The sequence below is a fragment of the Streptomyces sp. NPDC090798 genome, from assembly GCF_044768965.1.
GTDB lineage: Bacteria > Actinomycetota > Actinomycetes > Streptomycetales > Streptomycetaceae > Streptomyces.
In genome coordinates, this window is the sequence record NZ_JBIVXA010000012.1 from 1 (window position 1) to 110,618 (window position 110,618).

Sequence of the window (110,618 nt, forward strand, 5' to 3'; positions counted from 1 at the left end):
CGAGGCTCGGGGTCGGGTGGTCGTGGGGGTGTGTTGCTGTCTCTTGCGTGGGCCTCGGGCGAGGCTATAGTGAAACCGTCCGAGCGGTTTTGTTTTGCGAGTGCTTCTCTGGCGGATGTCGGTGCTGCCGGGGGACGGCTTCCGGGATGCACATGGCTCGGGACCGGCACCCGGATACCGCCTTGCCTGTGACTGCCACCCAGGGCGCATGCCCGGGGCCGTCTTTGGGGTGCGCCTGCTCGGGTGTGCCGGGTGTGGGTCTGGGCGGTTGCCGACGTTGAGGTCCAGGTGTGTATCCGGGGCCGGGTTCCGCGTGTGCTCGGGCCGCTTCCCGGCGATGCATGCCCGGGGTTGTCTCCTGGCTGTGCGTCTGAGGACTCGGCCCGGGCGTGTGTCCGGAGGTTGGGTTCCGATGTGCCGCGGAGGACCGGGTGTCAGGGGTCCGTGGCTGGTGGCGGTTTTCCGGGGTGGTTTTCCGGGCGGGGCCTGGCGTGTGTGGGGTTGTGTTCCTGGTGGGTGTCCGGGTGGTCGTGCGGGCGCGGTGCCGGGGTGTGTTTGTGGTGCTTGTCGGGAAGTTTTCGCGGTCTGTGTCGTGGAGGTGTCCGGTGGCGCGTCAGCAGGAGCAGCAGGAGCAGCAGGGTCGGCGGGATGAGCGGGACCGGCAGGAGCAGCGGGAGTTGCGGGGAGGCGGGGGCGCGGTGGACCTGCGCGCCGTGCCCGACGGGCTGGACCTGCAGGGTGTGCCGGATCTGCGTACTGAGGGGTGCCCCTATGTGATGGATGGGTTGGGGCGGGATGTACAGGGGGAGGGGGCGTTGTTGCGAGGTCGGGGTGGGGTGGTGCGGGTGGTGTTGCCGGGTGGGGTGGGGGCTTGGGCGGTGACGGATCCGCAGGTGATTCGTGGGTTGTTGACAGATGGGCGGGTGTCGAAGGATGCGTATCGGCATTGGCCGGCGTGGCAGCGGGGTGAGGTGGCGGCGGAGTGGCCGTTGGCGGTGTGGGTGTCGGTGCAGAATCTGGTGACGTCGTACGGGGCGGAGCACCGTCGGCTCCGAGGTTTGATGGGGTCGGCTTTCACGGCGCGACGGGTGGGGCTGCTGGGACCGCGGGTGGGGGAGATCGCGGCGGAGCTGCTGGAAGGGATGGAGGCGGCGGCGCGGGAGGCTCGGGGCGGGGTGGTGGATGTGCGGGGGTTGTATGCGCAGCCTTTGCCGAGCCGGGTGATGCTGGAGTTGTTCGGGATTCCGGAGGAGTTCCGGGGGGCGTTGCGGGAGATCATCGAGGGGTTTTTCGCTACGGGGGTGTCGTTGGAGGAGGCGCGGCGTAACTACGCGGCGCTGTACCGGACGATGGGGGAGTTGGTGGCGTTCAAGCGGCGTTGTCCGGCTGAGGACCTGACGAGTGCGCTGATCGCTGCGGGGAGCGGGGCGGATCCCGCGGACCCGGATGCCCTTTCGGACCTCACACATCTCACAGACGCCGCGGACGGTGCGGGCGCGGGTGCCCCGGGGGCGGGGGCCGCAGGAGCCGGGGGCGCGTCGGACGGCGTGGGTGCCCAGGAGGCTGCGGGGGGTGGGGGGTTGAGTGAGAAGGAGTTGGTGGACAACTTGATCATGTTGTTGAGCGCGGGGTGCGAGCCGACGGTGAATCTGCTGGCGAATGCGGTGGTGTTGTTGCTGCGGGAGCCGGGGCAGTTGGAGTTGGTGCGGTCCGGGCGGGCAACGTGGGGGGACGTGGTGGAGGAGGCGTTGCGGGTGGAGGCGCCGGGGGCGAATGCGATTTTGCGGTATGCGGTGGAGGATGTGCGGGTGGGGGAGACGGTGATCCCGCGGGGGGATGCGCTGGTGATCGGGTTCGCGGCGGCGGGGCGGGATCCGGGGGTGCACGGAGAGGATGCGGAGCGGTTCGATGTGATGCGGGCGACGAGGCGGGAGCATCTGTCGTTCGGTCATGGGGTGCATTACTGCCTGGGGGCGCCGTTGGCGCGGCTGGAGGCGGAGATCGCTCTTCAGGCGTTGTTCGCCCGTTTTCCCGAGATGCGGTTGGCGGTGGAGCCGGGTGCGCTGCGTCCGACGGAGTCATTCATTTCGAACGGGCCGCGGGACGTGCCGGTGCTGCTGGGGCCGCCGGCCGGTGAGGTGAGGTGACGTGCCCCCGGCTCCGGCGCCGCTGTCGGAGCCGGGGCCGGGAGATCGCTTGAGGTGTCCGGTGCATGCCTGTTGAGGTCGTGCCCGGACTGCGGTGTTCCGTACCGCCGGGCGCACAGCCGCTACAGCCGTCAGCTGGACGACCGACCCATAGCAGGCTGCACCGTGTTGCTCCAGCTGATCGCGCGCCGGTTCTCCTGCGACAGTCCAACCTCTGCCTGCGGCGTACGTTCGTTGAACGTATCGATGGGGTGCCCGAGCCCTACCAGCGGGCCGTGCTCAGGCCTGCGCGGCTGGCTGCGTGACATCGCTGCCGAACCAGCGTGGTTGGCAGGAGATCCAAAGCGGGCTGCAGGTGCTGGGCGCGTTGCTGGTGTTCGGGGCGTTCGCGCAGGCAGGCCCGGTGCTGTTGACAGATCTCTTCGACAGCGACGGAGACATTGCGCAGCAGGTGCCAGCAGTCAGCCACCTTGATGGCGTTGAGTATGGTCCGGCAGCACATCAACGAGCTGGTAGGTCTAGACGTCGACGACGACAGCCCCGTATCGGCGGTCCCGCGGAAGGCGAACTCGTCGACGCCCAGCACCCGCGGACCCGGTCCGGAGCCTGCGGGGGATGCAGAGGCCGTAACAGTCGCATGCGCCCTGCGGGAGAGAGCCAATTGCATGGACGCGCTCCGGGCCGCCCGCCCAGGGGTTGAGGCCGAAGGAGCAAGTCGGCACGATCCGCCGCTCCATCATCTGGCGAAACCGCCACGCTGACGACCAGCGCCTACGAGCCGTGGTCGCCAACGACGGCTGCCAGGTCCGCGCCTGCTCGGAGCAGCGCCACGGTCCGTGTGGCGATCTGGTCGAGACGTTGTTGCAGGATGCGTTGGGTCTCTCCCAGGCCGTCGAGTTGGTGCAGGGAGTCCATGATCTCGCGCACTGCGGGAATGCTGTAGCCGGTGCCGCGGAGGGCCGCGACGATTCGGGCTGCTCTGATGGCTGAAGGACCGTAGCGGCGTGCTTGCAGTGACGTCACTCGCTCGGGGGTGACAAGCCCTTCCTGCTCCCAGAACCGCAGGGTGGAGGGACGTACATTGAGCGCTCCGGCGAGCTCCGTGATCGTCATCGCGTCACTGTCTTGCTCGGCCTCGGGTGTGTTCGCTTCGGCCTGGATCACACGCAAAGCTCGTTGAGCGTGCAGGACCTCCTCTCGTTCCCGCGCGAGCCGAACATGGACCGCGTTGATCGCCGAGGCTGCCTCCGCGACCGTCTCTGTTCGCAGTTCCGCGAGCAACTGCCGGGCGGTGACAGGCCCAACAGCACCTGCGAGTCCTCGATAGGCGCGAAGAGCCTGCACGTGCAGCGGTGTGTAGGAACGGTAGCCGTTGCTCGACCGAGCGGCTGGGGGAATGACTCCCAGCCGCTCCAGGTCGCGAACCTGTTGTACCGAGTACCCCGACTCACCCGCGACATCGGCGGTTCGGAGCGGTACCCGTTGCGGACTGCTCACCGGCTCGCCCATCTGCCAACCCCACATAAGCACTTGAAGGTGATGCTTGAACCATGAGTATGGAACAGATCATCGCGGCCGTGCGAGGCTTCGTCGGCGCGCTCGTGGTTATCCCGGAGCCGGGCGGCGACTTCCCCGAGCTCGCGTGGGGGGATGCGTTCTTCTACTACGCCCCCGACGGCCAGATGCCTCAGAACGTCCAGCCCTACGGGACCATCGTCACCAAGAACTACCCTGACGACGCCGTTTCCGACCTTGACCCTCCAGGCCGCTGGCGCGTGAACATCCACGTCGACCGTGCGACGTTTCGGGAGCTCACGGGGGAGGAGCCGCGCAGCCTCACCCGACCTCGCGACTACGCAGCCGCCGACAGCGTGATGCCACACCCGGTATACGGGGCACTCGGCTGGATCTCTGTCGTCAATCCTGGTGAGAGGAGAACGGACACGGTCGTGCAGCTTCTGCGCACCGCCCACGACGCCGCTCGTACCCGGTGCGCGCGGCGACACGAACCGCGAAGGTCGCAGGAGAACGACTGACACGGTTCCAGATCAAGCGGTCTTGAGGGCAATATGCGGGGCAGTACATCGTCCCGCGCTGGGGCCTGTCCGGCGGATCTTGCCGGACAGGCCTCTGGTCCCGAGGAGGGCTCAGCGCTTGAGCGTGAAGGTGAAGTCGCCCGAGAGCTTGCCGCTCAGCCGGACTGCCGAAACGAGCTTCCCCTCCGTGATCAGTCTCTCGACCTCGGCCCGCGAAAGACCGCAGCCTTCAGCGATCAGTCGCACCGGCCGGACAGGGATCCGCGCCGCAAAGCGGACCGAGACGTCGATGACCTCGCGGTCCAGGTGATCCGATCCGCCGGTGTCGAGGCGCCAGGCGTTGTCCCAGTCGAGGGCGATGCGATTACGGCGCCGTACGACCGGATCCTGGAGCAGCTCAGCTGTCAGGCCAGGGTCGTTGTCATGTAGCCGGTCCAGCAGCTCAGGTCGTACGGAGCGCACATTCATCCGCTCCAGGACCGTGAGCTTTGCAGTTTCCCCGCAAGCGGTACAGAGCGCGAGGAGCCAGGCGTCGATGAGCTTGTGGTTTGCGTTGACGCGGAATTTGCCGCTTGCCCGGAAGCGCTCGGACGCGCACGCGTGGCAACGGCGGAGAACGAACGGTAGGCAGGTGGGCACGACCACCCAGTTTTCGAGCACAGAAGTACACCGGTTTCAGTGAGAAGTCCGCAGCAAAAAGGAGCGCGGCGCACATGCGCGACGCGCGACGATTCAGCGCTCGGGAGGTCTCACACGGTGTACAACGGCACGTCCTTGACTAGACGACTTGGCCCGGCAGCACGGTAGTGGCGGGCAGCGGCGCCGCTCCACTGGTTTTCGAGCGCCTCACCGCCAGATTCTGTCCGGCGGATCACCGCCAAGGTTCTGTCCGGCGGATCATGGACGAAGCCAGAGCCAGATCGCGGCGACGGTGACGGTGCCGTGGAAGACGTAGGCCCGCTTGTCGAATCTCGTGGCCACGGCCCGGAAGTTCTTGAGCCTGTTGATCGTCCGCTCGACCTCGCTCCCACGCTCGTAGATCGTCTTGTCGAAGGGCGGCGGGCCGACCGCCTTTGCTGCCCCGGCGCTTGCGGTCGGCCCGCTGGTGCCTCGGCTCGGGGATGGTGTGCTTGATGTGGCGCCTGCGCAGGTAGCGGCGGTAGCTGTACACCTTGTCGCCGCCGAGGTGATCGGGGCGGGCGACGCGGATGCCTTCCACGACTGGAATGAGCTGCGGTGCATCGCCCCACTGCCCTGGTGCGATCACGAATGACAGCGGGCGGAGCCCACCTTCACCGGCCAGATGGGTCTTGCAGGTAAATCCGCCCCGGGAGTGTCCGAGTCGCTCGTCGGGGCGTTGCTGTCGGCGCCTGTGACCTTTCCCGGCGCTCGCGGCGGCTTCTCGCGCGCTCCGGCGGCGTGTTGGTGGGTGTGAGCAGGATTTCGGCCGTGACGCGGCAAGGCCTCCGGTATTCGTGTCAGCGGCCAAGCAGACATGTGAATAACGGAGGACTTTGTGCCTACCCCACCTGCGTCCGGGCGCCATGACCTGGGCAATCGGGAGTGGAACGTCATCGAGTCCGTGATTCCGGCGGGGAAGAAGCCCGGCCGGCCGCGCAAGCACCCGCTGCGGCAGCTTGTCGACGGGATGCGGTGGCACACCTGGACCGGGACCCGTGGCGGGACGTCCCTGACCAGTACGACCCCTGGGAGTCCGTGTATGAGCTGTTCCGCCGCTGGCAGCTCGCCGGGACCTGGGCCCTGATCGTGGCCGCGCTGCAGGCCCTGGCCGACGAGGCCGGGCACGTGGCCTGGGACGTCTCCGTCGACTCCGGCACCGCGCGGGCGCACCAGCACGCCGCCAGGGCACGCAAGGACCCCGGCGGGCAGAAGGAGCCGCCCGGCCCCGAGTCGGCGGACCACGGCCTGGGCCGCTCTCGCGGCGGGCTGACCAGCAGGTGTCACCTGGCCGTCGACCAGGGCCAGAAGCCCCTGGCGGTCATGGTCACCGCGGGCCAGTGGAGCGACAGCCCGCAGTTCAGCCCCGTGCTGGGCAGGATCCGCGTCGCCAGGCTGCACGGCGACTGGCCCCGTACCCGGCCGGACCGGGTCCTGGGCGATAAGGCGTGCGGGTCGAGGGCCAACCGCCGGTACCTCTGGCTGCACGGGATCCGGTGCACCATCCCGGAGAAGACGGACCAGATCGCGAACGGAAGAGCAAAGGCAGGTCAGGAGGCCGCCCTTGCGCGTTCGACGAGGAGAAGTGCAAGCAGCGGCACGCCGTGGAATGCGGGATCAATCGCCTCAAGCGCAACTGGGGCGTCGCCACCCGCTATGACTGTGAGGATGGTGGAGCCGTCTCGGCGGTGGTCTGACTCGCGCTACGACTGACTGTTGTGTCCTGCGTCTTGATCTGTCGACGGCCGTCCGGGGCGGCACTCGCCGTCGCCAGGTCGGCGGGTGTGTCCCGATAGGGGCCTTCGCGACAGGCACCGTCACAGTCCAGACCACCCTGCCGGCCAAGGCCGCACGCACCCACGGCATCATCGAAGCTCTCACCCAAGCCGGCATCCGGACGTGGGCCGACAAGGGATATCAGGGAGCTCAGGGGACGATCCGGGTGCCTTACCGGGGCCGCTGGAGCACGCTCCCAGCCGGGAAGCGGGCGGTGAACTCCTCCCACGCCAAGATCCGAGCCGTCGGAGAGCAGGCCAACGCCACCCTGAAGAGTTGGCGGCTCCTGCGCAAACTCCGTTGCAGCACCACCCGCATGACCGACATCGTCAAGGCCGTCCTGGCCTTGCACCTCGCCACGGCAGCCTGAGATCGCTGCGGCCGGAGGCATGGACAAGGACAGCGCCACCATCCATGACAGCAAGGGAGACCGCTCACCGTGACAGACGTCAGAGTCACCTACGACAAGACCGTCAACGCAGCGTACGTATACCTCACAGAACCGCAGGTCCGCGTGAAGTCCGCGCGCATGTATCCCTGCGATCCGGTGGACGTCGACGGCATGATCAATCTCGACTTCGACGAGCAGGGCCCGCCTCATCGGCATCGAGGTGTTGGCGGCCAGTTCAAAACTGCCCGAGTACCTGCTCCAGTCCGCGGAGCGACTTGACACCGAAGGTGCATGACCAGCCGTGCACCACGCTCGCGGCGAACAGGTTGGAAAAGGCTCTGTAAGACAATCAGAAGGCGGGATCGCAGCTCGGCGGGTTCGGCCAGGAACCACCGCTCGTCGAAGGCGTCACTGGAGTACGACTTGTTTCATGCTCATGCCAGAGTTCAGCGAATCGCGGACGTCTGACCGACAACGATTCCCCAACGTCCACACCATCGAGCGATGACAAGCCGGACGGAAGATCACGTACTGCGCTCTGGAGTCAGCAGCCCCCGAACCGGTCCTTCAGGAGGTTCCGCTGCGCGCATCGACGCCGGCCACGTCAGGTTCTGTGCGCCGTCTGCAACCGGGCGAAGGGCTATTGCAGCTCACCCTTCGCCCGTCGGGCAGAACCCTGACCTCGTCCCTCAAGGACGTCGGCCGCTCACACACCGACGACACCGCCGGGACAAGATCAGTCAGATCTCACGGCACACCGAGTGGATCACGGGCGGCCTGTCAGCAACTACTGGGATCCGGCGCGCCGTTGCCTCCGGTGGCGTAGTCGTGAACCGATCCACCAGTCGCGTACCGGCAGCTATTGCCGTGCTCGTCTGTCACGTTGGCGTAGGCGAACCACTTGTCCGGGTTGGCCGCGTGAATGTCGATCCCGTAGGAGAAGACGTCCTGCGCGACGTTCGCGTTCTGGACCTTGTCCCGGTCCATGACGGCTGGGTAGTTCTCCCACGACATAGCCATGACGTCGACGTGGGCATACGGGTGCGCGTTGCGATACGGGGTGGACCACTGCCAGTGAGCCATCACCTGACCACTGCAGGTGTTGTACTCCTGCTCCACCTGGCCCGCGTACGAACCCAGCAGGGTGTAGTTGCCCGGGGACCCGATGTTGATCCAGCCGGTGCACGAAGCTGATTCGGAAGAAGCCTGAGCGGTGCCGGCCACTAGGGTCCCGGCAGAGAGCGCGAGTGTGGCGGCAGTGACAGCAACCGGTTTGAGCGCACGGCGAAGTACAGACATGTTTCCCCCTGTTGTGGTCGTGGAGCGAGTCGACGATCAGCCACGGAGCCTAGGCGTGTGCGCGCTCGCCGTACAGATACTGGAGCGGTCCAGTACGTTGTCCAACGCTCGCTGCACAACAGCTTGTTGAGCGTAAAGTCCATCGTGCCAGACTGTCGCGCTCGTCACCTCGGCTGCTTGACGAAGTCGTGGGGAACAAATAGGCATGAGCGCCCACGCTCATGCGACGTGCGACTGGGCGCGTTCCACAGAGTGTCCGCGTTCGAAACGGCCTCCGCGCGGACGAGAGCCAGGAGGCGGGGCGCACTCACGGCCCGCCATCGCTCCTGGGCGGACTCGACGAGTTTGAAGACCATGGCCAGGGCGTCGGCTGGACTGCCGGCGCCCCAGGTGACCTTGGTCCGGACGCCATCGTGCCCGCGTGCTTCGGATCCGTCGGAATCGTCAACATCACGGTCGTCAGAGTGCAGTACGTGATCTTCCGTCTGGCTTGTCATCGCTCGATGGTGTGGACGTTGGGGAATCGTTGTCGGTCAGACGTCCGCGATTCGCTGAACTCTGGCATGAGCATGCGCACGCCGTACTCCAGAAACGCCTTCGACGAGCGGTGGCTCCTGGCCGAACCCGTGATCACAGCGTGGAAGGTCGCGCATCCGTCGGTCAGCGGCCACCAGCGCAGATACGCGATGCCGGAGATCGTGAACGCGATCTTGTATCAGAACCGCAGCGGCTGCCAGTGGGACCTGCTGCCCCACGATCTGCCGCCCGCCGGGGCGGTGAAGTACTACTTCTACAAGTGGCGCGACGACGGCACCGACCAGACCGTCCACGACCTGCTGCGGTGGCAACTGCGGGAGAGGAACTGGCGATTAGCCGACCCGAGCCTTCGCCGACGCGGGCCGCCCGTTGCGGGCCCGCGACCTCTGCGAGGCACTCGACCTGCCGATCCTCCCGAAGCGCACCGAAGACATCCGGTCCAAGCTGAAGCGCTGGTCGTCCGGGGCGTCCTCGCCGAACCCGAAACCCGGCCCGTTCACTCAGCCTCACACCTGATCTTCGGTCCACCCCGCTGACCAGCGACCTTCACCCAACTCCAAGCCCGAAACGGACATCACCTCACGTACTGCACTCTGAGTGGGCATTTAGGGATGGTATCTGTCTGTAAGTAACTTGCATGACCGTCGAGCTTGAGTTGTTTGCCCCATACGCGCACCGTCGCGTCCATCGAGCTGCGAACTCGGCCGCCCGTTTACTTCGGTTCTCGTGCACGAAGTCCGTCTGGTTTGAAGATCAGGCAGAAACGCCCAGTAGTAGCGGAACGGCGCCGTCCGCCGTATCCATGATCACGCTACGGGGTGAGCCAGCGGAAGCCGTATCCCAGCGACCTGTCCGACGCCTGATGGGCCTTAATCGAGCCGATGTTGACGGCCTGGAGAAAGGACCGGCTCGACCGTAGGCTCACCGGGCAGCCGGCCAAGGTCGACCTGCGCGATGTATTCAACGCACTCCTCTGCATCAACCGCACCGGAATCCCCTGGAACCGACGCCGCCAAGAAGGTCGTCGGCAGGAGACGGGGCATCCTCACCGACACGATCGGACTCATCCTCGCCGTGACCGTCACCGCCGCGAGCCTGTCCCGGAACGCCGTCGGAATCCAGCTCCTCGAGCAGGCCAAGAAGACCTACCCGACCATCTTCAAGAGCTGGGTCGACACCGGCTTCAAGAACGCCGTGATCGAGCCCGGCGCCAGCTTCGGAATCGGCGTCGAAGTCGTCAACAGAAACCCCGGAGTTCGCGGCTTCCACGTTGTAAAAAAGGCGCTGGGTTGTCGAACGAAGTATTGGTTGGATCATGCTGCACCGGCGCCTCGCCCGAGACTACGAGACCCTGCCCGCCAGCTCCGAGGTCATGATCCACGTCGCCTCGATCGACAACCTCACCAAGCGCATAACGGACGAGACGGCACCCACCTGGCGAGGAACTTACTAGAATATAAAGGGCAATCCACCTAGATTAAACGCCCTCTGAGAGATGGGGAGCCCCAGTCGGGTGGGTGCTCAAGGACGGCCGGATGCCGGTGGCCGTGGCCCTGCAACAGCGTGGAGCGTCGGGCGAGCGGGTCAACTGGCCGGTCGCGGTCAGCGCGCATGTGGCCGGGGGCGGCTGCCCGGCAGTCGGGGAGGGCGGGATGTGCGTCATCGGTGCGGTTGCGTCGTGGTGCGCGTGAACGGCGAGCGCCGCGACCGGTGAGATGACGGAGCCGAGCGTGCAGCGGAGACGAGGCGTGAGCAGGCGCTGCGCTGGGTCTCTGCGGTCGTCACGACTTCCCTCCACGTTTTCGGTGACCTTGGGAGTCCGCCGATATGCCCGTACAGGGTACGGCTGTGGCGGGCCTGTCCACGAGGTTCTGTCGGCGCTCCGTCCCGGGACAGGAGCCGGTGGTCAGGCGGCGAAGGTGCGGCGGTATCTCGACGGGCTGGTCCTGGTCATCGCGGTGAAGTGGATGCGCAGTGACTCGGCGGAGCCGAAGCCGCATTGGTGGGCGATGTCGTCGATGCCGAGGCGGGTGGTCTCGAGGAGTTCGCGGGCGCGGGCTACGCGTTGCATGGCCACCCAGTTCATGACGCTCGTTCCGGTCACGGACCGGAATCTGCGGCGCAGGGTTCGTGTGCTCATGTGGCTGTGCCGGCTGACCGACTCCAGGGAGAGCGGCTCGTCGAGGTGTTCCAGGATCCAGGTGATCACGTCGGTGATCTCGGAGTCGCCGCCGGGCGGGATGGGCTCGATGAACTGGGCCTGTCCTCCTTCCCGGTGGGGTGGACTGACCAGGAAGCGAGCCATCGTGTTCGCGGCGGCCTGACCATGGTCGAGCCGCAGGAGATGCAGGCACAGGTCGGTTCCGGCGAGGACACCCGCGGAGGTGAAGACGCCGCTGTCCTCGACGTAGAGCTCCGCTTCGCGGACCTCGACCGACGGGTGGCGGTCTCGCAGCAGGCCGGCCCAGCGCCAGTGGGTGGTGGCGCTGCGGCCGTCCAGAATCCCGGCCGCCGCCAGGGCGAAGGCGCCCGTACAGATCGACACCATCCGGCTGCCCCGGCTGTATGCGTCACGCAGCCGTTCGACCAACTCGGCATCCGGAGACTCGGTGGGGTCCTGCACCCCGGCGACGATCACGGTGTCCGCCGTGTCCAGCCGGTCGAGCGACTCGACCTCGCGGGGCACCAGCGAGTTTTCCGCGGGAACCGCACTCACCAAGGTCAGCTCGTAGGGGGCGCCGCCGGGCCAGCAGGCGGTCACCCAGTCCGGCCAGCGGCCGAACACCTGCTGAGGAACGGCTACGTCCAACAGCACGTAGCCCGGCTGCACCACCACAGCGACCTTGGCCGGATCTTTGGGATTATTGTCCATTTGGCCATCGTATAGCGGCCTCAGTCTTCCTAGGCTGAGCTGGTCACGCTGAATCGTGATTAGTGAGGAGATGCACCATATGTACGTTGTGGTCGAGACCTGGACCCCGAAGCCCGCGTTCTTCGCCGCCGACGAGAAGGCGCGGAACGACCTGTTCACAGGCATTCAGGAAGCCATGAAGCAGCTCGCGGACATCGGATTCGTGACGCTCGGCTGGGGCAGGGTGGAACCGGCCGCGCATTCCGCGTCCTATGAGTGGTTCGCGGTCTGGCAGGCCCCTTCGAAGGAAGTGGCCGACGTGTTCCTGGCCGGTGTCGAGAGCTCCGGCTGGTACACCTACTTCGATCAGACCAACGTCGTGGGTGAGCTCCGGCCGGCCGAGGCCGTCATCGCCGACCACCTGGCACTGGAGGGTGAGGCCAAGTGAACTCGCTCAAGCCGCTCGACAATCTGCCGGACGCCATCGGAGGGTGGCCGCGTACGGCGGCCACGGAGGCCGCCGTCGCCCTCGCCGCCGAGCACTCCCCGCAGTGGCTGTTCAACCACGTGGTCCGCAGCTACTTCTACGCTCGCAGTATCGCCGCCACCAAGAACCTCGTCGCCGGGACGGACTACGACGACGAGACACTCTTCATCGGCACGGTGCTGCACGACATAGGCCTGACCGATGAGGGGCAGGGTCCCAACCGGTTCGAGGTGGACGGTGCGTTCCGGGCCGCTCGATTCGCGCGCGAGCACGGGCTGTCCGATGTCGCCGTCGACCAGATCTGGGATGCGGTGGCGCTGCACACGTCCGCGGGGATCGCGGCCCACAAGCATCTGAACGTCGCCCTCGCGCATTTCGGCATCGGCGCCGACATGTTCGCCTTCGGTGTCGAGGAAGTGGACCGGGCGGTACTCGACGCGGCGCACGAGGCGTTTCCCTATCTGGATCTGCGGAACAACATCCACGAGCAACTGGTCCACCAGATCGACGAACAGCCGTCGAAGTGGGCACCCGTGTCGTTCGTCGACAGCGTGTATCGCAAGCACCGGCCGGACAACCCGTTCCCTGGACTGGACGACCTGATCGCCGCTCCGGTACGCCCGGAGTAACGACGTCTCGCGGTGGCTGCGGTCGCGGATACCGTGGCCGTTTGCCGGCGGGCAGCTGTGCCGAAGCAGACGCGGAGCCGGGCACCCCGTGTGCCTGGCTCCGCGCCTGTGTGCACCCGGCATCACGTCCCGGGCCTTTGAGAGTTGGCATCCCGCTTCAAGGAGAGCCAGGGCGGTCGCAATGCGGGACCGATGTCGTCGGAAGCGGCGCCGAGTTCTTCGGCGAAGGCTTTCACGGCTGCATCGGGGGTGGCGGTCATGCGGCAGGCGCGCGGTTCGCGGTTGGCCGCGAACACGCGGTGTTCGAACCTGTCTTGTTTGGAGTGGAAGTACAGGGGACCGCGCGGGGTGCGGCTTCGGCCGTTGCCTGGAGGCGTGGCGGCCGCGTTCGCTTCGCCCGCCGCCCACACCGAGGCCAACTTCCTCAAGGTGCGCTGTCTGGGCCTCGATGCCTACCCGAGACTGCTGCTGCACACCGCCCACAGCGCCGACCGCCTGGGCGGCCCAGCCGCCTCGGCCGACGCGCTCACCCACGCCCTGGACCAGCACCTGGCCACCACCGACGCCTGAAGCCCCCGCACTCTGCGAACGAAAGCGCCCTCATGTCCGCCCTGACCCAGAACGTCCACGCCGCCGGTGACACCGGTCTGAACAAGTCGTCCGTCCTGATCGCGGGCGAGCGCGAAGCACTTCTGGTCGACGACCAGTTCACGCTCGCCGAGCAGCACCGGGCCCTGGGGGACATCATCGACAGCGGCAAGGAGCTGACCACCGTCGTGGTCACCACCGCCGACTCGGATTACTGTCCGAAAGAAGCGATGCTCGAGCGGTGTCCCGATCTGGGCCTGCTGGTGTTTCTGGACCTGGGCACCAGGGTCGCCATCGGCGTGATGGCCCGGGGTTGACCGTGTCCACGATTGCTCGTGTACCTGCGTGGCGGACTACTGGTACCACCGACCCGGTGGCGATGGCCGGGGAGTTCGCCCTTACTGGCGGTGTCCTGTTCGTCGTGGTGACCACTGTCCGCTGGGTGACGGCATCACCACTCAGCCGGGCCCTGCCAAAACCGCATCTTCAGCTTGCGGTCGTGGCGGTGATCGTCGGCGTGGCGCTCGCGGGGGCCCTGTCCTCTCCATGGGGCCGTTATTCCGGCGGACATCTCAACCCGGCGGTGACCTTCGGCCTGTGGCTGACCGGTGCCTTCCCCGGCCGCCGTGTTCCGGGATACTTCGCTGCCCAGCTCACCGGTTCCGTGGCGGGAACCGGCCTGGCCCGCCTCGTGTGGGGCCCGGTCCTCGGGGACCGGATGGCCTACGCCGCGGTTGAACCCGCTCCTTCCTGCTCGCCGACCTTGCTGTTCACCGTCGAAGCCGTGTCTACCGGCGCCGTCCTCACCGTCACCCTGCTGCTGATGTCCCGTCGCGCGTGGACACGCTGGATCCCGCTGGCCCGCCCCGCCGCCACCACTGTGGTCATGATTGCCCTCGGCACCCTCACTGGCGGATCCGCCAACCCCGCCCGCCAGTTCGGCCCCGCTCTGTGGGCCCACCGGCCGGGTGACTGGTCACATCTGTGGCTCTATCTGCTGGCACCCCTTGCAGGCGCGGCCCTCACCGGCGGGGTCGCCCGGTACCAGGCATATCGCCTGTCCCTCCCCCGAAGAGCGACGGCGGACCATCGCGCGCGAGACGATCGGAGACTGGCCGATGCGCTGATGGAAGAACTTGCTGAAGTTGGTCGCGCTGGTGAAGCCGAACTGCGCCGCGATACGGGAGGCCGGCGGGTCGCCGTGTGCCAGGAGGGTCTGGCTTCCAGGACGACCCGCCGGTCGATGATTTTTCCGCCCCGGCCCCGGCTCCGGTCAGCGCGGCCCTCGAGAGGGCGTGGGGTGAGCAGCCCATGGCCGGGGCGTCGTCCTCCAGGCAGCGGGTGCGGGTGAAGTCATTGCTGACGCTCTCTGAAAAGGGGTCTCATCACCACCGGGTCGAGCAGCCACCGACCGGTCTTCGAAGTGTCGAAGGGGATCAGCACGATGACCGAACCCGGCAGTCTGCCCCTGCCCGCCTTCGAGGAAGACAACCTCGCCGCGGCGAGGCTAGGGCATCACCTGGTCGATCTCGATGCCGCTGATTACGTATGCGTCGCACACCCCACTACGCACACGAACCTCGACGGGGGCTTCGTCTAAGGAGACCCTGTCGACTCGCATTGTCGGCGGCCCGGGCATGGATCTGCCGCGCGCCCCGGCGCCGTACGGAAACCCGGCAGCCGGGGGGCGAAGAGTCCGCGATCAGGCGGCGCGTGCGGTGCGGCCGGCCACCCATGTGGCGGCGGCATCCGCGACGCGGCGACCGAGCGCCTCGGCGGTGGCGATGTCGCTGGCCGTCACTGCCTCGGGCCCCTGATCCGCGTTGGACTGAGCGGCGGCACCCAGGAAGAAGCCCAGCCTGTTGAGATCGTTCTCGCTCCCCTTGGACGAGTTCCAGCCACCCGGCAGGCCGAGCGCGATCCAGTGCATACCGTGCTGCGACGCCAGCGTCGCGAAGTACTGGAGAGTCGACTGCTTGTCGCCCGCCTTGGAAGCCGAGTTGGTGAATCCGGCCGCCAGCTTGTCCTTCCAAGCCTGCCCGAACCAACGCTCGGAGCTGGCCTCCGCGAAGCCGTGGAAAGCGGTGGCAGCGGTTCCCATGTAGGTGGGGGAACCGAAGATGATCGCATCCGAGGCGTCCAGCTGGCCCCACTGGGCGTCGGTGATCTCACCGACGGCGATCAGGTTCACGACGGCGCCGGCCTCCTTGGCGCCACGCTGGACAGCCTCGGCAATGACGGCGGTGTGGCCGTAGCCGGAGTGATAGGCGATGGACACGATGGGCGAAGTCACGAGTACCTCCTACGCTTGAAAACGAAAGCTTCGAGATTCAACTTATTGACGCCCTCGCAGGTGAACCAGGTAGGAGGCTGACAGGTCATGGTTAAAATCCGACACTTGGGTGTGGTGACTACTGCGGTTAGGCTGGCATCGACCGAGTTCCCCGCGTGATGGTGGCTACTGGTGACGGTGAGAAAACGACAGGGCACATCGCGCGAGATCGCGGACGTCGGCTTCGCTCCCGCCGTCGGCACACCTGCCGGCATCGAAATCATCTCTCTGGCCGACCTGCGGGAGCGGTCCGCCGTCCACATGGGTGAAGGACGGCTGCAGGCGCCGCAGCGGCCCACGTTCCACCACCTGATCACCCTTTCCAGCGGCTCGTTGTGGCACACGGTGGACTTCACCGGCTACGCCCTCGAGCCGGGCTCCTGGCTCTGGACCCGGCCTGGTCAGGTGCAGCAGTGGGGTAATCTGGACGACGCCGAGGGCACCCTGGTCCTCTTCGAGGGCGACTTCCTGGATCCGGCCACTGTGGCCGCAGCGCGGATGGGCGATCTCTACGCCCCCACGCTCCAGGTTCCCGGGCCCGAGGACCGTCACGCGCTCGAGATGGCCGTGGACCATCTAGCGCTGGAGTTCCGGGCGTTGCGTGGCATCTCCCTGGAAGCGCACGTGGCGGTGTTGCGCCATCTGCTGGCAGTCCTCGTGCTGCGCCTTTCGCAGCGCACCGCGCCCGTCGGCAGCCCGGCACCGGCCCCAGGGGAGACATTCCTCCACTTCCGTGACGCGGTCGAACGCGACTTCACCCGCACCCGCCGCCTGGAGGACTACGCCCGGGCCCTGGGTTACTCACCCCGCACTCTCTCCAGGGCCGCGCTGACCGGAGCCGGGGTGGGGGCGAAGGAGTTCATCGACCAGCGGGTCGTCCTGGAAGCCAAGCGCCTCCTGGCGCACGGCAATCAACCAGCCGCCCGTGTCGCGGCGCAACTGGGCTTCTCCAGCGCCACCAATTTCAGCAAGTTCTTCCACCAGCGCACCGGCCAGTCTCCGATCGCCTTCCGCGCGACCGTTCGCGGCCGCTCCTCGGAGGATGGCGGGAGTGAAGCGCCCGACGCCAGGCGACCTGGGCGGTGAGCGCCGCTCCCGGGAGCGGGACCAAGAGACAAAGGCCCGCAGAGGCCGCCCACCGACAGGCCGGTGCGCTTCGGCAGCAGGGTGACGTCGAGGATCGCCGCTCAGGACACGGCTCCAGCAATGAACAACGCAGCGTCCGGCCAGGCGGGGGCGGACTCAACCGCAGGCGTGGTCGATCGGCCGCCGGTCCCCGCACGAGGCGGGCCAGGCGGCCGTTGCCGACTACGAAACCAGCGAGCAGGGGCGATGCACACCGTCGGCGGCCGGGAAGACGCCGGTCGACCACAGGCCGGGGGTGGCAGCCGGATTGAGATGTCCGCCGGAGTGACGACCCCATGAAGACGGCGGCGTCCACGCGAGCACCGCACCGACGATCACCGCCACGGCCGCGAGCCGAAGATGCGGCTCCGGCAGGTCCCGGCCGAGTGGGGAGACCACCATCAGGCAGCGGACGGTGATGGCCGCGGCGAAGAACACACCGCCGGTCAGGGCTCCGCGGCGGTCACGCCCCGGGTCGTGGTCGCGGTGGCCCACCACCCGGCGCGCGGGCCCGTCGTGAGTATGGGTCAGCCCCAGTTCATCTCGCCGGTGGCGACCTTGGCGCCCAGATCCAGAGCCACCGTCAGGCCCAGGTCCGGGTAACGCTGGAGCATCGCGGACTTCAGAGCCTCAGCGTCGTTGCCGTGCTTGGCCAGCTCCTCCTCGAACTCGGCGAGGTAGGAGCGAGTGAAGCCGATCGCCGAAGCGTCGGTGGCGGAGTCGGCGGAACGGTGGCCGGCGACCACGAACCGCGGGGCGAGCCGCTCCATCTCGGCGAGCGTCTCGTCCCAGGCGTGCCGTTCACGCGGCGCGGCGGTGTCGGCGGTCCACACATGCAGACCGGCGAAGAGCAGGACCCCGCCCACCACCGCGCGGTCCTCGGGCTGCCACAGGTATTCGGTTCGCCAGACCAGGTCGGGGTGGCCGCCGCGCAGCTCGAAGTCGTGGCCCTCGATACTGAGGCGGTCTCCTTCCAGCACCTCCGGGACGATCACCTCGGTGGTCAGGTTCTTGCCCAGGTGTGCCCAGGTCTTGAGCTTGCCCTGCCAACTGCTCTTGAGCCGTTCCACGGTGGTGGCGGTGGCGACGATCCTGACGTCGGGGAACGCCTGCCGGATCACTTCCAGGCCGAAGTAGTAGTCAGGGTCGGCGGTGGTGACCACGACGGTGGTCAGCTCCTTGCCGCTGTCGATGATGTCCCCCAGTACCCGGTGCTGCTCGGCGAGCGTGAACTGGCCGTCGACCAGGAGTGCTTCGCGCTCGCCCGTGACGAGGACGGACGACTTGTTCAGGCCGGTGTCGCCGGCCGTGTGAACGGAATACGTCAGGCTGGACATGGGTGCACTGCCCTTCGAGGAGTTGCATGAGGGTGGCTTCAGGCAACCGTGGTGGTGGCCATGTGCTGGTCCAACGCATGGGTGAGCGCGTCGGCCGAGGCGACCGGGCCGCCCAGGCGGTCGGCGCCGTGGGCCGTGTGCAGCAGCAGCGTCGGGTAGGCATCGACGCCCAGACGGCGCACCTCGAGGAAGTCGGCCTCCGCCTCGGCACGGGCGGCGGGCGAAGCGAACGCAGCCGCCACCGCCTCGGCATCCAGACTCAGCTCGGCCGCGAGGTCCCGGTACACTCCGGCAGCGGACAGGCTGCGGCCGTCGCGGTACCAGGCACGCTGCATCGCGGCCGCCGCGTCCAGGGCGTTCACGCCTGGCTGGCTGCGCAGCGCGACCAGGCCGGCGGCGGCATCGGCGGAGTCCATCACCACTTTTCCGCCCGCCAGCACGGCCCGGTAGCCGTCGCCGAAAGTGACGCCGGTGAGTTGGGTGATGCGCTCGTTGGCGCCGGGGATGTGCGGGTAGGCCGACACCGGGAGTGCGCGCGAGCCGGTGAACAGACCGCCGGACAACACTCGCAGCTCGATCCGGTCCGCGTTGGCGGTGGCGAACTCGTGCAAGACGGGTCCGAAGCCGTAGCACCATCCGCAGTAGGCGTCGAAGGCATAGGTCAGCCGAATGCGCTCCACAGAACTCATCGCGCTTCGTCCTTTCCGAAATCCGTCACCCGGCTCTCTGTATCAGTCGGGCCGACACCGTCAAAACTATGTTCAGAAGCTTGTCGTCACCGGATGCGCAGACGACTCCCCATGGTCAAAATCCGACTGCCGGGCGATCCCCTCAGGGGAGAAGAGCAAGATTTCGCGCGAACACCTGCATGTCATGCAGATGCCATGCAAAACGCCCGGCCGAACTTCTCAGGCCGGGCGTTCCGCGGTGACGACTCGGCAGCCCCACGCCTGCCGTGTCACCGTGCGGCTAGCGCAGCGTGGTGTTGCCTTCGCCGCCGACGACGACGGGGGCGCCCTTCACCGGCGTGGCCTCGTCGAGAAGCCAGCCATCCGGCTTCGCGCCGGGCACCTCGCCGACGGACGGCTCCTCGCCCGTGACGGGGCCGCCCTCGACGACCGGGAGGTCTCGCAGCTTCTTGGCGGTGCCCGGCTTGATGTGGTGCGGGTGCGGGTTGCCGGGCGCCTCGGAGACCGTGCTGCCGTCGTGCTTGGTGGTGCTGCCGCCGGTCGAGGCCGCAGCGGCAACCCCACCCGAGGCGAGCAGTGCGGCCAGTACGCCGGCCATCACGGCACCCTGACGACGCGAGATGCCGTTCCTACGCACCTTCATGTGATCAACTCCTTCGCAGGTGGAGGGAGACAGGGGTACCGGCACACGTCCGGCCCCGGTTCCCTCGGGATCGAGAACGAGGCAACTCTCGCCCGGGCCCACTGAAGATCCACTGAACGTTCTGAAGATCTCCTTCAGCACCTGATGCGAACACCACCTCGCGGACAACGCGGTCGACCTCGCGAGCGCCCTGCTCGCGCAGCACGGCAGCTCTTCCGCTCACCAGGAAGACGGGCCGGAGGCACTCAGGCAGCGCATCCTCGTCTACACGGAGCAGCGGCTCGCCGATCCCGAGCTGAGCCCGAACCGGATCGCCGCAGCCCACCACATCTCACGCCGCTACCTCTACAAGCTCCTGGCCGAACAGGGCGACACGGTCTCCGGCTGGATCCGCACACAGGAGCTCAGAATGAGCCAGAGCCTCTTCATCGGCGGCGCCTGGCAGTCGGCGGCGTCCGGCGCCGAGTTCGACACCGTCGACCCGGCGACCGGTGCGCCGCACGCACGTTGCGCCGACGCCGACCGACCGGACGTGGACGAGGCGGTCGCGGCAGCCCGGGCGGCTCGACTGCCCCGCCTGGGCGGGCCTCGCGCCGGCCGAACGGGCTCGCATCCTGTGGCGCGTGGGTGACCTGATCGACGAACACGCCGAGGAGCCAGCCCAGTTGGAGACCCTCCATCAGGGCCGGCCGATCGGTGTCTCGCGGATGGTGAGCGTCAAGGGCGCAGCCGAGCACTTCCGCTACTACGCGGGCTGGGTCACCAAGCTCTACGGCGAGACGGCTCCGACGTCATTTCCCAACGTGCTGCAGTACACCAAGCGGGAGCCGGTCGGGGTGTGCGCGCTCATCACCCCGTGGAACTTCCCCCTGATGATCGCGAGTTGGAAGATCGCGCCCGCGCTTGCATGCGGCAACCCTGTGATCGTCAAGCCCGCGGAGCAGACGCCCATGACCACGGTGCGGCTCGTCCGGCTGTGCCAGGAGGCCGGCATCTTGGACGGTGTGGTGAACCTGCTCACCGGCGGCCCGAAAGCCGGTAGCGCGCTGGTCGAGCACCCGGGTGTCGACAAGGTCTCCTTTACTGGCTCGACCGAGACCGGCCGCGCGATCGTGCACGCGTCGACGGGCAATCTGAAGCGGGTCTCGCTGGAGCTCGGCGGCAAGGCGCCCAGCATCGTGCTGCCCGACGCCGACCTCGGCGCGGCCGTCGCCGGGTGTCTGCAGGGCGCGCTGCTCAACAACGGGCAGGTGCGCGCCACGTACACGCGCTTCCTGGTCCACCGCTCGCTGGCTGACGAATTCGCCGAACGCTGCGCCACGGCGGCCGGTCAGATGCGCCTCGGGCCGGGCAACGCCGAAGCCACCGACCTGGGCCAGCTGGTCACCGCCGAGCACCGCGCGCACGTCGACGCGCTCGTCCGTAGCGGCGTGGACGAGGGTGCGGCCCTGGTCACCGGTGGCTCTTCCGCCGATCTGCCCGGCTACTTCTACCGGCCCACCGTCTTCACCGGCGTCCGCGACGACATGCGCATCGCTCGCGAGGAGTTCTTCGGCCCCGTGCTCGCGGTCCTCCCCTTCGACGAGGAGGACGAGGCCGTCACCCGCGCCAACGACACCGAGTACGGGCTCGCCGCCGTTTGGACCTGGGACGTGTCAGCCGCCCACCGCGTCGCCGGCCGCGTCCGCGCCGGAACCGTCTACATCAACATGCCCAACCCGGTGGACGCCGCGGCACCCTGGGGCGGCTACGGGTCCAGTGGGTGGGGCCGTGAGATGGGCAGCGGCGCCATAGACCTGTACACCGAGGTGAAGAGCGTCTGGACGTCGCTGACGTAAGCGGGCTGCCGGTCCACACCTGGCCACGTCAATCTGCTCGCCGGCGGATGGCTCAGGCCACCGTATCGATCCGGGGCGGAGCCGTCCCGAGTACCCCGTTCTGACCGGGGCTCCGGAGAACGTCTCGTGCACCAGCCCGGTGATCTGCGCGGGCCACCGGCAACGCTGCGGTTCCGCTGTCACCGTTTACCGCCGCGGTGTGGGGGCGATGCCTACGGTCGCGTCACCGTATGGCTCTATCCGCCCACCACAACGGGGGCGTCCGACAGCAGCGTGGCCTGCCCAGGCCTCACATCGCGCGGCGTTGCGCCGGGCACCTCCTCCTGGTGCTGCGGATCCGGTGTTATCAGATGTGATGGCGACCCGGACTCCTTCGTGAGTGTGGTGCCTGTCTCCGGCGCCGCACCACGGTCGCCGGAGGCCACTGCGGCGACAGCCCCGCCGCAGACGAGGAATGCGACTACGACGCTCGCCGTCACCATTCTTCGTCGGCGCGACATGGTGCCCCATGGCGTCTTCATCGGATCAGCTCCTTCGTGAGTGGAGGGACACGGGGATACCGACCCTCATCCGCCCCGGTCCGACCGGGATCGAGTACAGGGCAACCCTCGCTCCCGGCCAACGAGAAACGTCGGACGCCCGGCGCCACCGAGTGGGCAGGACCCTGACCTGCGTGTGAGAATTGGGTACTGGATCACAGTTCGGTGTCCGAGGCCCGCACGTCGCTGCATGGGGGAGCGGGCGCATCACCTGACGTCTCCTCCCGCTGATCCCATCGACACGCTGGGAGGCTCTCTGTGAGCGAACGTCTCAATGCGTGGCCGACGCTGGTCTATGAGGACCTGGCGCCCATGGTGGACTACGTGAACCGGGTGGTACAGGTCGCAGGCAAGTACACCCTCGACGAGCCCTTCGAAGTCGGCTGGGGAAACACCGTCCTCGATGTCACCCCCCGGGGGCTCAGAACGCCAACCCTTCGGCAGCGAGGCGTGACCTTCACAGTGCACTACAGCTTGCTCGACGGTGGTGTGGTCATCGAGGCCGACAACGGCTCGCGGACGGTGCCGTTGTCCAAGGGATCAGTCGCCATGTTCTATGCGTCCTTCTGCGATGCGGCAGACGAGCTCGGCATACACCGACCGCGCAGCTCGTTGATCTGCGAGATTCCGGATGCCCCGCCGCGCTTCGAGGACGATCACGTCGAACGCACCTGGGATGGCCGCGCGGCCCGGCTGATCTGGACAGCGTTGAACCTCGCCGCTGACGGGCTCGAGGCGTGGCAGGCCCCCTTCCTGGGACACCGTCCCCGGGTCGGTGTGATGTGGGGCGGCTTCGACCTGTCCGCCACGCGTTACCGGGCGCAGCCCACCGTGCCGACGCCCCACCAGCCGCCGTTCATGCAGAACGCCCAGCTCGACGCGTACGTGTCGGTGGGATTCTCCTTCGGGGATGCCAAGGCGCCGAACGCCGGCATGTACGCGTACATCTGGCCCCAGCCGGACGGTCTCGGGGGCCGGTCCTGGGGTGTTGAGGGCGCCGCCTGGCATCCCGATGCCGGTCTGGTTCGTCTGCCGTGGGCCAAGCTCAGGGAGACAGCGGACCCGCACCAGGCCATTGTGGCGTTCGGTGACGCCGTCTACGATGCCGCCGTTGAGACGGCCGGCTGGCCGTCCAACCTCGTCGGACCCCGCGTCGAGGGTTGGTACATGAGCAGGACACCGCCCGCGCTCGTCCAGCACCAGCACGGCTGACTCAGAGAGCCCGGCGGTAGGTGTGGCGAATGGCCGTGTGACGACCCGGAGGCAAGACAGGCACGAGCCTGGGTGATCATGGAGTTCTTGACGCTCAGTGATCACCGGAGGGCTCGTGCCTGTCCTGCCATCATGCCTGCTCGAACCCCTGTGGGACCAGTTCGCAGCGCTGCTGCCCGAGCATGTCGATACCCATCCGCTCGGCTGCCACAACCCGCGCATCCCGGACCGGATTGTCTTCGAGCGCGTCATCGCCGCCCTGGTGCACGGCTCCGGATACGAGCGGATCGCCAACCGCCAGTGCTCCGACCGCACCATCCGACGCCCCGTCAAGTACTGGTCACAGCTGGGCATGGCCGAGCAGGTCCACGGGCTGGCCGTGCAGGCGTACGACCGCATGATCGGCCACCAACTCCGTGAGCTGTCCGTCGACGGGTGCATCACCAAGGCTCCCTGCGGCGGCGAGAGAGCCGGACGCTCCCCGGTCGACCGGGGCAAGCAGGGCCTGAAGCGCTCAGTGGCTACCGAAGCCCGCGGCGTCCCGATCGGTCTCGTCTCGGCCGGGGCCAACCGTCATGACTCCCCGCTGCTCGTGCCGACCCTGGAGGCCGCGAAGAAGCAGATCGGTGTGTTTCCCGAGCAGGTCAACGTCAACTTGGACCGGGGCTATGACAGTGACAAGACCCGAGCCGCGCTCGAGGAACTGGGCTTCACCGGCGAGATCGCCCGCAAGGGCGTGCCCGCACCGATCCAGGCCGGCAAGAGGTGGGTCGTGGAGCGGAGCCACGCATGGATGAACGGCTTCGGCAAGCTCCGCCGCTGCACCGAGAAGCGCCAGTGCGCTGTGGACTTCTACCTCTACCTGTCCGCCGCAATCGTCACGCTCCGCATGCTCATCCGCCGCGCGACCCCGCTCTACCGCTGGGACGGACGGCCCACCACCAAGAGGCTCAAGTGACGCCTGCTGACGGGCGTCCGTCTGCGTCGGGCGGACAAGCACTGCCGCACGCCTGGGGAAGGCGCGCTGCTCAACGAGGGCAGGGCCGGCCCGCGCTCCTGGCTGTGGAGGCTGTGGTGATGATGGCGTCGAGCCGGTCCCGGGTTTTCACCAGGGTGCTGACCTGCGTATCGATGCGGTCCCGCTCGGCCGACAGCCGGTCGAGCAGCGCGGGGGTCACGTCACCGGTCTCGACGCACGGCAGCAGTTCCAGGATCGCCCTGCTCGGCAGCCCTGCGGAGTACAGCTGCTGAATCAGCTGGACGCGGTCGACCGCGCTGTCCGGGTACTGCCGCTGGCCGCTGGGGCTGCGCGCCGAGGCCAGCAAGTCCTGCTCTTCGTAGTAGCGCAGTGCCCGCACGCTCACGCCCACCCTTGAGGCCAGCTCACCGATGCGCATCAACGCCCCCTTTGTGACCTGGATCATATTCCTTGCCTCTGACGTCAACGTCAGGTTCTAGCGTAGCCCGTGAACAGCCCGGACAGGAATCACCTCACCACTGCCAGGAGACTCCCCATGAAGATCACCGGTTCCGTCGCCCTCGTCACCGGCGCCAACCGCGGCATCGGCAGGCACTTCGCCCAACAGCTCCTGCACCGGGGCGCCACCAAGGTCTACGCGACCGCGCGCACCCCCCACCTCGTCGACCTCCCCGGTGTGGAGGTACTGCGGCTCGACATCACCGATCCGGCTTCGGTCGCCGCCGCGGCGGGCGCGGCCTCGGACGTCACCCTCTTGATCAACAATGCCGGCGTCTTCACCCAGCAGAACCTCGTCACCGGGGACCCCGAGAAGATCCGGCTGGAGATGGACACCAACTATTTCGGCACCCTCAACGTGGTCCGGGCGTTCACTCCCGTCCTGGCCGCCAACGGCGGTGGGGCCATCGTCAACGTCCTGTCGGCGATGTCCTGGCTCGCCTACGACGGGGCCAACGCGTACAGCGCGTCGAAGGCGGCGGCGTGGAGCCTCACCAACGGCATACGCCTCGAACTCGCGGGCCAGGGAACCGCGGTGACGGGCCTGCACCTGGCCAGCACCGACACCGACATGATGGCCGGGTGGGACGTGGAGAAGAACGACCCCGCCGATGTCGTGCGCGCCGCCCTCGACGGTATCGAGGCCGGGAAGATGGAGATCCTCGCCGACAACAACTGCGTCCAGCTCAAGGCTGCCCTGTCCGCCGACCCGAGCGTGCTCTATCCGCAGACGGTTCCCGCCGCCTAACCCTTCGGCAGCCGCCCGCCCGGCCAGGCTTCAGCCGACGTTCGAGGATCTAGGGATCAGCCGGGCGCGGCCATGCGTACTCGTCACGCTTCGCACGCGCGTCCGCCGCGCTACCGCTGGGACACCTACCCACCACCAGAAGACTCTAGTGACGCCTACCGCCGGGCTCTCGCAGGTCAAGATTCCTGACTCGGAAGACTGGGAGCCTGTTTCAGCAACGGGCAACCCGCCCGCGTCTCGTGATCTTTCGTACGGGATGATCTCGGTATGTGTGGTGAGGATGGGCTGTTCGTGGTCGAGCCGGTCGAGGCGAAACGGCGGCAGGACCGTCCGGCGGCGGTGGACAAGACCTTCCGGGCGTTCGACCCGCATCAGGTACTGCTGCTGCCACCATCGCTGGACGACTGGCTGCCCGAGGACCACCTCGCCCGGTTCGTCACGGACCTGGTCGACGAGGTTCTCCTCCGCGTACGGACCCGGCGATGCTCCGCGTTGTCGGCTTCCTGGCCGGCCAGGAGGGCCCGGCCGGGTCGTTTGCGGTGCGGGACGACGAGGCCGGTGTTGATGTAGGCGCCGTCGCCGAGCACGGTGACGCCCTGGCACTGCTGCGGCAGGCCGGAGTCGCGCCATACGTGGGCGTCGGCCCTGTTGCCCGGGGCCGGGCGAGCGGTGGCTACGACCAGGCGGGTGTCGGCGTCGATGATGACCTGCACGTTCGCGGGGAACCGGTAGTTGCGGCTCGCGGCGCTGACCTTGCGGTCGCGGACTGGGACCAGCGTGCCGTCCACGATCCGCACGTCGGTCCGCGGCATCGACGGGCCGTGCGGCGGGCTCGAGTGCCAGGAGGGGCCGCAGCCGCTGGATGACCCTGCACACCGTGGCAGGCGAGACCCCGAAGAGCGGCGCGAGCTGCCGCATGGTGAGGTTCGTGCGGTAGTGGACAGCCACCAGCAGCACCCGGTCGGCAAGCGGCAGACACCACGGCCTCCCGATACGCGGCCCGCCGCCACCCCTCTCCCGCACCACCTTCAACAACCGCTCGAACTGCTTCATCGGCAGCCCCGTGAACGTCTCCACCCACAACGGATCAGCCGTCAACACCCCACGCATGAAAGGGAAATGTCCTGATCACGGCCTTCTGCAACATGCTTTAGACGAGTGGCCGCCTTGGTGGAGTCGAACGTGAGTCTTACTCCAGTTCCTCCGCCAACAGGTCCATCAGCAGCCCGTCGTGCCAGCTGCCGTCCGGGCCGCGCTCGTACTGCCGCATGATGCCCACCGGGCGGAAGCCGACCTTGCGGTAGCACCGGATGGCAGCGGCATTGTCTGCGGCCGGGTCGATCACCAGTCGGCGGTATCCGTGATCATCGATCAGATGGCGTGCCAGGGCGCGGACGGCGTCAGTGCCAAGGCCGCGCCCGTGCACCGCCGGGTCGAGATAGATGTCGATGTTGGCATGCCGGTAGTCCGGCTCGTCCTCGGCTCCCCACTGGATAGCGCCGACCACCCTGCCGCCGTGCTCGACCGCGAAGGTCCGGGCCCCGGGATCTTCGAGGTCCTCGGTCACGGCGGCCGTCAGGTCGTCGCCGCCCCGCCAGCGCGTGTACACCTCAGGCGTGGTCCGGATCGCGGCCAGAGCCGGGATATCGCCCACCGTCGACGGCCGAAGCGTCACCAGGACTCCGCGCAGGACCGTCCGCATACCACTGATCATCCCCGACTTCGGATCCACTCGTCTAGGCCGAAGTCCATGCGGCGTCGACCCGGGACCTGGCCCGACCGAAAAATCGGCGGCAACCTTTTCGCCATCTGTGGCCACTGAGCAGTGCAAGCGACTCGCTCTTCGAACGGATGGACATGCAAGAAACACGCCAGGCCGCGCGGCACCGCAGGCGCAGACGCCGGCTGATGGTGGGAACTGCCACGGGGCTGGTCGTCACAGGTCTCCTCGTCTGCCTGGCCATGGCGATGCAGCCGGACCGCAAGGAAGATGCCGGGCGGGCTCCAGCCACGACCGTCGCCAACCTCCAGGAGACTGACCCACCGGCATTGCCCGAGAAGAAGAAGTCCCCCACACCTTCCCCGTCCAAAGTCTCCGCGTCCCCGTCGGCCGGGGCCAAGAAACCGAAGGCCTCCGCGTCCCCGTCGGGGACGCCGTCATCGACGTCACCGGGGAAGACGTTCACCACGTCCTCCTTGGCCGGACGGATCCGAGGCAAAGTCACCTACCCGGGAGTCGCCACCGTCTACAAGGCCGGGGTCGGGGACGGCGCCTGCTCGTATGGCCCGAGCGGCGACATGATGATCGCGGCGATGAACACCACCGACTACGAGACGTCCAAGGCCTGCGGGGCGTACATACTCGTTCGCGCGGCGGACGGTGCCTCCGTCACCGTCCGGATCACCAACGAATGCCCTCTGCCCTGTGCGCCGGGCCAACTCGACCTCAGCGAACAGGCCTTCGCCAAACTGGCCCCTGTCTCGACCGGCCGGATCGCCATCACCTGGAGCCTGGTGAGCCCCAGCTCGTCGGGCACGATCTCTATCCGCTACAAGAACGGATCCAGCCCCTACTGGTGCGGCGTCCAGGCCATCGGGCACCGCAACCCGCTCGCCCGGCTGGAGGTCAGCACCGGCGGCGGCTGGCGCCAACTGACCCGCACCGACTACAACTACTTCCTCTCTCCCGACGGCAGCGGATGCGGCAAGGCGATCAGGCTCACCGACATCTACGGAGAACAACTCACCATCAACGGCATCGCCTTGCGGCCGGACGTCGTGCAGTCGACGGGAGTCCAGTTCGCCCGGCACTGACTCCGCCGCCGACACCGGGCCTCTCCGAACGCAACGCTCGGAGGGACCCGGTGTCGGTGTGTCAGGCCGGTTGCCCGAACTGGATACCGCGACCGTTGGTGGCCAGGCACACGTGGCCGAGGCCCGGGGTCCCCGGTGATGGCCTCACCGATCCAACCCCACTGGTGCTGGTCGTCGTCGATGCGCAGCCAGGCCCGCTGTGCTTGGCGCTGGGCCACAGGGTCCCCGGAGCGTCCCGGTGCCGCGACCAGCTTGTACGCGGCGTCAGCCGGAGAAGGAGTCCGGTGGCCCGGGCCGCGACGCTCCGCGACTACGGCGTGCACTGCGTCGGCCTGACGTTCCTGGACACCCACGTCCCCGAGGAGCGGAAGTATGCACCCGGGCGCCATCAGGCGCGCTGCATGGTCGAGCGCGACGGCCGACGCTGCACACACGGCAAGTACTGCCGGGGGCTTTGCCTCACCCACTACCGTGCCTGGCGCACCAGCGGTAGCCCGGAGGTCGAGGTCTGGGCCCGCACCGGGCCAGTGCCGCTCACCGACACCCTGCCGGCGTGTGCGATCGCCCGATGCGAGCAAGAGCGGTCGGGACTGAAGACGCTTTGTTCGTACCACGTCGCCAAGCACCGGCGGGACGCACCGAACGAGCCCGTCGAGGAGTGGGCTCCGCGGCAGACACCATTCCTGCGCGCTCACCAGTTCTCGCTGATCCCGTTCCAGCCGGTGATGCGCTGGGAGATGCTCTACGCCCTCCAGCAGCGCGATGCACGCGGCGGAAAGATCGACCCGACTTTGGTCCGGATGCTCGCCGGCCTGCTGGGCAACCGGCCGCATCTGCTGGACGCTGATCGCAGCGAGCTTATGGCACTCGCGCACACGAAGACCTGCACCGGCGCGTCGGCACACATCAACGAGATCTACCGCGCGGTGCACGTCGGCCACGAAGAGATGTGCGGCATCAAGCCCACCGACAAGCTCGTCTGGCACCTGCCCTCCATCAAGGCACCGTCCCGGAAGTCCAAGACCGGACGGGCCCGGTCCACGCACGGCGAGCTGGACTTCACCGCCATCACCCAACCATGGCTTCGGGGTCTGACGCTGGAATGGGCCCGCAACATCGACCCCTCGCTGGAGGTCCTGCGCGACACCTTCAGGGTCGCCGTGCTCGTCTCCGGCGCCTTGAACCAGCGGCCTGGCGGCTCCATGGACCCGGCCCGGCTCACAGCCGCCGACATGGATGCCGCGGTGGACGCCATCCGCAGTGCCCGGCGCAAGGACGGCGAACTCTTCACGCGCAACAGTGCCCGCAGCATGGCGCACAAGTTGTTCGCCCTGCTCGACTTGGGCCGCCGGACGGGCCTGATGGCCGATGTTCCCACCGCCTTCCCCCGCCACCACCGGCGGCACAGCATTGGACACGACGACGAGGACGAGAACGGCAAGGCCATCCCGGAGCCGGTCATCGCCCAGCTCGACGCCCACCTGGAGACGCTCGGCGCAGGCATCCCCTACGGGCACCTCACCGAGGATGAAGTCCGGCACATGCTCCGCACCGCCTATGTGCTGCTTCGCGACACTGGTCGGCGCCCGCGCGAGATTTGCAGCCTGCGTTCCAAATGCCTGGAGCACTCCAGTGATGACTACGAGCTGATCTGGGACAACTACAAGAGCAAGCGTCACAGGCGCCGCCTGCCGATCACCAGGGAGACTGCCCAAGCAGTGCATGAGTGGCTGCCGGTTCGCAGCCGGCTGCGAACGCCGTCGGTCAGCGAGGGCTATCTCTTCCCGACGATCACCGGGGATCACATCGATCCCTACCTCAACCCCAGTTACCTCGCGGTATCTGCGGCGCTGGGTGGGCGCCATCCCGAAGCTCGACTCCAACACCACCGGCCCGGGTGGCAGTCCGCTGCCCTTCGACCGGACGCTCATCTACCCCTACGCGTTCCGGCACTCCTACGCCCAACGTCACGCCGACGCCGGCGTCCCGATCGACGTGCTCAGAGAGCTTATGGACCACCGGCAAATCAGCACGACCATGGGCTACTACAAGGTCTCGCTGAAGCGGAAACGCGCCGCAGTCTCCACGATGCGCCTGCACGTCATCGACCGCGCAGGCAACCCCGCCCCGATGAACTCCAACACCGGATACGAGGCCCGCTCCGTCGCGGTCCCGTTCGGCAACTCCATTGAGCCGTCGAACGTCAAGGCCGGGGGAACCGCCTGCCCGATCCGCTTCCAGTGTTCCGGCTGCGGCTTCTATGGCCCGGACCCGTCCTACCTCCCCACGATCGAGGAACACATCAACTCCCTTCGCGCCGACCGTGAGACCGCCCAGGCGATGGATGTCGACGGCTTCGTCATCCGCAACCTCACCGAGCAGATCGCCGCGTTCCAGCAGGTCATCGCCACCATGCAGAACGAGCTGGCCAGCCTGCCCGACGACGAACGGTCCGAGATCGAGGAAGCCAGCGCGGTCCTGCGGAAAGCCCGTGCAACCCACGGCCGCACGACGTTGCCGCTGACCGTCGTCAACTGGAGGCCGTCGTGAACCCTCACCCCGCGGCTTCGTCCGCCGGCGGTTCGGCCAGCCGAACACCGGCCCAGGTCCTGCGCGAGGCCCGCCGTCGCGACAGCCGCACGAAGCGCGCTCGCGTCCTGGATGCTGTCCAAGAGATGGCGCGCAACGGCGACCGCATTACCTTCGCCGGCGTCGCTCGCGCCGCCAACGTCTCAACGTGGCTCACCTACGCCGACGGAGTGCGCGAACACATCGAGTCCGCCATCCAACAGCAGCAGTCCAGGCGACCGCAGTCGGCCACGACGGCTCAGACCAGCCCCGCGGGCCTTCGCACCGACCTTGCACTCGCTCGCGAGGAGATCCGCCGGCTCCGCGCCGACCGCGACCAGCTGCAGCGAACCGTCCGCCGCCACCTAGGCCATCAACTCGACCAACTCGCGCCCGGGACCTTGCTACCCGCGTCCAGGAGCTCACCGAGGCCAACACTCGCCTCGAAGCGAACCTGCACGAAGTGACTGTCGCGAAGTCCCGCCTCGAGAGCCACATCACCGATCTGGAGGACGAGCTCGGCGCGGCACGGACCAGCCTCCGCCGAATGATCAAAAACCAGAGCAAAGGGGAAGCGTCCCGAACGTGACTCACATGCCTGGCAGCACTGACCTGCCGTTCCGGTCAGTCGGTGGTGAGCTGCTTCGGAACGCGGCCGGAGGCGCGCAGTTCCTACAGGTCAGGGACGCGGATGTCGACTTCGGCCCGCCGGTTTCTCAGGACCTGACCTTGGAGTGCACGCGGGTTTCTTGCCAGAACTAGTTTGTAATGCAAAGCTGATGGCATGACAGACGCATCAGTGCCCTCGCCGGGCACTCCCCGCGAAGTCCTCGCTGGCCTTGATGACTTGACCCGTCGGGTTCGCTCCGCGCAGCGTGGCGCGTGGTTTCCTCTTCTGCTGCTGGGTGTGCTCACGCTGGGCGGGATCCCGGTCGGCCGCTTCACCTTCAGAGTTGAGACCGTGCCCTGCCCGGCGACCGACCCTGCGGCAGGCAGCGGCTGCACCCTGGTCACGCAGGGCTCGCCGGTCTACTGGCCCATCGGACTCGCCCTCGCCTACGCCGCGACGGCGTTCTTCTACATTCGCCGCTCCCACAACCGCGGAGTCGGCACCCCGGTCCGGCCGTACATCCTCACCGGGATCGCGCTGGTCGCTCTGGTGACCGCCACCGAGCTCTGGAGCGTCCGCCACGTGATGCCACAGCCCGGCGAACAGCTCGACTTCTGGGGACTGCACCTCGACCCCACCTCCGGGGTGACGAGGTTCCTAGAGCGACTCACCGGGAACGCCACAGCCGTCGGGCTGCCGCTGATGGTGCTGTCCTGGGTGGAACGCAGCCGCATCCTGCTGCTGCTCACCGCGGTGTATCTGGCAATCGAGCTGGTGCCGCTCACCCCCGGCTGGGCGGGTATCCCTTTCACCTCGCCCTGGTCCGCCGTGCCCCGCTACGGCGTACCCGGCGTGCTGCTCCTACTCGGCGCGCTCGGTTTCGCTCTGGCCGAGCTGTCCCGTCAGCGCGACGCCTCATGACCGATCAGCCCGAGCAACACCCCGTCACCGGCCTGGACGACATCGTCCACCAGCGCGTCCGCCTCGGCATCCTCACCGTGGCCCACCAAGCGCGCCGAGTCGAGTTCGGCTTCCTGCGCACAGCCCTCGGCCTGACCGCCGGAAATCTCAGCCAGCACCTGGCCGTCCTGGAGAAGGCCGGACTGGTCGACATCGAAAAGGGCTATGAAGGCAAACGCGCCCGTACCTGGCTGTCCCTCACTCCGGCCGGCGACCGCGCCCTGCAGGACGAGGTCACCCAGCTCAAGCGACTCATCCACCAGATCGAGCAAGGCAGCTCAGCCCAGGAGTCCTGACCTGGACTCCTGTAAACCATGGGAGCCGTGAGCGACTCCCGCCGACGTCCAGCGAACCGAACACCATCCAACAAACCTGGGGAGGACACGTGACCAACACACCGGTCATCAAGACGGACCTGACGCGCCGCCGCATGCTCGCAACCGCACTGGCCGCGGGGGTCGGGGCCGCCGTGCCGATCAGCACAGCGCGCCAGGCGTGGGCGGCTCCCACCGCCCCCGCTCCAGTGCAACTCACGCTGCCCAGGCCCACCGGGCCGCACCCGGTGGGCACGGTGACGCTCCACCTCGTCGACACCTCACGTCCGGATCCTGTGACAGGCCCCGGGCATCACCGCGAGTTGATGGCCAGCGTCTGGTACCCCGCTTGCAAGACGAAGGACCTGCCGCGTGCTCCCTGGATGACCCAGGGTGCGCTGCGGGCGTTTCTGGCGGACGTCGGCTTCCCCCTCGATCCCGCCCTCGGCCCACTCACCGCCGCACACGTGGGCGCACCCGTGCACCAAGCGGGCCACCGTCTGCCCGTCCTCGTGTACTCACATGGCTCGGGCAGCCATCGCGGCGACCACACCATCATGGTCCAGGAACTCGCCAGCCACGGCTACGCCGTGGTCACCGTCGACCACACGTACGACGCGTACAGCGAGTTCCCCGACGGCCGACTCACCGTTCCGGCAGAGGTTCCGCCGTTCCTGGGGCCCCGGGACTTCGCCACGGACATCCGGTTCGTGCTCGACGTCGTCGAGGGCCTTGCCGAAGGGCACAACCCCGACGTCGACGACAGGCCACTGCCCCAGGGACTGCTCGGCGCCCTCGACCCGAGGTGCATCGGCGCGTTCGGCTGGTCGAAGGGTGGCACCGCCACCGCACTCACCATGCTCGCCGACCAGCGCGTTGGCGCTGGGCTCAGCGTCGACGGTCCGATGCAGCCGACCATCACCACCGACCTGGACCGGCCGTTCATGATGATGACCGCTTCGTTTACCCGGGCCGCCATGCCGGACGTCGCCGAGTTCTGGACACACCTTCGCGGTTGGCGGCTGAACATCCAGGCCGACGGGGCCATCCACAAGACGTACGGCGACGACGCGACACTGATCCCGCAAGCGGGCAAGATCCTCGGTATGACCACGCAGCAGATCCAGGACATGATCGGCACTCTCGACCCGGCCCAGGCGGTACGGATCCAACAGGCATACCCGCTCGCGTTCTTCGATCTGCACCTGCGGCACCGCCGGACGCATGAGCTCGACGGCCCGAGCATGGCCTTCCCAGAGGTGAAGTTCGTGCCGTGAAGCGTCGAACCGGGCGCTGCGCGCTCCGACCAGGACCGCCAGGAATGCGCACATCCCTGCTCAGCCTCGCCGAACTCGCGGCATCCGAAGGAGTCTCGGACCTTCCAGGCGTGCTCGGGTTCTGCTTTCGCATCTCGTACCCGGACCACTCGGCCAAGTCGATGCCCAACTGATCGGCCGCGAACCGCACCACCACACTCGACGCCACCGTCGCCGGTCCGATGTCCCTGTCCCAGATCGCCGACCCCACCCAGGGCAGTATGGTCGGCGACTACCTCTCCACGTCCGTCATCGCCGGTAAGGCCGTCTCCGTCTTCGCCGTCGGCAAGGCCCCCACCAACGGCCAAGCCTTCGACGAAGTCCTCTACACGGCGGGCCCCCTCACCGTCACCGGTGGCAGCCTCGCCGCCACCACCCACGGCGCCGCCACCGTGTCCGCACCTCGCGGGTCGGTACGGTCCGGGCCGCTGCCGACCCGCCGCTGACCTCGGCGGACGCAGCCCCCTAAGGTGCGCCTCGGCATACGCCGGGGCGCACCGGTTCGTCCACGAAGCCCTGCGGGCGATCCGATCGGCGCCGACGGGGCATGCTGGTATCAGTACGAGAGGGCCGGGAGGTTCTGGCATGCGATGGTGGGCCACAGCGTGGATGGTCGCCGGGGTGTTCGTCCTGGCGGCCTGCAGCTCTTCGGCGGCCGGCCGATCTGCGGGAGCGCCGTCCGGGAGCCGTCCGGCGGGGCCGTCGGCCAGTACGCCGACGCCCCCCTCGGCGCCCGCTTCCACGGTGCCCTCCTCGATCAGACCCGCCAGCCCGGGCGGACCGAGCCCGTCAGCGTCGGCCACCACGCCCTCCCCTTCGGCGGCCGGCTGTGCCGCCGGGCGCACGTCGGTCACCGTCAGCCCCGGTGACGCGGTCACACGGCGGTTGTGCGTGCGGCCCGGGACGGTGGTGTCCCTCGTCCTGCCGCCTCGCACCGACGACAAGCGGTGGACGGCCGTACAGAGTTCCGCGCCCGTCTTCGTCCTCGCATCCGGATGGCAGCTGGACACGGGCGGCACCGCCCACGCCTCGTTGCGGTGCGCAGGCACCCGGGGCGGTACGTCCGACGTCACCGCGCTGGCGAAGGCACCGGACGTGGCGGGCGCGCCACGCGTCGCCTTCACGCTCCACGTGACTGTGGTGCCGTACACGACGCAGGGGTGACCCCGAAAGCCGGGATCACCCCTCCACATCACTGTCGGCCACGCATACGCGTCAGCCGCAGTCGCGCACCTTGATGCTGTAGATGCCGCGGCCATGGGTGGCCGCGTACAGCGTCTTGCCGTCGGGGCTCAGCTTCAGCTGGAGCACGGCGACAGCCGGGAGCTTGCCGACGCGCTGCCACGTCGTACGGCCCGGCGCGCGGTAGACGACGCCGAGGTCGGTGCCGACGGCGAGGCCGCCGTTCGCCGTGACGATCGCTGAGTTGGTCGGCACGTCGGGGAGGTTCTTCGAAATGTCCTTCCAGGTGGTGCCGCCGTCGGTGGACTCGAAGACGTGGCCGACGCCGGCCCCGGGGCCTTCGGTCCAGTGCCGGGAGAAGCCGTTCACCGCGAGGTAGACGTGGTCGGCGTTCTTGGGGTCGATGGCGAAGCCGCTGAGGTAGCGGTTGGGCACGATGCCGTCCGCGCCGGTGGCCGGGAGAGTGATGTCGTGCCAGCCGGTGCCGTTCGCGTTGCCGACGGAGATGCCACGGGCGAAGCCCTGGTTGTTGCAGGGGCCGCACCAGGCCGCATACACCTTGCCGCCCGAGGCCGCCACGGCGGTCGCGGTGCGGCCGGCGCCGAGGTCGTACACGCTGGTCCACTCCGAACCACTGCGGATGGCGTAGCCGTGGGTCTGCACCCAGATATGGCGGCCACCCGCGATCCAGGTCGAGCTGTCCTTCGCGTCGGCCGTGATCGGGGCGATGAAGCGGGCCTCACTGGTTGCGTTGTCGGCCGGGGCGACGTTATACGACGTGACCTTGCTGGAGTCGGTGACCCAACTACCGTCGTTTACGGCGCAGTTCTGGGTCACCTGGATGGCTAGGTAGACGTACTCCTCGGCGATGTTGCAGCCGTTGGCCGGGTCGGTGAGCGTGTCGCCGCCGTCGCCGCCGAAGTTGGAGCCCATAACCGTGTCATTGCTGCGCAGGACGGACTGGCCGTTGTCCTGGAGACCGCCGGTGACGGAGACCCCGCCGTAGGTCAGGTCCTTGCCGACGCCCACCGAGTAGTACTGAAGGGTGTCGATGGTGCCGTCGTTGAGCGAGGTCCAGTCGGTGGCGTGGCCGGAGGCGTCCTGGGAGCCGCCCACCGGACGCTTGTAGGCGCCGCCGTCGTTGCCGACGTACACGAAGCTCTTGCCGTGGTAGCTGCCGATCGCGACGCCGTGCTGGTCGGAGTGGGTGGTCTGGTTGCAGTCGCCCGTCTGCTTGGTCGGGTCGATGCTCCAGCAGGAGAAGCCGAAGTTCCAGTACGGACCGACGGTCGACCAGGTGCTGCCGCCGTCCTTGGACTCGTAGACCTCCTCAAGGCCCGCGTACACATGCTGCGGGTCGGCTGGGTCGACGGTCAGGAACTGGTTGTACCAGGACTGGACGCCCGGCATGTAACCACTGGAGGTCAGCGCCGATCCGTCGGCGGCCAACTGCTTGTAGTCGGCGACCTTCGTCCAGGGCCCAAACGGCGAACCGGCACTGTAGATGCCCTCCAGGCCGCTGTCGGGGTTGGCGGCCATCTGCGCGGGCGACTCGTCGATGGCGTAGTAGCGCGAGCCGTCGGCCGAGCGGGCGAAGGTGACCGTGCCGACGTTGGCCGCGTCGGTCGGCAGGGCGCCGAAGCCGCTGGTGATCCGCGTCCAGGTGCCGTTCACCTTGGTGTAGAAGCCGTTGTAGTCGTCACCGCTGCGCCAGCCGACCGCCAGGACCACCTTGGACGGGTCCTTGGGGTCAATGGCGATGTCGTTGGTGATGTTCTTGTACGCGGCGCTGTCGTCGGTCGCCTTGGAACCGCCGGGCAGGTAGTCGGGGTTGGGCGCGAACTCCAGCTTCCAGGCGCCGCCGAGTGTCTTGGTGGAGTGGCTCCACACGCCCTCGCTCGTCGCCGCCCACACCTTGCCGCCGCCGAAGCGCAGCTGGTGGATGGTGGTGCTCTCCAGTTCGTCGCCGCCGACCCGGCTGCGCGCGGAGAACGTGCCGTGGTGCGGGTCGGACAGGACGTAGACGCCGCTGCCGAGGTAGGCGTCGGCGTTGGTGTTCGCCTCGCCTGTGCCCAGCCACAGCCGCCCGGCCCCGTCCAGCGCGAGCGCACCGGTGGACTGCGAGGACAGCCGGTCGCTGATGGGCTGCCAGTGGCCCCCGCCGGTGCGCGAGCGCCACACCCCGCCGCCGGCACTGCCCGCGTACACGTACCCGTCGTCACCGGCGGCCATCGCCGCCATACGGCCGGTGACGTTGCCCGAGCCGCCGCTGGAGTTGGAGTCGTAGTCGCGGTAGCGCGCATCGTCGGAGTTGTAGGGCAGGTCGGTGACGTTCCGCCAACTTCCGCCGCTGCTGGGCAGGTTGGTCAGGCTACTCCAGGCGGCGCCGTACGCGCCCGGCGCGACGACGCCCGGTGAGGTGCGGGCCTCGGCGTACTGGTCCGCGCCCTCGGCGATCTCGTCCGCCTCGTTGCCGCCGCCGTCGTCTGCCTTCACCTTGGGGGTGATGGCGCCCACTGACTGCTCGCGTTCGGCGGCGAGTTGGGCGAGCGTACGGGCCCCGAAGGGGCTGCCGGCCCCGCCGGACGCGGCGCCTGCGGGTATCGCGACGAGCGCGGCGGATGCGGTGATGGCCCAGATTGTGAGCCATCGTCTCTTACGGGTTGATGCTGACACCGTGTCCTCCGAAGAACGGGTGATCATACAGCCGTCGCAGAGAACCCGACCACCGGCGGCAGGAGCCGTCCGGCACTTGGACAAGTCTTTGACCAGAACCTGTCACTGTCGGGCGGTGTGAGGTCGCCGACGAGGAGTTCGTCAGGGATTCCGGGGTCAGAGGGCCTCGGTCTGCGACCGGGTGACGGCCGGCAATGCGCCGGCGAGGGCGAGCGCGATGCTGCCGGAGAGCAGCAGTGGGAGCTGGCCGTCGGCGCCCCAGGCGAGTCCGGCCCACAGGCCCGCGACGAGGACGGCGGCGCCGGTGGCGCCCTGGTAGAGGCCCTGCGCGGTGCCCTGCTGGTGGTCGGGGACGAGCGTGGAGATCCATGCCTTGCCCACACCGTCGGTGCAGGCGGCGAAACCGCCGTAGAGCGGCAGCACCACGAACACCGCCCATGGAGCGTGGATGAGGCCGAGGCCGAGGTAGCCGATCGCGAAGAAGACCAGTCCGGCGGCGAAGACCAGCGGGCGGGGCAACCGGTCGGACAGCGCCCCGGCGGGGTAGGAGAGGGCGGCGTAGGCGAGGTTGTAGACCGCGTACGCGCCCACCACCCCAGCCGTGGACAGGCCCAGGTCGTGAGCGTGCAACAGCAGCAGCGCGTCAGGGAAGTTGACCAGGTTGAAGGCGAGCAGCACCCCTAGGACGCGCCAGTACGGGCGGGGCAGGGACCGCCACGGTGTCCGGACGGCCTTCGTCGGTGTGCCGTCGGCCGTCCTGCGGGGGCGAGGGTCGCGGACGGCGGCGACCAGGGCGACCGACGCGACGGCGGGGATCACGGCGATCCAGAAAAGTGGGCGCAGCCGGTGGTCGAGCGCCTCGTAAAGGATCAGCCCCACGAGCGGGCCGACGACCGCGCCGGCAGTGTCGGCGGCCCGGTGCAGCCCGAACACCCTGCCGCGCTGCCCGTTCGGGACGCCCTCGACAAGCAGGGCGTCGCGGGGTGCGCCGCGCAGACCCTTGCCGAGCCGGTCGGTGACCCGGGCGATGAGGACCAGCGGCCAAGCGGTCGCGAGCGCGATGAGCAGCTTGCCGACCGCGGCCAGGCCGTATCCGGCACCGATCAGCGGACGACGGGCGAACCGGTCGGCCAGGCGTCCAGAAGCCACCTTGGTGATCGACGCGGCGCCCTCGGCCAGTCCCTCGATCGCGCCGACAGCGGCGGGCGGGGCGCCGAGCACCACGGTCAGGAAGATCGGCAGGATCGGGTAGAGCAGTTCACTGGCCGCGTCCTGGAGGAAGGACACCCCGCACAGCACCTTGACGTTGCGGGTGAGCCACGCGGGGCGCCGTGCTGCCGGTGGCGGTGAGGCGGGGGCGGGTTCGGTCATGGGTGCAGGATCTCCAGAAAACGGCCGATTGCCGAGGTGGCATCGGCCAGGGCGAGGGTCGTCACTGCGACCAGGGTCACCTTGGCCTACCTGCGCCACAAGGTGCATCGTGATCGCCACGAACTGAGCGCCCATGCAACCGCCCGCTCCCCGGCCAGCCACAGGCGGGTTACGGTGCGGTCCGCGGTCAGTGATGTGGAGGTGCGGTGGCTGCTGGTGTCGGTCTCGACGGCAGGGGCGGCGCCGTCGTTGCGGATGCAGGTGTGGCGCAAGCTGAAGGGGCTGGGCGCGCTGTATCTGCAGCAGTCGGCGAGCCTACTGCCCGACCGGTCCGAGGTGGCGCGGGTCCTGGCCGAAGTGAGCGAGCGGGTGCACGCCGACGGCGGACGCATGCGCGTCGTGCATGCGGAGCTCACCGACGAGGCCGAGCGGACCGCGTTCGCCGACGAGATGAGCACCGAGATCGACGCGGAGTACGCGGAGGTGCTGGAGCGACTGCCGTCGTTCTTCGCAGAGCTGGAGATGGAGACGTCGAGCGGGCGGGCGATCTTCGCGGAGGTGGAGGAGTCGGAGACGGACCTGGAACGGTTCCGGTCGTGGGTGGCGAAGATCGAGGCACGGGACTACTTCGGCGCCCCGCAGGGTGAGCGGGTGCGCGCCGAGCTGGCGCGGGCCGGTGAGGCGCTGGCCGCGTTCGAGGCCGCGGCCCTGGCCGGTGAAGATACCCACGGCACGAGGGCGTCCTCGTAAAGCCGTATCGAAAGCGCCGTTCAAAGCCCGGCCAGGAACAGCAGGCCGGAGACGACCAGTCCGGCCTCGATCAGTCGGACGAATACCTGGTCGCTGATCCGTCTCACGATGCGCCTGCCGGCCCAGGCACCGACCAGGGTGGCGGGCGTTCGGGCCACGCCGAGGAGCAGGACCCGGCGGGAGAGCGGGTCGCCGACGCCGTAGGCGGTGGTCTTGGTCAGGTGCAGGGTCAGGGCACTGGCGGCCTCGGTGCCGATGTAGGCGCCGTGGGTCAGCCCCTTGGCGAGGAAGAACGGTGCCGTCATCGGGCCGGCCGAACAGCAAGGCGGAGCCCAGGCCGGAGGCAGCTCCGACCGCGGCGGACCGCCGCCTGGGCGGGCTGGGCGAAGATCGTGCGAATGGTCGCCGCGACCATTTCGGCCGCGTCCTTGGGGATCACCGCGAAGACGTTCCGCAGGAAATGGACACGACAGCGTTGGTAGGCAGCGCCGAGCATGACCTTGCGGATCGCCTTGACCAGGCCGCTGTGGTGGTCGGCGATGACCAGGCGGACCCCGGACAGGCCGCGCTCACGCAGGGAGCGCAGGAACTCGGACCAGAACGCCTCGGTCTCGCTGTCGCCCATGAGCCCCAGGACCTCGCGGCCGCCGTCCTCGGTGATGCCGGTGGCGATGACCACGGCCTGGGAGACGATCTGGTGGTTCACCCGCGCCTTGCAGTAGGTCGCGTCCAGGTAGACGTAGGGGAAGCGGACATGGTCCAGCGGCCGGGTCCGGAAGGCGCACAGGGGCTCGTCGAGTTCGCCGCAGATCCGGGAGACCTCGCTCTCGGAGATCCCGGTGTCCGCGCCGAGGGCCTTGACCAGGTCGTCGCCGGCGCGGGTGGATACGCCGTGCACGTAGGCGTCACCCTGCGCGCAGAGAAGGATGCCGAACCCGAACCCGTCCGGCGTTCTTTGCCTTCCCGCATGTGGCAGTAGTTCGCCAGGACCCTGACTCGCAGCAGGGATGGTCTATGCCTGGCGAGCGGCGCCGCCGCTCGGTAGGCGGCTGGCGGTGAACTCCTGGCCGGCCGCAGCGCGCTGCTGGAATGTCATCGCGGTCTTCCTGAGATTCTTTCGGCCCTTGGTCGGTTGCTGGCTGTGTTGGGGCTGCGCAGCGGAGCGATTTTTTGAAGGGCGGCTGCGTTGCTGCGGACGCGTGCGGCCTGCGCGGGGCGGAGCTGGACGACTGCGTCGAGGCCGCCGTGGGGTGCGGCGTTCAGGGTGACTTCACCGCCACTGGCGCGGGTGAGCCGTTGGACCATGGACAGTCCTAGGCCGGTGCCGTCGTGGTGGGCGTCAGCGGCACGCCAGAACCGGTCGAAGGCGCGTTGCCGGTCGGTTTCAGTCATGCCGGGGCCCTCGTCTGTCACGTGCAGCTCGGCCATGGGCGGCGTACGGCCGTTGTCGGCCGGTGGGATGGCGGTCGCCAGGGTGATGGTGGTGCCGGGAGGGGACGCACGCAGGGCGTTGGAGAGCAGGTTGTCGATGATCTGTTCGAGTGCGCCCGGGACCGCCCACACTTGGCCGGCCTTTGTTCCGGCCACGGTGATGTCGACGCGCTGCTCGCCGGCGAACGCCGTCCAGATGGCCGCGCGGTCGGCAACAACGGTGTCGAGGTCGATGACTTCCGGTGTGATCGCCGAGTTCTCCAGCCGGGCGAGGGCGAGGAGTCCTTGGACCATGCGGCTGAGCCGCCCTACTTCGCCGATCGCTTCGTTGAGGCTGTGCTGTGCGCAGGGAGTGAGGTGGGGTTCGAAGTTCTCCAGGCGCAGGCGCAGTGCGGTCAGCGGGGTCTTCAGCTGGTGCGACGCTTCGGAGGCGAAGGCCCGCTGGGAGTGGAGCAGGTGCTGGAGCCGGGTTGCTGTGCGGGTGAAGGAGGCAGCCAGTCGGCGTAGTTCCGGCGGCCCGCGATCGGTGGCGGGAGGGTTGGTGAGGCGGCCGTCGGCGAGTTGGGCGGTGGCGCGTTCCAGGGCTCGGAGGGGGCGGGTGATGGAGCGGGCGAGCACGAAGCCGATCAGGGCGACCGCGGCCAGTACGCCCAGGCCGGTGACGGCGAGTGCCACCCAGGTGGCGTGCACCTTCTGGGTGAGTGGGGCAAGGGAGGAGAGCGTCCGCACGACGCAGGAAACAGTGTTGTCAGAGGTGCCGGGCACGGTGGCGAACAGGATGTCGCTGTCCGAGACCGGGTCGTCGCGGGTTCCGGTGGCGGTTCGGTTGTGCAGTGCGGTGGCGATGTCCGGCTCGGAGGAGATGTTCCGGCCGACAGTGTCGGTGTCGGTGTCGGTGAGGACCGTGCCGTTGTGGTCGGTGACGACCACGCTGCTACCGGTGCGCTGAGCGTAGTTGCGGGCAATCTCGGGCAGGTCCGATGCCCGTCCGTGCTCGAGTTTGTCCTCACACACCACGGCAAGGGTCACCGCACCCAGTTCCGCGGTGTTGGAAAAGCGGGTCAGCTCGCTGCGGGCGTAGATGAAGCCGAACGGCACTTCGAGGGCGAGCAGGACGAGCAGCATGAGGCTGAGGTGGCTGAGCAGGATCCGGCGGGTCATCGGACGCCTCCGCGGGTCCGGGGCGGCAGGGGGGAGGCAGCAATGGGGTTTGCGGGCGATACCAGGCGGAATCCGATGCCGCGGATGTTCTCGATCCAGGAGGGGTCGCCAAGTTTGCGGCGCAGGGCGGCAATGTGGACGTCCAGGGTCTTGGTGGGGCCGAAGTAGTTCGGTTCCCAGGCCGTGTCGAGGATCTGCTGGCGGGAGTAGACGGCTCCGGGATCCTCGGCAAGGCAGACGAGCAGATCGAACTCCTTGGGGGCCAGGGCAACCGGTGATTGGTGCAGATGGACCTGACGGGTGCGGCGGTCGACTGTCAGGGGGCCGATCCGCTGGGCGCCGGATGTACCGATCCGGTCCCGGATGCCGGAGGCTTCCGACGCCGCACCGTCCGCGTCGAGGGACGCGGCCTGGGTTCGACGGGTGACGGCGCGGATCCGTGCCACCAGTTCCCGGACCCCGAACGGCTTGGACAGGTAGTCGTCCGCGCCCAGTTCCAGGCCGAGCACCCGGTCGACCTCCGCGTCCCGGGCGGTGATCATGATGATGGGGACCGAGGAACGGGCGCGCAGTGCCCGGCAGACGTCGATGCCGTCCATGTCGGGCAGTCCCAGGTCCAGCAACACCATCCCCGGCTCCGGGGCGGACAGGCCCCCGGCACCGGTCCGCGCGTGTTCCACGGTGAACCCGAAGCGGTGCAGACCTTCCATCAACGGTTCGGCCACCCGGTCGTCGTCCTCGATCAGCAAGACATGCATGCTGTCAGGCTCGCAAGCGGCAGACGAATCGTGCGGCTCTGGCCGGAGCCTTCCTCCGAATCAGTGATCCTTTTCAGTCTCGTGGTGTGATGTTGACGCGGGCGAGAGCCGTCAACGCGCAACGTGAAATCAGCCGGTTGGCGCAGCCGTAGGCCCAGGATGTGCGGGGACATCCAGGGCGTTGCCAGCGCCTGGTGAGGAAATGGTTAAGAAATAGGATGTCGGGTGTGCTGGATCGTATGCGGATCCTGGGGCGGCAGGCTTAATGCTGTTGGATTAGTACGCCTTGACCGAGGGGCGCGCAGGGCTGCCTCGGGACAGGTCCACCCGCTCCATGGGATTTGAGGTTTCTGCAGGCGGGAGTGTGTTGACCGAGGGGTGGCCGCGACCGGGCAATGGCCTCGACGTCTCATCTCCTCTGCGCTACCCCCTGTATTTGCGCTGGAAATCCCTTTACACGCCGTCCCGTAGTGTCCGATGTGCGGCCTGAGCTACAGGTGTGCCGCGCGAAGGAAATTCCTCACGACACCCGGGAATGCGCCATGCCTAGGAGAATCCCCGACACATCCGTTAGTCCGGCATTCCTTTCCAGGCCGGGATGGTGAGGATGTTTCAGACGACGATCGACGAACTGCGCCGGGTGCGCCCGGATCTGGTGGAGCCGTTCACGGCCGCTCTGCCCCGAGCGCAGGCCACCGTGCTTGGCCGGCTGTGGGGTGCCTTCTCACGAGAGCCGCTCCCTGGCGTGACCGGCCGGCAGAGGGAAGGGGACACACTGGTGGTCTCTCTGCGGCAGGGTGACCGGCTCGTGGCGGCGGACGCGTGTGCCCAGCGGTTCGCCCAGGTGCCCGAGGACTTCACCGTGGTCGGACCCGACGGGCCGGTACACGGGCCCGCGGAACTCCTCGCGGAACTGCGGTTGCCCACCTCAGCCGCAAGCCGACTGGCGGCCGAGCTCGACAACAGCGTGGTCAACCTCGCCCTGGCCCGCGCCTCGAACGCCCAAGGCCCCGGTCAGCTGAGCGATTCGGCCGATGCGGAGCAGGCGGTGGTCGACGGCCATCCGCAGCACCCGTGCTGCCGTACCCGTACCGGCATGTCCGTCGCCGATGTGCTCGCCTACGCGCCCGAACACCACCCGGTGATCCAGCTGGCCCTGCTCGCCGTCCCGGCCGAACGCTGGCAGGGCGCCGGCACATGGCCGGAGGAGCTGCGTGACGGCGACACGATCCTCGTGCCGGTTCATCCCTGGCAGCGGGACCACGTCCTGGTGCACCACCCCGACCTCGCCGTGGCACAGCGGACGATCCCGGCCAGGCCGCTGCTGTCGCTACGCACCCTCGCGCCTGTGGCTGACTTGGCGGGCTGTCACATCAAGACCGCGCTCGACGTACAGGTCACCAACTACCTGCGCACCATCTCACCGGTTGAGGTCGCCGACGGCCCACTCCTGTCGGACCTGGTCTCGGCGGTTGTCGACAAGGCTGGGTTCGGTGAGAGCCTGCAAATCCTGCGCGAGCTGGGCGGCGGCGCCGTGCGGGTGGGCGGACAGGCATCCGCGAGCCTGGCTGCGATGCTCAGGGAATCCACGGAGTCCCACCTCGACACCGGAGAGATCGCTGTCCCGCTGACAGCGGTGCACGCAACCGACGCCACCATGGTGGCAGGTGATCCGATGCACTGGCTCGCGGACTTCGCCGGGCTCGTGCTGCCGCCCGCGCTGACACTGCTGTCCATGGGAGTGGCGCTGGAGGCCCACGGCCAGAACACTCTGGTCGTATTGCGGGACGGGCGGCCGGTGCGGGTGCTGTACCGGGACCTGGACGGGGTGCGGGTCAGTCCCCGCAGGCTGGCTGCGTGGGGATTCACCCTCCCGCCGCTGGCCGGCTCCCGTGCCGGTGACGATCTGGACGCGCTGCGCGCCAAGCTGTTCGGAGGACTGCTCAGCGGGGTGTTCAGCGAACTCGTCGACGTCCTCTCCCGCACCCGCGCCGTCGATCCCTGGGCGTTGTGGGAGACGGTGGCCGAGGTCGGCCGCCGCGTGTACGCCGATCTACCGGACGACGGGGACGCGGCCGCCTTCTTCGGCGCCACGCTGCCGCTGAAGGCGACCATCGCGATGCGTCTGGCCGACGACCCCGGCAAGGCGCGGTGGACTGCTGTTGCCAATCCCCTCGCGCGGTGCCGCTGAACTCCACCGGGGCCGGACACGGCCACGCCCGGCGGTCGCCATGACCGCCCGACGGCCGGCCCGACTGACGACTGCTGCACGACTTCTGACGCACTGGAGCCACCGCATGACCACCTCTGCCACTGTCACATCCACGTTCACGACCATCGCCGCATCGACCGGTCAGCCTGCGCAGTCCGCCGACGCCGTCACTGCCCACACACTGCTCAACTGCCTGATCCGAGAGGTGTCCGCCCCCGAACACCAAGTAACCGTGGACGACGACCACCTCCTGCTGCGCTTGCCCCGCTGTGACCTCCTGTTGCGCGTCCGGCTGCGCCGGGCCTCGGTCATCGGTGCACACCGCTTCCAAGGCCCGGTCCAACGGCTCGACGACGCCACCTGGGTCACAATTGGCTGGCGGGAACTGGCCGGCTACGTCCAGGACGAACTGGAGCTGCGTACCGGCAAGGCCAACGACGAATTCCTGGACCAGGTCGCCGACAGCCGTGAGACCATCCGCACCGCTCTGGAACACCGGGCCCACGCGGAGCCGGAGACGGACCTCTACCTGGCTTCGGAACAGGCACTGGTGTTCGGCCATCGCTTCCACCCCACGCCCAAGGCCCGCACCGGGGAGCCGGCGGACTGGCTGGCGTACGGGCCGGAAACGGGAGCCCGCTTCCGCCTGCGTTATCTGGCGGTACGCCGCCATCTGGTGCGGGAGGAGGGGGACCTGCGCGAGCTCGACGCGCTGTGTCCGCCGGCCGACCCGGGATTCGTGACGCTGCCCGTGCACCCCTGGCAGTTCCGTCTCCTGCGCGACAACCACCGCCTGCGTGCGGCGATGGTCGCAGGCGAGATCGGGGACATCGGCGTGAGCGGGCCTGAGCTGGTACCGACAGCATCGGTACGCACCCTCTACCAGCCGGACGCCGACACCTTCCTGAAGTTCAGCCTGAACGTCCGCCTCACCAACTGCGTCCGCAAGCACGCCAGTTACGAGCTGACCGGTGCCGTCGCCCTGAACCGGCTGGTCCAGCCCATCATGGCCACTCTCGCCGAACGCTTCCCCGGATGCGCTCTGCTTGCCGAACCCGGCTACCGCACCCTCGACGCCGACGACACCGCCCTGCTCGAGGGCCTCGGCGTCATCGTCCGCTCCGGCCTGGGCCCCCACCTGCGTCCCGGGGTGACACCCTTGCTCGCCGCCGCGATCGCCGACGAGTACCCCACCAGCAGAGCTCACGTCTCCCATCTGCTCGCCCGCGGCGACGGGGACGTCCTGGCCTGGTGGGACGCGTACGTGCGGCTGCTGCTGCCGCCAGTGCTGGCCGCCTACTTCGAACACGGCGTCGTCCTGGAACCCCATCTGCAGAACGTCGTCGTCGGTGTCAACGCCGACGGCATGCCCGTGCAGATACTCTTCCGCGACCTGGAAGGCACCAAGCTCCTGCCCCGCCACCACCAGCACATCCTCGACGGTCTGCCCGAGGACGTCCGCGGGCCTCTCACCTACGACGCCGAACGCGGCTGGAACCGGGTCGCGTACTGCCTGCTGGTCAACCATGTCGCCGAGCTGCTCGGCACCCTCGCCGACCTCGAGCCGGCCCTGGAGCCGGCCCTGTGGGGTCTGGTCCGCGACTGCCTCGACGCCTACGCCCGCTTCGCTGCCCAACCGCCACGCCTGCGTGCCCTGCTCTCCGGCGTCCCCCTGCCCGCCAAGGCCAACCTCCTCCTGCGCTGGGCCCGTCAGGCCGACCGGCACGCCACCTACGTCGCCCTGCCCAGCCCGCTCGGTACGCACTTCCCCCGCGAGGTGACCTTGTGAGACCCGCGCTGCTCCACCACATCCACCAGGTGGCCGACGACGACCTGCCCGCCTACGTCTACGATCTGCCCGGCCTGCGCGAGCACGCACGCGCGGTCCGGGCCGCGCTGCCGGACCGCGTCGAGCTGCTGTACGCGGCGAAGGCCAACTCCGACCCACGGTTGCTACAGGCCCTGGCCGGACACGTCGACGGGTTCGAGGTCGCCTCCGGCGGCGAACTCGGCCACGTCCGCGGCCTCTTCCCCGATGCGCCGATCGCCTTCGGCGGCCCCGGCAAGACCCCGGCCGAGCTGGACCAGGCCCTGGACGCGGGCGTACATCGCCTGCACATCGAAAGCGAACACGAGCTGCGCGTCCTTTCGGCCGTGCTGGGCGACCGCACCGCCGACGTCCTGCTGCGCGTCAACGTACCCGTCGTCCTGCACTCGGTCGCACTTGCCATGGGCGGCAAACCCAGCCCCTTCGGCCTGGATCCCGCACAGCTGGACACGTGCCTGGACATCGTCGCCTCCGACCAGCGCATCCGGCTGCGCGGCCTCCACGTCCACCTGGCCAGCGGACTCAAGGCCGCCGCCCAACTCGCCCTGGCCGACGAGGTCCTGGCCTGGGCAGGCCACTGGGCTCACCAAAGAGGGATCGACCTGGCCGAGGTCAACATCGGCGGCGGGATGGGCGTCGACTACGCCCGCCCACACATGGTGTTCGACTGGCCCGCCTTCGGCGCCGGGCTGCGCCGGATTCTGGCCCGCCACCCGCACCTCACCCTGCGGATCGAACCCGGTCGTTCGGTCACCGCCTACTGCGGCTGGTACGTCACCCAGGTCCTGGACGTCAAGTTCAGTCGCGGCCAGGCGTTCGCCATCCTGCGCGGAGGCACCCACCATCTGCGCACACCCGCGGCGAAACAGCACGACCAGCCCTTCGAAGTCATCCCTGACGACTCCTGGCACCGGCCCTGGAACCGCCCCGAGGTGCGTGACGAGCCGGTGACGCTGGTGGGGCAACTCTGCACACCGAAAGACATCCTGGCCCGCCGGGTCATGGTCGACCGGTTGCGTGTCGGCGACCGGGTCGCGTTCGCCATGGCCGGCGCCTACGCGTGGAACATCTCCCACCACGAGTTCCTCATGCACCCCCACCCGACCTTCCACCACGTCGACGATGTGGAGGTGCCCGTCCCGGACACGTACGCCTGCCGGACGTCTTGAGCATGTACCGCCGTGTGCGCGCGCCCCGCAGAGGGAGGGCCTCGAGCGTGGTGCTCGCCACGCTCACCGTCCGGGCCTTCCGCCGCTACCTGCTCGGCCAACTGACCTCCAACATCGGCACCTGGATGCAGCGTGCCGCCCAGGATCTGCTGGTACTGCATCTCACCGGAAACAGCGGGAGCGCGGTCGGCATCGTGACCGCACTGCAGTTCCTGCCCCAGACCCTGTTCGGCCTGACAGGGGGAGTCCTCGCCGACCGCTTCCCCAAACGCCGGCTGCTGCTGATCACGCAGACCGCCATGGCAGTGCAGTCCCTGCTGCTCGGATACCTGACCATCACCGGCGCGGTGAACCTGTCGTCCCTCTACACCCTGGCCTTCGCCCTCGGCACCGCCACCGCCGTGGACACTCCCGCCCGCAACGCCTACATCTCCGAACTGGTCACCCGCGAGCGAGTGGCGGCCGCGGTCGGCCTGAACTCCGCCCAGTTCAACGTCGCCCGCATCCTCGGCCCCGCCATCGCGGGCCTGACCGTCGCCGCCGTCGGCACCGGCCCCGTGTTCCTCATCAACACCGCCTCATACCTGGCTGTCCTGTACGGGCTGATCACCATCCCCCCCGACGAACCCCGCAAACCCAGTCGGCCCCAGCACGGCGGTACGCGACTGACCGACGCCTTCCGCCACATCACCGCCACCCCGGAACTGCTCCTGCCCATCACGGTCATCGGCTTCGTCGGCACCTTCGGACTCAACTTCCAGGTCACCATCTCCCTCGTGGCGATCACGGTCTTCCACTCCGGCGCAGCCGCCTTCGGCTACCTCTCAGCCGCCTACGCCGCGGGCAGCCTCATCGGCGCGATTCTCGGGGCCCATTGCGGGCAGCCCCCCACCGCACGACGTCTCGTCACCGCAACGGTCGTCTTCGGGGTTCTGGAAGCCGCGCTGGGCCTGATGCCCGGCTACGGCACGTTCATGGCCTTGCTGATCCCGACCGGCTTCGCCTCGGTGACCGTCACCACGACCGCCAACGCACTGACCCAGCTTCATGCCGACCCGCGCCTGCGCGGCCGCGTCCTGTCCGCCTACTTCCTTGTCCTCCTCGGCGGGACACCCCTCGGCGCCCCCCTGGTCGGCCTCGCCTCGGACACTCTCGGCGCCCGTTCCAGCCTGATCCTCGGCGGCATGATCTCGGCATTCTCGGCGCTTGCTCTCTCAGCGTTGGTCACCAGGCATCGGCTGCCGCACCGGCCAAAGAACACGACTGCCCTGGCCGGTTCACCACTCACCGACACATCTGCCCCTCTGGCCGCCACCTCCAGCAAGACGCCGACCAGACGGTCCACGCCCTGAGCACGCCACAGCCAGCAGTACGGGCTGGTGACACGTCCTCGGCCCGGCCACCATGCGAGTGGTGGCCGAGCCGAAGCATTTGTTCGGGCCCGTCGCGGGTCACGAGGGGGGACATCCTCCTCGACGGGAAACCCGCTCCCTCGTGCACCGCGAGGACTCGTCGGCCAACCGGCGTTGTCGCGAAGGCGTTTGACAAACCACCACGAATTGCCGGGCTAGCGCCAGTTGGCAAGGGGGGCACCGTGTCGGCAGAGGCGGAGGCACACGGGACGGGCCCTCCACCTTGATCGTGGACACCTCGACACTGGATCTTGAGTCCAGGGAGAGGAGTACCAGGTGGGGACCCACAAGTACTCGACGGAGTTCCGGGCCGACGCGGTGGCGTTGGCCCGTTCGTCGGGCCGGCCCGTCTCGCGTATCGCCGCCGAGCTGGGTGTGAACCACGAGACACCGCGGCAGTGGATCAAGACGGCGGAGAAGGCCGAGCGGCCCGAGGCAGTTGCGGCGTCGGCGAAGCACGCGGAGATCGAAGCCTTGCGCGAGCAGGCGCGCGAGCTGGAGATGGAACGTGACATTCCGCGCCGGGCGGCCAAGTATTTTGCGGGCGAGACGAACTGGTGAGCCGCTTCGAGTTCGTTGCCGGCCACCGCGGCGCCTTCGGCGTGAAGCGGCTGTGCACCGTGTTGAATTTGTCGAGGTCCGGGTTCTACGGGTGGCTGAAGACCGCCCCGGCCCGCGCCGCGAAGCAGGACGCGGACGCTGCACTCACCCGGCGCATACGCAAGGTCCACGCGGAGTCCGGAGAGACGTACGGGGCCAAGCGGATCACCGCCGAGCCTCGCGCGGGCGGTGTGGTCGTCAACCGCAAACGCGTCGAACGGCTCATGCGCCAACACGCTATCCAGGGGCGGAGGCTGAAGCGTCGACACCGAACCACCATTCCGGACCCCGCCGCCCAGACGGTGCCCGATCTGCCGCGGCGCAACTTCACCGCATCCGCCCCCAACCGGGCCTGGGTCGGCGACATCACCTATCTGCCCATCGCCGGCGGGAAGTTCCTGTATCTGGCCACCGTCAGCGACGTGTACTCCCGTCGCCTACTGGGCTGGTCGATGGCTGATCACATGCGGGCCGAACTCGTCACCGACGCGCTCAAGACGGCCGTCCGCACTCGCGGCGGCCGGGTGGACGACGTCATCTTCCACAGCGATCACGGGGCTCAATACGGGTCGAAGGCGTTCGCCGACGCCTGCCACCGGGCCGGGATCCGCCGGTCCATGGGAGCGGTCGGCACCTCGGCGGACAACGCCGCCGCGGAGTCGTTCTTCGCCTCGCTCAAGCGGGAGATCCTGCCCGACCAGCGCAGCTGGCCGACCGAACCAGCCGCCCGGCTCGCAGTCTTCCGCTGGCTCGGCTTCTACAACCACCGGCGCAAGCACTCCACGATCGGCTACCTCGCGCCGGTCGTCTTCGAGCAGAGATCAACTACGCTGGCCATCGCTGCATGACAACCGGTGTCCACGACCAAGGTGGAAGCCCCGCGCCGCTGACTGACTCCCAGTGGGCACGGATCGCGCCCGTATCACCCGGCCGGGCGCCAGGGCGGGGTGCGGGCAGTAGCGGGGTCAACGTGATCACGTTCAAGTACCGACCCGGCCTGCTCTGCCGACCCAGACTGACACCGACCCAGACTGACACCGAAGGCGACCTCGGCTGGGTCGTCGCGGTGGGTTCCGCTGTCGCCTGCGCTCACGAGCACACCGCCGGGCCCGTCAAAAGCAGCGCCGACCCTGCAGCCCACCGCGCGTTCACCAGCGCCGGGTCGAGTTGTCGAGGTTGCCCCTGAAGTGCACCAACAGAACCAGGGGCACTCCGCCCTCGCCGACCTCACCGTGTGCGTACTCGATTCTGTTGGCGGCGGTCACTCTTCTGGTCGGCGCCTGGGCGTAGTTCAGCACCATCGGAGCTGTCGCTTCCATTGGATCCACCTCTCGCAGCGCTCACCACAGCGACCGTTCAGCTGTCCGGCTTGTCGCGGGCACCAGTTCTGAGATCAGCGTCGATGATCAATCAGCCGCTTGTCTCTCCCATGAATGAGTGATGGAGGGTTCTCCGGACCGCGTGCTCGTGAGAACCGCGAATCCTCTTCCGACGCCACGAGAGCCTTGCGCTCGGGGCACCCTCACACGCTGTCATGCGCGTCCGATCTTCGGTAGCGCGGCCGCGACGTGCCATCCGGCTCGTATCCCCTGGGAAGGATCAGGACCATGCGGGCACCACGATTCCCGGTCCGAGGTGATTCAGCGGTGAGCCTTCCCCCGTGGGCGGTCGCGATGTCGCGGGCGATGGCGAGGCCAAGACCTGTGCCGCCTTCGCTTCGGGTACGGGCGTTGTCCAGACGCGTGAAGCGGTCGAAGACCCGCTCACGGTCGGGTTCGGGGATGCCCGGACCGTCGTCGCCGACCTCGACGACCAACTCGTGCTCGGTGTGGCGCACTTCCACGGTCACGGTGCTGTGTGCGTGGCGCAGCGCGTTGTCGAGGAGGTTCGTGAAAAGGCGGGCGAGTGCCGTACGGCTGCCCGGGATCGCCTCGTCGGGGGCGGGGGCCGCGACGAGGACGACCGGCTGGTGGGGATAGCGCTCGGCGATGGTATGCCGCAGGAGGTCTGTCAGGCACAGAGGTTGGAATCTCAGGGGTTGGCGGGCGTCCAGGCGGGCGAGGAGCAGCAGGTCGGCGACGATGTCCTCAAGACGTGTGGTGTCACGCAGGGCTTCGTCGCCGACAGCGGTCCATTCAGCCAGGTCGGGGCGGGCCAGGGCCAGTTCGAGACGGGCCTTCAGGGTGGTGAGGGGGCCACGCAGTTCGTGCGAGGCGTCCGAGGTGAAGGTCCGCAGGCGGCCGACGGCGCGCTGGAGTTGATCGAGAGTGGCGTTCATCGTCTCTGCCAGCAGCGCGACTTCGTCGTCGGAGTCGGGGACGGGGACGCGCTGTTGAAGACTGTGGGCGGTGATGTCGGCGAACTCGGCACGGATGTTCGCCACCGGTCGCAGCGCCCGGCCCATGGCGTACCAGGTCAGGTAGGCGACCAGCAGGACCAGCAGGGCGGTACTGGGGACCAGGGCCCAGGTCAGAGTGATGACGGTGGTATGCGCGGGAGCACGGTCCGGAAAGGCCTGTACCAGCATCGTCCCCGTAGGCGTGTCCACAGTGGCACTTGCACCCTGGTCCGCTGATGCGGTGGACGATGAGCCGGCGGGGCGCGGAGTGTCCACGATGATGTCCGGCAGAGCGTCCTGAACGTCGGACGGGGGCATCCCTGAGCCGAGTTGGTGGGCTGCTCTATCGACGTGGTCGCGGGCCGTGTTCTGGGCGGAGGTGACCAGGTTGGTGTGGACGGCGTAGAGCAGGACCACCGAGCAGGCGGCGAGGGCGAGGCTGGCGACGAGTGCGACGGCGGCGGTGGCACGGACGCGCACGGTCTGCGGCCGCAGCCACAGGCGTCGGCGGTGTCCACGGTCAGGCTCCGTCGGAGCGGAGTCGGTAGGCCCCGCCGGGCACGGTTTCGATGCTGGCCCGGCCGAAGGGCCGGTCGATTTTCCGGCGAAGAGCACTGACGTAGACCTCCACGATGTTGGGGCCGCCCTCGTATGCGCTGTCCCAGACTCGGTCCAGGATGGCGGCCTTGCTGGTGGCGATATTCGGCGTTGCCGCGAGCAGCGTCAGGACGTCGAACTCCCGAGGAGTGAGGGCGATGTCCGTACCCGCGCGGCGGCAGCGGCGGGCTCCTGTGTCGATCTCCAGGTCCCCGAAGTGCTGGACGATCTGCCGCTCCGGGCGCGCGCGGCGCATCAGGGCATGGAGCCGAGCGGTGAGGACGACGAAGGAGAAGGGCTTCGTCAGGTAGTCGTCGGCCCCGGTTTCCAGTCCTTCCGCTTCGTCGTACTCACCGTCTTTCGCCGTCAGCATCAGGATCGGGGTGTTGTCGCCGATCGACCGCAGGTGGGCACACACCTTGTAGCCGTTGAGGCCGGGCATCATGACATCGAGAATGATCACGTCGTAGTTGTCGGCCGCTGCCTTGGCGAGACCATCAAGGCCGTCACTCGCGGCGTCCACCGCGAAACCCTCTGCTCGTAGGCCCTGTTGGAGCAGCTCCACTAGACGGGCATCATCGTCCATCACCAGTACACGCATGCCGTCCACCTTGCCTGATCGTTCACCTCAAGTGCTGAAGAGGATCTTCAGGACGTTCAGCGGCCCTTCAGCCGGCGGATCGAACTGCCTGCGCGACCGGCGGGCAGAGGCGGCAGTCTTCTCCGCCCGGTCCGACAGCAACTTCAGCGGTGACCCCCATCATCTACCGGCTCACTTCCTGCCCGGGGCGCTGCCCAAGCTGGACGCGCGCGTACGTCGACGAACTCTGCGACCGCTCCGGCGGCCCTCGGTTCAGTCCGAAGTTCGCGGGGGCCGCGGATTCCGACCCGACAACTCGGCTTCCCTTGCGTGGAGTGCGTTCGCCAACTGCACCCGCGAGTAAATGCCCAGCTTGGCGAAGACCGAGCGGACGTGCGTGCCGATCGTCCACTGAGCCCAACTCGCCGCAGGTCAGCACCAGATCGATGCTGTGGCCGATGGTCTCGCCGTTGTCGTAGGCATGCGCCAACGCCTCCTGGTACTCGGGCGCCACCCCGAACGGAGCCGGCGGGGCGGTGCGACGAGTTCCACGCCCTTCAGTCCAGCGAGAGACGAGCATTTGGGCCACCTTGCCGCCCGTGGAGTGGCCCACCACGACGTATTCGCTGTAGCCGAGTTCGTCGATCACGCGCTCGGCTCGTCGGCGAGCTGCTCGATGCCGTAAGGGGCCAGGCACCTGGCCGGACCCATCCCAGCCGCGGTGGTCGCACGACGAACGCCCCTGTGGCCGAGGTGTTCGATGCCCGGTCGCCAGGTGTGGTGCGAGCCATCCCAGTGGTGGACGAAAACCAGGGCCGGGCGCCGGTTACTGAGGGGGTGGCCGGGCGCCGGGGAGCCCGGCCACCCACGGACGCTCAGGCGGCGGTACCGAGGGGGTTGAGGATGGCCATGCGCCAGCCGCCGTCCTGACCACGGCGGGCGACATGGGCAGAGGTGCCGGTGGCCTTCTTCCGGTTGCCGTCGGGACCGGTGACCTCGAGGGTCCACTCCTCGCTGATAAACGCGATGTCGTCGCCAGCCACGACGCGCGACGGGCCGTTGCACAGCTGGGCGTTGCCGGCGATCGACCCGGCCGCGTAGTCGCGCAGCGTCTGACGGGTGACGGTCTCACCGGTAACAGTACGCATGACGACACCGGGAGCGAGCAGGCTCAGGACCTCGTCAAGCTTCCCGGAGTTCATGGCCTTCTCGAAGGCCGGGGGGAGCTGCACCGGGTCGGTAATGGGAGTCGGCATGGTCGTTCCTTCCAGAATTGGATCTTGTGCGGAACGTTGAAACGACGGGTGCTGAGACCCGCGTGTGAAGGTCCGCCAGGACGCCCCTCGAGCAGCGGCGCCGTACGGACCGCCGCCGCAGGTTCCACGCATGGGGAGGGGCCGCGGGACCGTCAGGCGTGCCGGCGAAGGAAGTCGGCCAACGCCAGGTTGACACGGTCGGGATGAGTGAGGTTCGGCGTGTGTCCGGCCCCGGTCACGGTGACCAGCTCCTGGGCACCGGGGATCTTCCCGGCCAGTGCCTGGCCCAACGGATACGGGATCGGCTGGTCCGCGTCGCCATGGACGACCAAGACCGGCACCGTGATCTCACCGAGTCGGCCGGTGATGTCATCCACCCCCATCAGCACCTGCACCGCGTCGGCGAGCCGTTCACGCGGCTGCGTCCTCCACTTCGCCAGCCACTCATCGTGGATCGCGGGCTGTCCCAGCAGTATCCCCAGCAATACCGGGGCCACTGCCTCCGGACCCGCGCCGCGGAGTCCCTCCGACACACCACGCATCTGCGCCAGCGCCTCGACCGGCCAGGCGACCGACGTCGTGTCGATGAGCACCAGGGACTTGACCCGTTCAGGCGCCACCAAGGCGGCCCGCATCGACAGAAAGCCACCCTGCGAATGCCCCACCAGCGTCGCCTGCCGCACGCCCAGGTGATCCAGCAGCCCGATCAAGTCGGCAGCCGAATCCCAGTAGGTGTAGGCCTTACCGTCGTCCTCGGTCCGGCCGTGCAGCCGCTCGTCCCACACGACGACCCGAAAGTCCCCGGCCAGGGCCTGAACCTGATGCACCCACATGTCACGGTCCATGAGGTTGCCGTGGCTGAAGACCACGACCGGGCCGTCACCGCCACTGTCCTCGAAGTACAGGCGGGCACCATTGACATCTGCATACGGCATGGTTGTTTTCTCCCTACTTCCCGGCCTCACCAGGCAGTCAGGCTTGACCGGACGCGGATAACGCGCTGACTGCTTGCCTAAACGATGCGCGGTGCGTGCGGCGCAGGCGAGGTATGCAAGAGACGCGCCATGGTCGAAAATGGACTCGCCGATCCACTCAAGGCGTGCGCCTCGAAGAGCCCGGGCTCGGCGCAGTCTCCGCCCCACGGCCCAGATGCCTCTGGCTGTCCGAGAGGTCGGGGCTGTCAGCGCTGGGTGGCGCGGAATGCCCCGGGAGTGGCACCCACCGTCCGCTCGAAGAACTTCCCGAAGTTGGTGGGCTCCGTGAAGCCCAGCATGCGCCCGACGGACGCGACAGGAAGGCCGGTATGTACCAGCAGTCGCTTGGCCTCCAGGGCGACACGGTCGTCGATGAGATCCTTCGCGGTATGGCCCGTAGCGGCCAGACAGGCTCGCGTGAGCGTCCGCGGGGAGTAACCGAGGTGCGCGGCATACTCGGCAGCACGGCGCCTCGTGGCGAACGCGCGTTCCAGCTCGCCACGGAAGACCCGGAACGCCTCGCCCCCCGCCGCGGGATTCCATTCACCAGGATGCGGCAGCCGGGCCATGCGTACCAGCAGCGCGGCAAGAAGCTGCCGCAGCAGCTCCACAGTGAGTTCCGCCTGCGAAGCGTCGCGTTCGGCCAGCGTGGCGTATTCCGCCGCTATCTCGGCCACCGCCGCCGACATGGCCCGGTACTCCACCGCGGACAGTGAGAAAGCGGCAGGACTGAGCCCCTCGTCGATGACGGCTGCGCTGGCAGGCACCGGCGGTGGAAAGGCAGGCGTGAACACCACCAAGGTCGCATCGAGATCCGCAATGCCCCCCTGAGGATCCGCGGGGAAACGCTGCACCTGACCAGGACGCAAATGCAGCAGAGTCCCCGGAGCGCACGGGTAATCGACGAAGTCGATCAACGCGGTACCCTCACCGCGGGTGACCAGGGTCAGCTGATGGAAGTCCGGACGACTGGGCGCCGCCGCGACAGACGGCAACAGCCGCTCACGCAGCGTCGCGAAGGATAAAACCTCCAGCCCCAGCCGGGGCTGGTCCGGATTGAAATAGCTGACGTCGACAACATCCGGGCTTCCCATACCAGCCATCCACCCATGATCGCAGCTACCGCTGACCACACCAGCAACGAGCCTCCTTCGTCTTGAAGCCACTGACCACGAGGGCCAGCGCAAGCAAGGAGGCGGGTCTGATGCAGGCTTGGGTGACAGGTCAGGTTCGGTCACGCGGCCTGGGGGCCGGTGTGGTCATGACGGTCTCGAATTCGATGGGGGTCAGCCGGCCGAGCGAGGCTTGTCGGCGACGTCGGTGGTAGGTCCGTTCGATACCTCCGACATCGGTGAGCTGCGCGAACTCCTCGACGTCTCCAGCCGCTCGATCGCCGCGTTCGTCGACGACACCATCGCGGCCCTCACCGAGCTCATCGCCGAACAACGAGATGAGCTGGCCCAGGGCACCCACGCCGAACGATGTGAGACCGTGGGCCTGCTCCTGTACGGCGAGCCGATTCCGAAGGCCCGCGCCGAACAGCGTTCGGCTACCGCCTGGCGGGGCTCCCTACCGCAGTGATCGTTTGGACCGAGGCGGTCCAGGCAGACCCCGCCACCCATCGCTCCCGCAAGGTCCACGCCTGGCTGGCCGCCCACCCTGACCGGATCGAGCTGCACTTCCTGCCGCCCTGCTCATCCGAACTGAACCCCGACAAGCTGGTCAACTCGCCGACCTCAAGCAGAGTCTGCCGATGCACAGCCGGGCCCGCGCCTAAGCCCAACTCGCTGCCCAAACCTGCATGTCCTTCCATCGCCGCCAGCGCCAACCACGCATCGCCCGCGGCTACTTCGGCGGCCCGCACGTCCGCTACGCCCCCGAATAGAACCCATTGTTTTTCGGATCAATAGGTCGCTGCGGTGTTATTCCTCAAAGGTCGCTTTCTCCCGTTGTTCCATCCCCGCATCGGTGTTTGATTCCTGGATGAAGACACAGGAGAACACGATCTCATATTGAGCGTCCAGCCCGATTTTACGGCGGTAAGTCCAGGTATTTCAGTCCCAATGTCCGAAGGTCGGAGGGTCAGGAAGGTCGACGGACTCTGTGACCGCGCAGTCCGGCCTTCGCCGTCAGGCTGCCTGGTGCTGGAAGGTGCGGCGATAGGCCGTGGGGGTATTGCCGACGGTGTCACGGAAGCGGGCGCGCATGTTGGCGCCGCTGCCGAGGCCGCACCGGACGGCGATCTGCTCCACCTGGAGGTCGGTGGCCTCCAGGAGTTCTCGCGCGCGGTTGATGCGGGCGGTCAGGAGCCATTGGTGGGGGCTGACGCCGGTTTCCTGGCGCCATAGGCGGGTCAGGGTGCGTGGGGAGACGCCGGCATGGTCGGCGAGGTGGGGGATGGTGAGGTCTTCTTCGAGGTGGAGCAGGGCCCATTCACGAGTGTCGGCGAGCGTGGTGGCCTGGGGGGTGGGGAGGGTCCTGTTGATGTACTGGGCCTGTCCGCCGTCGCGGTGTGGGGCGGCGACGATGTCCCTGGCGATGTCGTTCGCGACGGCTGCGCCGAGGTCTTTGCGGACCAGGTGCAGACACAGGTCGATGCCGGCCGTGAAGCCCGCGGAGGTCAGGATGGTGTCGTTGTCGATGTAGAGGACGTTGCGGTCGACGCGCAGCCGGGGGTAGAGCTCTTCGAGGTCATCCGCCTTGGCCCAGTGGGTGGTGACGGTGCGGCCGTCGAGCAGTCCGGCCGAGGCGACGGCGAAGGCGCCGGTGCAGATGGAAGCGATGCGTATCCCGGCGCGGCCGGCGAGCTTGAGAGCGGCCCTCACCCGTGGGCGCGGAGGGCGCCGGAAGTCCTCGAAGCCCGGGACGATGATCGTGTCCGCTTCGGCGAGCGCCTCCAGACCCGCGGTCAGTCCGAGGGTGAAACCGGCGCTCGTGGTCACGGTCTCCTCGGTGTCGCCGCACACGGTGAGCTCGTAGGGGGTGTTCGGACGGGCGTTGAAGATCTGCGTGGGGATCCCCAGATCCATGGGCAGCACGCCGTCGACCGCCAGGACCATCACCCGATGCTTGTTCATGGCCGCAATATTACGTCCGGCACCAATGTCGCAGGGAGGGCCAGGGAGCCGCCATGCCCTGACCCAGGGATGTTTCCGGGATAAATCCCCTGATCAATCCGCTGATCATGTGGCCGGAAAGCAAGGGCCCATCCGCACCGTTCTGGCTCAAAAGATGCGGGAGGTGGCAGATGAGCCGTGGCCTGGAAGGGACGTTCCGCAGCAGGATCGAAGAGCGAGCGCGGGGCAGCCGACTCCACACACCGGTGGAGCGGTCCGAGAGCCCCGGCCGTGGACAAGGAACGGTAATGACTTCGCAGCATGTGGTGGGCCGCTTCTTCGACGTGCAGGGCGGCCAGGTGTACGCCCACATCCTGGTCGCGCCAGGGCATGGTCCAGGACGTGTCGGCCGACGTCTCAGCCATCGAGGTGCCGGTACTGGTTCTCGCGGGCAGCCACGACAAGGTCGACCCGCCGACCGCGCTCGCCGACCACCTGCTGCCGCTGATCCCGACCGCCACGCTGACCGTCCTGAAGGACACCGGCCACCTCTCGCCCCTTGAGGTGCCCGACCAAGTGGCCGCACACATCGGCGCGTTCGTCGCCCAGCTGTAAGCACAGCACTCCAGCCGCACATCCCCCGTGTGGCGATCGGCTGTCACTCCACGTGCCGTGCAGCCGCACCCCCCATACCCGGCACGCGTGAACGTGCCGCCCGGCCACCGCGCCGATCCGCCCCGGACCGGGGCCTAAATGAAGGAGACACATCATGACCACCGACGCACACCTGTCCGTCTTCGAGCAGCTCGACCTCCCCGACACGAGCCTCACCCGGAACACATTCGCCTTTGCGGCACAGGCCACGCCTGCCTTCATTCACGATCACTGCGTCCGCAGCTACGTCTTCGCCCGCGCCCATGCCCAGAACAAGGGTCTGCGCGCCGGTACCGACTACGACGACGAGCTGCTGTTCGTCGCTTGCGTCCTGCACGACCTGGGACTGAGCGAGGAGGGCAGCAACGGCGACCAGCGCTTCGAGGTCGACGGCGCCGACCTCGCAGCGGCATTCCTGCGCGAGCAGGGTGTCGAGGAAGAGCGTATCGCCGTCGCCTGGGACGCCATCGCTCTGCACACCACGGACGGCATCGCCTCGCGCAAGGGCACGGAGGTGGCGCTGGCCCACTTGGGTATCGCCACCGACATCCTCGGAATCCAGCGTGAGAGCCTTCCGGCCGGCCTCGCCGACGAGGTGCACGCCCTGCTGCCGCGTCAGGACCTGGCCCACGGGTTCAGCGACCTCATCATCACCCAGGCCGTGGCCAAGCCCCACAAGGCGTCCCCGACGAACTTCATCGGCGACCTGCTGCGTCGCCACCTGCCCTACGGCGCCTATCCCACCTGGTACGACCTGATCGATGCGGCCGGCTGGGGCGACAAGCCGGTCGGCGTCACCGCCCGGCGCCGTGCCGAGACACCCCAGCAGTTGGGGACCTTGTACATGGAGTACCTGGAGGCCGGCGACGTCGAGGGGTTGGTGTCGCTCTACGAGCCGAACGCCCACTTCGCCCCCACCCCCGGAACCCACCTGGTGGGCACGGACGCCATCCGCCAGGCCATGCAGCAGATGGTCGACAGCGGTGCCCGCCTCAAGCTCGAAATGCGCGAGATCCGACAGGTCGACGACGTCGCCCTGGTGTCGAACACCGCCACCCTCACCGGGGTCGGACCGGAGCCGGTGGTCACCACCACCACCGAGATCCTCCGACGCCAGCCGGGCGGCGGCTGGGTTCACGTCGTGGACGACCCGTTCTTCAACTGACTGCGTCGGGCGGCCTGGGCACGGAAGCACAGGCCGCCCGCCTGCCCAGGGCTTAAGTACTGCAACGGTCCTTGCCGTGACTATTGGCCAGGTCGGTCGTGGGTGTGGTCATGGGTGGGGACCTTGCTGATGTCAGGTTGTGGGTGGGGGGAACTGGCCGCTTTGCATGGGCGGGTTGTACACCGTTTCAGCAGGTCGGAGCCGCGTGAGTCGGCTCTGGCCTCTATGCGGGGGCTGGTTGCTCCGCTGGAGCGTAAGAACGGCTGGACGCTGGCCGGGGAGGCAGGGCATGACGGGCCCGACCGTATCCAGCGGATGCTGAACCGGATCGAGTGGGACGCCGACGAGGTCCTGGACGACGTACGCGCCTATGTCGTGGAACACCTCGGCGAGAGGGATGCCGTGTTGATCGTCGACGACACCGGCTTTGTGAAGAAGGGCGTCCGGTCGGCCGGGGTGCAACGCCAGTACTCCGGCACCGCCGGCCGCACCGAGAACTGCCAGGTCGGCGTCTTCCTGGCTTACGCCACCGGCCGTGGACGCACCCTGATCGACCGGCGGCTGTATCTGCCCACGTCCTGGACGGACGACCCGGAACGCTGCCGTCGCGCGGGCATCGGCGACGAGGTCGTGTTCGAGACGAAGGTGGCCATGGCCAAGGCGATGGTCCGCAAGGCGATCGCCGAGAAGGTCCCGTTCGCCTGGGTGACGGCGGATGCCGCCTACGGCTCCAGCAAGGGCTGGCGATATGAACTCGAGCAGGCGGATGTCTTCCACGTCATGGCCACCAACCGGCACGACACCGTGGTCACCCGCTGGTCCGTCGATCACCCCGTGCACGACCTGTTCCCCGGCCTGCCCCGGCAGAAGTGGAAACGCCGTTCCTGCGGCGAGGGAGCCCACGGACGGCGGATCTACGACTGGTCCCGCGTCGAAGTGACGCCCTGGCACCGCGAGGACCGCCGGCACTGGGTCCCGGCCCGCCGTCCGGTGGGGCCGTCCCGCCGCGCGAGTGGCGTGGTCAATCCAGGTGCAACCCGTGAGCCCTGCCTCATAGTCTCGCTCCCATGACTGACCATGCCCTCGTTCCTGACGACTTCGTCGTCCCCGCGGATCTGATCACCCCGCGGTTCCGTCTGGAGCCTCTGGGACCCCAGCACAACGCAGCCGACCACGCCGCCTGGACCAGCAGCATCGAGCACATCCGCGCGACCCCGGGCTTCCGGGACCGAGGATGGCCTCCTGCGGACGGGATGTCCCTGGAGGCGAACCTCGTCGACCTGCGGCGTCACGCGGACGACTTCGCTCAGCGCCGCGGATTCACCTACACCGTCATCGAGACCGCTAGTGGCGAGGTGATCGGCTGCGTCTACATCTACCCCTCCCGCAGCGACGACCATGACACCGACGTCCGCTCCTGGGTCCGTGCCGACAGAGCCGAGCTGGACGCTCCCTTGCGAGCGGCCGTCACGACCTGGCTGTCCATGAACTGGCCCCTCGGAACCCTCAACTACCAGCCTCGCTGACAATCATGTGCTCCATCGGGGTCCTCACGGCCGTGGTGCTGCGAGTTTGGCTCCAGGGCAGGGGCTGGGCGCGGTAGTGGGCGTTGGAGTTGGACCGTTCGGGTTCACCGGGGTGGCGGTCGACGTGCCAACGACTACGTTGCCGTGAGCTACCCGGCCGCCCTGCGCCGGCTCGCCCCGGCTTTCGGTGTCTCGAAGTCCGTGGCCGGCCGCATCGCCCGCAGTGACCTTGGAGTCGGCGTGAACGAGGGGCGAGAATCAGGCCGGACCGTTCGCTCCGGCTCGATCAAATGACCTAGTTGTCACGGGAGTTCACGGCTGTCACGAAGCGCGTCACCGCCTGCGCGAAGGCCTCCGGCTCCTCGAGGTGACCGAAGTGCCCGCTGTTCTCCAGGATCAGCTGTTCCGATCCGGGGATCAGCAGGTGCAGTTCCTCGGCCCATCGCACCCCGCAGATGATGTCGTGGCGGCCGACGACGACGAGGGTCGGTACGGTGAGTGACCCGAGGTCCGCACGGTCGTCGATGACGTCCGGGGAAAGGTCTCCGTCCAACCCGGAGATGTGGGGGCGTAGGTCACGCCAGGGTGACGTGCATGCCGCCCTCGGCCAAGAGATCGAGGACCTCGACGAACGGGTCGTAGGGTTGGCCGTGCGCTGTCAGGGTCGGGACAGGTGCTGGCGTGCGGTCATGGCGTCCCGCCGGAGCCGGGTGGCGGGGGCGGTGTACCCGAAGGTGCCGCCCAGGCAGTTGTCGCGGCCGGGCAGCTTCCGACGTAGCCGCCCGGCCCGTTCGCCGCCTCGCCGAGCGCCAGGTAGAGGCCTGGCTCGTCGGTGATCCGCGGCACGCGGCACGGCACTGGGTTGGGCAGCCCCAGCGGTTCCAGAAACTCCCAGAGCTCACCTGACACGATCCACGCCGTTGTCCGTACACCGGAGCGCACGCCCAACTACCGGCTCGAGCCACGGCCGTCGGCGTCGATCCATCTCGATATGTCAGCTCTTGCTAGAGCCTGTGCTTGCATCCCCGGAATTGTGCTGTGACCGCCAACCGTGGATCAGGAGGTCGAACACTGTCTCCACAGTCGCGCGCGGATCGGGTCGGCCCTTGGCCAAGGTCGGGACTTCCAGGACGAACCGTGCGAGTGCCGAGCATGCGAGATCATCCGCTTCTCGGCCGAGTTCCGCCGCGATTGCGGTGCTGAGGGCGCCCGCGTGCCGCATCCACATACGCTCCGCGTACTCGCGGAGCGCGGGCGTTCGGTCCACCAGTGCGGTGAGCTGATGCAGACGTGGATCTGACGCGATCGGCACCCAGGACTTCAGCGCGTGGGCGCGGAGCGCCTCGACCACGCTCTGGTCCTTGGGCCGTTCGCGGACGGCGGCGGTCAGCGCTGCCTCAACTTCCTCCTCGCGGTCGAAGACCAGTGCCTCTTTGCTCGGGAAGTGCGCGAAGAGGGTCGTCGTCGATACGTCGGCCCTCTCGGCGATGTCGCGGACGCTCGCCTGTTCGAAGCCGTGTTCCAGGAAGAGTTCCAAGGCGGCGTCGGCGATGGCCTGCCTCGTTGCGGCCTTCTTGCGCTCGCGACGGCCAACGGTCGGAGAGTCGGGCATGGCGTCACTGTACCGCACAACTGGAATGAAGCAGAAACTGTAACGGTTGCACTTATGGACTCGTTTCTGCTTTGGTGGTCTCCGTAGGGGTTGCCGCATCCCGGTGGGGGTCGCGGCACCGGCCATCGCCGCGCCGCGGTGTCACCCGGAACCCCACTGACGAAAGGAATCCACCGTGGACTCTCCGACGCCCGCGAACGCGCGGATCAGCATCATCGGCGCCGGCCCGGGAGGCCTCACATGCGCCCGCATCCTGCAGCTGCACGGCATTCCGGTGACGGTGTACGACCGGGATTCAGAAGCGAACTCCCGCAACCAGGGAGGTTCGCTCGACCTGCACAAGGAAGACGGCCAGCTCGCACTCCGTGAAGCGGGCCTACTGGAGGAGTTCTTCGCGCTCGCCAGGCTCGAGAGCCAGGAAATGCGGCGCATGGACCCCGCGGGGCGCGTGCTTGCCCACCATCTGCCCGGTGAGGGCGAAACGGTCAGTCCCGAGATCGACCGCGGACAGCTTCGCGGCCTCCTGCTGCGCTCACTCGCCGCCGGGACTGTTCAGTGGGGACGCACTCTCGAATCCGTGAGCGGACCGGCCGACGGGCCGCGAACGCTGACGTTCACCGACGGGACGGCCGTTGAAGCGGATCTCGTGATCGGTGCAGACGGCGCCTTCTCCCGCGTCCGCACCGCGGTGTCGCCCGCGACACCGCGCTACACCGGGGTCAGCTTCCTCGAGGCGTGGTTCGACGACATGGAGACCGCGCACCCCGAGCTTTCCGAACTGGTCGGGAAGGGCAGCGCGCACGTCGCCGATGGCGAGCGCGGCCTCTTCGCGCAGCGCAACAGCGGCAGCCACATGCGCGTCTACGTCATGCGGCGCGCTCCTGTGGACTGGATCACGGCGAACGGGCTTCGCCCCGAGGACACCGCGGGCATCCGCGCGCATCTGCTGAGTGAGTACGCGGCCTGGTCGCCGCAGACACTCCGGATGATCGCCGACAACGACGGCCCCTACGTCGATCGTCCGCTCTTCGCCCTGCCGGTGCCGCACATATGGGAGCACTCGCCGAGCGTGACACTCCTGGGAGACGCCGCACACCTCATGCCGCCGCTCGGCGTCGGCGTCAACCTCGCCATGCTCGACGCCAGCGAACTCGCGCTCGCACTCGTCCACTCCTCCACCATCGACGAGGCTGTACACAGCTACGAGAAGTCGATGCTTCCGCGCTCGGCCGAAACAGCCCAGATGCTCGAAGGCGGCGCTGAGCATCTTCTGTCCGTGCCCGGCCCCGACGAGACCGTGCCGTTCGGTCCGGCCCAGCCCTGACATCGCGCATGGCGACCGAGACCGGGTGACAGGTCTCGCGGACTGGTTCCATAGCGACATCGATGCCGACTACGGCATAGCCGCACTTTCCCCCGACTGCCGCCGGATCGCCGTGCTGGCGGCGACGGACTTGGATGAGACGGCGACCAGCTTCGTGTGCAGGTTCTTACGATCCGTGTTGTGTTGTAGCGCGCGTTGTTTGGGACCAGCTCCAACCAGTGCTGCACGTCGATCGGGCTGAAGTGCCTGATGGCCCGGTCGACCATGCGTAGGCTGATGTGAGTCCAGGCAGGACGCAGGGTTGGGACCTCTCATCGCTCGAATGGGCCCAATCTGAAAGGTCCTTCACCCGCCGCAAATCCGAACTTGACATCTGTGTTCGGGCTGAACGTCTGTATGCGGGTTCGTGACGGCAATCAGCGCCTCCGCTATGCGCTGTGTTCGCTGTCAGTGGTCGCGGTGCTGGCCCGGTCGTGCTGGTCGAGGGTGGCGGCCCAGCTGGCCAGCAGTTTGAGGCTGTCGTGGGACGGGGTGCCGGGTTCGGCGCTGAGGGCGGTAAGGGTGAGGCCGGGGTCGGTGGGGATGGGCATGGCTTCGAAGTCGAGGGCGAGTTCGCCGACGGCGGGGTGGCGGAAGAGTTTGACACCGGTCTGGTGCAGGCGCACGTCGTGGGCGGCCCAGAGGGTGCGGAACTTCTCGCTGCGGGTGGAGAGTTCGCCGATGAGGTCGGTCAGGTCCCGGTTGTAGGGGTCGCGTCCCGCCTCGGTGCGTAGCAGGGCCACCGCGGCGGCGTCCTGGTGGTCCAGCCGGGGCAGGAAGTCGGCCGCGGTGGGGTTGAGGAACTGGTACCTGGCGAGGTTCACGGGCCTGGCGGGGTCGGCGAACACCGGGTCGTACAGAGCGCGGCCGAGCCGGTTGGTGGCCAGGATGTCCAGACGGCCGTTGCGGATGAAGGCCGGGGCCTCGGTCATCGCGTCGAGCAGGTGCTGCAGACTGGGGCGGATCGGCTGCCGGGGCCGCCGGCGCGGTGTGCGGCGGGTGGTGTTCGCGGTGCGCGCGAGGTCGTCCAGGTGGGCGTGTTCGGCTTCGTCGAGCTGGAGGGCGCGGGCCAGTGAGTCGAGGACGGTTTCGGAGACGCCGGAGAGGTTGCCGCGCTCCAGGCGGGCGTAGTACTCGGCGCTGACGCCGGCGAGCATCGCGACTTCTTCCCTGCGCAGCCCCTTGACGCGCCGGTTGCCGCTGTAGGCGGGCAGCCCCGCCTGCTGTGGCGTGATCCTGGCGCGGCGGCTGGTCAGGAACTCGCGTACCTCGCTTCGGTTGTCCATGCTTCGAGGCTACGTCGGCATGTTCGACCGTGGGGTGTACTGCCAGTACACGTATCAACGAGTCCTTCCACACGCGTGTGACCTGCAGTTCCATCGACTGCGGCGCAAGCGGCCCCATCGGACCGGCCCGGTCGACCGGAGCGATGTCCGGGTAGCGGCGGCTGTGGTTCGCGGACGGAATGAAAGCCCGGCACCGCGTCACGCGCCCGTCTGTCGGCCGCCGAGCGCCACCAGGACACGTGGAAAGGACACATACGATGACGGAGAAGACCCAGCCGGGTCCGCGGGAGCTGTTCGGGGACATCGCACCCTCGCTGGCCGGTTACAGCGAGGACGTGCTGTTCGGGCAGGCGTGGAAGAGCCCGGAGCTGGCCCCGAGGGACCGGAGCCTGGTGACCGTGGCCAGCCTGATCACCAGTGGCAGCAGCGAGCAGCTCGCGTACCACCTCGGTCTGGCGAGGCAGAACGGCGTCACCGAGGCGGAACTCATCGAGACCATCACGCACATGGCCTTCTACGCCGGCTGGCCCAAGGCGATGTCTGCCCTGACCGTGGCCCGGGAACTGTTCCGCGTGACCTGACCCCGTACTCACCTGCACATTCACCCACCACGGCCGGCTTGCGACGGCCGACGCAAGGAGCGAGTACCACATGGAGATCATCAAGAAGCCCGCGACCATGAAGCTGCCCGCCCAGTGGTTCACCGGGGATGCCTACGCCGATGTCATCCACCGGGGCGAGGAGCCTTCCCGGGCGCGCGCGAACATGGTCCGCTTCACCCCCGGGGCCCGTACCGCCTGGCACTCCCACGGCCTGGGCCAGACCCTCCACATCACAGAGGGGATCGCCCTGATCGGCACCCGCGACGGCACGATCCTGGAGGCCCACCCTGGCGAGACCATCTCCTGCCCGCCCGGTGAGGAGCACTGGCACGGCGCCACCCCCGACAACTTCATGAGCCACATCGCCCTGTGGGAGGGCGACGAGGTCAACTGGCTGGAGCACGTCACCGACGCCGAGTACACCGGCCCGCGCACCAGCACCGCTACCGCGCGCTGACCGAACTGCCTAGCCCCTCGCCGTGTTCACCCTCTCCATTCAGGAAAGAGCTATGCGCGCCACCGTGGTCCACGTCCCCGGTGACATCCGGGTGGAAGACCTCCCCGACCCGAAGATCCTCGCTCCCACCGACGCGATCATCCGGACCGTCGCCGCCTGCCTGTGCGGCACCGACCTGTGGGACTACCGAGGCATCAACGGTGTCGCCCAGCCCACGCCGATCGGCCACGAGTACGTCGGCGTCGTGGAGGAGACCGGCACCGGGGTGCGGGACGTCGAGCCAGGGCGGTTCGTCATTGGGCCCGCCTCTGCCCGGCGCTCTCCATAACTTCCACGATCACGTGCTGAAACAGCCCCACGCGCCTCAGGAGCGCTCGGCGGTCGGCTGGTCTTCGGCGAAGGGGCAGCGGCGGCGGCCGGCCCCTCAGTCACGACGCCGAGCTGTACAGGGAGCGCAACACCGTCGAGCGTCTGATCAATTGACTGAAGAGCTGGCGAGGCATCGCCACCTGATCGGGCGGCGCCCGCGCGGTGACCGCGGGCGCCGCCCGGAGCGACGTCAAGGGCGAGGAAAGCGAAGGGACTCTTTGCATTTAAGCCGCTTTCACGGCGGAGGAGGAAGCCCGTTCATGGCCTCGCCTCAGGCAATGCTATCAATCGGATCGGACCCAAGTCGTGTGCGTTTTCCGGGGTGATGACCGTTGGTGCACACGAAAACTGGGAGGCGCCGCGCGGGCGCCTCCCAGTCGAAGCCGACGGCGAGGAAAGCGAAAGAACTTGTTTTCGGTAAAGGAATTGAGAAGGAAGCCCCTTCATGGCCTCGCCGTGGGCAACGCTAGCACTCAGCCCGGGATCAGGTCGCGCAGATTTTCGAGGATGATGACTCGGGAGTCCGGGTGCAGCCCCTCGGGACGTTCGAGACCGATGTACATCACGGGCTCGTCCGGGACCGGCCCGCCGTCCCACAGGTCCACGGCCGTGGTGTCGCCGGACATCAGGTCGATCAGGTACCGCACCGTCAAATGCTCGCGCTCTACGATGGCGCGCACCACCTTGGCCACCGACACCTGGTTCTCCTCGACCCGGTTGGCCGACGAGATGCCCTTCAGATGCAGGTGCAGCCACTTCGCGCGCCACCGGCCGTCGTCCTCGCGCCGGAACACCAGCGGCAGCGCCACTCGACCCACCCCGCGAAGCTCCGACTTCATCCGCACCGTGCGCGGCTCGAACGGCCGGCCCTTCTGCTCACCGTCGCGCAACATGAAACCGAAGAACGACTCCTCGACCTCCTCGAAGCTCTCGCCGGCGTAGATGTTGACCTGCGGAACGATGAATGTGCTGCGTACCCGGTCCAGGGACAGGTTGATGAATTCCGAGGCCCCGTCGGGCGCCTCGGTGACATCGCCCGAGTGCTCGCCCCCGACAGCCTTGAGGGAGGTGTAGGAGAGCCAGGAGTCGGTGCTGTAGTCGGCGTGGAGAAGCAGCGCCGAGAGGTCGTAGTCGGTCCGTTTCTCGGTCTCCCTCCAGTACACGAAGAAGCGCAGCAGTTCGCCGTCGACCGCCGAGACCGAACCCCGCGGCAACACGCCGAGTCCGGCCGCGGTCGCCCTGCCGCTGAGCGGGAGCGCCACATCGAGGACGTCGGGGTCGAGCAGCAGCCGGCCCGGCGCCGGCAGCCTGCGGCGCATCTCGGCGTCGAGGGCGGCGATCAGACGATTGCGGTCGGCGGCGGGGACGGGCGGCCGGACGTCGGGGGCGACCCAGCCGCGACCACGGCGGTTGACGAAGACGCGGGGTTCGTCGCTCTCCCGCGCCCGGTTCTGGAAGTGCTCACGGACCGAAAGCACGACCCGGCCGGAGACCTCGGGAGCGACCCGCACCGCGGCGGCCACCACCGCGTCCCGCTCCTCCTGGTCGGCGGCGATGCGCAGCAGGAGGTCCAGGGCGCGGAACAGCTTGCCCGGAGCTGACTTCAGCAGCTGCACCGCACCGAGGACGTCGAACTCGTCGAGCAGCTTCTCGACACGGCTGTCGAAGGACCGCGCCTCCTTCTCTCCCCGCGCTACGGCGAACACATCGGCGGCGTGCGGCCAGCGCGGGTATTCGTGCGGGTGGAGACGCTCACCGAGCCGCTTGAAAGGCTCGCGGTACGCGTGCACATCGGCGAGTTTCGCGGGGCTCGCCGTGACCACGGCGTCGAGGCCCGCCAGCAGCGCACGGCGGGCCGGCCGCGAGAATGCCCGAAACCGGGTCGGCTCCCGCAGCGTCACGTCGCCGTCCGACAGCGCGCAGGCCAGCCGCAGCACATCAATGACGGTGTCCAACAGAAGGTCCGCGCCGACAGCGAGACGGGCCTCGTTGACGACCGCCCGGTTCTCCCGGACCGGGATCGCCTCCGGCTGTGGGCCGAGCGCGCACTTCTCGGCGAGGGTCTTGAGGTCGCGCAGGTGGTCCTCGCCCAGTGGCGTCGCGCTGCCCGCCAAGGCCAGGTACAGGTCCCTGAGTTCGTCGTCCAGGTCCCGCCCGAGGTGCAGGACGGTCACCCGGTCGCCCGCCGAAGCGATCAGCTCGTCCTGCGCCGCGAGCATCTCCTCGTAGGTGTGCTGGTAGCGGCCGTACGTGGGGAGGCTGAGCAGGTCCAGCACCCCATGTGCCAGTTGCGTCAGCACGTTCTCGCGTGACTTGTCGTCGCCGAGCGCCTTCGCCACGCACCGCATCCAGAATTCTGCGGTGTCCGGAACGTTCGCCGGAAAGTCGATGAAGTACGAGTTGTGCCGGACGTGGTCGCCCACCATCTCGCTCACGGTGCGCAGCGTCCGCCTGGCGGTGTGCACGACCGCGGCCTCGGACAGCCCCGACAGCCGCTCCAGCAGCTCCGCCGAGAGCTTGAAGCCCACGGATGTCAGCGCCACGTCGAACTGCCGTGCGGCGGTGGCTCCTTCCCCGGCGGAGCCCTTGGGGGAGGCAAGACGGTGGGTGTGCCGGATGACCAACGATTCGAGACTGTGCGCCATTCGGGGATGATCGCAGAGGTGTGCGAGCCGGCGCACAGGAGTTTTCCGGCGCCGGGGGAGGAGAGGGGGCGCTTCCCAGCGCCGTATGTCATGGAGGTGACGGCGAGAACGACGAGTCGCCAGGCCCGGGTTGGGTCGCTGATGCGGCCGGTGGCGAGCAGGCCGCCGAGGGAGAAGGCGTAGGTGAAGCAGGCTCCCGTTGAGAGGGTTGGCTTACTGAGCCAACGCAAGGACATGATCCTAGCTCTGGTCGCACGCCGGGGAGCGTTCCTGGTGAACTCGCCTTCCTCCAGGATGTTGAGGTGATCGTTGGGCAGATCGATGTCGTTCTTGGCGAACTCATCGAGCGGGAACCGGGGCTTGGCGGTGGACGGCGTTGTGGTGCCCACTCGGCTGAGCCGGATGTGGCTGTCGCTGTCGCCGACCGGGGCACCTCGGGTGCGGGAAGCGATCTGGCTGTTCTGACCCGCGCGATGGCGTCGTAGTGGTGGGGCCCCTCGCCCGGGACGGTGCGGCTGGCGACCGGCCGGCGCAGTACCCGGCTCGAGCCCAGTTCGGCGACAACGGCGTGTGGGAGGGTGCTCTTGCCGGTGACCAGCAGCGGGCAGTGGAGGTAGAGGGCGGTGTTGACGGTCTCCAGCTCCTCGACGCGGGGCCGGTGCAGCTCGACCTTGTGTCGGTGCGCCCCCGTTGCCGGGCGCGGGCGGGTTGTTGGCGGCGTGCTGGTGAGGTCGTGGGCTTCGCCGGTTCCTTGGCCGATGAGCCATTCACCGGGGGCATCTGCGTCGGGGGTGTCGCCGGCGTCGGTCCTGGGATTCATCTTCGGCACCTCGGCTCCTAGGGCGTGTCCTGTAAGGGTTCTGGCCTGGTATCGGTGATCAGGCGTTGGTGGTGGGACGTGGTGAGTTGACCGAGAACGCTTGGGCCCGGATCGAGCCGTTGCTGCCGCCGGTCAACAGTGGCGGCCGGCGGTGGCGTGATCACCGTCAGCTGATCAACGCGATCTTGTGGAAGCTTCGAACCGGCGCTCCGTGGCGAGACCTGCCCGAGCGCTACGGGCCCTGGAAGACCGCGCATGAGCGGCTGAGGATGTGGACCGCGGACGGCACTTGGGAACGCATCCTCGCCGAGGTCATCGTCAAAGACGATGCTGTCGGGAACGTGGAATGGACCTTCAGCATCGACTCCAGCTCCGTGCGGGCCCACCAGCATTCTGCCGGGGCCCGGAAAAAGGGGGCTGTAGCACCGGATGGGTCGAAGACCTCGCCGTCGACGGCGAAGCCCTCGGACGGTCCCGCGTCATCCTGACCCCGGGCCAGGCGGGCGACAACCCGCAACTACTGCCACTGCTGGACCAGGTCGCGGTCGGCCGTGACGGACCGGGCCGCCCTCGCGCACGCCCCGACCGAGTCCTGGCCGACAAGGCCTGACCGACCTGGTCCGTGCGGCGCCACTGGCCCGCCAGAGAGAAGGACAGGCGGCGCTGGCACCGTCGCAGTAAATGGTGTCCTTGAGGTATTGGGGCTGCACGCGTCGCCTCTCGCAGGGCGTGTCGGTACAGTCCTGAATATGGCCGGATTGGGATCGCTGCCGGAGGATTACGGACGACCGCTGTTTTCGGACGAGGCCCGGAATCGGATCCTCTCCGACGTGCGAACGGCGCTGGACCAGACCGTGGGGTACCTGCTCGCCACCGCGGCATGTGATCGCACCGACCGGCTATGGCCCGGTGAGCAAGAGCTCTACAGCACTAACCCGATGAGCTTGGCATATGGTGCGTGTGGCCCGGCATTGCTCCTGCATGAGCTGGACCGCCTTCCCGTCGAAGTCAGCGACTGGTTGCTCAACAGGGATCTGTCCGCCGAGGACTACCCGCCTGGGATGTATGTCGGCCTCGGCGGGATCGCCTATGCCCTTCAACGGCTGGGTTGTGAGGATCGGGCTGACGACGCCATGGTGCAGTTGTATCGCTCGCGACTGAAGTTCGAGGCGCCGCACGTCATGCTGGGGGCGGCCGGTTGGGGCCTGTGCAGCCTGCACCGGTTCACGCGCACGGGCGATCGCGACCACATGGTCTGGGCGCTTCGCGCGGCGGAGTTCGTGATCGACTCTGCGGAGAGAAGGATGGACTTGCTGTGCTGGCCGGTCCGGAGTGAGGAGCGCGTCCATTATGGCTATGGCTATGGTTCGAGTGGGATCGCACTGTTCATGTTGCACCTCCACCTCCTCACCGGTGACGCCACGGCCAAGGAAGTTGCGGTGCGAGCCCTCGAGTTCGACCTCGCGCACGAGGAGGCGAACGAATGGGGGCCGACTTGGCGTCGCTGGGAAGAGGATCCAACCATCAGGCCGTACTGGATCCACGGGGCGGCGGGTATCGGAGCGGTCGTCATCCGCTTCCATCAAGCGCTTGGTTCGCCCCGCTACCTCGAGATCGCGCGGCGCATCGCCGAGTCGTTGTTCATCAAGTTCACCGTAACTCCCGGCCAATTCGAGGGTATGGCCGGTATCGCCGAGTTCCTGCTCGACATGTACGCCGCCACGGGGGAGGAGCGCTATCGTGACCGCGCGGTCGACCTTGCAGAGACGATTCTCTGGTTCCAGCTGCGCCGGCCGCGCGGAGTGGCGTGGCCCGGCGTCTCGCTGGACAAGGTCTCTAGCGACTTCTCCTGCGGCGCAGCCGGTGTGGGGCTCTTCTTCGTCAGACTGCTCGATAGCCGTCCGCGCCTCACGTTCGAACTCGACCATTGCCTGTCGGAGAGATAAAATTGCCCCCAGGACCACTGATCAACGATGGACGGAGCGTCTGATGTCCGAGTCCACACCTGATCTTGGCGATCTTTCTGCCCGTCTGGCTCAGATCGAAGCCGTCCTCGGCCTGCAGCGGCTGAGGGTGCGCGCCGAAAACGCGGACTTTGCGGGCGCCAGTCATCAGTCGCGCAGCTGCGGCGGCGCAAGCGGATTGAGCCTGGGCTGCCACTGCATCGAGGAGGCAATGAAGGAAGCCCCGACAGAGTGAGCGCCGCTCGCATGGCAGGGTCGCGCGCCAAACTACAGGCCGCCCCGTACGCGCGGGAACCGGTAGGTCGTCACCGGCTCACGGCAGAATACGTGACCACACTGCGGTCGCTTCTTCCTTCGGATTGGAGCGTGCAGCGCGAAGGCATGTGGGTCTTCGGCGTGCCTCCGCCGTCAGAGGCGACCCGCAGGACGCGGGCACTTACACAGGGCTTCAAGATTCACGTGTCCGCAACACCGGATGACGCAGTCCGCGCTCTTGAGGCGATCGTCCCACAGCTGGGCCGAGCGGGCATTGACTTCAAGATCGTCGGTGACCCGGACCTTCACTACACCCTCCAATCGAAGCGCTATCCGCGCGGCGCCTCCGGCAAGTTCATGACTATCTACCCACCAGACGATGACTCGTTCGCGCGGCTGCTTATAGAGCTGGAACACAGTACGGAGCATTTGGGTCTTACGGGTCCCCGGATCTTGTCGGACCGCCAGTACGGCACCACCGGCGTGCTGTTCTACCGCTATGGCGGCTTCTGGCCGCCGCAGCGGGTCACCCTCGATGGCACGCGCGAGACTTACCTGATTTCGCCGACTGGCGACTACGTCCCGGATATTCGCCTTCCATACCACCAGCTTCCCGCATGGGTCTCCGACCCATTCATGCACGATCAGAGTCGGCCGCCCCATGACGAGGTGCTCCTCGACGGACGCTTCCAGATCGACGAAGCACTCACCTTCTCAAATGCCGGCGGCGTCTACGCGGGCGTCGACACCGTCACGTCGGAGCCGGTTGTGATCAAGGAGGCCCGTCCGCATACGAATTGCTGGCGTTCCGGAGAACTCGCCGGCGATGCCGTGTCTTTGATCGAGCGCGAGTTCATGATCTTGGAGAAGCTGAAGGGTCTCGAGTTCGTCCCGGCCGGTATCGCGCTGCTCGAGTCCGGCGGGCACCTATTCCTCGTTCAAGCGCGGGTGGACGGACGGCGGATCCGGACCGACTGGGCGAGGGACGAGGTGATCGTGTCTCCGTATGTCCGCAACAGTGCCAGGGTGCGTTCCTGGTCGACCAGGTTCAAAACGACCGCTGTTGCATTGATCGACATGGTTCTTCGTGTCCACGAGCGCGGTGTTCTCATCGGTGATCTTTCGGCGGACAACGTGCTCAAGAATCCCGAAGATGGCCGGATGTGGATGATCGACTTCGAGAGCGCCACCGTGGACACGGACTCCTGTGAGCAGAAGCGGTTCGCGGCAATGTGGGCGACGCCAGGCTTCAAGCACCCGGCTCGAGATATCCGTAAAACACTGGTGCCTGAGGATGATTTCTACGCCTTGGGCATGGTACTTGCATGCGCGCTGATGGCGGTAAGCTACTTCAGTCTCGATCCAAGCGCGTTGCCGCGGTTCCTCGACGAGTTCGTTCGGCACGGCATCCCGCCCGAGGTACGACACGTAATAGCTGCGCTGGTCGATGGTGATGTCGTCGCGGCGTGCGACATGCTTAGCGATTGGCAACCCGAATGATGGAGGTCGCGAGCCGGCGAGCCCCTGGGCACGTAGGAAGGTCCACTCGCGTGAGCTGTGGCAGCCAGCCGACCACCCGAGATAAAATCGCCGAACAAGCACGCACATGTCATTGGCCGTAGCCATCGACTCGACCGCAGAATACGAGGCCATCAACTACGACCAGCACTATGTCCCAGACAGAACACAATGATTCGAGTCTCCAAGATCACCGGGTCGGTTCAGGGCGGCCATCAACTCCGTCCCTGCTGCAAACGGCAAGTCTCTCGCCTCTTGCGGCCCGCACCAGCGCCCCGTGGCGAACAGCGGGGTGGCGAGGGGGTATTAACCACTGGTCTTTCGCAGCCGATGGTGAAATTGCTTTGCGTCCCACACTCGGGAGGTCACTGTGATCAGCGGATCTGTCGGACAGGGCGGTATCAACGGTCCAGACGACGTCATGGCGGTGCAGCGTCTGCTGAGCGATCTGCAGATCGCAGCAGGCCACGTTCCGCTTGACGTTGACGGGCTGGTCGGTCCCAAGACCATCGCGGCAATCTCGGAATTCCAGCAGCAGAATCCTGGCCTACTGGTCGATGGCCGGATCGACCCGACAGGGCCAAGCTTCACCCGGCTCGATGAAGTCAGCAGCAGTCTCTATGCGACGATCGTGCAGGAGCAAGGCTTCCCCATTCTGACTGCGCCGACGCCTCCCGGGACGCCGGGCGACGTGGCTGCCGATTTCGATGATATTCGCAGCGACTTCTCCGCGCTTGCTCCCACTGAACGCGTTGCTGGCGCCAGTCGCTTTGCCAACCCGGTTCCGAACCTTATCGCCCCGGTCGACCGCATCCGCTTGACCCTGCTCGGGGCGGTGCAAGTGGTTCCCTTGATCATTGTTCTCATCTTCATACTGGCGTTGCTCATCGTCATCACCTCCAACCCGATCTGGCAGCGAGCAGCCAAAGAGACGCTGAAAGGTCTCAAGGATCGCATGCGATTGTTGTCGCAGAAGATCCGTGATGCCGTTCAAGACATAGTCGACGCCATCGAGGGTGTTATTGGCGGCACACGATGTGCGGAGCTATGCGCGAACGAGATGAACAAGGTCAAGGACCTGCAGCAGAAGATCAACGAGCTGCTGGACAGCATGCCCGCCAACGACAACGACCCCAACGCGATGAAACAGCTGCAGTTCCAACTCGCCCGTCTTCTGGAGCAGATTGTCGCGGCCCAGGCAGACGTCGTTGATTGCCTCCAGCGGAATGGCTGCTAGGCCGTGTCCTTTAGGTCGGCACGCAGCCACAACACGATGGCGGCGATGATGATTTCTGAGCGGTAGTAGGCGGCGCGTTTGGTGTAGCGGGTGGCGAGTCCGCGGAACTGTTTGAGTCGGTTGAAGCAGCGTTCGACGACGTTGCGGCCGGCGTAGCGGTCAGGATCGAAGACGGGTGGGCGTCCACCACGGGAGCCTTTAGCTTTGCGGTGGGCGATCTGGTCGCTGCGCTGCGGGCTGGTGAACGCGATCCCCCGAGCTCGCATTGCCCCCCAGGTTGACGGGTGCGAGTAGGCCTTGTCGGCCAGGACTTGGTCGGGGCGTGCGCGAGGGCGGCCCGGTCCGTCACGGCCGACCGCGACCTGGTCCAGCAGTGGCAGTAGTTGCGGGTTGTCGTCGGCCTGGCCCGGGGTCAGGATGACCGACACGGTAGTCCACGTCCGTCGACAGCGAGGTGGATCTTGCTGGTCAGGATGACGCGGGACCGTCCAAGGGCTTCGACCCATCCGGTGCTACAGCCCCCTTTTTCCGGGCCCCGGCAGAATGCTGGTGGGCCCGCACGGAGCTGGAGTCGATGCTGAAGGTCCATTCCACGTTCCCGACAGCATCGTCTTTGACGATGACCTCGGCGAGGATGCGTTCCCAGGTGCCGTCCGCGGTCCACATCCTCAGCCGCTCATGCGCGGTCTTCCAGGGCCCGTAGCGCTCGGGCAAGTCTCGCCACGGAGCGCCGGTTCGAAGCTTCCACAAGATCGCGTTGATCACCTGACGGTGATCACGCCACCGCCGGCCGCCACTGTTGACCGGCGGCAGCAACGGCTCGATCCGGGCCCAAGCGTTCTCGGTCAACTCACCACGTCCCACCACCAACGCCTGATCACCGATACCAGGCCAGAACCCTTACAGGACACGCCCTAGTTACTCCCGCGACTGCGCTAGCTGGACTGGCCGCCCTCCGACCGTAGAATGTCGGGCGGGGGGTCGTAAGGCGGTCGGGTGGGGTCGTCGTAGACCAGGGCGATGTGCCGGCCGCGGTGGAATTACCCGCAGACCTCGTCTGGTCCGGCCGGTTCGCGGCGTGGGAGGGACGCCGTGTCCGGCGGCCACGATGTCGCCGCGGGGCGGGCAAGGCCTCGGAGGACCGGCACAGCATCGGGACGGCGCAGGGCGGACGGGCTTGGCGCATGGCCGGGGCAGCCGCCGTCGCGGTCGGCGACGGCGACAGCGAGGAGCGAGAGGTGGGCGGCTCGTCGGCGGTGACCGCGGGCACGCCGTTGCGAGTTCGGTGGTGAGCTCGCCCGCCTGCGCAGGTCGTACAGGACGCCGAGGCCGTCCCGCCAGGCGCGTGGGGGGAACGGCAGTCCGGTGATGCGTCCGCCGCGGTGAAGGACGACGCCGCGCAATGCGACATGGAGGTCAGCCCCCAGACCGGGGCGCCGAAGAACGCGCCGTTCAAGAGCGCGGCACGCTGTTGAGTCATCAACGCAGCCGGGTTGGCGAGCCTGCCCCTCGCAGCGCGCTTCGCCCGAGGCCCCGGGCGGGTGCAGTGCCCGTCCGGCGGTGATCTCCTCGTAGCGGGCGGTGAGGCGTTCGTGGGCGCCCTGGGCCTGCCCGGTTCGCGGCGAGTTGTCTTGCTCACGTAGTGGGCCGTTGCTAAGCCTTGGGCACTCAACTCTATGGAGGACGCTGTGCATCAAGAGCCCCCTCTTCCCGCTCCTCCGCGTTCACGTGCCCGGGGATTCACCCGCGCCGTCGCGGCCATCGCCCTGCTGACGCTCACCGCCGCGACAAGTCCCCCCGACCAGGACACCCGGACCGCGGAGGTCCCGGCAGCCGTGGTCCGCGAGTGGAACGCCATCGCCACCGACACGATCAAGACCAGCCTCGGCCCACGCCCCTCCGGGCAGGCAGCGATCTGGGAGGGATTCGTCTCCGTCGCCGTGTACAACGCCGTGGTGGGGATCGAAGGCGGCTACGCCCTGTACAAATGGCGCGAGCGCGGTCCGGCCAAGGCATCCTCCGCGGCGGCTGCCGCCACTGCGGCCCACGACGTGCTGCTCACCTACTTCCCTGCTTTCAAGGAGCGGCTCGACACCGCCTACGCGGACTCGCTCGCCGCTCTTCCGGCCGGTCAGGCCAGAGACCGGGGCGTTGACTACGGAAAGCGCGCCGCCGCCCGCATCATCGAACTCCGGGAAGGGGACGGAAGGTTCGCGGACGTTCCTTTCACCGCTTCCCCGGCACCGGGGGTCTGGCGGCCCACCCCGCCCGCGTTCCAGCCCTTCATCGACACCTGGCTCGCCAGGCTCCGTCCCCTCCTGCTCGCCTCACCGCAGCAGTTCCGCCCCGGCGCACCACCCGCCATCTCCTCGGCCGCGTACGCCAAGGATGTCCAGGAGTTGAAAGCCATGGGTGCGAAGACCGGCTCGGGCAGGAGCGCACAGCAGACCGAGACCGCCCTCTTCTTCAGCGGCAACCTGGTCGAACAGGTCCAGACAGCCGTACGAGACCACGCCACCCGGCACCGGCTCGGCATCGCCGAGACGGCCCGGCTGTTCGCCGCGGTGAACGCGTCGGCGACCGATGCCGTCGTCACGGCATGGGACGCCAAGTTCCACTACGGCTCCTGGCGTCCGATCACCGCCATCCGCCTCGCCGACACCGACGGCAACCCCGCGACGACGGCAGACCCGGCATGGGAGCCGCTGCTCCTCACCCCGCCGCACCCGGACTACATCGCCGGCCATACGACCGTCGCCGCCGCCGTAGCACGCGCCCTGACCGGCGTCCTCGGCACCTCGCGCATCGACCTCTACGTCCCCTCCGAGGTCACCGGCACCACGCGGTTCTACGGGTCCGCCGACGACTTCAACCGGGACGTCGTCGACGCCCGTGTGTGGGGCGGCGTCCACTCCCGCACGGCGGACGTAGCGGGCTGCCGGGCCGGCACCCACGTGGCCGACTGGGCGCTGGACCACTACTTCCAGCCGGTCACCAAGGACGGCACCCAGCTGTCCCCGCCGACACGAACGGCTCGGCGGGACGCGCTCGCCGAGACCAAGTGCGGCGGCGACACCGACTGAACCACAGAGCCGAAGAGGGTTCGGCGTCGTGCCGGGCTTCCGATCTGCCTTGAGCACCGGATCAGCGCATTGACCTTTCCCTCGCAGGGGTCGGCCACTTCTGACAGAGACCGAGCGGGGACTGGGAGTGCTTCCTCCGCGGCAAGTGCGACGCGGGCGGCCCGGAGCGGCCGCTCGCGGACTACGCTCGAAATGGAGCAGCGCGCCCGGCAGCTCAGCAGGGGCAGTCACTCCAGGGAAGAGGCTGTGAACGCGCCTTGACGACCCACGTCAAGCCGTGTTCACAGACCATTTGTGGAGCTGGGTCAGACCCCGGACCGGCCCCGTGGCCGACCGCGAAGTGTGCCACCAGAACAGCTTTTACCAAGTCAACCGGAAAGGGGCTACCCCGTACGGGCGGCCCTCCTGCACTTGATCCCGCATGCGGCGCCCCGTCAGGGTTGGACGTTCTCCAGTACCCGGTAGGCCTCCCGCTCGCCGACAGGCTTGCCCCCGTTCCTCTCGGGCACCTCGCAGTCCTGCCTCACCTCCGCCACACCGGGCGGGGACGGGCCACTGGGGTGGTCCTTGGCGACAACGGCACCCCCGGGCGGCGCGGGTCCGGGGGACCGGCCCGGGATCCGCGTTTAATCGCGCCGGAGAACCGAAACGCCAGGCGCGGAGAGCGCTGACGGGCGCGGATCTCCGAGCCATGCCCCGCAGCGCTTGAGGGAGATTGCCATGAGCGGCGCAACGACCTTGCCGACACCATCCGGTCCCTACCTGGACAAAGGGCTGCTGCCCGCCGACTTCTACGCCTACGAGGACCTGCTGCCGGACGGGGAGCGGGAGAAGCTCGAGTCCGTCCGCGAGTTCCTCCGCACACGGGTCGCACCGATCGTGGACGACCACTGGGCCCGGGCAGAGTTCCCCTTCCAGCTGATCGAGGGCTTCGGGGGGCTCGGTCTTATGGACTGGGCCGACCCGGACTCCCCGGAATCCAAACCGAGCAACCTCCTCGCGGGCTTCCTCGCGCTGGAGTTGGCGCATGTCGACGCGTCCGTGGCTACATTCGCGGGCGTACACACGGGTCTGGCCATGGGCACCATCCTCACCTGCGGCTCCGACGAACAGAAGCGGCGGTGGCTGCCGGCGATGAGCCGCTTCGAGAAGATCGGCGCCTTCGGGCTGACCGAGCCGCACGGCGGCTCCGACGTGGCCGGCGGCCTGCAGACGACCGCGCGCCGTGACGGCGACGAATGGATCCTCGACGGCGCGAAGCGGTGGATCGGAAACGCGACGTTCGCCGACCTGGTCGTCATCTGGGCCCGCGATGTCGAGACCCGTCATGTGCTGGGCTTCGTCGTGGAGAAGGACACCCCCGGATTCACCGCGACGAAGATCGAGAACAAGATGGCGCTGCGGATCGTGCAGAACGCCGACATCGTGCTCGACGGCTGCCGCGTGCCGGACGCCAACCGGCTGCAGAACGCGAACTCGTTCAAGGACACCGCCAAGATCCTGCGCCAGACGCGCAGCGGGGTGGCGTGGCAGGCCGTGGGAGTGATGTTCGCCGCCTACGAGATCGCCCTGCAGTACGCGAAGCAGCGCGAGCAGTTCGGGCGCCCGATCGGGGGCTTCCAGCTCGTGCAGGACCTGCTCGTGAAGATGCTCGGGAACGCCACGGCCTCGTGCGGGATGATGACGCGGCTGGCCCAGTTGCAGGACGCCGGGGTATTCCGGGATGAACAGTCCGCCCTGGCGAAGGCCTACTGCACCGTGCGGATGCGCGAGAACGTGGGGTGGGCGCGGGAGCTGCTGGCCGGCAACGGCATCCTCCTCGACTACAAGGTCGGCCGCTTCGTCGCCGACGCCGAGGCCATCTACTCGTACGAGGGCACGCGGGAGATCCAGACCCTCATCGTCGGACGTGCCGTCACCGACGGCCTGAGCGCCTTCGTGCGGTGACGGCGATGACCACCGAATCCGTCTTCACCGGTCTGAAGGTCCTCGACGCTTCGAGCTTCATCGCGGGACCGGCCGCGGCCACCGTGCTCTCCGACTTCGGAGCGGACGTCATCAAGATCGAGCCACCGGGAAAGGGCGACCCCCAGCGGGGGCTGAGCTCCGTGCCGCCCAGCCCCCGGGCACAGGCCAACTACAGCTGGCACCTCGCCAACCGCAACAAGCGCGGCATGGTCATCGACCTGAAGGCGCCGGCGGCCACCAAGATCCTCAAACGCCTCGTCGAGTGGGCCGACGTGGTGATCACCAACTTCCCGCACGGCACGCGCGAGAAGCTGCACCTCGGCTACGACGAGGTGGCGGCCTGGAATCCGCGGGTCGTCTACGCCGACATCACGGGCTTCGGGGATGCCGGTTCCGACGCCGGGCAGCCGGGCTTCGACCTGACCGCCTACTGGTCGCGCAGCGGGCTGCTGGCCTCGACGCGGGACGCGGGAGCCCCGCCGACGGTCCCGGTCTGGGGCAGCGGCGACTACATGTCGGCGATCGGGATCTACGCGGCGATCGTGACCGCCCTCTACCGTCGTGAGCGGACGGGACAAGGGGCGAGCGTCGGGACGTCGCTGCTCGCCGAGGGCGTCTGGGCCACGGGAACGCTCGTGGCCGGCGCGCTCGCCGACGGCACCCCGTTCGAGTTGCACGACCGGAAGGCGCCGGCGAACCCGCTGATCAACCCCTACCGGACCGCGGACGGCGAGTGGTTCATGCTCGTCACCTCAGCCCCGCACTGGCCGGGGCTGACACGGGCCATCGGGCACCCCGAGTTGCTCGAGGATCCCCGTTTCGCGGACATCGAGGGCTTCGTCAGGAACTCCACCGCGCTGACCGAGCTGCTCGACGCCGAGTTCCGCTCGCGGCCCTTCGCCCACTGGAAGGACGCCCTGACCCGGGAACGCGTCACCTACAGCCTCATTCAGACACCGGAGGAGGCCGCGCAGGATCCGCAGCTGCGCGCGAACGACATCGTCGTGCCGCTGGAAGGAGTCAGCGGTCTGGAGTACACCGTTAACAGCCCGGTCAACCTGCGAGGCGTCGCGAAGGTCCCGGCCAAGCGGGCACCGGACCTGGGCGAGCACAACGACGAGGTCCTCGCCGAGCTGGGATTCGGCCCCGCCGAGATCGCCGAGCTGCGTGCCGAGGGAGCGATTCCCGGCCCGGCCGAAGCGGAGAGGGCGCGATGAGCGCGACGCCCGAAGCGTCTCGCGTAGTGCTCCACGAGCGCCGCGGCAGCGTCCTGACCATCACCACCACTATCAACCGGCCGGCGCAGAAGAACGCCGTCGACCACATGGTCGCGGTACAGCCCGCGGTGGCCTTGGACCGAGGTCATGCGTGGGCTCGTGGCGGCAGAGGGCGGACTCGTCAGGCTGCCGCACCCCCTTCCGTACCAAGTCCCCGCGCGTACTGCTCACGGGCGAGCCGCTGAACGCCACCGAAGTCATGGAGTACGGGCTCGTCAAGGAGCTGACTCCGCCCGGCGTCGCGCCTAAAGGAGAGTGACGTGTTCGGACGCCAGACATCAGACACCAGGACGAGCTCACGAGCGGGCGGCCGCCGGCCAGGACGCGCGGGACGGCGTACGGGCGTACGCCGAGAGACGTGCCCCCCGGGCACGGCCACTGATGCCGGCTACCTCAGCCGCATGTCCCCCGCAGCCCGTGTCCGACTTTCAGGGAGCAGTGAACCAGTCATGAACGCACACAAGCCCGTCCACCGCGTGGCGATCGTCGGCACCGGCACGATCGGTGCGAGCTGGGCGGCGCATTATCTCGTCCGAGGCTTCGACGTCACGGCGACGGACCCCGCCCCCACCGCGGAGACGGCCCTGCGGTCGTATGTGGAGGCGGCATGGGACACGGCTGCTTCGATCGGGCTCGCGCCCGACGCGTCGCTCGACCGCCTGAGCTTCACCGCGGACATGCGTCAGGCCGTCGCGGACGCCGACTTCGTACAGGAGAATGCGCCGGAGCGTCCGGAACTCAAGGTCAAGCTGTTCGCCGACATCGACGACGCCACGCCCCCGGACGCGATCATCGCGTCGAGTTCGTCGGGCATCACGATGAGCGCCATCCAGGCCGAATGCCGGCGTCCGGAGCGGACCGTGATCGGTCATCCCTTCAATCCGCCGCACATCGTCCCGCTGGTCGAGGTCGTGGGCGGGGCGAGGACCGCCCCGGAGACGGTCCGGGACGTCATGTCGTTCTACGCTGCGATCGGCAAGAAGCCGATTCACCTCAAGAAGGAGCTTCCCGGGCACGTCGCCAACCGGATCCAGGCCGCGCTGTACCGAGAGGTCGTGTACCTGGTCCAAGAGGGAGTGCTCGACGTGGCGGACTCCGACGACGCGGTGTCCTGGGGGCCGGGGCTCAGATGGGGCGTCATGGGTCCCCATCTGCTGTGGCATCTCGGCGGAGGAGAGGGCGGCATTCAGCACTTCATGGACACTCTCATGCCGCGAATGGTCGCGTCCTGGCAGGAATTGGGCACCCCCGAGTTCACGCCCGAGCTCAAGGAGAAAATCGTGGGCGGCGTCCTGCAGGAGGCGCACGGCCAGTCGGTCGATGAGCTGGCCGCCCGGCGCGACGCGATGCTGTCCGCCCTGCTGGCCGTGCGGGCCGAGCACGACCCGCTCGGCCCGCGGAGCGCCGCAGCCGGTCGCCCGGCGAAGGAGGAGTCGTGACGCAGCGCCAGGAAAGGCTGTTCGTGCTCGAGGCCAGCAGTGGCGGTCGCCTGTTCTCCGTGAACCCCGACGGCTCCGACAAGAAGGTCATCGTCACCGGATGCAGGATCCCCGACGGGGTCGCCGTCGATGTCCGGGCCGGGCACATCTACTGGACGAACATGGGCCGTCCGCCGGAGAACGACGGCTCGATCGAACGTGTGGACCTGGACGGAGGCAACCGGACGACGATCGTCCCGAGCGGCGTCACGCACACGCCGAAGCAACTCCACTTCGAGGCCGCCGGCGGGAAGCTGTACTGGGGTGATCGCGAAGGCATGCGCGTGATGCGCTGCGACCTCGACGGCGGCAACGTCGAGACCCTCGTGCAGACGGGACAGGGAGAGGACGACCGCCGCGACGAGACCAGGTGGTGCGTGGGAGTCGCCGTCGACCCGGTCGGCGGACACCTCTACTGGACACAGAAGGGCCCGAGTGACGCGGGACTCGGGAAGATCCTGCGAGCCGGAATCGACCTGCCCGCTGGGGAAAGTGCGGCCGAACGCGGCGACATCGAGGTGCTGTTCGAGGGGCTCCCCGAGCCGATCGACCTGGAGCTCGACCTCACGGAGCGTACGCTGTACTGGACGGATCGCGGGGACCCGCCGCGGGGCAACAGTGTGAACCGCTCGCCGATTGACGCGCCGGAAGGGCAGCGGACACCCGAGATCCTGCTGACCCACCTCATGGAAGGCATCGGCCTCGCCCTCGATCCGGACGACGGCCGCATGTACGTGACCGACCTCGCCGGGAACGTCTACGCGGCCGATCTCAACGGATCGAACCAACGGGAGATCCTCTTCCTGCAGGGCAACCTCACCGGCATCGCCCGTGCCCAGCTGCCGACCGGAACGAGGGCCTAGACGGTGTCGGTCGACCCCACCATCAACCGCGCTCACCAGCACGCCGTCGGCGCCGGCGAAAGGGGGCCGAGACGGGGGACGAGTCCTGCGACGGTCAGGGTCACCATCACCAGGGCACCGGGCCGTCCTCACTGAAGAACCCACCGGTCGGCCCGTCCGCGCCGAGCGTGGCCAGGCGCACCAGGACCGCGGCGCCCTGCGCGACCGTGAGGTACCCGCTGTGGTCGTTGATCTCCGTGTCGACGTAGCCGGGGTCGGCGGCGTTGATGAGGATGCCGTTCTTGCGCAGTTCATTGGCGTATTGCACGGTCACTGCGTTCAGTGCGGCCTTGGAGGGCGTGTACGCGGCCGACGTCGGCAGAGCCGCCAGTGGGCCGTCCGGGTCGCTCGTGATGGTCAGCGACCCGGCAGCGCTACTGACGTTGACGATGCGTGGCGCCGGTGACCGGCGCAGCAGCGGGAGCATGGCGTTGGTCACCGCGATCACCCCGAAGACGTTGGTCTCGAACACCGCCCGGACCATGTCCAGGTCGACAGAGCTCGGGACTTGATCGTGGGCGCCTTCGGGTGAGACCTGCCCGGAGCCGGTGATGCCGGCGTTGTTGATCAGCACGTCGAGGTGGCCGAAGCGCTCCTCGATCTGCTGTGCGGCCATCCGGGCGGTGGCCTGGTCGGTGACGTCCAGGACGACCGCGTGCGCGTTGCCGCCGGCCGCGCGCAACGCCGTAGCGGCATCCTCGCCGCGCCGTGGGTCTCTGGCGCTGACCAGGACCGTCATGCCCAGCGCGGCGAGCTGCTCGGCAGCCGCACGGCCGATCCCCTTGTTCGCCCCGGTAATCAGCGCGATCGTCTGGTGTGTGGCGTACTCGGTCATGACCAACTCCTTGCTTTGGGATGGCGTGTTCTTCTCAGGGCCTGTCCTTGTCACCCGAGACGAGAGGGCGTCACCCGAGACGAGAGGGCCCCGATGTCTGTGACATGGGGACAGAAGACTGGTGGGGAGGATGGTTGGCTGCGCCGCCTGGTGCTGGCTGGTTGGTCAGCAGCTTGCGGGCATGGGCGATCTGCTCGGGTGCCATCGCGGGTGGCCTGTCGATGCGATGCCCACGCGGTGCTCAGGCCGCGTCTGAGGAGGTCGGTGACACAGGGGCCGGGGGCCCGCCACCGTTCGCACGGCGGCTATGACGTTACACAGGAGGGGATTTCGGCCGTTCAAGCAGCAGCCCGGGAAGCTGCGCGCAGCGGGCCGAGTGCCCGCGCCCACGCCATCAGCTCGTCGACCAGCCCGTGCACCTCCGCCACGTGCAGCTCCTGCGGCCGGAAGTCGGTAAAGGCTACGAAGTCCTCGCGCAGCGTCAGCGCCACCTGAGGCCCGATGTCCGCCAGCCGCAACGGGCCCGCCTGCGCACGCAGCTTCTGCACCGCCATGACCGCGCCGAAGACGCCGTAGCCGACGTAGCCGACCGGCTTGCCGCCCCACTCCGCGTAGAGGTAGTCGATGGCATTGGTCAGGGCGGCGGGCGGGGCGGTGTTGTATTCGGGCGTGACGACGATGAAGGCGTCGCACGAGCCGATCCGCTCGGCCCATCGCCGTGTGTGCGGCCGCCGGCCCGGTGCCACGCGCGCCGGCACGGGCTCGTCGAGCAGCGGAAGCGCGTAGTCCTTAAGGTCCACGAGCTCGAAGTCCGCGGTGTCGCCCGCGTGTTCAACCGCCAGGTCCCGCACCCATTGGGCCACCCGGTCGCCGTTCCGGCCGGGGCGGGTGCTGCCGATGATGATGCCGATCCTGATCATGTCCGATTCTCCGATTCTGGTTCCGGTGGTTCTGGTTTCGGTGGTTCTGGTTCCGGTGGTTCTCGTTCTGGTGTGCCGAACTTGTCGCTGCTTGGCTTCTGGTGGGGGGTGCGGCAAGCCGTCGCGTTCCGCCGCTGTTTGCCCTGGTGTCACAGGTCGGGAGCGCGGTGACCTCTCTTCGGGTCAGTCCACGTCCCGACAGACCTGCTCTGTTTCGCGCAGGACGGCCCATGCGTCCGCCACGGGGCCCACGTGCCCGAGCTTGTCGGGATTGCTCACCGTGCGGATCGTCTGGATCCGTCCGTCGAGGACGTCGAGTGTCCAGGTGTTGAGGACCTTGCCGTCCGGGTCGCGGAAGATCGCGCCCGGCTGGCCGTTCAGCTGGTGCGGTTCCACGACGCCGCCGATCTGGATGAACGGCGGGAGGAGGGTGGCGAGCACCTGGGACACATGGTCGGCGCCGAAGAAGCCCCTGGCCCACTGCGGGGCCTTGCCGCCGCCGTCCCCGACCAGCGACACGTCGGCGGCGAGGAGTTCCCGCAGCCCGTCGATGTTCCCCTCCCGCAAGGCGTCGAAGAACCGCTCGGCGAGCCTCTCGCGCTCCTCCCGGTCGGCCTCGAACCGGGGCCGGCCGGCGTTCATGTGGCGGCGTGCCCGTACCGCGAGCTGACGGCACGCCGCCTCCGACCTGCCCACCGCCGAGGCGATGTCAGGGAAGCCGAAGGCGAACACCTCCCGCAGGACGAAGACCGCACGTTCCAGCGGGCTGAGCCGTTCCAGCAGCAACAGGGAGGCCATCGACAGAGAGTCGGCCAGTTCCGCCGAGTGCTCCGGGTCCTCGTAGGGGTCGGTGAGCAGGGGCTCGGGGAACCATGGCCCGACGTACTCCTCCCGCCGCAGGCGGGCCGAGCGCAGCACGTCGATCGAGATCCGGGTGACCACGGCCGAGAGGAACGCCTTGGCCGACGCGGGCCGGGTCGGGGAGAGCTCGTAGCGCAGCCAGGTCTCCTGGACCGCGTCCTCGGCCTCGCTCACGCTGCCCAGGATCCGGTAGGCGATCGAGAACAGCAGCGGCCGCAGCTGTTCGAACTCCTCGGTCCGGGTCACGCCAGCCCCTCCTCGAAGCCCTGCCGCCACGACGGATAGCGTGGCTCCCAGCCGAGCTCCCGCCTGGCCTTGGCGTTGGAGAAGGCGCGTCCCTCGGTCATCATCGTCACCACCACCTGTCCGGCCAGCAGCCGGGCCAGCCACGGGTGGATGCGCACCGGCCGCTTCGCCCCCGCGCACGCCGCGAGATGGGGCAGCCACTCACCGGCCGGGGCCGGGTCGTCATCGACGATGTTGAACACGCCCCTCGCTTTCTGTTCGACGGCCAGGACGGTGGCGCTCGCCGCGTCGTCGAGATGTACCCAGGAGGCGTAGCCGGTGCCGTTGCCGACCAGCGGGAACTGCCGCTTGCGCACGAGTACGACCTGGTCGTCGGTGGCGCCGGGCCCGTAGAACGCGCCGTATCGCATCACCGCGCCGCCGGCGCCGGTGACGGCGTCCTCGACGTGGCGCAGCGCTGCCATCGCCGGGTGCGCGGGTGTCTTCTCGTGCAGGTCCAGCGGGTCCTCCTCGGTCTTCACCCAGCCGCCTTCGCGGATCCCGTTCCAGTTGGCGTAGCCCTGCGCGACGAAATGCGGCACGCCGGTCGCCTCGGCGGCGGCCAGTAGGTGATCGGTTCCCTCTGTGCGCAGCCTGATGGTGGGCAGGGACCACCGGTCGAAGTGCTTGAGGTCGGGCTTGCCGGCGTGAGCCATGCTGATCCCGGTCATCTGGTGCACGATCACGTCCGGGCGGGCGGCCGCCACCGCTTCGCCGACGGACACCGGGTCCAGTCCGTCCATCACGACGCCGTCCGCGCCCAGTTGCTCCACGAAGCCGAGCTTGGCCGTGCTCGTCGTCGTGGCCGTCACCTGGTGACCACGAGCCACGAGCTGCGGTACCAGCCGCCGCCCCAGGACTCCACTCCCGCCTGCCACGAACACCCGCATGACCATCACCTTCCTGATGTCGGAGCCTGTCTTCGACGATCTGAGACGAGACAGCCAGCCGTTCTGTGACATCGGAGGGCGGGGGCGGGAAGAGGCGGGGAGGAGGCCGTCGGCGCCGCCCGGGCACAGCCCGAGACGGGGACGGGGCCGTCGGCCGTCGGCCCCTGGGCCGGACCTGGCCACGGGGTCTGGAAGAGGGCAGAGGAACTCACGGGGTGCGGCACACATCAGGCGGCGGCCTCCTGCGGGCGTTGTCCTGCGGGCGGTGTGACCTGTGTGCGGTGTCCCGCGGGCGGTCGGGGCGCCGGGCCGACGAGTTCTGCGTGTCCGGCCGGTCTGCTCTGCTCCGTCTACGGCGTCCGCCGACAGGGATGTGATGACCGTGCCGGACCGTTTTACAGCCGTCGGCCGTACGTGAACTCCGCGGCCGGACGCACCGTCGCCCTCCGACGTGGCGGCCGCCCGTTGCTACCAGCCGGCCTCGGCGGACCCGGTGGTGACCAATGGCTCGGAAACCAAACTGAAGTAGACGACTCCGGACTCCCTGCAATGTTTCGAAGCCGGTGTGGGGGCGCGCAGCCCGCCCCCACCGATTGGGGAGCCATTGATTGATGGCGGCGATGTGGACGGTGGGCTGGTAGGGGACAGCGAGTTTGATGTCCCTATGGATGACAACCTGCTGACACTGGAGTTGTGACGTGCTGTCTTGGCGGGGTGAGCACCTGATAGACCTCTCGTGCGATGTAGCGATTGAGGCAGTGGATGGCTTCGCGGCACGTCTTGCCCTCGCTGATGCGCCGCTCAACGTAGCCGCGGGTGCGGGCATCCCAGCGCAGGCGGGCCAAAACGAGCTGTGGAGCGCAGAGTTGGCCTGCCGGTCCCCGCCACGATTGAGCCTGCGACGCCGGGACTTGCCGGATGATGCCTCCACCAGACACCCTGACTTCTGCACCGGATACGACCTCGACCTTCGCAGTTGGGCGGCCGGACGGGCTGGTTGACGAGCCCGGCCGGGCAAACAGCTGCCGAAGAACGCCAGCCACTGATCCTCGACTCCCTCGCCCCTTCTGCCGACGGATCTCCGGCGCAGGACACTAGCTCTGCGGGACGTCCTTGACGAACACGATGCCGTCACTTTCCGCCAGGCGGGCCGGGTCAAGCGGGGCGTAGCCGAACCAGGGGGATACGCGGGGTGCGGGCCGCGTGTCGCCGAGGGCGGCGGCCAGCCGCGGGGCGTCGATGACGCGGCGGTCCTCCGGGAGCGCGTACAGGAGTCCTTCCACGGTGTCCGGCGGCGGCGTGTCCACTCCCTGGTGCCGGATCGTGCCGAGGGCCGTGGCCACGAAGGCGTACTCCTCGCCGAGTTGGGCGCTCACCAGCGCACCGGCGCTCCACCACTCCAGCGGCATCCCGCCCATCCGCATCGAGCTCCTGGCCCGTTGGAGATGGGAGTTGTGGGCGTTGACGAGTGCCGGGCCCCGTTCGGCGAGGGCGAGGAGGTTGTGGGCCATCATCTGGTCCCGCAGGCCCACCAGCCGGGTCATGCGGGCCGGTGAGGTGTCCGCCATCCAGTGGTGGTAGCGCAGCAGGCCGGTGGCGGTGCGTCCGTACAGACGCGTCCGGTCCCAGTCGTCCCGCGAGGTCGTCACGAGCAGGTGCGGCGTCTGCTGGTCGAGCAGGGCCACCATATCGTCGGCGAGCAGCCGCAGTTGGCCGGCCTCGGCCGACTGACCCGTGGACTGGGACGGGTCCATCATCGCGGCGGGATTGGTCCACCGGTCGTCGGTGCCGAGCAGGCGGTCGAGTGTGTCCGCGGTGCAGGGGAGCAGGTCCGCGTCCACCCGGGTCGAGAGGTAGCCGTGGAGTGCGGTGAGGGCCTGCCGGGGGCTCGCGGCGTGGGTGATCTCCAGCGGGCCGTCGAAACCGGCGAAGCGGAGCCGTTCGGACGCGGGCCGGCCGTCGTTGTCGGCGCGGACGTTGTAGGCGCGCATCCAGCGCACGAGCTCGCGGTTGGCCGTGAAGGTGCCCCAGCCGTGGCTGATTCCCCGCTCCATGACCTCGTCGAGGGTGCCTGCGCCTGAGGTGACGTAGTCGTCGACGACCAGGCCCATCATGCAGTCGCTCTCGAGCGTGACCGTCCGGTAGCCCTCTTGCTCGACAAGCTGCCGGAAGAGTTCGTTGCGCAGGTCGAGCAGAGTGTCCTCGCCGTGGGTGGGCTCGCCCAGGGCGAGCAGCCGGGGCCGGGCCGGGAGCAGCCTCATGACGGCGGCGGCCTCGACGACATGTGCGGTGTCCCTGATGTCAGTAGCCATGCCTTCAACGCTATCGCTGAACCTTCGGTTGAAACTTTGCCGCGATATCGTCGCTCGCATGGGGCGAAACCTTCAAAAGGGCGAACGGCTCAGGCCGGTGGATCTGGCGCGCGGGCACGGTCTGTCCACGCAGGCGATCAGGAACTACGAGGAGGCCGGCATCCTTCCGGCCGCCGGTCGAACACCTCACGGTTACCGCACCTACACCCCGCTGCACGCAGGGGCCCTGCGTGCGTTTCTTGCCCTGGTGCCCGGCCATGGCCACCAGACGGCGACGTCGATCATGCGGGCGGTGAACCAGGGCGCGGTCGAGGAGGCGCTCCGTCTGATCGACGAGAGCCACGCCCAGCTCCTCGACGACCGCCGGACCCTCCAGGCCGTGGAGAGCGCCCTGCTCGACCTGGAGCCCGCGGAGGCGTCCGAGCGCGAGCCGACCGTAGTGCCCGGGACCGCCGGCACGTTCATCGGGCCGCTGGCAGGGAAGCTCGGGATCCGGCCCGCGACGCTGCGCAAATGGGAGCGCGCCGGGCTCGTACGCCCACACCGCGACCCGCAGACCGGCTACCGCATCTACGACGAGGCCGACGTGCGCGATGCCCGGCTGGCCCACCAGCTCAGGCGGGGCGGCTACCTGCTGGAGCAGATCGCCCCGCTGATCGCCCAGGTTCGTGCGGCCGGCGGTCTTGAGCCGCTGGAGGCCGCCCTGCGCGACTGGCACGGTCGGCTGTCCGCCCGCGGGCGCGCGATGCTGGCCGGGGCCGCCGAGCTGGAGGCGTACCTCCACGAGCGCAGACCAACTTGGGCCTGACCTGCGTCTTCGAGATTGAAAGACAATTGTTCAGTCGGCACGCTGGCGCGCAGTCTTCCCTATGTCCCGGAGCGACCACATCATGACCGCTCGGCGACCGCGACCCACGTCCGGACCCTGCCCGCCTCCGGCAGCGACCACCTCCCGATCGCCGCGGACATCAGACTCGCTTCCTGACCGCCGGGCACGCCTGTGGGGTCGGTCCCATGGCGTCATTCCCCAGGGGCCGTGGCCATGAGATTCCCCAGGCACTGGCCTGACCGGCGGCCGACCGGCCAGGCCGCGTGAGTGGGGCCGTGCCGGGGACGGGGCCGATGATCCGCAGTGCCTCGGGCAAGGAGACGGTGTCCTCGTCGGGATGGTCGTCGTGCTGTCCGTTCGCCAGGACGAAGCCGGTGCGGGCCCCGTCCGTCGGCTCCCGGGGGGACGGCGTGCTCGCCGGGACCACCATCGCTGTCGAGCCGCATCACCACCGGGCGCTCGGTGTGGCTGACGGCGGCCGCTGCCGGCGCAGCGCCATCGGTGAAGAACCAGACCGCGGCCGTGCGGACGCCACTCTCACCAGGGAAGGCAAGAGCCCTGGCCCAGCTGGCCGGTGGCTTGTCAGCCCGGTTCTTGGACCGTTCGCCGAGCTAGGCAGCAGAGGCCCTTCATGACGACCTGACGGCCGGCCTTGACCAGCCGGCCGAAGAGGAACGCGGCGCCAACGGGCTCGGAGATGAGGGGGTATTGGTCGCCGGGTGCCCGGCTCCTGGTGATGATCACGGACCGGCCCTGCCACTCGGCGACGAGGGGGCTTCAGTTGCTTCGGCGCACCGCACTCGCCCGCCTTCTCGATGTCTCGTTGTCTGCACGCCACACCGTGCCCATGCCGCCCGTGCCGAGGTGCCCGGCCAGCCGGAAGCGGCCGTCTACAAGATCACCTGTCTTGTCCTGCCCCTGCGGCATGCCCGCCGCCCGCGCTCGCGCGACGTCTCCGCCCAACCGTCGTATCGCGGCGGGCTCATCGGCGGGGGCCGTCACGGACGAGTGGCCAGACTTCCCGACGGCATCCGTCTTTCCGGGAGTGCGGGCGCTCACGGAGTGCTCTACCGTCGTATGAGCGAGGGTGGCCGATACCGGGCCGATCGGGTCTCGGAGGAGGCGCACACCACCCGCATGACAGGCACGGCACACCGCCCGCTCTACCCCTGTGGTGCTCGATCCCCGGGGATTCCGTCTCTCGCGTTCGCTCTCCGCCGCCCCCGCCCGCGGTCCGGTGCGCCCAGGGCCGCGTGATCCGACCCAGAGAGCAGGTGCATCCTCATGCGTCGTTCGGCTTGTATTCCCAGTGTTCTCGCCGGCCTGGCCCTCGCCCTGGGCGGCACCGTCATCGCCGCACCAGCCGCCCACGCGGACATTGACGCCTGCCAGAACCATGTCCGGGACCAGGGCACCGAGGTCACGGACGCCGTCCGGATGGGGTGTTACGTGGGCCTGGTGGGCGACCAGAGCGGCTGCGTCGGCGATCTGGCCCGGGCCGGGGTGGCGGACGCCGTCGCAACCGAGGCGTGCCGCGAGGCCCCGCGGTAGTCGGCGGTCCCGTACGCGCCTTTTCGGCTCGATCCCTTCACCTCGCCCCCTTCAGCCTCCTCCCTGGGGCCCGAGCGCTTGCGGTTGTCCCGCCCGGCTTCCATCTCGGCGAAGCCGTTCTGCGGGGGCGTCCATCTTGTCCGGGACGGGCGGTTGGGCGCGGAGGGCCTCCGTTCGGCCGCCCCGCCACGGGGTGAGCGGCTGGTGTGCTACGCGTACGGCCGCAACCGCACCTTCCGGACCAGATCGGTCCAGCCCGGCACGGCGGTTCGCGGTGATCGACCACGTCTGACTTGCTCCGCCGCGCTGCCGGCCCTCGCCGCCATCGCCGGTGCCAACAGCTGCTCAGCACCGGAGCGTGACCCGCACGGAGAGTCATCGGGGGCAGCCGCTGAACGGTGACAGGCCGTCAGGTAAGGGTGATCTTGTACGGGAAAAGGTGATCTTGTACGGGACAACTCGTGGTGTGGGAAAGACGGTCGGCCCCGCGAGCTGCCGCACAGTGGCGGTCGCTCGATATGTGCTCCAAGCCCCTCGCATCTGGACATGAACGGCAGTGCCGCTCCGGCCCCGCCCTACGTTGGGGTCATGAATTCCTCCTCGTCCGCCCGTCCTTTGCCGCCTGCCGCAGACGGAACGACGCGTGCGGTATTCGGCCCCAGCTGGTTCGCGGCGGTCATGGGCACGGGCATCGTCGCCAACGCGGCGGTCACGCTGCCCCGGAGCTTTCCGGGGCAGCGGACTTTCGCCACGGTGGTCTGGCTGGGCGCCGCGCTGCTGCTGGCCCCTGCTGGCCGTTGGCCATCTCCGGCAGCGTGCGCTGCGGGTACACGCGGCTGATCCGGCGGCGGCCCAGTTCTTCGGCGCGCCGCCGGTGGCGCTGCTCACGGTGGGTGCCGGGGCGCTGGTGTCGGGTCGGCGGCTGATCGGGCCTGAGGCAGCGCTGGGTGTGGACTGGGTGCTCTTGTCGCTCGGTACCGTGCTCGGTCTTGTCACAGCGTGCACGGTGCCGTATCTGATGGTCACCCGGCACCGCCTCGCGCCGGACGCGGCGTTCGGCGGCTGGCTGATGCCGGTGATGCCCGCCGATGGTCTCCGCCGCGACGAGCGCGCTGCTGGTGCCCCATGCACCGGCCGGGCAACTGCGGCTCGCCCTGCTGCTGGGGTGCTACGCGATGCTGGGCCTCCGGTTTTGTCGCGGCGCTGCTGGTGCTGGCCATGATCTACGGCTGCCTGGTGCATGCACCACGACGTACCTGCCGCAACAGTGGTGCCCACGGTGTAGATCGGCCTGGGGGCGTTGGGCCAGTCGGTGACGGCGCTCGGCGCGCTGGCCGGGGTGGCGCCGAGCGCGTGGCCCGCGTCGTATGCGCGGGGCGCCGCTGTCGCCGCGTTGCTGGAGGGAGTGTCCGTGTGGGGGTTCGCGGCCGGTCAGCCGGTGCTCCACGGGCTGGAATTCGGCATCAACGAATGGCTCGTGGACGAACAGTACGAGCGATACCCCGATCCCGGGCCGCCGAGGGAGCCCTCACCGGCCCCCTCACCCTCGCGTTCCGCGGGCCGCCGAGAGGCGCGCAACAGCGCGACGAATGCGCAGGAGCATCAGGAGACCACGGACGAGGCGGCCGTCAAGGCGGTCCGCGTTGCCGCGCTCATCGACGCGTATCGAGTCCGCGGACACCTGGTGGCCGATACCGACCCGCTCACGGCAGGACGGGTGGCCGCCCATCCGGAACTCGACCTCCCGGAACTCGACCTCCCGGCATTCGGGCTCCGGGATGATGACCTGCAAAGAGAATTCGTCGTCGACGGGTTCGCGGGGCAGGCCACCATGACGCTTCGCAATGTGCTGAATGCCCTGCAGGAGTCGTACTGCCGTTCCGTCGGCACCGAGTACATGCACATCCAAAGCTTCCAGGAACGCCGCTGGGTCCAGCAGCGGATCGAATCACCTCAGCCCCGGCCGGACGTCGCCGAACAATTGCAGAGTGGTCTTCCAGCAAGGCTTCGTACGAGGAGGGCCACTTGCGCCGCATGCCGTACGAGTTGTCACGCAGGCGCAACACCCGGGCCGACGCCTACCTGTGCAGTCTGTGCAAGGAGAGCCCGGCGTCGGCATGGGATCACTGCCATGGCCACGGCTTTGTACGCGGACCGTTTTGCGGCAGCCGCAACACGCACGAGGCCAGGGCCTCGCCGGACTGGTTCCTCCGGCACGAGGACAACGTGTTGCACCTCTTGGAGCGCCTGAACTGCCGCGAACAGCGGACTGATGGGCTGTCGCCAAATCGGCATGACAGTGGGCGTGCCAGGCGCCGGTTCGGTGACTGGACCTAGGGCTGGTCCTAAGCCTTCAGCCTGTTACGCCGCCGCGGCGCCTCGCCTACCGTCCTCATCATGGATACGACGGGCATTCTCGACGAGGCGCTCCAGGGAGTTCCCGTCCGGCATCGAGCCGGTCACCAACGCGAATTGGCGCTTAGCTCTTGGCGATGCGCGCCGCGCTGCCGACTGGATCGACTACTTCGGCCACGAGATCGCCGAGCGCCCCTGGCGCGACGTGCTGACCGAGTGGTGGCCCCGTCTCCTGCCCGGTATGTACGGCGGCTCGACGCACCCGGTGATCCGGGTGGGCCACGCCGTGCGCACTCTTCTGGCCGACAAGGGCACTGAGCCACGTCTGGCCGAGCTCGCTCACGGCCTCGGCTATTGGGCCGCCCGGTACCACCCCGTTACGGACCTCGCCCCGCTGCCCGGCGCCGACAGTGCGGCCGCCGCCCTTGACGCCGTGGCGCCCATCGCTCAACGAGACGGCGGCTTCGCCACCCTGCTCAACCGCCTCACGGGCCTGCCGGTTTGGGCGGCCGCTGTCGAGGACCCGCACGAGGCGTACCACCGTCTCACCGAATTGGTGCGGGCGGCCACCCACCGGTACGCCACCCACGGCCACGGCGAGGAGACGATGCTGGTCCACGCGGCCACAGCCCCCAACGCCGTCCTGCGCACCCTGCCCGCGCTCCCGCATGCCCTGTGGGTGCCGAGCCTGCGGGCTGCCTGGACGGCATCTGCGGCGGTGACCGCGATGTACGCACCCCACGCCCCGGTCGCGTACTCCCCACCGGGCACCTTCACTCCCGAAGAGGTCTTCGAACGGGCCTTCGCGCACGGCGACGAACACGTCATCAAGCTGACCGACACGGCCCTCGACATCGGCGACGAACAGGCACTGGCGGCGGCTCTGCGCTCCATCGAGCTGAGCGAACCGCTGGTCTAGCCACTGTCATCAACTGTCACGCCCACAACAGGACGAGGTTCGAGGGTAGGTGACCAGAGTCAAGCTCCACGAGCACATGGGCTTCGGCCGGATCGACCTTGACCACCTCCGCAGACGGCCTTCACAGCCCATGATCCCGCCAACGCTCCGCTTACCAACTGGAGTTGGCCATTCACCGCCGGGCTGCCGAACTGCTGGGTGAGGTGACATCCCCAGAGGGAGCGCTCGAGCCTCGGTTCGAGTACCTGGAAATCTTCCACAACCGTCAGCGCAGACACTCCGCGCTGGGCGTGCTGAGCCCGGTGGAGTACGAACTCCGCGCCCCATCAGTGGCGTGAAACCAAACAACTCGACTCCACCCAACCCGGGGCAGTCCGGAACCTCCGTCTGACTCGGAGCGCTTCACCGTCCGTGGCCCATCTTGGTCGACCGCGAGTTCTACCTGCCCAAGTCCTGGACAGGCGACCGGGAACGCCGTCGAGCGGCCCGCATCCCCGACGAACTCATCGTGGCCGTCCCCAAGCCGCAGTAGGTGAAGCAGCGGCTGTCGCCGGGACCCAAGGGAGAGCGGTTCTACGACTGGGCCGCCGCCCGTCTGCCCGCCGTGGCCGCGTCCGACGGCGGCGAGCCGACCCGGCAGCGGTGGATGCCGGCCCGCCGCAGCATCAGCAAGCCCGACGAGATTGCCTCCCATTTCGCCTGCGCCCAGATGGACGCCACCGTCGCCGATTTGGTCCAACTCAAAGGATGCCGCTGGAAGATCGAGGAGTGCTGCCAGAGCGCGAAGAACGAGTGCGGCCTGGACCAGTAAGAGGTCCGCCGCTCCGTGGGCTGGTACGGGCACATCTGGTCTCCATGGCGGCATCGCCACCGGTCACGTGCCCGACGCTGTCCTTACATGCGGTGTGGGCACACGTGGGTGGGTCAGCTGCCCCAAGATCGTCCCACCCATGCCGAACCCCCGCTACGCTCCCCATCGCCAGGCCGTTGAGCAGGAGAAATACAGAAGTCCGGCTGGAGTACTAGCCTTGAAGGAGGGAGTCCTCCGCACTCGCTGACGGAAGTGATGATCATGGACATCACCGGTTCGGTAGCCCTTGTCACAGGAGCCAACCGCGGCATCGGAATGGCCTTCACGGAGGCCCTGCTCGCTCACGGCGCAGCCAAGGTGTACGCCGGTGTCCGGGACCCGCAGACCGTCCTGGGCTCCGGGCTCACTCCGCTGCGGCTGGACGTCACCGACGAGGAACAGGTCGCCGCAGCCGCACGTGCCGCCGATGATGTCAGCATTGTCATCAACAACGCCGGGGTCACTGGTGGCCCGTCCCTCCTGGAGGGCTCATTGGACGGTGCCAGGCACGAGATGGAGGTCAACTACTTGGGCACCTGGGCTGTCTCGCGTGCATTCGCGCCCGTGTTGGCCGCCAATGGCGGGGGAGCGCTGGTGAACATGCTGTCCGTGGCGTCGTGGGTGGCCAATCGACAGTTTCCGAGCTACGCGGCCTCCAAGTCCGCTCAATGGTCGCTGACGAACGCCTTCCGGCTGGCCCTGCGGGAGCAGGGCACGCTGGTGGTCGGCGTGCATGCCGGCTATGTCGACACCGACTTGGCGGCAGACGTCGACTCCCCGAAGATCCTTGCGGGCGACGTGGCCGAGGCGACGATGACGGGGCTGCTCAATGATGAACCCGAAGTGCTGGTCGACGAGGTCACCCGCCACGTACGCGCCGCGCTCTCGGGTGGACTGGACGAGCTGTACGCCAATCGGTGAGTGCCCCAGGCCACTGTGGTCCCGGCCGTCGAGCAGGCCGGGATGCGCGTGCTTTCAACCGCGGATGCAGCCTGGCCGCGTACTGAAGGTTTGTGTGTGCCCATTCTGCACGAAGCGGGTGGCGTCGAGAATCAACATGCCGCCCGCCTGGTCGAGTTGTTCGGCCACGTAGGCCAGCAGGTCGTCGCACAGGCCATCGGCGTTCCACCGGCTGTGGGAGAGCAGGTGCTTGCAGGCCGTATGGGGTGGCGTGGCCGGCGTACTCAGCGAACTGCCGGCTGTTCTTTCGGCTTACCGGGCCGAGCAGCACGCGGACGTGCTCCCGCATCCGCCGCCCGGGCTTCACACGGCGAAAGCGGGCTCCAGTCCGCAGGAAGAGTTCTTCGAGCTCCAGGTCCAAGGCGTTCGTCGGTACGTCACGGATCACGACAACGGACTGCTGGGGCGCGTATCGGGTTGTGATCAATCTGCTGGAATCGCCCCGGGGCCCGCAGCCGTCACGTGTGCCCCGACCCGCAGCCAGTCCACTCGTCACAGATTGGACCTGGAGGGCGCTTTTCTCGCATCGCTACGTTCCTGACATGCGATTTCACATCGTCGACGCGTTCACCGACCGTCCCTTCGCCGGGAACCCGGCGGGGGTGTGTCTCCTGCCGGCCGGAGAGTGGCCGGTAGACCCCTGGATGCAGCGGGTCGCCGCCGAGATGAACCACTCAGAGACCGCGTTCGCTCTCCCCGTGCCCGACAAGGCTGACGCCGACTGGGCCATCCGCTGGTTCACCCCGGTCGTCGAGGCCAAACTGTGCGGTCACGCCACATTGGCCACGGCGCACGTGCTTCGCACCGAGCGGGGGCTCCTCGGGACCATGCGGTTCAGCAGCCGGCAGCACGGCATCCTCGTCACGCACGCCGATGAGGAAAGCAGCATCACGTTGGACTTTCCGGCCGCGACCGGAACCCCAACTCCCGTGCCGGAAGGGCTGCTTGAGGCATTGGCGGCCAAACCCGAGGCCACCCTCCACCCTCCCGCCCTCGGTGATCTGCTGGTGGTCCTGCCCGACGAGGCCACCGTCCGGGCCGTGGCCCCGGACTGGAACGTGGTAGCCGATCTGACCCGTCGCGCGGGCCTGCGCGGCGTCATCATCACAGCCCCCTCAGCTGAGCCCGGGCTGGAGTACGACTTCGTGTCCCGTTTCTTCGCACCGGCCAGCGGCATCCCGGAGGACCCCGTCACGGGCGGCGCACACACCGTGCTCGCCCCCTATTGGTCGGCGCGACTCGGCCGTGACAGGCTCACCGGCCTCCAGGCATCCGAGCACACCGGACTGGTCCGCACTGCCCTGCACGGCGACCGCGTCCACCTCACCGGAGACGCCGTCTCGGTCATGGACGGCACCCTGCGGGCCTAGGTGTTCTTACCCACAGAGGTTAGTGACAGTGCGCGCCCGGCGGCGCGGGTTCCTGCGCGTCCATGGCGGCCACGGCACGCAGAGAACCCACGAACGCTTCAAGCAGAAGACCATGGCCCGGGTATCGGTCATCGTCAGTGGGACACGTCGATTTCGAACGACATGACTCGCATCACGTACGCTGCCACTCGCCGCATGAAACCCGTTGTCCACGCATGGAGTTGAACCTCAAGTGCGGCTCACATCTGGACGACGACCTTGCCCTTGGCGTGGCCCTGCTCAAGGTAGGCGAATGCGTCGGCGATCTGCTCGAACGGGAAGACGCGGTCGGTTACTGCCTTCAGCTCGCCCTTGTCGACCAGGTCGGCCAGCAGATCGAGGCCCGGTCCGCTGGGGTGCATGAACAGGAACCGGTAGTCGACCCCCCGTTGCCTGGCCTGACGGCGGATCTTGGCGCCGGCCACCCACAGCGCGGTGGACACCAGCGGGCCCGCACCAAAGTCCACGCGCGCGTTGGCCGGCTCGGGCAGTCCTCCGACGGAGACCGTCTTGGCTCCTCGCTTGAGGATGGCGAAACTGTCCGACAGGTCCTGTCCACCGGTCAGATCGAACGCACCGTCGTAATCGCTCAGGACGTCCTTGAACTTCTGCTTCTGGTAGTTGATGACCGTCGTTGCCCCGAGGGACCGGACCAGCTCCTCGCCGCGGGGTGACGCGGTGGTGGCCACTTCCGCCCCCATCCGGACGGCCAGCTGGATGGCGAGGGTGCCCACGCCCCCGGCTCCGCCGGAAATGAACAACCGGTCGCCCACGGTGACGCCCAGCTCGTCGCGCAGCGCCTGCAGGGCCGTCAGCCCGGCCAGTGGCAGGCCGGCCGCGTCGGCGAAGTTCAGGGACTCCGGCATCCTCCCCACCAGCGTCTCGTCGACGACGGCGTAGGAGGCGTAGGCGCCCAGCTTCTTCTTGTCCACCCTGGCGAACACCCGGTCTCCGACCGCGAAACGCGTGACACCTGCGCCGACCCCCTCCACCACACCGGACAGCTCACTGCCCGCCACCTGGGGCAGGGTGAGGCGGTGCACCAACCGCATCGCGCCTTGGCGGACCTTGTAGTCGATCGGGTTCAGACCTGCGGCCCGTACCCGGATGAGTACCTCGCCGTCGCCTGCCACCGGCTCGGGGAGGTCCCGCAATTCCATCGCGCTCGCGTCCCCGTATCGGGTCATCACGTACGCCTGCATGTCAGTTTCCTACCTCACTGTCGATATTACGAGGACAGCCCGTTCGGGGTCATATGTGCGCGCCCGGAGCGATGACGGGACCCGAGCCCGTCGTGCCGCGGCGGTACAGCAGGACGCTGACGACCAGACCGATCACGAAGAGTCCGGCGGACCACCAGTAGGTGGTGGCGTATCCGTGCAGCGCGGCCTGGGCGAGCACCTGGGGGTCGCGGGGGTTGCGGCCGATGATGTAGTTGGCCGCGGTGGTGGTGGCCAAGGTGTTCAGCATCGCGGTGCCGATCGAGCCGCCGACCTGCTGCATGGTGTTGACGGCGGCGGACGCCACACCGGCGTCCTGGGCCGCCACCCCGTACGTCGACAGGCTCATCGCGGGCGGGGTGGCCAGCCCTATGCCCACCCCGGAGACGAGCAGCGCCGGCATGATGTGCGCGGCGTAGCTGCTGTGCAGGCCCAGGGAGGTCATCCATACCAGTCCGCCTGCCGCCAGGCCCATGCCCAGTGGCACCACGGGCTTGGGGCCGAAGCGAGGCACCAGGACGGTCGTTGACAGCACGGAGGTGACCACCATGACGCCGACCATGGGCAGGAAGGCCAGGCCTGTCCTGACCGGGGTGTAGCCGAGCGTCTGCTGCAGGTAGTAGGTCAGGAAGAGGAACACGCCGAACATGCCCGCGCCCAGGATGAGCACCGCGAGATAGGACGCTCCGCGGTTGCGGTCCAGCAGCACGCGCAGCGGCAGCAGCGGGTGCGTGGCCTCGGTCTGCCACCAGGAGAACGCGGCCAGCAGCACGGCGCCCGCGACCAGGAATCCCCAGCTCTCGGCGGAGCCCCACGAGTGGGACTCGGCGTTGGCAAGACCGTAGACGATGCCGAACAGGCCCGCAGAGACCAGCAGGGTGCCGGGCACATCGAGGGTCGCGGCCCGGTCGCGGCCGGAGCGGTTGAAGAGCAGCGCACCACCGACGAAGGCGAGCGCGGCGAACGCCAGGTTCACGTACATGGTCCAGCGCCAGCTCAGGTGCTCGGTCAGCAATCCGCCGAGCAGCAGCCCGATGGCGCCGCCCGCGCCGGCGACGGCGCCGAACACGCCGAACGCCTTGGCCCGGTCCCTTCCGTCGGTGAATGTCGTGGTCAGGATGGATCGGGCGGCCGGGGCGAGTAACGCGCCGAAGACGCCCTGCAGGGCTCGGGCGATGACGAGGCTCTCGAAGCTGCCCGCGGCGCCGCCGAGGGCTGAGGCCCCGGCGAAGCCGACCAGCCCCACCAGAAAGGCGATCTTCGTGCCGAACATGTCCGAGATGCGGCCGCCGAGCAGCAGCAGACTGCCGAACGCGAGGGCGTAAGCGGTCACCACCCACTGCCGGTCACCGTTGGAGAAGCCCAGGTCACTCTGAGCCGACGGCAGGGCGATGTTCACGATGGTGGTGTCGAGGACCACCATCAGCTGGGCTACGGCGACGACGGCGAGAACCCACCAGCGGAGCGACGGCCGGTCGCGGATTTGGGGGCGTGAAGCGGGCTTTGCCGCGGTTTCAGTGGAGGACTGGTGCATGGAGAAGGACCTGTTCCGGGGTGTCTTGTGCGGTGGGGGCTTGTGGCGGACGCGGCCCATTCGGTGTCCTGGCCGACCCTCGGATGTGAACACCGTCCACATTAAGCATGGGAAGTGTGCAGCGTCAACATTGGCCTGTTGGCTGACCATCCCAGAGACCTGGGGCGGCCATCCGGAGACCAGCCCGAAGTCCCGGAATGGCGCCGGCGAGCTCTGAGCCCCCGGTGCCCGGATGTATACACTGGCAACACTTGGCGGAAGGGTGGATCAGGTGGCAACGGCCCGGGACACGTACCATCACGGAGATTTGCGTGCCGCCTGTCTGAACGCCGCACTCGAGCTGCTGGAGGAAGGCGACGAGGCGGGACTGTCACTGCGAGCGGTCGCCCGCCGGGCCGGGGTCTCACCCAATGCCCCCTACCGGCACTACTCCGACAAGGACGACCTCCTGGCCGCGCTCGCCACGCACGGCTTTCAGGATCTGCGCCGCACCCTGCTGGCGGCGGAGGCCACTGCGGCCCCCGGCGAAGAACTGGCCACGCTGGCGCAGGCGTACGTCCGTTTCGCACTCGACCATCAGGCGCTCTTCCGGCTCATGTTCGGCCGCCCCTGCGACGACCGACACCCCGAGACCCGCGCGGCCGCCGATGAGACATACGCCGTACTGGCGGCACGCGTGGCGGCGGTAAATACGCGCCTGGGTAGCCGGCAAGCGGCATTCATGGCCGGCTCATGGGCGTTGGTCCACGGGCTGGCTTCGCTGGTCCTCTACGGCAAACTTGCCCGCGACAGCAACCCCGGCGAGGTGTCCACCCTGGTGAAAGCCGTCGTCGACGCGATGTGCGGCCCCGCGTAGAGGTCCCAGCGGAAGCTGTCGATGATGTGACGTTCAGCTTGGACGCGCGTTGGTCTGGTCGTGGATAGGCGACACTCTCGGCGATCGGCCGCTTCCCGACGCGATGAGGATCCTAGAAGGGAGAGGTGCCATGGCGATGGGCGGACTGCGGGACGTTCTGGCCGACTGGACCGACTACGACGCGGCCGGCTTCGAACTCGGGAAGATCCTGGGGGCGTTTCCGGGGGACCAGTCATTCGGCGGGGTCAAACGGATGTTCTGGATGGACGGTTACCCGCTCGGTGAGATGCTCGTCGACCTCCTCGACCGGATGGCCAAGGCGGGCGTGCTGCTGAAGAACGAGGACTTGCAGTACCGGTGGAACCCCGACAAGCCGAACTTGTCGCTCACGTGGGACGACATCGAGAGGCGCGAGCGCTCGTCCTGAACGGGAGCGCGTGACCGGCGTCTGGGGGGCCACTACACGCCCCCGTTGCGTATTCCGGCGGGCACGCACACTACCTGTCGGGCAGTCTTCAGGTCGGCTCACTCTGTTGGGAGTCCCAAGCGCGAAGGTCGGCAGTGCACGGAGTCACGGCGGTGCCCGTGGGCGGGCGGCGGTGGGGTGTGGGGCCGGCGGTCAGGCGGATGGCGGCCAGGGAAGGCAAGAGAGGGTCATAGCTGTGTGGCCGTGCGGATCAGCCCGGCGAGGGCGAGGGAGCGGCTGTGCGCGGGCCAGGCGATGTGGGTGACGACGGGGGGCGCGTCGGTCAGGGGGACGGCGGTGTGCTCGGCCCACAGCCAGGCGCGGGCGGAGTCGGGGAAGACGGCCACGGTGCGTCCGAGGGCGATCAGTTGGGCCAGCTGTGTCTGGTCGTGGATCTCGGGGCCCGGGCCGGGTGCGTACGTGCCGTGGCGGGGCCAGCGGGCGAGCGGAAGATCGGGGACGTCGCTGACGTCGGCCAGGGACAAGGTCCTGCTCGCGGCGAGGGGGTGTCCGGCGGGCAGGATGGCGATCTGCCCCTCGGTCATCAATTCCTCGCTGTCGAACCCGGCGAGGGAGTTGAACGGCGCGTGCATGAGTGCCACATCAGCGCGGCCGTCACGCAGCATCCCTTCCTGCTCACACATGCCGCACGGCAGCACCTCGATCTCGGCGGCACCGGGCTCGGCCGCGTGGGCGTCGAGAAGCTTCTGCAGCAGTTCGTGAGACCCTGCGGCCTTCACCGCCAGCACCAGGCGATTGCGGGCGCCACCTGGACTATCGGCGCCAGCGGCGCGACGGGTGCGGCGAGCGGCGGCGGTGGCCGCGTCGAGGGCTGCGCGGCCCTCGTGCAGCAGCACCTCTCCGGCACCGGTCAGCGAGACGCCGCGGCGGTTACGTTCCAGCAGGGAGACGCCGATGCGCCGCTCGAGCTGCTGGATCGCCCGGGACAGCGGCGGTTGGGCCATGCCGAGGCGCTCGGCGGCGCGGCCGAAGTGCAGTTCCTCGGCGACGGCCACGAAGTACCTCAACTCGCGGGTCTCCAGGGTGTCCATGGTCACAACATACCTACCTCAGTGATACCTACCGGGTATGACAGGACACCGTATCGGTGTTGGAGGCACCGCTCGCCCGCGAGCGAACATCAACAGCATGAGCGAAACGAAGATCGCGCTGGTGACCGGCGCGAACAAGGGAATCGGGTACGAAATTGCGACCGGGCTGGGCGCCCTCGGGTACCGCGTGGGCGTGGGAGCCCGCGACGAGGCCCGGCGCGAGACCGCCGTCGAGAAGCTGCGCGCCGCCGGGGTGGACGCGTTCGCGGTGCCGCTGGACGTGACCGGCGACCAGAGCGTCACCGATGCCGCGGAACTGATCGAACGGCAGGCCGGGCGCCTGGACGTCCCGGTCAACAACGCCGGCATCTCAGGAGAGACGGGGCCGGGGTGGGCGCAGGACCCGACCACGCTCGACCCCGACGTGGTCCGCACGGTCGTGGAGACCAACGTCATCGGTGTCATCCGGGTGACCAACGCGATGCTGCCGCTGCTGCAGCGCTCGACGTCGCCACGCATCGTCAACGTCTCCAGCGCCGTCGCCTCCCTGACTCGGCAGGCGGACCCGGACATCGAGATCGGCCCCATCATGGCGGCCTACTCGCCGTCGAAGTCGTTCCTCAACGCCGTCACCGTGCAGTACGCCCGGCAGTTCGCCGGTACGAACATCCTGATCAACGCCGCCTGTCCAGGCCTGGTCGCGACCGACTTCACCGGCTTTTACGGACCCCGCACTCCTGAGCAGGGCGCAGCCACAGCCATCCGGCTCGCCACGCTGCCCGACGGAGGCCCGACCGGTTCGTTCTTCGAGGATGACGGCGTCATCCCTTGGTGACCCCGAACCTGTCGTGATCATGCTGTAAGCCGCGGCGTGGCTCGACGCGACCGCAGATACCGAGGCTAGTGGCGTGGGGTACTACCGTTCTCAGGCCGACAGACCGTCCGCCGCACACCACCCGGTCGGTGGTCAGCGTCGGCCATCGCCGGGCGCGAGCAGGCTCGCTACCTCGGCGATCACTTCCGCTGCCCAGGCGCGGACCGGGCCGCTGGTGAACCACGGGACGAGGGCGCGGACGCGGCGTTCGGGGACGTCGCCTACGAGGGCTTGGACGGCAAGTTCGGTGCCCGGGGTGGCGGCTGCGCCAAAGAGTCTCCGCGGGTACTCCAGTCCTTGAAAGGGCCGGGTTGCCGGAGACCATGGCCGGTCCCCGGGCCCCTCAGAACCGGACGTGCACCTTTCAGCACATCCGACTCAAGCAAACCCCTTGGCTTCGCAGGTCCGCGGGGTGGTGTGGCCCGTCGCCGCGCCGCGAGGACGAGACTGGTCTTGTCCCTCGGCGGCGGCGCCTTCTCTCGGCGGCGATTGCGCCAGTATTCGGCGAGAGCAGGATCGTCTGGGGACGCCGACAGCCGGGCACTGACATGGTGCACCTCAGCTTCGTCGTGGCAGAGCGCGACGAAGTCGTCGGCGTACGTCACCAGCACCAGGGTGCCCGGCATCGCGCCGGGCTCGCGCCCGGTCGGCACCGTGTATTGGCACACCGCGTATTGGCGCCCTCCGGCCTGTTCCAGTCCGTGCAGAGCGACGTCCAGCAGCAGCGGGCTGATCACACCGCCTTGAGGAGTTCCCTCATCGGTCGGTGCGAACCGGCCGCGATCCATCACGCCCGCCTTTCAACCAGCTGCGGATCAGGGCCTTGGTGGGGCGCTGACCGAGCATAGTCATGGGCCGTCGTGGTCGTGGTCGATGCGGTCGAATGCCCCAGTGTCCAGGGCTCGTCCTCGCGCTCACGTACGTCGCTGCAACGGCCAGGTGTGAGGCTGAGCGTTCAAGCTCAAGGGCGCCCGGACCATCCCGGAACCACAGGTGAGGGGAAGCCTGGACGGGCGAAGTCGCACACCTCAGGTGATAGGTGGACGACGCAGCACTACGTGCCCCACGGTCGGGAGTACCAGCCGGAGCAACGAGTTCTTCCCATCCGTGGGTGGTGCGAGTGCTCGTGAGGCCGGCCCGATGCTGGCCTCACGAGCAGTGGAGTGGTGCTGTGGCGCTCGGGGCTCAGACTCGGGGCTGCATGTACTCGAACACAGAGCCGTCCGGGTGGCGGGCGACGATCCTGGTGCCGTTGGGTACTTCGTTGGGTGCTTCGAGGATCTCGGCGCCGGCCTTGCCGAGGGCGTCGAGAACGGGGGTCAGGGATTCGACGAGGACGGTCGCGTTCTGCGAGACGTACTTCTCCAGCGGGCCGGAGTAGAGCAGGAAGGGTCCTACCAGTGCCAACTCCAGTTCGCGGTAGGGAAATCGGCGGACTTCCGCGTTTCCGGCCAGGTCCTGGTAGAGAGGGATCGCGTCTTCGAGGTTCTCTACTTCGACGTTCGCGATCATTGCTCGGATGTTGCTGCTCACGGCGATCTTCCTTGCTCAGTTGGCGGCGAAGGCGGGATAGTCGGTGTAGCCCTCGGTGTGACCGGCGTAGTAGGTGTCCCGGTCGCCGTCGGCCAGCGGGTGGCCCTGCACGAAGCGCTCGACCAGGTCGGGGTTGGCGATGAAGGGGGCGCCGAAGGAGACCGCGTTGACGATCCCGTGGTCGAGGATCTCGTTGCCGAGGGCCTGGGTGAAGCCGAGGTTGGCGACGATGTTGCCCTGGTAGTGGGCGCGGTAGCGGGAGAAGAGGGCGATGCGCTCTTCAATGGTGCCGGGGGTGCCCAGGAGGTGCAGGTAGGCCAGGTTGCTGTCGTTGAGCTTCTTGAGCAGCTGGTCGTAGTCGGCGAGTGTCTCCTCGTCCGTGGTGAACGCGGTTCCGCTGGTCCAGCCCGGGGACATCTTCACGCTGATGCGGTCGCTGCCCCACACGTCACTGACGGCGTCGAGGATGTCCAGGAGGAACTGGCCCCGCTTCTCGCTGCTGCCTCCGTAGGCGTCGGTGCGCTGGTTGAGACGTGGGTTGAGGAACTGCGGGATCAAGTGGGATCCCTGGGCGTGGAGTTCCACGCCGTCGAAGCCGGCGCGGCGGGCGTTCTCGGCCGCATGGCGGTAGTCGGCGATGGTGTCGGCGATCTCAGCGGCGGTGTAGGCGCGCGGGGTGACGGTGTCCTTCGGGCCGGAGGGGGTGAAGGACTTCTCGCCGGGGTTGATGGCCGAGGGGCCGGCGGGCAGGCGGCCGCCGAGGTGGTCGGGGTGGGAGGCCGTGCCGACGTGGCCGAACTGAGAGACGATCCGCCCGCCGGCCTCGTGGACGGCTTCGGTGACCTTCACCCAGCCGGCCGTCTGCGTGTCGGTGTAGATGCCGGGGACGTTGATGAAGCCGATCGCGTCGGGGCTGACCCATGTTCCCTCGGTGACGATCAGGCCGGCGCCGGCGCGCTGCGCGTAGTAGGTCGCATGCAGGTCGGTGGGGGCCAGCTCGGCGTTCTGAGCACGGGCGCGGGTCATGGGGGCCATGACGACGCTGTTGGGGAGATCCAGCGCGCCGAGGCGGACGGGCTGCAGCAGGGGCTGGGTGGTCATGAGCAACTTCCTTGAGCCGAGGGTCGGATGAGGAGGAGAGCGAGGAACGGGCGAGGGCCCGGCTCAGTCCTGTTTGAGGGCGTGGAGGCCGGAGAGTGGGCCGCCGAGCTGCATGAGGCGTCCGCCCCCGCGCAAGGAGCCGAGGTCGACGGGGGCGAAGCCGAAGGCGGCGGTGAGGTCCTTGACGGTGGTCTTGGCGTCGGCGTCGTCACCGGCGAGGAACAGCACCTGGCGTCCGGCCTGGTGGCGCGGGTCGGCGGCGATGTACTGGCCGTAGAGGGTATTGAACGCCTTGACGACGCGGGCTCCGGGCAGCAGTGAGGCGACGTGTTCGCTGCCGGTCAGCTCGCCCAGGTCGGCGATCTTCGTGTGCGGGGGCGGGGAGGTGAACTGGTTGGTGGCGTCGATGACGATGCGCCCGTCGAAGGGGGGCAGGCCGGCTACCGCGTCCGGGATCTGGGGCCAGCCGACTGCGAGCACGACGAGTTCCGCCGCGGCGGCTTCCTCCGGGGTTGCGGCGTGGGCGAGCGGTCCGAGTTCGTCGGCGAGCCCGGCCAGGGAGGCGGGGCCGCGGCTGTTGCTCAGTACGACCTGGTGGCCGTGGGCCACAGCATGACGGGCGATGGCCTGGGCGACGGTTCCGGCGCCGAGGGTTCCGATCTTCATGGCAGTGCCCTTCGTGGGGTTCAGGATGGGGGGCTGGTGAGCAGGACGGTTCCGCTCTTGCCGGGGCGGCGGACATGGTCGATGGCCTTCGCGAAGTCGGCGAGGTCGTAGCCGGCGGCGACCTCGAAGAGTTCCGGGGCGGTCGCGGCCAGACGGGCGGCGAAGGCGACGTCCTCGGCCCGTTCCTCAGGCGTGCGGGCGGCCATCCACTGGCTGATGGACACGCCCCGCACGGTCAGGGTCCGCGGGGTCAGCGCGAGCGACTCCAGCGGCGTGCTGCCGGAACCGAGCTGTCCGTAGGTGATCAGCGTGCCGCCGTCGGCGAGCAGCCCGGCCAGCTCACCGGTCAGGGATCCGCCCACCGCGTCCAGTACGACCTGGGCGCCCCGGCCGCCGGTCGCGTCCTGGACCTGAGTGCGCCAGTCCGCGTCGGCCGTCGAGATGGTCGGCAGGCCGGGGAAGCGCTGCCGCAAGGTCTGCGCCCCCGTGGCGCTGCGTACCAGGTTGACCAGCGGGATGCCGTGCTTGAGTGCTGCGGCGCTGACCAGTTTTCCCACCGACGAACCGGCGGCCGTCTGCACCACCGGACCGGCCTGGCTGTGCTGGGCGTCCTCGACCGCCCGCAGCAAGGTGAGCAGGGTGAGCGGGTTGACCAGCATCAAGGCCGCGGTCTCGTCGCTGAGGCCCTGGGGCACCGGCACCACAAGATCGGCCGGCGCCGTGACGAGTTCGCTCCACGCGGCCGGCACCGGGAAGAACGCCACCCGCTGACCGGGCCGCAGATCCTGCACGCCCTCGCCGACGGTCTCGATGACGCCCATCCCCTCCACGCCGGGAATCCGTGGCGTGGCGAACCGCAGCCGCTGA

The 110,618-nt window shown here is 68.3% G+C and carries 106 protein-coding genes and 15 pseudogenes (1 of these 121 running past the window's edge); 73 read left to right on the forward strand and 48 right to left on the reverse strand.

The window, feature by feature from the left end:
- Positions 1 to 776: 776 nt before the first annotated feature.
- Positions 777 to 2,147, forward strand: coding sequence for a cytochrome P450 (locus ACIQTP_RS25405; protein WP_403404117.1), 1,371 nt, complete (start codon positions 777 to 779; stop codon positions 2,145 to 2,147).
- Between the two features lie 54 nt (positions 2,148 to 2,201).
- Positions 2,202 to 2,339: pseudogene (locus tag ACIQTP_RS25410) on the forward strand (hypothetical protein); the annotation flags it as partial.
- 70 nt (positions 2,340 to 2,409) lie between these two features.
- On the opposite strand, the gene ACIQTP_RS25415 reads toward ACIQTP_RS25410, so the two are convergent.
- The gene (locus tag ACIQTP_RS25415) at positions 2,410 to 2,733 is read right to left on the reverse strand and encodes a hypothetical protein (RefSeq protein WP_403404149.1); all 324 of its coding nucleotides are present in this window, start codon (positions 2,731 to 2,733) and stop codon (positions 2,410 to 2,412) included.
- 119 nt (positions 2,734 to 2,852) lie between these two features.
- On the opposite strand from ACIQTP_RS25415, the pseudogene ACIQTP_RS25420 reads away from it, so the two are divergent.
- Positions 2,853 to 2,933: pseudogene (locus tag ACIQTP_RS25420) on the forward strand (transposase); the annotation flags it as partial.
- On the opposite strand, the gene ACIQTP_RS25425 reads toward ACIQTP_RS25420, so the two are convergent.
- Positions 2,919 to 3,656 (reverse strand): MerR family transcriptional regulator, encoded by a 738-nt coding sequence (locus ACIQTP_RS25425; RefSeq protein ID WP_403403441.1) that lies wholly within the window; start codon positions 3,654 to 3,656, stop codon positions 2,919 to 2,921. The pseudogene ACIQTP_RS25420 and the gene ACIQTP_RS25425 sit on opposite strands and share 15 nt — an antisense overlap.
- Before the next feature lie 47 nt (positions 3,657 to 3,703).
- Between ACIQTP_RS25425 and ACIQTP_RS25430 the strand changes: the two genes are divergently transcribed.
- Entirely contained in the window at positions 3,704 to 4,183 is a 480-nt protein-coding gene (locus ACIQTP_RS25430; protein ID WP_403404120.1) for a DUF6194 family protein, read from the forward strand.
- A gap of 111 nt (positions 4,184 to 4,294) precedes the next feature.
- Here ACIQTP_RS25430 and ACIQTP_RS25435 read toward each other — a convergent pair whose 3' ends face one another.
- Positions 4,295 to 4,843 (reverse strand): DUF1062 domain-containing protein, encoded by a 549-nt coding sequence (locus tag ACIQTP_RS25435; protein WP_403403443.1) that lies wholly within the window; start codon positions 4,841 to 4,843, stop codon positions 4,295 to 4,297.
- A 237-nt stretch (positions 4,844 to 5,080) separates the two neighbouring features.
- Positions 5,081 to 5,611 (reverse strand): annotated as a pseudogene (locus tag ACIQTP_RS25440) (IS5 family transposase); the annotation flags it as partial.
- A 225-nt stretch (positions 5,612 to 5,836) separates the two neighbouring features.
- Between ACIQTP_RS25440 and ACIQTP_RS25445 the strand changes: the two are divergent.
- The 3 genes and pseudogenes from ACIQTP_RS25445 (at position 5,837) to ACIQTP_RS25455 (ending at position 7,307) form a co-directional block, all read left to right on the forward strand.
- Positions 5,837 to 6,574 carry an IS5 family transposase gene (locus ACIQTP_RS25445; protein ID WP_403403446.1) on the forward strand — a complete coding sequence of 246 codons (738 nt, stop codon included), beginning with the start codon at positions 5,837 to 5,839 and terminating at the stop codon, positions 6,572 to 6,574.
- 130 nt (positions 6,575 to 6,704) lie between these two features.
- Positions 6,705 to 7,007 (forward strand): annotated as a pseudogene (locus ACIQTP_RS25450) (transposase family protein); the annotation flags it as partial.
- Positions 7,008 to 7,076: 69 nt separating this feature from the next.
- Positions 7,077 to 7,307 carry a DUF2283 domain-containing protein gene (locus tag ACIQTP_RS25455; RefSeq protein ID WP_403403449.1) on the forward strand — a complete coding sequence of 77 codons (231 nt, stop codon included), beginning with the start codon at positions 7,077 to 7,079 and terminating at the stop codon, positions 7,305 to 7,307.
- Between the two features lie 501 nt (positions 7,308 to 7,808).
- Here the strand turns inward: ACIQTP_RS25455 and ACIQTP_RS25460 are convergent.
- Positions 7,809 to 8,327: a hypothetical protein gene (locus ACIQTP_RS25460; RefSeq protein ID WP_403403451.1), complete on the reverse strand. Its 519-nt coding sequence runs from the start codon at positions 8,325 to 8,327 to the stop codon at positions 7,809 to 7,811.
- A 464-nt stretch (positions 8,328 to 8,791) separates the two neighbouring features.
- Here ACIQTP_RS25460 and ACIQTP_RS25465 point away from each other — a divergent pair, with 464 nt between their 5' ends.
- Together ACIQTP_RS25465 and ACIQTP_RS25470 are read left to right on the forward strand one after the other, a co-directional pair.
- Positions 8,792 to 9,400: a transposase gene (locus ACIQTP_RS25465; protein WP_403403454.1), complete on the forward strand. Its 609-nt coding sequence runs from the start codon at positions 8,792 to 8,794 to the stop codon at positions 9,398 to 9,400.
- 336 nt (positions 9,401 to 9,736) lie between these two features.
- Positions 9,737 to 10,317, forward strand: a pseudogene (locus tag ACIQTP_RS25470) (transposase).
- A gap of 453 nt (positions 10,318 to 10,770) precedes the next feature.
- On the opposite strand, the gene ACIQTP_RS25475 reads toward ACIQTP_RS25470, so the two are convergent.
- Positions 10,771 to 11,736, reverse strand: coding sequence for a GlxA family transcriptional regulator (locus tag ACIQTP_RS25475; protein ID WP_403403457.1), 966 nt, complete (start codon positions 11,734 to 11,736; stop codon positions 10,771 to 10,773).
- Positions 11,737 to 11,815: 79 nt separating this feature from the next.
- Between ACIQTP_RS25475 and ACIQTP_RS25480 the strand changes: the two genes are divergently transcribed.
- The 6 genes from ACIQTP_RS25480 to ACIQTP_RS25505 all read left to right on the forward strand — a co-directional run bounded on the left by ACIQTP_RS25480 (position 11,816) and on the right by ACIQTP_RS25505 (position 15,019).
- Entirely contained in the window at positions 11,816 to 12,163 is a 348-nt protein-coding gene (locus ACIQTP_RS25480; protein WP_403403460.1) for a DUF6616 family protein, read from the forward strand.
- Complete coding sequence (locus tag ACIQTP_RS25485; RefSeq protein ID WP_403403463.1) at positions 12,160 to 12,831, forward strand: HD domain-containing protein; 672 nt, start codon at positions 12,160 to 12,162, stop codon at positions 12,829 to 12,831. The genes ACIQTP_RS25480 and ACIQTP_RS25485 overlap by 4 nt, the downstream gene beginning before the upstream one ends.
- A 375-nt stretch (positions 12,832 to 13,206) precedes the next feature.
- Positions 13,207 to 13,401: a hypothetical protein gene (locus ACIQTP_RS25490; protein ID WP_403403466.1), complete on the forward strand. Its 195-nt coding sequence runs from the start codon at positions 13,207 to 13,209 to the stop codon at positions 13,399 to 13,401.
- Positions 13,402 to 13,433: 32 nt separating this feature from the next.
- Positions 13,434 to 13,736, forward strand: a complete 303-nt coding sequence (locus ACIQTP_RS25495; protein ID WP_403403468.1) for a hypothetical protein — start codon at positions 13,434 to 13,436, stop codon at positions 13,734 to 13,736.
- A gap of 62 nt (positions 13,737 to 13,798) precedes the next feature.
- Positions 13,799 to 14,770 (forward strand): MIP/aquaporin family protein, encoded by a 972-nt coding sequence (locus ACIQTP_RS25500; RefSeq protein WP_403404123.1) that lies wholly within the window; start codon positions 13,799 to 13,801, stop codon positions 14,768 to 14,770.
- Positions 14,771 to 14,863: 93 nt separating this feature from the next.
- Positions 14,864 to 15,019, forward strand: coding sequence for a hypothetical protein (locus ACIQTP_RS25505; protein ID WP_403403471.1), 156 nt, complete (start codon positions 14,864 to 14,866; stop codon positions 15,017 to 15,019).
- A gap of 102 nt (positions 15,020 to 15,121) precedes the next feature.
- On the opposite strand, the gene ACIQTP_RS25510 is transcribed toward ACIQTP_RS25505, so the two are convergent.
- Complete coding sequence (locus tag ACIQTP_RS25510) at positions 15,122 to 15,712, reverse strand: flavodoxin family protein (protein ID WP_403403473.1); 591 nt, start codon at positions 15,710 to 15,712, stop codon at positions 15,122 to 15,124.
- Between the two features lie 171 nt (positions 15,713 to 15,883).
- On the opposite strand from ACIQTP_RS25510, the gene ACIQTP_RS25515 reads away from it, so the two are divergent.
- A complete protein-coding gene (locus tag ACIQTP_RS25515) occupies positions 15,884 to 16,837 on the forward strand; it encodes a helix-turn-helix domain-containing protein (protein ID WP_403403476.1) in 954 nt (317 codons plus the stop codon).
- A 222-nt stretch (positions 16,838 to 17,059) separates the two neighbouring features.
- On the opposite strand, the gene ACIQTP_RS25520 is transcribed toward ACIQTP_RS25515, so the two are convergent.
- The 4 genes from ACIQTP_RS25520 to ACIQTP_RS25535 all read right to left on the reverse strand — a co-directional run bounded on the left by ACIQTP_RS25520 (position 17,060) and on the right by ACIQTP_RS25535 (position 19,545).
- Positions 17,060 to 17,314 carry a hypothetical protein gene (locus tag ACIQTP_RS25520; RefSeq protein WP_403403479.1) on the reverse strand — a complete coding sequence of 85 codons (255 nt, stop codon included), beginning with the start codon at positions 17,312 to 17,314 and terminating at the stop codon, positions 17,060 to 17,062.
- Between the two features lie 89 nt (positions 17,315 to 17,403).
- Positions 17,404 to 18,213 carry an MBL fold metallo-hydrolase gene (locus ACIQTP_RS25525; protein WP_403403482.1) on the reverse strand — a complete coding sequence of 270 codons (810 nt, stop codon included), beginning with the start codon at positions 18,211 to 18,213 and terminating at the stop codon, positions 17,404 to 17,406.
- A 38-nt stretch (positions 18,214 to 18,251) separates the two neighbouring features.
- Complete coding sequence (locus ACIQTP_RS25530) at positions 18,252 to 18,902, reverse strand: DsbA family protein (RefSeq protein ID WP_403403485.1); 651 nt, start codon at positions 18,900 to 18,902, stop codon at positions 18,252 to 18,254.
- Between the two features lie 280 nt (positions 18,903 to 19,182).
- On the reverse strand, positions 19,183 to 19,545 hold the full coding sequence (locus ACIQTP_RS25535; RefSeq protein WP_403403488.1) for a hypothetical protein: 363 nt from the start codon (positions 19,543 to 19,545) through the stop codon (positions 19,183 to 19,185).
- A 409-nt stretch (positions 19,546 to 19,954) separates the two neighbouring features.
- On the opposite strand from ACIQTP_RS25535, the gene ACIQTP_RS25540 reads away from it, so the two are divergent.
- The 4 genes from ACIQTP_RS25540 (at position 19,955) to ACIQTP_RS25555 (ending at position 24,092) form a co-directional block, all read left to right on the forward strand.
- On the forward strand, positions 19,955 to 20,176 hold the full coding sequence (locus ACIQTP_RS25540; RefSeq protein WP_403403491.1) for a hypothetical protein: 222 nt from the start codon (positions 19,955 to 19,957) through the stop codon (positions 20,174 to 20,176).
- Complete coding sequence (locus tag ACIQTP_RS25545; RefSeq protein ID WP_403403494.1) at positions 20,169 to 21,383, forward strand: aldehyde dehydrogenase family protein; 1,215 nt, start codon at positions 20,169 to 20,171, stop codon at positions 21,381 to 21,383. The genes ACIQTP_RS25540 and ACIQTP_RS25545 overlap by 8 nt, the downstream gene beginning before the upstream one ends.
- 797 nt (positions 21,384 to 22,180) lie before the next feature.
- A complete protein-coding gene (locus tag ACIQTP_RS25550) occupies positions 22,181 to 23,134 on the forward strand; it encodes a DUF5996 family protein (protein WP_403403497.1) in 954 nt (317 codons plus the stop codon).
- 115 nt (positions 23,135 to 23,249) lie between these two features.
- Positions 23,250 to 24,092, forward strand: a complete 843-nt coding sequence (locus ACIQTP_RS25555; protein WP_403403500.1) for an IS5 family transposase — start codon at positions 23,250 to 23,252, stop codon at positions 24,090 to 24,092.
- Positions 24,093 to 24,162: 70 nt separating this feature from the next.
- On the opposite strand, the gene ACIQTP_RS25560 is transcribed toward ACIQTP_RS25555, so the two are convergent.
- Positions 24,163 to 24,531, reverse strand: coding sequence for a MerR family transcriptional regulator (locus ACIQTP_RS25560; RefSeq protein WP_099946741.1), 369 nt, complete (start codon positions 24,529 to 24,531; stop codon positions 24,163 to 24,165).
- A 117-nt stretch (positions 24,532 to 24,648) separates the two neighbouring features.
- Between ACIQTP_RS25560 and ACIQTP_RS25565 the strand changes: the two genes are divergently transcribed.
- Together ACIQTP_RS25565 and ACIQTP_RS25570 are read left to right on the forward strand one after the other, a co-directional pair.
- A complete protein-coding gene (locus ACIQTP_RS25565) occupies positions 24,649 to 25,359 on the forward strand; it encodes an SDR family oxidoreductase (protein ID WP_403403503.1) in 711 nt (236 codons plus the stop codon).
- A gap of 285 nt (positions 25,360 to 25,644) precedes the next feature.
- Positions 25,645 to 25,821, forward strand: a pseudogene (locus ACIQTP_RS25570) (IS1182 family transposase); the annotation flags it as partial.
- A 2-nt stretch (positions 25,822 to 25,823) separates the two neighbouring features.
- On the opposite strand, the pseudogene ACIQTP_RS25575 reads toward ACIQTP_RS25570, so the two are convergent.
- A pseudogene (locus ACIQTP_RS25575) lies at positions 25,824 to 26,469 on the reverse strand (transposase family protein); the annotation flags it as partial.
- A gap of 79 nt (positions 26,470 to 26,548) precedes the next feature.
- Positions 26,549 to 27,061, reverse strand: coding sequence for a GNAT family N-acetyltransferase (locus ACIQTP_RS25580; protein WP_403403506.1), 513 nt, complete (start codon positions 27,059 to 27,061; stop codon positions 26,549 to 26,551).
- Positions 27,062 to 27,216: 155 nt separating this feature from the next.
- On the opposite strand from ACIQTP_RS25580, the gene ACIQTP_RS25585 reads away from it, so the two are divergent.
- The 11 genes from ACIQTP_RS25585 to ACIQTP_RS25635 all read left to right on the forward strand — a co-directional run bounded on the left by ACIQTP_RS25585 (position 27,217) and on the right by ACIQTP_RS25635 (position 35,105).
- On the forward strand, positions 27,217 to 28,173 hold the full coding sequence (locus ACIQTP_RS25585; RefSeq protein ID WP_403403509.1) for an expansin EXLX1 family cellulose-binding protein: 957 nt from the start codon (positions 27,217 to 27,219) through the stop codon (positions 28,171 to 28,173).
- A gap of 284 nt (positions 28,174 to 28,457) precedes the next feature.
- Positions 28,458 to 30,365, forward strand: coding sequence for a hypothetical protein (locus ACIQTP_RS25590; RefSeq protein ID WP_403403511.1), 1,908 nt, complete (start codon positions 28,458 to 28,460; stop codon positions 30,363 to 30,365).
- The gene (locus tag ACIQTP_RS25595; protein WP_403403514.1) at positions 30,304 to 30,723 is read left to right on the forward strand and encodes a hypothetical protein; all 420 of its coding nucleotides are present in this window, start codon (positions 30,304 to 30,306) and stop codon (positions 30,721 to 30,723) included. Before ACIQTP_RS25590 ends, ACIQTP_RS25595 begins: the two co-directional genes overlap by 62 nt.
- Positions 30,724 to 30,848: 125 nt before the next feature.
- A complete protein-coding gene (locus ACIQTP_RS25600; protein WP_403404126.1) occupies positions 30,849 to 31,208 on the forward strand; it encodes a hypothetical protein in 360 nt (119 codons plus the stop codon).
- 380 nt (positions 31,209 to 31,588) lie between these two features.
- Complete coding sequence (locus tag ACIQTP_RS25605) at positions 31,589 to 32,272, forward strand: hypothetical protein (RefSeq protein WP_403403517.1); 684 nt, start codon at positions 31,589 to 31,591, stop codon at positions 32,270 to 32,272.
- Positions 32,269 to 32,607 carry a winged helix-turn-helix domain-containing protein gene (locus ACIQTP_RS25610; protein ID WP_403403520.1) on the forward strand — a complete coding sequence of 113 codons (339 nt, stop codon included), beginning with the start codon at positions 32,269 to 32,271 and terminating at the stop codon, positions 32,605 to 32,607. Before ACIQTP_RS25605 ends, ACIQTP_RS25610 begins: the two co-directional genes overlap by 4 nt.
- A gap of 89 nt (positions 32,608 to 32,696) precedes the next feature.
- On the forward strand, positions 32,697 to 33,902 hold the full coding sequence (locus tag ACIQTP_RS25615) for an alpha/beta hydrolase family protein (RefSeq protein WP_403403523.1): 1,206 nt from the start codon (positions 32,697 to 32,699) through the stop codon (positions 33,900 to 33,902).
- Positions 33,903 to 33,946: 44 nt separating this feature from the next.
- Entirely contained in the window at positions 33,947 to 34,075 is a 129-nt protein-coding gene (locus ACIQTP_RS25620; protein WP_403403525.1) for a hypothetical protein, read from the forward strand.
- A gap of 48 nt (positions 34,076 to 34,123) precedes the next feature.
- A complete protein-coding gene (locus ACIQTP_RS25625) occupies positions 34,124 to 34,387 on the forward strand; it encodes a hypothetical protein (protein WP_403403528.1) in 264 nt (87 codons plus the stop codon).
- Between the two features lie 159 nt (positions 34,388 to 34,546).
- Positions 34,547 to 34,810 (forward strand): hypothetical protein, encoded by a 264-nt coding sequence (locus tag ACIQTP_RS25630; RefSeq protein ID WP_403403529.1) that lies wholly within the window; start codon positions 34,547 to 34,549, stop codon positions 34,808 to 34,810.
- 22 nt (positions 34,811 to 34,832) lie between these two features.
- Entirely contained in the window at positions 34,833 to 35,105 is a 273-nt protein-coding gene (locus ACIQTP_RS25635) for an acetyl-CoA synthetase (protein ID WP_403403532.1), read from the forward strand.
- A 51-nt stretch (positions 35,106 to 35,156) separates the two neighbouring features.
- Here ACIQTP_RS25635 and ACIQTP_RS25640 read toward each other — a convergent pair whose 3' ends face one another.
- Positions 35,157 to 37,799 (reverse strand): glycosyl hydrolase, encoded by a 2,643-nt coding sequence (locus tag ACIQTP_RS25640; protein ID WP_403403534.1) that lies wholly within the window; start codon positions 37,797 to 37,799, stop codon positions 35,157 to 35,159.
- Positions 37,800 to 37,955: 156 nt separating this feature from the next.
- The gene (locus ACIQTP_RS25645) at positions 37,956 to 39,170 is read right to left on the reverse strand and encodes an MFS transporter (protein WP_403403536.1); all 1,215 of its coding nucleotides are present in this window, start codon (positions 39,168 to 39,170) and stop codon (positions 37,956 to 37,958) included.
- 174 nt (positions 39,171 to 39,344) lie between these two features.
- Between ACIQTP_RS25645 and ACIQTP_RS25650 the strand changes: the two genes are divergently transcribed.
- Positions 39,345 to 39,920 (forward strand): Chromate resistance protein ChrB, encoded by a 576-nt coding sequence (locus tag ACIQTP_RS25650; protein WP_403403539.1) that lies wholly within the window; start codon positions 39,345 to 39,347, stop codon positions 39,918 to 39,920.
- Between the two features lie 20 nt (positions 39,921 to 39,940).
- On the opposite strand, the gene ACIQTP_RS25655 is transcribed toward ACIQTP_RS25650, so the two are convergent.
- From ACIQTP_RS25655 to ACIQTP_RS25670, 4 genes and pseudogenes are all read right to left on the reverse strand, one after another.
- The gene (locus ACIQTP_RS25655; RefSeq protein WP_403403542.1) at positions 39,941 to 40,225 is read right to left on the reverse strand and encodes a hypothetical protein; all 285 of its coding nucleotides are present in this window, start codon (positions 40,223 to 40,225) and stop codon (positions 39,941 to 39,943) included.
- A gap of 53 nt (positions 40,226 to 40,278) precedes the next feature.
- Positions 40,279 to 40,881, reverse strand: a pseudogene (locus ACIQTP_RS25660) (transposase); the annotation flags it as partial.
- A 131-nt stretch (positions 40,882 to 41,012) separates the two neighbouring features.
- Positions 41,013 to 42,512 (reverse strand): sensor histidine kinase, encoded by a 1,500-nt coding sequence (locus tag ACIQTP_RS25665; protein ID WP_403403544.1) that lies wholly within the window; start codon positions 42,510 to 42,512, stop codon positions 41,013 to 41,015.
- Positions 42,509 to 43,270, reverse strand: coding sequence for a response regulator transcription factor (locus tag ACIQTP_RS25670; protein ID WP_403403547.1), 762 nt, complete (start codon positions 43,268 to 43,270; stop codon positions 42,509 to 42,511). Before ACIQTP_RS25670 ends, ACIQTP_RS25665 begins: the two co-directional genes overlap by 4 nt.
- Before the next feature lie 607 nt (positions 43,271 to 43,877).
- On the opposite strand from ACIQTP_RS25670, the gene ACIQTP_RS25675 reads away from it, so the two are divergent.
- The 5 genes from ACIQTP_RS25675 (at position 43,878) to ACIQTP_RS25695 (ending at position 51,339) form a co-directional block, all read left to right on the forward strand.
- Complete coding sequence (locus ACIQTP_RS25675; RefSeq protein WP_403403550.1) at positions 43,878 to 45,461, forward strand: IucA/IucC family protein; 1,584 nt, start codon at positions 43,878 to 43,880, stop codon at positions 45,459 to 45,461.
- A gap of 106 nt (positions 45,462 to 45,567) precedes the next feature.
- Positions 45,568 to 47,271: an IucA/IucC family protein gene (locus ACIQTP_RS25680; protein WP_403403553.1), complete on the forward strand. Its 1,704-nt coding sequence runs from the start codon at positions 45,568 to 45,570 to the stop codon at positions 47,269 to 47,271.
- Positions 47,268 to 48,479 (forward strand): type III PLP-dependent enzyme, encoded by a 1,212-nt coding sequence (locus ACIQTP_RS25685; protein ID WP_403403556.1) that lies wholly within the window; start codon positions 47,268 to 47,270, stop codon positions 48,477 to 48,479. Before ACIQTP_RS25680 ends, ACIQTP_RS25685 begins: the two co-directional genes overlap by 4 nt.
- A 47-nt stretch (positions 48,480 to 48,526) precedes the next feature.
- Complete coding sequence (locus tag ACIQTP_RS25690) at positions 48,527 to 49,831, forward strand: MFS transporter (protein ID WP_403403559.1); 1,305 nt, start codon at positions 48,527 to 48,529, stop codon at positions 49,829 to 49,831.
- Positions 49,832 to 50,167: 336 nt separating this feature from the next.
- A protein-coding gene (locus ACIQTP_RS25695) for an IS3 family transposase (RefSeq protein ID WP_403403562.1) occupies positions 50,168 to 51,339 on the forward strand; the annotation gives its coding sequence in 2 pieces (ribosomal slippage) (positions 50,168 to 50,432 and positions 50,432 to 51,339; 1,173 coding nt in all).
- Between the two features lie 300 nt (positions 51,340 to 51,639).
- Here the strand turns inward: ACIQTP_RS25695 and ACIQTP_RS25700 are convergent.
- The 7 genes from ACIQTP_RS25700 to ACIQTP_RS25730 all read right to left on the reverse strand — a co-directional run bounded on the left by ACIQTP_RS25700 (position 51,640) and on the right by ACIQTP_RS25730 (position 57,339).
- Positions 51,640 to 51,810: a hypothetical protein gene (locus ACIQTP_RS25700; protein WP_403403565.1), complete on the reverse strand. Its 171-nt coding sequence runs from the start codon at positions 51,808 to 51,810 to the stop codon at positions 51,640 to 51,642.
- A 203-nt stretch (positions 51,811 to 52,013) separates the two neighbouring features.
- Positions 52,014 to 53,309 carry a sensor histidine kinase gene (locus ACIQTP_RS25705; RefSeq protein WP_403403568.1) on the reverse strand — a complete coding sequence of 432 codons (1,296 nt, stop codon included), beginning with the start codon at positions 53,307 to 53,309 and terminating at the stop codon, positions 52,014 to 52,016.
- A 40-nt stretch (positions 53,310 to 53,349) separates the two neighbouring features.
- Positions 53,350 to 54,027, reverse strand: coding sequence for a response regulator transcription factor (locus ACIQTP_RS25710; protein ID WP_403403570.1), 678 nt, complete (start codon positions 54,025 to 54,027; stop codon positions 53,350 to 53,352).
- A 163-nt stretch (positions 54,028 to 54,190) separates the two neighbouring features.
- The gene (locus ACIQTP_RS25715; RefSeq protein ID WP_403403573.1) at positions 54,191 to 54,655 is read right to left on the reverse strand and encodes an alpha/beta fold hydrolase; all 465 of its coding nucleotides are present in this window, start codon (positions 54,653 to 54,655) and stop codon (positions 54,191 to 54,193) included.
- A 226-nt stretch (positions 54,656 to 54,881) separates the two neighbouring features.
- Positions 54,882 to 55,262, reverse strand: coding sequence for a YybH family protein (locus ACIQTP_RS25720; RefSeq protein WP_403403576.1), 381 nt, complete (start codon positions 55,260 to 55,262; stop codon positions 54,882 to 54,884).
- Between the two features lie 152 nt (positions 55,263 to 55,414).
- On the reverse strand, positions 55,415 to 56,131 hold the full coding sequence (locus tag ACIQTP_RS25725) for an alpha/beta fold hydrolase (RefSeq protein WP_403403579.1): 717 nt from the start codon (positions 56,129 to 56,131) through the stop codon (positions 55,415 to 55,417).
- 311 nt (positions 56,132 to 56,442) lie between these two features.
- Positions 56,443 to 57,339, reverse strand: coding sequence for an AraC family transcriptional regulator (locus ACIQTP_RS25730; RefSeq protein ID WP_403403582.1), 897 nt, complete (start codon positions 57,337 to 57,339; stop codon positions 56,443 to 56,445).
- A gap of 217 nt (positions 57,340 to 57,556) precedes the next feature.
- On the opposite strand from ACIQTP_RS25730, the gene ACIQTP_RS25735 reads away from it, so the two are divergent.
- Positions 57,557 to 57,817, forward strand: coding sequence for a hypothetical protein (locus ACIQTP_RS25735; protein WP_403404152.1), 261 nt, complete (start codon positions 57,557 to 57,559; stop codon positions 57,815 to 57,817).
- Positions 57,814 to 58,146, forward strand: coding sequence for a transposase (locus ACIQTP_RS25740; RefSeq protein ID WP_403403585.1), 333 nt, complete (start codon positions 57,814 to 57,816; stop codon positions 58,144 to 58,146). The genes ACIQTP_RS25735 and ACIQTP_RS25740 overlap by 4 nt, the downstream gene beginning before the upstream one ends.
- 219 nt (positions 58,147 to 58,365) lie before the next feature.
- Here the strand turns inward: ACIQTP_RS25740 and ACIQTP_RS25745 are convergent, their stop codons facing one another.
- A complete protein-coding gene (locus tag ACIQTP_RS25745) occupies positions 58,366 to 59,313 on the reverse strand; it encodes a GlxA family transcriptional regulator (protein ID WP_217556256.1) in 948 nt (315 codons plus the stop codon).
- Between the two features lie 381 nt (positions 59,314 to 59,694).
- Between ACIQTP_RS25745 and ACIQTP_RS25750 the strand changes: the two genes are divergently transcribed.
- From ACIQTP_RS25750 to ACIQTP_RS25765, 4 genes and pseudogenes are all read left to right on the forward strand, one after another.
- On the forward strand, positions 59,695 to 59,907 hold the full coding sequence (locus ACIQTP_RS25750; RefSeq protein WP_403403588.1) for an alpha/beta fold hydrolase: 213 nt from the start codon (positions 59,695 to 59,697) through the stop codon (positions 59,905 to 59,907).
- 154 nt (positions 59,908 to 60,061) lie between these two features.
- Positions 60,062 to 61,111, forward strand: coding sequence for a nuclear transport factor 2 family protein (locus ACIQTP_RS25755; RefSeq protein WP_403403591.1), 1,050 nt, complete (start codon positions 60,062 to 60,064; stop codon positions 61,109 to 61,111).
- A 110-nt stretch (positions 61,112 to 61,221) separates the two neighbouring features.
- Positions 61,222 to 62,104: pseudogene (locus tag ACIQTP_RS25760) on the forward strand (IS701 family transposase); the annotation flags it as partial.
- A gap of 74 nt (positions 62,105 to 62,178) precedes the next feature.
- Positions 62,179 to 62,637, forward strand: coding sequence for a GNAT family N-acetyltransferase (locus tag ACIQTP_RS25765; RefSeq protein ID WP_403403594.1), 459 nt, complete (start codon positions 62,179 to 62,181; stop codon positions 62,635 to 62,637).
- Between the two features lie 295 nt (positions 62,638 to 62,932).
- Here the strand turns inward: ACIQTP_RS25765 and ACIQTP_RS25770 are convergent, their stop codons facing one another.
- The 3 genes and pseudogenes from ACIQTP_RS25770 to ACIQTP_RS25780 form a co-directional block, all read right to left on the reverse strand.
- On the reverse strand, positions 62,933 to 63,190 hold the full coding sequence (locus tag ACIQTP_RS25770) for an alpha/beta fold hydrolase (protein WP_403403597.1): 258 nt from the start codon (positions 63,188 to 63,190) through the stop codon (positions 62,933 to 62,935).
- 22 nt (positions 63,191 to 63,212) lie between these two features.
- Positions 63,213 to 63,474 (reverse strand): annotated as a pseudogene (locus ACIQTP_RS25775) (hypothetical protein); the annotation flags it as partial.
- 157 nt (positions 63,475 to 63,631) lie between these two features.
- Positions 63,632 to 64,249 carry a TetR/AcrR family transcriptional regulator gene (locus tag ACIQTP_RS25780; RefSeq protein ID WP_403403599.1) on the reverse strand — a complete coding sequence of 206 codons (618 nt, stop codon included), beginning with the start codon at positions 64,247 to 64,249 and terminating at the stop codon, positions 63,632 to 63,634.
- A 175-nt stretch (positions 64,250 to 64,424) separates the two neighbouring features.
- Between ACIQTP_RS25780 and ACIQTP_RS25785 the strand changes: the two genes are divergently transcribed.
- Both ACIQTP_RS25785 and ACIQTP_RS25790 read left to right on the forward strand, forming a co-directional pair.
- Entirely contained in the window at positions 64,425 to 65,573 is a 1,149-nt protein-coding gene (locus tag ACIQTP_RS25785) for an FAD-dependent oxidoreductase (protein ID WP_403403602.1), read from the forward strand.
- Between the two features lie 25 nt (positions 65,574 to 65,598).
- The gene (locus ACIQTP_RS25790) at positions 65,599 to 65,814 is read left to right on the forward strand and encodes a DUF6183 family protein (RefSeq protein WP_403403604.1); all 216 of its coding nucleotides are present in this window, start codon (positions 65,599 to 65,601) and stop codon (positions 65,812 to 65,814) included.
- A 187-nt stretch (positions 65,815 to 66,001) separates the two neighbouring features.
- Here ACIQTP_RS25790 and ACIQTP_RS25795 read toward each other — a convergent pair whose 3' ends face one another.
- Positions 66,002 to 66,898 (reverse strand): helix-turn-helix transcriptional regulator, encoded by an 897-nt coding sequence (locus ACIQTP_RS25795; protein WP_403403607.1) that lies wholly within the window; start codon positions 66,896 to 66,898, stop codon positions 66,002 to 66,004.
- 257 nt (positions 66,899 to 67,155) lie between these two features.
- On the opposite strand from ACIQTP_RS25795, the gene ACIQTP_RS25800 reads away from it, so the two are divergent.
- The 3 genes and pseudogenes from ACIQTP_RS25800 to ACIQTP_RS25810 all read left to right on the forward strand — a co-directional run.
- Positions 67,156 to 67,479, forward strand: a complete 324-nt coding sequence (locus ACIQTP_RS25800; protein ID WP_403403610.1) for a carboxymuconolactone decarboxylase family protein — start codon at positions 67,156 to 67,158, stop codon at positions 67,477 to 67,479.
- Positions 67,480 to 67,549: 70 nt separating this feature from the next.
- The gene (locus ACIQTP_RS25805; protein WP_403403613.1) at positions 67,550 to 67,957 is read left to right on the forward strand and encodes a cupin domain-containing protein; all 408 of its coding nucleotides are present in this window, start codon (positions 67,550 to 67,552) and stop codon (positions 67,955 to 67,957) included.
- A 52-nt stretch (positions 67,958 to 68,009) separates the two neighbouring features.
- Positions 68,010 to 68,258, forward strand: a pseudogene (locus ACIQTP_RS25810) (alcohol dehydrogenase catalytic domain-containing protein); the annotation flags it as partial.
- Positions 68,259 to 68,799: 541 nt separating this feature from the next.
- On the opposite strand, the gene ACIQTP_RS25815 reads toward ACIQTP_RS25810, so the two are convergent.
- The gene (locus tag ACIQTP_RS25815; protein WP_403403615.1) at positions 68,800 to 70,971 is read right to left on the reverse strand and encodes a hypothetical protein; all 2,172 of its coding nucleotides are present in this window, start codon (positions 70,969 to 70,971) and stop codon (positions 68,800 to 68,802) included.
- An 888-nt stretch (positions 70,972 to 71,859) separates the two neighbouring features.
- Here ACIQTP_RS25815 and ACIQTP_RS25820 point away from each other — a divergent pair.
- From ACIQTP_RS25820 to ACIQTP_RS25840, 5 genes and pseudogenes are all read left to right on the forward strand, one after another.
- Positions 71,860 to 72,398 (forward strand): annotated as a pseudogene (locus tag ACIQTP_RS25820) (IS5 family transposase); the annotation flags it as partial.
- Between the two features lie 142 nt (positions 72,399 to 72,540).
- A complete protein-coding gene (locus tag ACIQTP_RS25825) occupies positions 72,541 to 73,737 on the forward strand; it encodes a lanthionine synthetase C family protein (RefSeq protein ID WP_403403617.1) in 1,197 nt (398 codons plus the stop codon).
- A gap of 43 nt (positions 73,738 to 73,780) precedes the next feature.
- Entirely contained in the window at positions 73,781 to 73,990 is a 210-nt protein-coding gene (locus ACIQTP_RS25830; protein ID WP_403403620.1) for a class III lanthipeptide, read from the forward strand.
- A gap of 92 nt (positions 73,991 to 74,082) precedes the next feature.
- Positions 74,083 to 75,510, forward strand: a complete 1,428-nt coding sequence (locus ACIQTP_RS25835; RefSeq protein ID WP_403403623.1) for a hypothetical protein — start codon at positions 74,083 to 74,085, stop codon at positions 75,508 to 75,510.
- Positions 75,511 to 75,898: 388 nt separating this feature from the next.
- A complete protein-coding gene (locus tag ACIQTP_RS25840) occupies positions 75,899 to 76,765 on the forward strand; it encodes a peptidoglycan-binding protein (RefSeq protein ID WP_403403626.1) in 867 nt (288 codons plus the stop codon).
- Here the strand turns inward: ACIQTP_RS25840 and ACIQTP_RS25845 are convergent.
- Positions 76,762 to 77,632: pseudogene (locus ACIQTP_RS25845) on the reverse strand (IS5 family transposase). The gene ACIQTP_RS25840 and the pseudogene ACIQTP_RS25845 sit on opposite strands and share 4 nt — an antisense overlap.
- 821 nt (positions 77,633 to 78,453) lie before the next feature.
- On the opposite strand from ACIQTP_RS25845, the gene ACIQTP_RS25850 reads away from it, so the two are divergent.
- The 5 genes from ACIQTP_RS25850 (at position 78,454) to ACIQTP_RS25870 (ending at position 85,434) form a co-directional block, all read left to right on the forward strand.
- Positions 78,454 to 79,848: a vanadium-dependent haloperoxidase gene (locus tag ACIQTP_RS25850; protein ID WP_403403629.1), complete on the forward strand. Its 1,395-nt coding sequence runs from the start codon at positions 78,454 to 78,456 to the stop codon at positions 79,846 to 79,848.
- Between the two features lie 720 nt (positions 79,849 to 80,568).
- The gene (locus tag ACIQTP_RS25855) at positions 80,569 to 81,795 is read left to right on the forward strand and encodes an acyl-CoA dehydrogenase family protein (protein WP_403403632.1); all 1,227 of its coding nucleotides are present in this window, start codon (positions 80,569 to 80,571) and stop codon (positions 81,793 to 81,795) included.
- Between the two features lie 5 nt (positions 81,796 to 81,800).
- On the forward strand, positions 81,801 to 83,033 hold the full coding sequence (locus tag ACIQTP_RS25860) for a CaiB/BaiF CoA transferase family protein (RefSeq protein ID WP_403403635.1): 1,233 nt from the start codon (positions 81,801 to 81,803) through the stop codon (positions 83,031 to 83,033).
- Positions 83,034 to 83,542: 509 nt separating this feature from the next.
- The gene (locus ACIQTP_RS25865; protein ID WP_403403638.1) at positions 83,543 to 84,532 is read left to right on the forward strand and encodes a 3-hydroxyacyl-CoA dehydrogenase NAD-binding domain-containing protein; all 990 of its coding nucleotides are present in this window, start codon (positions 83,543 to 83,545) and stop codon (positions 84,530 to 84,532) included.
- Positions 84,529 to 85,434, forward strand: coding sequence for a YncE family protein (locus ACIQTP_RS25870; RefSeq protein WP_403403641.1), 906 nt, complete (start codon positions 84,529 to 84,531; stop codon positions 85,432 to 85,434). Before ACIQTP_RS25865 ends, ACIQTP_RS25870 begins: the two co-directional genes overlap by 4 nt.
- 106 nt (positions 85,435 to 85,540) lie before the next feature.
- On the opposite strand, the gene ACIQTP_RS25875 is transcribed toward ACIQTP_RS25870, so the two are convergent.
- The 6 genes and pseudogenes from ACIQTP_RS25875 to ACIQTP_RS25900 form a co-directional block, all read right to left on the reverse strand.
- Positions 85,541 to 86,308: an SDR family oxidoreductase gene (locus ACIQTP_RS25875; RefSeq protein WP_403403644.1), complete on the reverse strand. Its 768-nt coding sequence runs from the start codon at positions 86,306 to 86,308 to the stop codon at positions 85,541 to 85,543.
- Positions 86,309 to 86,646: 338 nt separating this feature from the next.
- The gene (locus ACIQTP_RS25880; protein ID WP_403403647.1) at positions 86,647 to 87,228 is read right to left on the reverse strand and encodes an NADPH-dependent FMN reductase; all 582 of its coding nucleotides are present in this window, start codon (positions 87,226 to 87,228) and stop codon (positions 86,647 to 86,649) included.
- Between the two features lie 183 nt (positions 87,229 to 87,411).
- A complete protein-coding gene (locus ACIQTP_RS25885; protein ID WP_403403650.1) occupies positions 87,412 to 88,335 on the reverse strand; it encodes an RNA polymerase sigma-70 factor in 924 nt (307 codons plus the stop codon).
- Positions 88,332 to 89,270, reverse strand: coding sequence for an NAD-dependent epimerase/dehydratase family protein (locus ACIQTP_RS25890; RefSeq protein ID WP_403403653.1), 939 nt, complete (start codon positions 89,268 to 89,270; stop codon positions 88,332 to 88,334). The genes ACIQTP_RS25885 and ACIQTP_RS25890 overlap by 4 nt, the downstream gene beginning before the upstream one ends.
- 656 nt (positions 89,271 to 89,926) lie before the next feature.
- Positions 89,927 to 90,195 (reverse strand): annotated as a pseudogene (locus ACIQTP_RS25895) (transposase); the annotation flags it as partial.
- A 163-nt stretch (positions 90,196 to 90,358) separates the two neighbouring features.
- Entirely contained in the window at positions 90,359 to 91,576 is a 1,218-nt protein-coding gene (locus tag ACIQTP_RS25900; protein WP_403403656.1) for an erythromycin esterase family protein, read from the reverse strand.
- A 58-nt stretch (positions 91,577 to 91,634) separates the two neighbouring features.
- Here ACIQTP_RS25900 and ACIQTP_RS25905 point away from each other — a divergent pair, with 58 nt between their 5' ends.
- From ACIQTP_RS25905 to ACIQTP_RS25920, 4 genes are all read left to right on the forward strand, one after another.
- A complete protein-coding gene (locus tag ACIQTP_RS25905; RefSeq protein ID WP_403403658.1) occupies positions 91,635 to 92,384 on the forward strand; it encodes a TioE family transcriptional regulator in 750 nt (249 codons plus the stop codon).
- Positions 92,385 to 93,689: 1,305 nt separating this feature from the next.
- Positions 93,690 to 93,956 carry a hypothetical protein gene (locus ACIQTP_RS25910; protein WP_403403661.1) on the forward strand — a complete coding sequence of 89 codons (267 nt, stop codon included), beginning with the start codon at positions 93,690 to 93,692 and terminating at the stop codon, positions 93,954 to 93,956.
- A gap of 678 nt (positions 93,957 to 94,634) precedes the next feature.
- The gene (locus ACIQTP_RS25915; RefSeq protein ID WP_403404128.1) at positions 94,635 to 94,796 is read left to right on the forward strand and encodes a hypothetical protein; all 162 of its coding nucleotides are present in this window, start codon (positions 94,635 to 94,637) and stop codon (positions 94,794 to 94,796) included.
- Complete coding sequence (locus ACIQTP_RS25920; RefSeq protein WP_403404131.1) at positions 94,777 to 95,178, forward strand: hypothetical protein; 402 nt, start codon at positions 94,777 to 94,779, stop codon at positions 95,176 to 95,178. Before ACIQTP_RS25915 ends, ACIQTP_RS25920 begins: the two co-directional genes overlap by 20 nt.
- Before the next feature lie 318 nt (positions 95,179 to 95,496).
- On the opposite strand, the gene ACIQTP_RS25925 is transcribed toward ACIQTP_RS25920, so the two are convergent.
- Positions 95,497 to 95,859: a hypothetical protein gene (locus ACIQTP_RS25925; RefSeq protein ID WP_403403664.1), complete on the reverse strand. Its 363-nt coding sequence runs from the start codon at positions 95,857 to 95,859 to the stop codon at positions 95,497 to 95,499.
- 131 nt (positions 95,860 to 95,990) lie between these two features.
- Here ACIQTP_RS25925 and ACIQTP_RS25930 point away from each other — a divergent pair, with 131 nt between their 5' ends.
- The 6 genes and pseudogenes from ACIQTP_RS25930 to ACIQTP_RS25955 all read left to right on the forward strand — a co-directional run bounded on the left by ACIQTP_RS25930 (position 95,991) and on the right by ACIQTP_RS25955 (position 100,410).
- On the forward strand, positions 95,991 to 96,293 hold the full coding sequence (locus ACIQTP_RS25930; RefSeq protein WP_403404133.1) for an endonuclease domain-containing protein: 303 nt from the start codon (positions 95,991 to 95,993) through the stop codon (positions 96,291 to 96,293).
- Positions 96,294 to 96,381: 88 nt separating this feature from the next.
- Positions 96,382 to 97,230 (forward strand): annotated as a pseudogene (locus ACIQTP_RS25935) (questin oxidase family protein); the annotation flags it as partial.
- A 203-nt stretch (positions 97,231 to 97,433) separates the two neighbouring features.
- Positions 97,434 to 97,568 carry an IS3 family transposase gene (locus ACIQTP_RS25940; RefSeq protein ID WP_402046245.1) on the forward strand — a complete coding sequence of 45 codons (135 nt, stop codon included), beginning with the start codon at positions 97,434 to 97,436 and terminating at the stop codon, positions 97,566 to 97,568.
- 194 nt (positions 97,569 to 97,762) lie between these two features.
- Positions 97,763 to 98,041, forward strand: a complete 279-nt coding sequence (locus tag ACIQTP_RS25945; protein WP_403403667.1) for a hypothetical protein — start codon at positions 97,763 to 97,765, stop codon at positions 98,039 to 98,041.
- Between the two features lie 261 nt (positions 98,042 to 98,302).
- Positions 98,303 to 99,001: an SDR family oxidoreductase gene (locus ACIQTP_RS25950; RefSeq protein ID WP_403403670.1), complete on the forward strand. Its 699-nt coding sequence runs from the start codon at positions 98,303 to 98,305 to the stop codon at positions 98,999 to 99,001.
- A gap of 581 nt (positions 99,002 to 99,582) precedes the next feature.
- Positions 99,583 to 100,410 carry a PhzF family phenazine biosynthesis protein gene (locus tag ACIQTP_RS25955; RefSeq protein ID WP_403403672.1) on the forward strand — a complete coding sequence of 276 codons (828 nt, stop codon included), beginning with the start codon at positions 99,583 to 99,585 and terminating at the stop codon, positions 100,408 to 100,410.
- Between the two features lie 239 nt (positions 100,411 to 100,649).
- On the opposite strand, the gene ACIQTP_RS25960 is transcribed toward ACIQTP_RS25955, so the two are convergent.
- A complete protein-coding gene (locus tag ACIQTP_RS25960; protein WP_403403675.1) occupies positions 100,650 to 101,651 on the reverse strand; it encodes an NADP-dependent oxidoreductase in 1,002 nt (333 codons plus the stop codon).
- Positions 101,652 to 101,700: 49 nt separating this feature from the next.
- Positions 101,701 to 103,203 (reverse strand): MFS transporter, encoded by a 1,503-nt coding sequence (locus ACIQTP_RS25965; RefSeq protein ID WP_403403678.1) that lies wholly within the window; start codon positions 103,201 to 103,203, stop codon positions 101,701 to 101,703.
- A 232-nt stretch (positions 103,204 to 103,435) separates the two neighbouring features.
- Between ACIQTP_RS25965 and ACIQTP_RS25970 the strand changes: the two genes are divergently transcribed.
- Together ACIQTP_RS25970 and ACIQTP_RS25975 are read left to right on the forward strand one after the other, a co-directional pair.
- Entirely contained in the window at positions 103,436 to 104,059 is a 624-nt protein-coding gene (locus tag ACIQTP_RS25970) for a TetR/AcrR family transcriptional regulator (RefSeq protein WP_403403681.1), read from the forward strand.
- A 130-nt stretch (positions 104,060 to 104,189) separates the two neighbouring features.
- A complete protein-coding gene (locus ACIQTP_RS25975; protein ID WP_403403683.1) occupies positions 104,190 to 104,486 on the forward strand; it encodes a hypothetical protein in 297 nt (98 codons plus the stop codon).
- Between the two features lie 227 nt (positions 104,487 to 104,713).
- Here the strand turns inward: ACIQTP_RS25975 and ACIQTP_RS25980 are convergent, their stop codons facing one another.
- The gene (locus tag ACIQTP_RS25980; protein WP_403403686.1) at positions 104,714 to 105,577 is read right to left on the reverse strand and encodes a LysR family transcriptional regulator; all 864 of its coding nucleotides are present in this window, start codon (positions 105,575 to 105,577) and stop codon (positions 104,714 to 104,716) included.
- 97 nt (positions 105,578 to 105,674) lie between these two features.
- On the opposite strand from ACIQTP_RS25980, the gene ACIQTP_RS25985 reads away from it, so the two are divergent.
- Positions 105,675 to 106,412 carry an SDR family oxidoreductase gene (locus ACIQTP_RS25985; RefSeq protein WP_403403689.1) on the forward strand — a complete coding sequence of 246 codons (738 nt, stop codon included), beginning with the start codon at positions 105,675 to 105,677 and terminating at the stop codon, positions 106,410 to 106,412.
- A gap of 1,224 nt (positions 106,413 to 107,636) precedes the next feature.
- On the opposite strand, the gene ACIQTP_RS25990 is transcribed toward ACIQTP_RS25985, so the two are convergent.
- From ACIQTP_RS25990 to ACIQTP_RS26005, 4 genes are all read right to left on the reverse strand, one after another.
- Positions 107,637 to 107,984, reverse strand: a complete 348-nt coding sequence (locus tag ACIQTP_RS25990) for a VOC family protein (protein ID WP_403403691.1) — start codon at positions 107,982 to 107,984, stop codon at positions 107,637 to 107,639.
- Positions 107,985 to 107,999: 15 nt separating this feature from the next.
- The gene (locus ACIQTP_RS25995; protein WP_403403693.1) at positions 108,000 to 109,085 is read right to left on the reverse strand and encodes an alkene reductase; all 1,086 of its coding nucleotides are present in this window, start codon (positions 109,083 to 109,085) and stop codon (positions 108,000 to 108,002) included.
- Between the two features lie 63 nt (positions 109,086 to 109,148).
- Entirely contained in the window at positions 109,149 to 109,775 is a 627-nt protein-coding gene (locus tag ACIQTP_RS26000; RefSeq protein WP_403404136.1) for an NADPH-dependent F420 reductase, read from the reverse strand.
- Positions 109,772 to 110,618: the 3' portion of an alcohol dehydrogenase catalytic domain-containing protein gene (locus tag ACIQTP_RS26005; protein ID WP_403403695.1), read on the reverse strand. The gene runs 164 nt beyond the window's last position; only the last 847 of its 1,011 coding nucleotides appear in the window; its start codon lies beyond the right edge, outside the window — the gene reads right to left on this strand; the stop codon is at positions 109,772 to 109,774. The genes ACIQTP_RS26000 and ACIQTP_RS26005 overlap by 4 nt, the downstream gene beginning before the upstream one ends.

What these genes read in the sequence shown, in the direction of transcription:
- ACIQTP_RS25405 (WP_403404117.1), top strand. Translation starts at nt 777, where the DNA reads ATGGATGGGTTGGGGCGGGATGTACAGGGGGAGGGGGCGTTGTTGCGA.
- ACIQTP_RS25425 (WP_403403441.1), bottom strand. Translation starts at nt 3,656, where the DNA reads ATGGGCGAGCCGGTGAGCAGTCCGCAACGGGTACCGCTCCGAACCGCC.
- ACIQTP_RS25430 (WP_403404120.1), top strand. Translation starts at nt 3,704, where the DNA reads ATGGAACAGATCATCGCGGCCGTGCGAGGCTTCGTCGGCGCGCTCGTG.
- ACIQTP_RS25460 (WP_403403451.1), bottom strand. Translation starts at nt 8,327, where the DNA reads ATGTCTGTACTTCGCCGTGCGCTCAAACCGGTTGCTGTCACTGCCGCC.
- ACIQTP_RS25475 (WP_403403457.1), bottom strand. Translation starts at nt 11,736, where the DNA reads ATGGACAATAATCCCAAAGATCCGGCCAAGGTCGCTGTGGTGGTGCAG.
- ACIQTP_RS25480 (WP_403403460.1), top strand. Translation starts at nt 11,816, where the DNA reads ATGTACGTTGTGGTCGAGACCTGGACCCCGAAGCCCGCGTTCTTCGCC.
- ACIQTP_RS25495 (WP_403403468.1), top strand. Translation starts at nt 13,434, where the DNA reads ATGTCCGCCCTGACCCAGAACGTCCACGCCGCCGGTGACACCGGTCTG.
- ACIQTP_RS25500 (WP_403404123.1), top strand. Translation starts at nt 13,799, where the DNA reads ATGGCCGGGGAGTTCGCCCTTACTGGCGGTGTCCTGTTCGTCGTGGTG.
- ACIQTP_RS25505 (WP_403403471.1), top strand. Translation starts at nt 14,864, where the DNA reads ATGACCGAACCCGGCAGTCTGCCCCTGCCCGCCTTCGAGGAAGACAAC.
- ACIQTP_RS25525 (WP_403403482.1), bottom strand. Translation starts at nt 18,213, where the DNA reads ATGTCCAGCCTGACGTATTCCGTTCACACGGCCGGCGACACCGGCCTG.
- ACIQTP_RS25530 (WP_403403485.1), bottom strand. Translation starts at nt 18,902, where the DNA reads ATGAGTTCTGTGGAGCGCATTCGGCTGACCTATGCCTTCGACGCCTAC.
- ACIQTP_RS25535 (WP_403403488.1), bottom strand. Translation starts at nt 19,545, where the DNA reads ATGAAGGTGCGTAGGAACGGCATCTCGCGTCGTCAGGGTGCCGTGATG.
- ACIQTP_RS25540 (WP_403403491.1), top strand. Translation starts at nt 19,955, where the DNA reads ATGAGCCAGAGCCTCTTCATCGGCGGCGCCTGGCAGTCGGCGGCGTCC.
- ACIQTP_RS25560 (WP_099946741.1), bottom strand. Translation starts at nt 24,531, where the DNA reads ATGCGCATCGGTGAGCTGGCCTCAAGGGTGGGCGTGAGCGTGCGGGCA.
- ACIQTP_RS25565 (WP_403403503.1), top strand. Translation starts at nt 24,649, where the DNA reads ATGAAGATCACCGGTTCCGTCGCCCTCGTCACCGGCGCCAACCGCGGC.
- ACIQTP_RS25580 (WP_403403506.1), bottom strand. Translation starts at nt 27,061, where the DNA reads ATGCGGACGGTCCTGCGCGGAGTCCTGGTGACGCTTCGGCCGTCGACG.
- ACIQTP_RS25585 (WP_403403509.1), top strand. Translation starts at nt 27,217, where the DNA reads ATGCAAGAAACACGCCAGGCCGCGCGGCACCGCAGGCGCAGACGCCGG.
- ACIQTP_RS25595 (WP_403403514.1), top strand. Translation starts at nt 30,304, where the DNA reads ATGAACTCCAACACCGGATACGAGGCCCGCTCCGTCGCGGTCCCGTTC.
- ACIQTP_RS25600 (WP_403404126.1), top strand. Translation starts at nt 30,849, where the DNA reads ATGGCGCGCAACGGCGACCGCATTACCTTCGCCGGCGTCGCTCGCGCC.
- ACIQTP_RS25610 (WP_403403520.1), top strand. Translation starts at nt 32,269, where the DNA reads ATGACCGATCAGCCCGAGCAACACCCCGTCACCGGCCTGGACGACATC.
- ACIQTP_RS25620 (WP_403403525.1), top strand. Translation starts at nt 33,947, where the DNA reads ATGCGCACATCCCTGCTCAGCCTCGCCGAACTCGCGGCATCCGAAGGA.
- ACIQTP_RS25625 (WP_403403528.1), top strand. Translation starts at nt 34,124, where the DNA reads ATGTCCCTGTCCCAGATCGCCGACCCCACCCAGGGCAGTATGGTCGGC.
- ACIQTP_RS25645 (WP_403403536.1), bottom strand. Translation starts at nt 39,170, where the DNA reads ATGACCGAACCCGCCCCCGCCTCACCGCCACCGGCAGCACGGCGCCCC.
- ACIQTP_RS25655 (WP_403403542.1), bottom strand. Translation starts at nt 40,225, where the DNA reads ATGACGGCACCGTTCTTCCTCGCCAAGGGGCTGACCCACGGCGCCTAC.
- ACIQTP_RS25665 (WP_403403544.1), bottom strand. Translation starts at nt 42,512, where the DNA reads ATGACCCGCCGGATCCTGCTCAGCCACCTCAGCCTCATGCTGCTCGTC.
- ACIQTP_RS25670 (WP_403403547.1), bottom strand. Translation starts at nt 43,270, where the DNA reads ATGCATGTCTTGCTGATCGAGGACGACGACCGGGTGGCCGAACCGTTG.
- ACIQTP_RS25675 (WP_403403550.1), top strand. Translation starts at nt 43,878, where the DNA reads ATGTTTCAGACGACGATCGACGAACTGCGCCGGGTGCGCCCGGATCTG.
- ACIQTP_RS25680 (WP_403403553.1), top strand. Translation starts at nt 45,568, where the DNA reads ATGACCACCTCTGCCACTGTCACATCCACGTTCACGACCATCGCCGCA.
- ACIQTP_RS25700 (WP_403403565.1), bottom strand. Translation starts at nt 51,810, where the DNA reads ATGGAAGCGACAGCTCCGATGGTGCTGAACTACGCCCAGGCGCCGACC.
- ACIQTP_RS25710 (WP_403403570.1), bottom strand. Translation starts at nt 54,027, where the DNA reads ATGCGTGTACTGGTGATGGACGATGATGCCCGTCTAGTGGAGCTGCTC.
- ACIQTP_RS25720 (WP_403403576.1), bottom strand. Translation starts at nt 55,262, where the DNA reads ATGCCGACTCCCATTACCGACCCGGTGCAGCTCCCCCCGGCCTTCGAG.
- ACIQTP_RS25730 (WP_403403582.1), bottom strand. Translation starts at nt 57,339, where the DNA reads ATGGCTGGTATGGGAAGCCCGGATGTTGTCGACGTCAGCTATTTCAAT.
- ACIQTP_RS25745 (WP_217556256.1), bottom strand. Translation starts at nt 59,313, where the DNA reads ATGAACAAGCATCGGGTGATGGTCCTGGCGGTCGACGGCGTGCTGCCC.
- ACIQTP_RS25755 (WP_403403591.1), top strand. Translation starts at nt 60,062, where the DNA reads ATGACCACCGACGCACACCTGTCCGTCTTCGAGCAGCTCGACCTCCCC.
- ACIQTP_RS25765 (WP_403403594.1), top strand. Translation starts at nt 62,179, where the DNA reads ATGACTGACCATGCCCTCGTTCCTGACGACTTCGTCGTCCCCGCGGAT.
- ACIQTP_RS25780 (WP_403403599.1), bottom strand. Translation starts at nt 64,249, where the DNA reads ATGCCCGACTCTCCGACCGTTGGCCGTCGCGAGCGCAAGAAGGCCGCA.
- ACIQTP_RS25795 (WP_403403607.1), bottom strand. Translation starts at nt 66,898, where the DNA reads ATGGACAACCGAAGCGAGGTACGCGAGTTCCTGACCAGCCGCCGCGCC.
- ACIQTP_RS25800 (WP_403403610.1), top strand. Translation starts at nt 67,156, where the DNA reads ATGACGGAGAAGACCCAGCCGGGTCCGCGGGAGCTGTTCGGGGACATC.
- ACIQTP_RS25805 (WP_403403613.1), top strand. Translation starts at nt 67,550, where the DNA reads ATGGAGATCATCAAGAAGCCCGCGACCATGAAGCTGCCCGCCCAGTGG.
- ACIQTP_RS25815 (WP_403403615.1), bottom strand. Translation starts at nt 70,971, where the DNA reads ATGGCGCACAGTCTCGAATCGTTGGTCATCCGGCACACCCACCGTCTT.
- ACIQTP_RS25825 (WP_403403617.1), top strand. Translation starts at nt 72,541, where the DNA reads ATGGCCGGATTGGGATCGCTGCCGGAGGATTACGGACGACCGCTGTTT.
- ACIQTP_RS25830 (WP_403403620.1), top strand. Translation starts at nt 73,781, where the DNA reads ATGTCCGAGTCCACACCTGATCTTGGCGATCTTTCTGCCCGTCTGGCT.
- ACIQTP_RS25855 (WP_403403632.1), top strand. Translation starts at nt 80,569, where the DNA reads ATGAGCGGCGCAACGACCTTGCCGACACCATCCGGTCCCTACCTGGAC.
- ACIQTP_RS25860 (WP_403403635.1), top strand. Translation starts at nt 81,801, where the DNA reads ATGACCACCGAATCCGTCTTCACCGGTCTGAAGGTCCTCGACGCTTCG.
- ACIQTP_RS25865 (WP_403403638.1), top strand. Translation starts at nt 83,543, where the DNA reads ATGAACGCACACAAGCCCGTCCACCGCGTGGCGATCGTCGGCACCGGC.
- ACIQTP_RS25875 (WP_403403644.1), bottom strand. Translation starts at nt 86,308, where the DNA reads ATGACCGAGTACGCCACACACCAGACGATCGCGCTGATTACCGGGGCG.
- ACIQTP_RS25880 (WP_403403647.1), bottom strand. Translation starts at nt 87,228, where the DNA reads ATGATCAGGATCGGCATCATCATCGGCAGCACCCGCCCCGGCCGGAAC.
- ACIQTP_RS25890 (WP_403403653.1), bottom strand. Translation starts at nt 89,270, where the DNA reads ATGGTCATGCGGGTGTTCGTGGCAGGCGGGAGTGGAGTCCTGGGGCGG.
- ACIQTP_RS25900 (WP_403403656.1), bottom strand. Translation starts at nt 91,576, where the DNA reads ATGGCTACTGACATCAGGGACACCGCACATGTCGTCGAGGCCGCCGCC.
- ACIQTP_RS25905 (WP_403403658.1), top strand. Translation starts at nt 91,635, where the DNA reads ATGGGGCGAAACCTTCAAAAGGGCGAACGGCTCAGGCCGGTGGATCTG.
- ACIQTP_RS25910 (WP_403403661.1), top strand. Translation starts at nt 93,690, where the DNA reads ATGCGTCGTTCGGCTTGTATTCCCAGTGTTCTCGCCGGCCTGGCCCTC.
- ACIQTP_RS25915 (WP_403404128.1), top strand. Translation starts at nt 94,635, where the DNA reads ATGGGCACGGGCATCGTCGCCAACGCGGCGGTCACGCTGCCCCGGAGC.
- ACIQTP_RS25930 (WP_403404133.1), top strand. Translation starts at nt 95,991, where the DNA reads ATGCCGTACGAGTTGTCACGCAGGCGCAACACCCGGGCCGACGCCTAC.
- ACIQTP_RS25950 (WP_403403670.1), top strand. Translation starts at nt 98,303, where the DNA reads ATGGACATCACCGGTTCGGTAGCCCTTGTCACAGGAGCCAACCGCGGC.
- ACIQTP_RS25955 (WP_403403672.1), top strand. Translation starts at nt 99,583, where the DNA reads ATGCGATTTCACATCGTCGACGCGTTCACCGACCGTCCCTTCGCCGGG.
- ACIQTP_RS25960 (WP_403403675.1), bottom strand. Translation starts at nt 101,651, where the DNA reads ATGCAGGCGTACGTGATGACCCGATACGGGGACGCGAGCGCGATGGAA.
- ACIQTP_RS25965 (WP_403403678.1), bottom strand. Translation starts at nt 103,203, where the DNA reads ATGCACCAGTCCTCCACTGAAACCGCGGCAAAGCCCGCTTCACGCCCC.
- ACIQTP_RS25970 (WP_403403681.1), top strand. Translation starts at nt 103,436, where the DNA reads ATGTATACACTGGCAACACTTGGCGGAAGGGTGGATCAGGTGGCAACG.
- ACIQTP_RS25975 (WP_403403683.1), top strand. Translation starts at nt 104,190, where the DNA reads ATGGCGATGGGCGGACTGCGGGACGTTCTGGCCGACTGGACCGACTAC.
- ACIQTP_RS25980 (WP_403403686.1), bottom strand. Translation starts at nt 105,577, where the DNA reads ATGGACACCCTGGAGACCCGCGAGTTGAGGTACTTCGTGGCCGTCGCC.
- ACIQTP_RS25985 (WP_403403689.1), top strand. Translation starts at nt 105,675, where the DNA reads ATGAGCGAAACGAAGATCGCGCTGGTGACCGGCGCGAACAAGGGAATC.
- ACIQTP_RS25995 (WP_403403693.1), bottom strand. Translation starts at nt 109,085, where the DNA reads ATGACCACCCAGCCCCTGCTGCAGCCCGTCCGCCTCGGCGCGCTGGAT.